A 112,584-nucleotide genomic window follows, 5' to 3' on the forward strand; every position below is an offset into this window, starting at 1 on the left:
TTCGGACCTGCACGTGGCGCCGTTGCTGCCGCGGCCGCAGGAGGCGGTAAAGGTCGATCTGGACGGCGCCGAGGTGTGGGTCTCGGCCAGCGTCAGCGACGCCGCCAAGTGCGTGCGCTGCTGGCATCGCCGCGACGACGTCGGCAGCCATGTGGAGCATCCGGAACTGTGCGGTCGCTGCGTCAGCAATGTCGAAGGGCCGGGAGAGGATCGCCGCTGGTTCTGATCCTGGGGCGCCCCCTTCCGCCCTTCGGGCACCTTCCCCCGCAGGCGGGGGAAGGAAGCTGGCTGTTTCGAGGAATCCAATGACTTCCTTCCCCCGCTTGCGGGGGAAGGTGGCCGACAGGCCGGATGGGGGCACTCCGCGCCGCTCTCCACCAACCCACACACGAGCCACCCATGACCAAACCCAACGCACTCCCATGGCTGTGGCTTTCCGCCATCGTCATCGCGCTCGACCAGCTCAGCAAATGGTGGGCATTGCACGCGCTGCAGCCGATGGGCGTGCCGCATCCGGTGATTCCCGGATTCCTCAACTGGACACTGGCCTTCAATCGCGGCGCGGCGTTCAGTTTCCTGGCGGACGGCAGCGGCTGGCAGCGCTGGTTTTTCGTGGTGCTGGCGCTGGCGATCTGTGTCGTGCTGCTGGTGTGGCTGGCGCGCACGCCGCGGCGTGACTGGCGCACCGGCCTGCCGCTGGGCCTGATCGTTGGCGGTGCGCTGGGCAACCTGATCGACCGGCTGCATGCCTCGCAGGTCACCGACTTCATCCACGTCTACTTCCGCCAGTGGGACTACCCGGTGTTCAACCTGGCCGACTGCGGCATCACCGTGGGCGCGGTGCTGCTGATCGCGTTCGGCATGTTCGGCGGCAAGCCCGCGGACGGCGTGCGATAATCGGCGTTCCCGCTGGAGCGGCCTGCCCGACGGAAGTCGCTCCTGCATGGCCGCGCTCAACGCACGAGGCATCCTTGGACATCCTGCTCGCCAACCCCCGTGGCTTCTGCGCTGGCGTCGATCGCGCCATCGCCATCGTCGATCGTGCGCTGGAATCCTACGGCCCGCCGATCTACGTGCGGCACGAGGTGGTGCACAACCGCTACGTGGTGGACAAGCTGCGTGCCGACGGCGCCGTCTTCGTCGAGGAGTTGCACGAGGTGCCCGACGGCGCCACGGTGATCTTCAGCGCGCACGGCGTGTCGCAGGGCGTTCGCGAGGAGGCTGCAGAGCGTCACCTGAAAGTGTTCGACGCCACCTGTCCGCTGGTCACCAAGGTGCACATGGAGGTGGCGCGGCTGGGCCGCATCGGCCGCAGCGTGGTGCTGATCGGCCACGCCGGCCATCCGGAAGTCGAAGGCACGATGGGGCAGTGGAACGCGGCCAACACGGGCGAGATCCTGCTGGTGGAATCGCTGGAATGCGTGGCGAAGCTTGCGCCGCGCGACCCGCACCAGCTGTCCTACGTCACCCAGACCACGCTGTCGGTGGATGACACCAAGGCGATCATCGACGCCTTGCGCCAGAAATTCCCCGACATCGAAGGGCCGCGCAAGGACGACATCTGCTACGCCACCCAGAACCGCCAGGATGCCGTGCGCCGCCTGGCCGATGCGGTCGACCTGATGCTGGTGGTCGGTTCGGTCAACAGCTCCAACTCCAACCGCCTGCGCGAGCTGGCGCAAAAACGCGGCGTGCGCTCGTACCTGATCGACGGCGCCGAGCACATCGAGCGCAGCTGGCTGGACGGGGTGAACCGCATCGGCCTCACCGCGGGCGCCTCCGCGCCGGAGAAGCTGGTGCTCGACGTGATCGCCCGCCTGCAATCCTGGGGCGCCGGCGCCGTGCGCGAGCTGGACGGCGAGCCGGAAAACATCACCTTCGCCCTGCCCAAGGAGTTGCGGCTGGTGGATGGCGCGGACGCCGCGGCGTCCTGAGCCTTGCGCATCGCCGCGTTCGGCGGCGCGACACGGGCAAAAAAAAAGCCGGCGCAAGGCCGGTTTCTTTTTCGAATTTTGGTCGGGGAGACAGGATTCGAACCTGCGACTTCTACGTCCCGAACGTAGCGCTCTACCAGGCTGAGCTACACCCCGTGGGAAGCCGCGTATCTTAATCGCCGTAAGGGTGCTTGGCAACAGGTTTTGCGCTGCACGGGGCGGGCGCGGCGGCCGGAGGACATGGCCTTCTGGTAATCTAGGCGGCTCCGTCGCGGACTGTACGGGACGGGTACTTCTCCCTTGCCAACAGAGGCTTTCATGGCGCTTACCCTGGCCCGCACCATGCCCGGCGTACTCGAGCTGCTGCCGCTCGACCAGATCGCGTTCCAGCGCATGCTCGACGTGATCCGCCGCAATTACGAGCGTTTTGGCTTCCTGCCGGTGGAAACGCCGGCGATCGAACACGCTGACGTGCTGCTGACCAAGACCGGCGGCGAGACCGAGCGCCAGGTGTATTTCGTGCAATCGACCGGCGCGCTGGACAAGGAGGGCGCGCCCGAACTGGCGCTGCGTTTCGACCTCACCGTGCCGCTGGCGCGCTACGTCGCCGAGCACGAGCGCGAGCTGAGTTTTCCGTTCCGCCGCTACCAGATGCAGCGCGTCTATCGCGGCGAACGCGCGCAGCGCGGGCGTTTCCGCGAGTTCTACCAGTGTGACATCGACGTGATCGGCAAGGACACCTTGTCGGTCCGCTACGACGCCGAGATTCCGGCAGTGATCTACAGCGTGTTCCGCGAATTGAACGTGGGCGCGTTCACCATCCAGTTGAACAACCGCAAGCTGATGCGCGGTTATTTCGAGAGCCTGGGCATCGTCGATGGCGAACGCCAGATGCTGGTGCTGCGCGAGGTGGACAAGCTCGACAAGCGCGGCGCCGACGCCGTGCGCGCCACCCTGGTGGGCGAGTCGTTTGGCCTCGACGCTGCCGTGGTGGAGAAGATCCTGGCCTTCGTGCAGGTGCGTTCGACCTCGTTGCAGGATGCTTTCGCGAAACTCGACGCGCTGGGTGCCGGTCCGGAAATCATGGAGCAGGGCCGCGCCGAGCTGAAGGAAGTGCTGGCGATGATCCGCGATTTCGGCGTACCCGAATCGCACTTCGTGCTGAACCTGTCGATCGCGCGCGGCCTGGACTACTACACCGGCACGGTCTACGAGACCACGTTGAACGATCACCCGCAGATCGGCTCGGTGTGTTCGGGCGGCCGCTACGAGAACCTGGCTGGGCAGTACACCAAGTCGCACCTGCCCGGCGTGGGCATCTCGATAGGGCTGACCCGGCTGTACTGGCAGTTGCGCGACGCCGGCCTGATCAACACCGCGCAGAGCACCGTGGACGTGCTGGTGACGCAGATGGACCCGGCGCAACTGCCCGCCTACCTGGCGCTGGCCACCGAACTGCGCAGCGCCGGCATCGCCACCGAAGTAGTGCTGGAAGGCGGCAAGCTGGCCAAGCAGTTCAAGTACGCCGACCGTGCCGGCATCCGTTTCGTGGTGGTGCTGGGCGAGGACGAGCTGGCCAAGGGCGTGGTGACCGTGAAGGACCTGCGTCGCCAGGATCAGTTCGAGGTGGCGCGCGGCGAGCTGATCAAGACGTTGCGGGTGGAGCTGGAGCAGGCCGCCGCGATGGGTTGAGGGCTGGCCTTTCGGCCGCCTTCGCTTTTCGTTTCGAGAAACAGACAACCGATGTGGCGCGCGCTTGCCGCATCCCCGACCTTGCAGGGAGTTCCCAGCCATGAGCCTGATCCAGACGCCGGTGTCCTATGGCGAACTCATCGACAAGATCACCATCCTGGAGATCAAGTCGCGCCGCATCACCGACGAGGCCAAGCTGGCCAACGTGCGCAACGAGCTGGACATGCTCAACGCCACCTGGGCCAACAGCACCGCCTCGCAAACCGACATCGGCGACGAGCGCGCGCGCCTGCTGGCGGTCAACGAGGCGCTGTGGGACATCGAGGACCGCATCCGGCTGAAGGAGCGCGCGCAGGCGTTCGATGCCGAGTTCATCGAGCTGGCGCGTTCGGTGTATTTCCGCAACGACGAGCGCGCCGCGTTCAAGCGCGAAATCAACCAGAAGCTGGGCTCGGAACTGGTCGAGGAGAAGTCGTACCAGGATTACCGCCAGAAATGACGAATCCCTGTGGGAGCGGCTTCAGCCGCGATGCCTTTCGCCGAAACGCAGAGCATCGCGACTGAAGTCGCTCCTACAGCAAGCCCATCTCATGGGCGGCGGCTTCGTAGCGTTCGATCGCGTCGTCGATGGTGATCAGATCCATCACGCCGGGCTTTTCGATCTTGCGGCCCCAGGCGATCTCGCTGGCGGGCTTGCCGAGATACTTGCGCGCCGCCTCGTCGTATTTGTCCACGCACCAGCGGCGGTCGGAGTAGGGGCCGGAGCGGTCGGGATTGCTGGCGGCGTGCAAGCCCAACACCTTGGTGCCCACCGCATTGGCCATGTGCATCGGGCCCGAGTCGGGCGTCAGCAGCAGTTGCGCGCGACCGAGCAGGGCCATCAGGCGTTTCAGGGTGTCCTTGCCGGTGAGATCAAGCGGTGCCTGTTTGCAGGCGGCCAGCACCGCATCGGCCATGACGCGCTCGCCTGCCGAAGGTCCGCCCACCAGCACCACCCGCCAGCCGCGCGCGGCAGCGTGATCCATCACGGCGGCGTAGCGCTCGGCTCGCCAGTTGCGCAGCGCATGGCTGGAGGTGGGGCTCACCAGCAGGGTGGGGGTATCGTCGGGCAGCTGTCCGGCTGCCCAGGCATGCGCATCGTCGGGTACCGGAATGTCCCAACGCACCTGCCGCTGCTGCAGCCCCAGCGGTTCGCAGAAGCTGCCGATCGCATCGAGCACGTGTTCACCCGTGCGCGCCGGAATGCGTTCGTTGATGACCAGCCCGTGCAGGTCGCGCGAGCGCGCGCGGTCGTAGCCAATGCGGCGTTCCGCCTTGATGCCCAGGCTCAGCAGGTTCGACCGCATGGCCACCTGCATCTGCAGCAGCGCGTCGAAACGCTGCCCGCGCAGCGCCTCGTGCACCGCGCGCATGCCCGACCAGCCGGCGGCCTTGTCGAAGGTGACGAATGCCACGCCCGGCAGGTCGCCCACCAGCTTGCGTTCCAGCTTGCCGATCACCCACGTCAACGCCACTTGCGGCCACGCCTGTTGCAGCGTGCGCACCAGCGGCACCACGTGGGTGACATCGCCGATGGCGGAGGTGCGCAGCAGGCAGATCGAGGCGGGCGTCGTCGGGGTGGGGATCATGGGCCTGGGTTAGAATCGTGAAGGATCAACGGGCCCGATGATGCAGGAAGAAACGCTCAACGAGGCGGGCGGCGCGATTGTCTTTGACGCCGCGCTGCCGGCACAAGTCACGCACGACTGGTTTGCACCGGCGTACTGGCGTGAGCGTGAGGCGTTGCGGGTGCAGGCAGGCGGACGCGGCGGCGTGGCGGTGATCGACACGCCGGCCGGCGAATGCGTGCTGCGCCACTACCGCCGCGGCGGCCTGGTCGCCGCCCTGATGGGTGATCGCTACCTCTGGCGCGGTGCCATGCGCACGCGCCCGTTCGCCGAATTCCACCTGCTGGCCGAGATCGAACGGCTCGGCCTGCCCGGCCCGGTGCCGGTCGCCGCGCGCTACTGCCGCCAGGGCGCGTTCTACACCGCCGACCTGATCACGCGCCGTATCGCCCACGCCCGCACCTTGGCCGAATGCCTGCGCGCGGGACAATTCGACGGCGCGCTGGCCGAAGCGGTGGGCGAGCTGGTGGCCCGTTTCCATCGCGCAGGTATCTGGCATGCGGATCTGAATGCGCACAACGTGATGGTCAGCGGCGAGGCGCTGTTCCTGATTGACTTCGACCGCGGCCGGAAACGCGCGCCCCAGGCGGCATGGCAGCAGGCGAACCTGCAGCGCCTGCGCCGCTCGCTGCTCAAGCTGGGCGCCGCGGCCGGGGACGAGAGCGCCTTCGACCGAGAGCTGTGGCAGCCACTGTTGCGCGGCTACCGTCGTACGATGCCGGCATGAACTGGCATCTGCATTTTCTGGGCGTGGGCGCCGCCCACGCGGTGGAGCTCGGTTCCTCCGCCGTGGTGCTGGAGCGCGACGGCGAGCCGATGCTGTTGATCGACTGCGGCCCCGATACGCTCGACCGCTACCTGGCCGCCTATGGCGCCTTGCCGCGGGCGATCTTCATCACCCATACGCACATGGATCACGTCGGTGGCATGGAGCGGCTGTTCACCCGGTTATGGTTCGACGAACACCTGCGCGGTCGCACCCGGGTATTTGCGCATGCCGGCCTGTTGCCCTGGCTGCAGATGCGGGTGGGTGATTACCCCGGTGCGCTGGCCGAAGGCGGGGTCAACTACTGGGAGGCGTTCCACCTGGTGCCGTGCACGCGCGGTTTCTGGCTGGACGGCCTGTGGTTCGACGTCTTCGCCACCCGCCACCACGTTCCCGGTACCTCGTTCGGCCTGGCGCTGGACGGCAGCTTTGCCTACACCGGCGACACGCGGCCGATTCCCGAAGTGCTCAGCGAACTTGTCGGCGAATCGATGCTGGTTGCGCACGATTGCGGCCTGGTCGGCAATCCCTCGCACACCGGCGTCGATGACATCGAGCGCGAGTATCCCGCGGCACTGCGTCGACAGATGTTGCTCTACCACTACGGCAGCGCCGCCGACGGCGCCGCACTGACGGCGCGCGGTTACCGCATTGCCAGATCGGGAGAGCGCATCGCGCTGGCGATGCCGCATGAGCCACGCGCCGCCGCCGGCTGAACTGCCCGGTTCTGCTTGCCTGCGTTCGGGCCTGCAGTTATCCTTCCGCTTCTTTGCCGGGCGGCGTTGCCTGCAAAGACGGTTGCACCCTGCGGAGAGGTGTCCGAGTGGTTGAAGGAGCACGCCTGGAAAGTGTGTATAGGGTAAAACCTATCGCGGGTTCGACAAATTCGTCTGGAACGAATTTGGACAGCCGCAGGCTGGCCCCGAACGCCAGTGAGGGGTGAGACTCAGGATGAGTCGAACAATCCCGCTCGGTGATTGTGGTGCAAAAGAGTTACCCGGAGAGGTGTCCGAGTGGTTGAAGGAGCACGCCTGGAAAGTGTGTATAGGGTAAAACCTATCGCGGGTTCGAATCCCGCTCTCTCCGCCAATTTCCAAGCGAGTGCGACAGCCTGAGGCTGGCGCAACGGCAACAGGCAAGCGTCATCGCTTGACGTCCATGGTGGCCCCGTCGGTCCCCCCGCGACGATAGTTCGCAAACCCCGCCAGGTCCGGAAGGAAGCAACGGTAGCGAATGATTCGGGTGCCGGGGTGCGGCTGGCGGGGCCGCCACCAATTTCGGGGGTACGAGCGCCCCCTTCCGCCCTTCGGGCACCTTCCCCCGCAGGCGGGGGAAGGAAGCTGGCTGTTTCGAGGAGTCGTCGCTTCCTTCCCCCGTGCAGCGGGGGAAGGTGCCCGAAGGGCGGATGGGGGCAGCCCTTTACTGACTTACCCCGCCCGACTTGGCACAATCGACCTTTGCCCCAACGTTGGTTGCCATGTCCTATCAGGTACTCGCACGCAAGTGGCGCCCCCGTAAATTTTCCGAGCTGGTGGGGCAGGAACACGTGGTGCGCGCACTCACCAATGCGCTCGATACCGGACGCATGCACCACGCCTACCTGTTCACCGGCACGCGTGGCGTGGGCAAGACCACGATCGCGCGCATCTTCGCCAAATCGCTGAACTGCGAGCGCGGCCAATCGGCCGATCCGTGCGGCGAGTGCTCGGTGTGCACGGCGGTGGATGAAGGGCGGTTCGTGGACCTGCTGGAGATCGATGCCGCCAGCAACACCGGCGTCGACGATGTGCGCGAACTGATCGAGAACGCGCAGTACGCACCCTCGCGCGGCCGCTTCAAGGTGTACCTGGTGGACGAGGTTCACATGCTGTCCAAGAGCGCGTTCAATGCGCTGCTGAAGACGCTGGAGGAGCCGCCGCCGCACGTGAAGTTCCTGCTCGCCACCACCGACCCGCAGAAGCTGCCGGTCACCGTGCTGTCGCGCTGCCTGAAGTTCAACCTCAAGCGCCTGCTGCCCGACCAGATATCCGGCCAGATGCGGCACATCCTGGGCGCCGAGAACCTGGCGTACGAGGAAGGTGCCATCGGTGAGCTGGCGCGCGCCGCCGACGGCTCGTTGCGCGATGGTTTGTCGCTGCTCGACCAGGCGATCGCCTATGGCGGTGGCGCGCTTCGTGGCGACGACGTACGCACCATGCTGGGCAGCGTGGCGCGCGGTCAGGTACTGGGCGTGCTCGACGCACTGGCCGCGGGCGATGGCGAGCGCCTGCTGGCCGAGGCCACGCAGATCGCCTCGTATTCGCCGGATTTCGGCAGCGTGCTGGACGACCTGGCCAGCGTGCTGCATCGCGTGCAACTGATCCAGCTGATTCCCGGCTACCGGGCGGAAGAGGGCAGCGACGACGACCAGGCATTGCCGGCGCTCGCCGAACGCATGGCGCCGGAGGACGTGCAGCTTTACTACCAGATTGCCACCTCGGGCCGGCGCGATCTGGCGCTGGCGCCGGACGCGCGCACCGGCTTCGAGATGGCGTTGTTGCGCATGCTGGCGTTCCGGCCGGGCGATGCTTCGCCCACGGGCACGCAACAGTCGAGCGGCCATGCCCCGGCCGCCGCGCCAGCGCCCCGGCCCGCGCCGGCACGGATGGCGCCGCCTCAACAGGCCGCCAGCGCGACCCCGGCGCCGTCACCGGCGCGCAGCGAAGCGGTACCGGCCCCGATGGCGCCGCCGCAGCCCGCGCCCGTGCCGCGCGATGCCAACGGCCTGCCCTCATGGGAGGCCTTGATTGCGCAGGCGGGCTTGCGCGGTCCGCTGGGCCTGCTGGCGCAGAATGCGGCCTTGCGCGAGCGTGACGGCCAGACCCTGGTGCTGGCATTGCAGCCGGTGCACATGCATCTGGCGGTCGAGCCGATGGTCAGCCAGATGGCGGAGCGCATCGGCCAGGCATTGGGGGAATCCATCCGTTTGCGCTTCGTCACCAGCACTGCGGGAGCGGCGGTGGAGACGCCGGCAGCGCGGGCCGCGCAGGCGCGCGACGTGGCGCAGTCGGCGGCCGAGCAGGCGATCGAGGGCGACCCCCTGGTGCAAGCATTGAAACGCGATTTCGGCGCCAGGGTGGTGCCGCAATCGATCAAGCCCATTGTTGACAGTCGATCCTGACTGAAGAGCGGAGTAGTGCCATGAGAGGACAGATCGGCCAGCTGATGCAGCAGGCCCAGCGCATGCAGGAAGACATGAAGCGTGCGCAGGAAGAATTGGCCAAGCTGGAAGTCACCGGCAGCGCCGGTGGCGGCCTGGTCAGCGTGGTGATGACCGGTGCGCACGAGGTGCGGCGCGTGCAGATCGACCGGCAAACCTTCGCCGACGATCCCGAAATGGCCGAGGACCTCGTCGCCGCCGCCATCAACGACGCGGTGAACAAGGTGGCCCAGGCCAGCAAGGACCGGCTCGGCGGCGTCACGGCGGGCATGAGCCTGCCGCCTGGTTTCAAGATGCCGTTTTAAAGCAGGAGTGAGTGGAGAGGAGCGAGAAGCGAGAGGCACTCGCCCTTCGCTCTCCGCTTCTTTCTCACTTCTCACTCCTCTTCACTCACTTCTCGAATATCCATGTCATCCGGCTCACCTCTCCTCGCCGACCTGATCGAAGCACTGCGCTGCCTGCCCGGTGTGGGGGGCAAGAGCGCGCAGCGGATGGCGTTTCATCTGCTGGAGCGTGATCGTGAGCGCGGTTTGAAGCTGGCGGGCGCGCTGGAAGAGGCGATGCGCAAGATCGGGCATTGCAGCCGCTGCCGCAATTTCAGCGAGGAGCCGCTGTGCGCGTTGTGCGCCAACAGCAGTCGCGACCGGCAGGTGTTGTGCGTGGTGGAGTCGCCGGTGGACGTGGCGGCGATCGAACAGGCCACCGGCTATCGCGGCCAGTATTTCGTGCTGATGGGGCGGCTGTCGCCGCTCGATGGCCTCGGCCCGCAGGAGCTGGGCCTGGGCCAGCTCACCGAGCGCCTGGGCGAGGGTGAAATCGAGGAGATGATCATCGCCACCAATCCCACCGTCGAGGGCGAGGCGACGGCGCATTACCTGGCGCAACTGGCCCATGCCGGTGGTATTCGTCCGACCCGGCTGGCGCATGGCGTGCCGCTGGGCGGTGAACTGGAATTCGTCGACCGCGGTACCCTCGCGCATGCGTTTGGCCGTCGGCAGACAATCGAGTGATTGAGGGGAAGCCCATGAGCGACACGATTTTCAGCAAGATCATCCGCCGCGAGATCCCCGCCGACATCGTTTACGAGGACGACGACGTGCTGGGCTTCAAGGACGTGAATCCGCAGGCGCCGATCCACGTGCTGTTCATCCCGAAGCGGCCGCTGGCCACGCTGGACGATGCCGGCCCGGACGACGCCGCGCTGCTGGGCAAGCTGCTGCTGGCCTGCGCCGACTACGCGCGCCAGGAAGGGGTGGCCGCGCAGGGTTATCGAACGGTGATCAATTGCAACGAGGATGGCGGCCAGACGGTCTTCCATCTGCACGTGCATTTGCTGGCCGGTCGCCGCTTGACGTGGCCGCCGGGCTGAGCCCTTGCTGCGCGCCATGACAGAAAAACGCCGGCTTCGAGCCGGCGTTTTTCTGGACGGTTACTTGCCTTGCGGCGGTCGCGCATGCTGGTGCGGCGGCCGCACGATGATCACCCGCGGCTGGTTCCAGTACGGATAGCCCCAACCGTAGCCCGGGCCGTAGTACCGGCCGAAACCCGGGCCCCAGAACGGGTCGTAGAAACCCGGTCCGTAGTAGGGCCGCGGCGCGACCCGTTTCGGCCACAGGTAGACCACGTCGGCCTCCACCCGCGGGTAGGCGTAATCGAACTCGCCGACCTTCTGCGACACGATGCCGTGCAGGGTGCCGGTCACCGTCAGCTCGCGGCCGCGGGTGAACACCTCCGGGTCGTAGAAGCCGTTGCGGCAGGCGACGAAGCGGCCCTCGTTTTCACCTTCCACGCCGGCCTTGGGCCGCGCCTGGTCGTCGAGCGGGCGGGCCAGCAGGTAGAAGCAGGTCTGCTGCGGCCCCGGCTCGGTCTTGATGATCTCGCCGCCCCAGCGCACGTGCGTGCCGCCCGCGCCGCCCTGCTGGGCAGCCGAGGTGCTGACGCTGGCGTAGGTGCCTTGCAGTGGTTGCGGAATGGTGGCGCAGCCGCCCAGCAGGGCAATGGCCGCGACGAGGGCTAGCGGACGATACGGGGACATGAGGGTTTCTCCGGCAGGGGCGATGGCGTGCGCGATCATTTCGATGCTCATTTGACCACGCCGACGGGGCGGAATTCCCGTACGGCAACCGAAAACGCGCGCACGGCGTCGGTCGTGGGATGGTCCTGGGCGTAACGCAATGAAAGGTACAGATTCATCAGTGTTTCCAGCTCGCGGCGCTGCGCGGGAAAAGCTCGCGCGGCGCGGCGAAGGTAATGCTGCGGCCCTTCGCTTGACCGCCGCGTGATGCCGCCACGCGCCAGCTTGCGTTCGAGCCGGTGCATGGCCACCCGCAGCGGATCGCGCGCTTCGCGCCGCCACAGCGCCCAGCCCAGCCCGAGGGCGACAAACAATACGCTGCCGATCGCCAGCAGCAGGCCGAGCATCCCGGTATCGGTGTCGCGTATGCCGAAAGGCGTCAGCAAGCCTCGCTGGCGCAAGGCATCGAAACCCACAACGGCCTGATCCCACCATCGGTTGACAACGTCCCAGCGGTTGCGCACCTCCTGCAGCCAGTCGTTGCGGTACCAGTCACGTTGATCGCCCGCCGCCGCGGCCGCGCCCAGGGTCACGCGCTCGGGCCGCACCGCCGCGGTGGGATCGACGCGAACCCAGCCGCGCCCGGCCAGCCACACTTCGCTCCACGCATGTGCGTCGGAGTTGCGCACCAGCAGGTAGTCGGCCAGCTTGTTCCAGTAGCCGCCCTGGTAGCCGGTGACCACCCGCGCGGGAATGCCGGCCGCGCGCATCAGCACCGTGAAAGACGACGCGTAGTGCTCGCAGAAGCCCTCGTGCGTGGAGAACAGGAAATCGTCGATGGAATCGCGGCCCAGCGGCGCGGGCGCCAGCGTGTAGCGAAAACCGCCATCGTGGAACAGCGCCAGCGCTGCCCGCACGATCGCCGCATCGTCGAAGCCGAAGCGCTGGCGCCATTGTGTTGCCAGAGCGTGAGTGCGCGGATTGAAGCCCGCCGGAAGCTGCAGGCCGCGCTGTCGCGATGATGGATCGAGCACCGCCTGCAACCGGTATCGCGAAGCCGAGGTGGCGGCGTAGCTGATCGGCTCGGTCACGGCCTTGTCCGCCAGCACTTCGCGATCGGGTTGCAGTTGCGCCTGGGCCGGCGCCTGCAGGGGTACGTCCAAGGTCGGCAATACCCGTTGGCGGGTGGGCTGCAGCGAGATCCGGTAGCTGACCGTTGCGCTGGCCTCGATCGCAGCAATCCCCCGCCGCGGATCGGGCGGCCTGCGGTGCCAGCCGCGGCCGTCGTAGTACCCCATCACGTAGGCGCGAAAATAGCGCAGGCCGGCGGCCGGTGGTGGGCCGTCGAAACTGACCCGCATCGCTGGGTGGTCATCGGTAAGCAGCTCGGTGAAATTGCCGGGCGTCATGCTGTCGCTGAGGCCGGTGGTCGCCTGCCGCGGCGACGGCGCGCCCCACAACGGCGTGCTCAGGCGCGGCACCAGCAGGAACGCCAGCAGCGCCAGCGGCAGCGCGGCGCACAGCAACCCCAGGTTGGACAGCACCGTGCGGCGCACGGTGGCAGGCAGGCGCGCCGGTTGCAGTGCGCGCAAGGTGGCCAGCGCGGGCAGCAGGCCCAGCGCGACCACGAGCGTGGCGATCAGGCCCTGGTCGAACAGCAAGGCGACCATCAGCGCAAAGCAGGCGAAGCTGACGCCCACCCGCGCATCGCGCTCGGTTTCGCTTTCCAGCAACTTCAGCACCAGCAGGCCCACCGCCAGCGCGGTGCCCGGTTCGCGGCCGAAGATGCTGCCGTACCACGCGATCACGACCAGGGTCAGCAATGCCAGCATCGGCAACTTCAACCAGGCCGGCACCCGCCCGGCCAGCCGCCGCCGCTGCCACCAGCGCCAGCCGAGGATCGATGCCAGCGCCGCGCCCAGCCACCACGGCAGGTGCGGTGCGTGCAGTGCCAGCACCACGGCGAGCGTGCCGCTCAATAGGTCGAACGCATGATTGTCGATGGGTTGGTCGATGCTGCCTTTCAGGCGCGGCGCGCGTTTCATGGCAGTTGCGCCAGCGCGTTCATGCAGTGGGCGTAATGCTCCGGGCCGCTGCCGTCGGGGATGATGTTGCCGGGCAGCCACAGGCTGAAATGGCGCTGCTGCGCGTGGGCTTCGTTGACCCAGCGGGCCAGTCGGGCAATGCGCGATTCGTCGTCGAGGCCGTCGAGTCGACGCCAGTCCAGCTGCCATTGCGGGCGGTTCTGCGCCCGCTCGAAATCCTTCACCAGCAAATCGTGGTGGCGCGCGCTGGCTTTCCAGGCGACGTGGCGTTGCGGGTCGCCCACGCGGTACTCGCGCAGTGCGGCCAGCTCGTCACCCTGCAGCAGGCGCATGTGCCGCGCATCCTCGGCCGGCGCATCCGGCGGCGGACCGGCTGCTTCCGGGCGCGGCCAAACCAGCACGGCCTGCTCCGGATGCAGCCAGCTCCACGCGCGAAACAGGCCCAGCGGCCAACTGCTCCAGACCCTCAGCCGCGCCAGCGGCTGCCAGCCGCGCCGCGTCGTGGGCATCATCACTTTCAGGTGCACGACCGCGCCGGCCTCGATCGCGAAGGCGGCGGCACTCCGGCCCAGTTCCACCCGAATTGCCTGGCGCATGCGTGACGAATCGAAGGCGAGCGTGAGTTCGACCGGTTGCCCCGCCACGGCGTGGCCGGCACGGATATGGCCCAGCCGCAGTCCGTCCAGATCGCGGAACGCCACCAGCATGCTGGCGGCGCTGGCCGCGCCCAGCAGGCAGGTCAGCAGTAGGGCGGCGTTGTTGGCGTAGTTGAGCGCGCCCACCAGCATCACCAGCAGCAACACCGAAAAGCCCAGGCCGAAACCGGTCGGCACGATGTAGATGCGCCGCCGGTGCAACTCGATCGGCAGCTTTTCGGCCCGGCGGTAGCGGGTGAGGGACGGCAGCCGCCGCTCGGCCAGTTGTTGCGCGCGCTGCAGCAGCGAAGCCATCAACCCACCGCGACCTCGGCCAGCAACTGCCGCGCCAGCGTTTCGCCGTTGGCGCCGCGCACGGGCAGCAGCCGGTGCGCCGCCAGGGGGACGAACAAGGCTTGCACATCCTCGGGCAGCACATGGGTCCGGCCACTCAGCAACGCCCATGCCCGTGCCGCCGCAAGCAACGCCAGTCCCGCGCGTGGCGACAGCCCGGCGCGAATGTCCGGATGGCGCCGGCTGGCCGTGAGCAGGGCCTGCAGATAGTCGAGCAGGGCGGCGCTGGCGGTGATCGACTGCGCCTGCTGGTGCAACGCGGCCAGGGCCGCGCCATCGAGTTGCGGCGCCAGTTGCGCCAGCAGGTCGCGTCGATCGCTGCCGGTCAGCAGGGCGCGCTCGGCGGCCGCGTCGGGGTAATCCAGCGACAGCCGCAGCATGAAGCGGTCCAGTTGCGAATCGGGCAGCGGAAAGGTGCCGTTGATATCCAGCGGGTTTTGCGTGGCCACCACGAAAAACGGCTGCGCCAGCGCATGGGTCTGGCCGTCGACGGTGACCTGGTCCTCGGCCATCGCCTCGAGCAGCGCGCTTTGCGTCTTGGGGCTGGCGCGGTTGATCTCGTCCGCCAGCAGCAAGCCGGTGAAGATGGGGCCCGGGTGAAAGCGGAACTGGCCGGTTTCGCGCTCGTACACGCTGACCCCGATGATGTCCGAAGGCAGCAGGTCGCTGGTGAACTGCACCCGCTGGAACTCCAGCGCAAACGTCGCTGCCAGCGCATGGGCGAGCGTGGTCTTGCCCACGCCGGGCACGTCCTCCAGCAGCAGGTGGCCGCCCGCGATCAGGCAGGCAAACGCCAGCTTCACCTGCCGCGCCTTGCCCAGCAGCACCTGGTTGACCTGGGCGATCGCGGCATCCAGCCGCTGTTGCAGGGAGGGATCACGAAGCGGCGTGGTGGCGGGCATGGGCGGTCGATGCGGCAAGGGTGTGGTGACCTTACCCATGCCAAGCCGGAACCGTCCAGCGACCGTGCCGCAGTTTGCCGCCTGCGTCAGGGCAACGCGATGCCGCAATCGCGCAACAGCCGCGCCACGGCGATCAGCGGCAGGCCGATCAGCGCGCTGGGGTCGCTGTTGTCGATGCCCTCGAACAAGGTGATGCCCAGGCCTTCGCACTTGAAGCTGCCCGCGCAATCGAGCGGTTGCTCGCGCTCGACGTAGCGGGCGATTTCCTCCTCACGCAACCGGCGGAAGCGCACGCGGGTGTGGTCGACATGGACATGCTGGCTGCCGTTGCGGGTATCGAACACGCAGACGGCGGTGTGGAAATCCACCGTGCGGCCCGAGCTGGCCAGCAGTTGCCCGCACGCACGTGCCGCCGTGCCGGGCTTGTCCAGCAGCGTTCCGTCGAGCTCGGCCACCTGGTCCGATCCGATCACCACGGCGTCGCGCCACGTACCGGCGGCGGCCTCGGCCTTGGCGATGGCCAGCCGCAGCGCCCGTGTCGGTGGGCTTTCGCCGGCCAGCGGCTTCTCGTCGGTGCCCGGTGCGCAGGCTTCGAAATCCACGCCCAGCCGGCGCAGCAGCTGCGCGCGGTAGCGCGAGGTGGAGGCCAGCACCAGCCGGGTGGCGTAGCCCGTCATGCGTCGGGATCGCGGCGGATGTGGTCGCGCATGGCGCTGTCCAAGTCCGTCTGGGCCTGGCTCAGCGCCTTCAGCAAGGGGCGCAGGCGTGCGCGCGCGCTCAGCAATGAATTGCGGGCCTCGTCGACTTCATGCGCCTTGGCGTGCGGCAGGCGGTCGCGGATCCACAGCCTTTGCTGCAGCAGGGCGCGCAGGCCGGCGTCGATCGCGTGTTGCGCGTCCTCCTCGCCCGCGGCCGGCAGGTCGGGGTTGATCGACATCACCGCGTAGGCCTGTTGCAAGCCGCTGCGGCAGGTCTTGAGATCGTTCTCCAGCCGATCGGCCAGGTCGAGCAGGCTGGTGAGGCTGTCGGCGCGGCCCGGACGGCGCAGCAGCAGCCAGCCTGTCGCGGCAACGAGAAGCGCCAGCAGCGTGGCGGCGCCGAGCGTCAGGTAGACATTCAAGGTGCGCATCCAGGCGACACGGGGTCGAAAGGCCCCAGTCTGCCGTATCGCGGGCGGATCAGGCAAAATGGGCGGATGGCCGGTTCGGTCCTGACCGTGGCGCCGCGCCGGTTGACTTCAGCCAGGTTCAAACCTACCATTCCGCGACTATGTCCGTGACACTGCCAGAGTCCCTGGACGCTTGGCGCATGGTTTCGGCGCGGCGTTCGTTCGAAGGGACACTCCCCATTGCGACCCTGTCGCGCCTGCGCGAGGCGTTGGCCGGCACCGACGGGCTGGTGCAATTCGAACTGGATTTCGGGCGCGACGGCCTCGGTACGGACTACGTCGCTGTGCAGGCACAGGCGCGGCTTACCCTGACTTGCCAGCGTACGCTCGAACCCTTCGTGCTGCCGGTGGCCGTGGATACGCGCCTGGGCCTGATCAGGCATGAGCGCGACGAGGCCGGATTGCCGCCGGATTACGAGGCGCTGCTGGTGCCAGAGGACGGGCGGCTGAATCCGGCGGACGTGATAGAGGACGAATTGTTGTTGGCGCTGCCGCTGGTCCCGGTCAACCCGGACAGCAGCCTGCCCGACGAAGTGACAGGCCACGACGCCGGCGAGGATGCCGATGGCGAAGGGCATGCCGGAAATCCGTTCGCGGTGCTGCGCGAACTGAAGAAATAACCATCGGGCCGGATCATGTCGATCCGGTCCACGCCGATTCAGAACATACCTAGCAGATCATTGCTTTAGCTGGAGAACTACCATGGCAGTTGCCAAGAGCCGCCGTACCCCGTCCACCCGCGGCATGCGTCGTGCGCACGATGCGTTGAAGACCGTGCAGCTGTCCACCGATCCGACCAGCGGCGAGGTGCACCTGCGCCACCACGTCACCAAGGACGGCTACTATCGCGGCAAGAAGGTCATCGAAACCAAGGGTGCGGTGTCGGTCGAAGATTGACCGCGTGTTCCGGGGCTGGGGTTCCGGTGCCACGACTTCAGCAAACGGCGCGGTGACGCGCCGTTTTGCGTTCCCGGCGGCTGAAACGTAACGTGGCAGTGTCCTGTCACCACCCAGTCGCCCACCCTTTGCATCATGGGATGGATAGCCGAATGCCGCAGATATATTCCCGCATCATCGCCACCGGCAGCGCCCTGCCGGAGCGCGTGGTCACCAACGTCGACCTGGAAAAGATCGTCGACACCAGTGACGAATGGATCCACACCCGCACCGGCATCCGCCAGCGCCACATTGCCGCCGACGGCGAGACCACCGGCGATCTCGCGTTCCGGGCCGCGCAGAACGCCCTGGACGCGGCGGGCGTCAAGGCGTCCGAGCTGGACCTGATCGTGCTGGGCACCACCACGCCGGACATCATCTTTCCCTCCACCGCCTGCCTGGTGCAGCATCGGCTGGGCGCGAACGGCTGCGCCGCGTTCGACGTCAACGCGGCCTGCTCGGGCTTCGTCTATGCCCTGGGCGTGGCCGACAAGTTCATCAAGAGCGGACAGTCGAAAAAGGTCCTGGTGATCGGCGCGGAAACGCTGACGCGCATGGTCGACTGGAGCGACCGCCAGACCTGCGTGCTGTTCGGTGACGGCGCCGGCGCCGTGGTGCTGGAGGCGTCCAGCGAGCCGGGCATCCACGCCACCTGCCTGCATGCCGACGGTGGCTTCAAGGAGTTGCTGTACAACCCGGTGGGCGTGTCGGCCGGCTTCAAGGACGAGCCCAACCACGGCGTGCGCATCAGCATGGCTGGCCGCGAGGTGTTCAAGGTGGCGGTGAAGACGCTCGACGCCCTGGTCGGCGAGACGCTGGAGGCCGCCGGCATGGTGGAGTCGCAGATCGACTGGCTGATTCCGCACCAGGCCAACCTGCGCATCATCGAAGCCACCGCCAAGCGGCTGAACATGTCGATGGACCGGGTCGTCGTGACGGTCGACAAGCACGCCAACACCTCGTCCGGCTCGGTGCCGCTGGCGCTCGATTACGCCGTGCGCTCGGGCAAGGTGCAGCGTGGCCAGAACCTGCTGCTGGAAGCGTTTGGCGGCGGCTTCACCTGGGCGTCGGCGCTGCTGCGCTACTGATGCCGGCACGTTCGCTGAGCGCGTTCGTCTGAATCGATGCCGCCGTTGAGGCGGCATCGTCATGTCGGGCGTGGTGATCCGATACCGCTGCGCACGGACAGCCCGGCATGGCACCATGCCGTTTTTCCATCGACGGTTCGCGCATCATGAGTTCGATTTCCCCTTCGCTCGCTTTCGTATTTCCCGGTCAGGGCTCGCAGTCGGTGGGCATGCTGGCCGACCTCGCCGAGGCGCATCCGCAAGTGCGCGCGACGTTCGACGAAGCCTCGCAGGGTGCGGCGATCGATCTGTGGAAACTGAGCGCGCAAGGCCCCGAAGATCAGCTCAACAGCACCGAGAACACCCAGCCGGCGCTGCTGGCCGCCAGCGTGGCCGTGTGGCGGGTGTGGCAGGCGCTGGGCGGCGCGCAGCCGGCGCAGCTCGCCGGCCACAGCCTGGGCGAATACAGCGCGCTGGTGTGCGCTGGCGCGCTGTCGCTGCACGACGCGGCGGCGCTGGTGGCCGAGCGCGGCCGACTGATGCAGGCGGCCGTCCCGGCCGGCGTGGGCGCGATGGCGGCCATCCTCGGTGGCGACGACGCGCAGATCGCCGCCGTATGCGAGGAGGTGGCGCAAGGGCAGGTGGTGGCGCCGGCCAACTTCAATTCGCCCGGGCAGCTGGTGATTGCCGGTCATGCGGAAGCAGTCGATCGTGCCCTGGCGAAACTGGCCGAGCTGGGCGTGAAAAAGACCATCAAGCTGGCCGTGTCGGTGCCCTCGCACTGTGCGTTGATGCGCGAGGCGGCGGACCGGCTGGGCGAACGCATGGCGTCGATCGCGTGGCAGCTGCCGTCGATCCCGGTGGTCCAGAACGCCGAGGCGCGCCGCTACGACACCATCGAGGACATCCGCGGTGCCCTGCAGCGCCAGCTGTACCTGCCCGTGCGCTGGACCGGATGCGTGCAGGCACTGGCCGCCGGTGGCGCCACGCGCATCGCCGAATGCGGCCCCGGCAAGGTGCTGGCCGGCCTGATCCGGCGCATCGACAAGACATTGGAGGCTCGCGCCATCGGCACGCCCGCCGAGCTGGACGCGGCCCGCGCCGAATGGGTTTGAACGCGCTCCCGACGCGTCGTTCGGCGCACACGATTTCCGTTATCGAAGCTGAGGATTCCACACGATGAGCAAGTCCCTGCAAGGCGAGATCGCCCTGGTTACCGGCGCCAGCCGCGGCATTGGCGCGGCGATCGCCGACGAGCTGGCGGCGATGGGCGCCACCGTTGTCGGCACCGCCACCAGCGACGCGGGCGCCGCGGCGATCGGCGAACGCCTGGCGGCCAACGGCGGCCACGGCCGCAAGCTGGACGTCACCGACGGTGCCGCGGTGGAAGCGCTGGTCGATGCCATCGGCAAGGAGTTCAGCGCGGTGTCGATTCTGGTCAACAACGCCGGCATCACCCGCGACCAGTTGCTGATGCGGATGAAGGACGACGACTGGCAGGCCATCCTCGACACCAACCTCACCTCGGTCTACCGCACCTCCAAGGCGGTGATGCGCGGCATGATGAAGGCGCGCAAGGGCCGCATCATTTCCATCGCCTCGGTCATCGGCCTCACCGGCAATCCGGGCCAGGCGAACTACGCGGCGGCCAAGGCCGGCATCATCGCATTCTCCAAATCGCTGGCACGCGAAATCGGTACGCGCGGCATCACGGTCAACGTGGTGGCGCCCGGTTTCATCGACACCGACATGACCCGCGCCCTGCCCGAAGCGCAGAAGGAAGCCCTGCTCGGACAGATCGCGCTGGGCCGTCTCGGCGAGGCCGACGACATCGCCAAGGCGGTGGGTTTTCTCGCCTCGCCGGCAGCGGCCTACATCACCGGCGAGACGCTGCACGTCAACGGCGGCATGTACATGGCGTGAGGACTTTCACGCCAGTTGTCGCCAGCAGGCCGTTTTTAGGCGACAATTACCCCTTCGCGCCGGCCATCGAGGCCTGTGCTGTGGGTTCACCGGCCGGCGATGGCGGCATCACTGCTTAGCCATTACAATGCGCCAGCCTTTTGCTGGCACAGTGCCGGCACAGACAAACAACTACTCCTTGAGAGGTATGGGCAACATGAGCACCATCGAAGAGCGCGTCAAGAAAATCGTCATCGAGCAGCTGGGCGTGAAAGAGGATGAAGTCACGACGAATGCTTCGTTCGTGGACGATCTGGGCGCAGATTCGCTGGACACGGTGGAGCTGGTGATGGCCCTCGAGGAAGAGTTCGAAACCGAGATTCCCGACGAGGAAGCCGAGAAGATCACCACCGTGCAGCAGGCCGTCGATTACATCAAGGCCCACTCCAAGGATTGAACGATCCGGGTTTGATCCCATCGGCAGGCGGCGTTCGACATCCGGGCCGCCGTCGTGGTGATAGCGAACGCTGCGCCTTCTGGCGCAGTTTTCGTTTCTGCGTTTTGTAACGTCCGATCCCGTATGGTGCGCGACTGGCGCAGCGGGAGGCGGGCGCGGTCCCCGCGGTGTGCGCAACGTCCGACCACGAGCGGCAGTGCCCCGCGACCATGAAGGAAAACAGCATGAGCAAGCGACGAGTGGTAGTGACCGGCATGGGCATCGTTTCGCCGGTCGGCAACGACATCGCCACCGCTTGGCAGAACGTCGTCGAGGGTCGCAGCGGCATCGGTCCGGTGACCAGCTTCGATGCCAGTGCCTACGCCACGCGCATCGCGGGCGAGGTCCGTGATTTCGATCCGGTCGACGCCTATTTCGCCGGCACCGACGCGCCGGACGACGAGCGCCGCGCGATCGCCAAGGACTTCAAGCGGATGGACCCGTTCATCCACTACGGCATCGTGGCCGGCACGCATGCGTTGCGCCAGTCCGGTCTGGTGATCGACGAGCGCAATGCCGCCCGCGTCGGCATCGCCGCGGGCGCCGGCATCGGCGGCCTGCACACCATCGAGTCGACCGCGCTGGAGCTGGCCGAAAAGGGCCCGCGCAAGGTTTCGCCGTTCTACGTGCCCAGCTCGATCATCAACATGGTGGCCGGCAACCTGTCGATCTACCACGGCATCAAGGGCCCCAACATCGCGCTGGTATCGGCCTGCACCACGGCCGCGCACAACATCGGCATGGCGATGCGGTTGATCCAGTACGGTGATGCCGACGCGATGCTGGCCGGCGGCTCCGAGTTCGCCACCACGCCCACGGCGATGGCGGGCTTCTGTTCGGCCAAGGCGATGTCCACCCGCAACGACGATCCCACCCACGCCAGCCGTCCGTGGGACGTCGGCCGCGACGGCTTCCTGCTGTCCAACGGCGCGGGCATGCTGATGCTCGAGGAGTACGAGTTCGCCAAGGCGCGCGGCGCCGACATCCTCGCCGAGCTGATCGGTTTCGGCATGAGCGGCGACGCGTACCACATCACCGCGCCGAGCGGCGACGGTGCCGAACTGGCCATGCGCAACGCACTGCACGATGCGCACCTGCCGCCGTCCGACGTGCAGTACGTCAACGCGCACGGCACATCAACCCCGGTGGGTGATCTCGGCGAGGCCAAGGCCATCCGCAGCGTCTTCGGCGAACACGCCACGCAGAAGGGCAAGTTCGCGGTCAGCTCCACCAAGTCGGTGACCGGCCACCTGCTTGGCGCCGCCGGCGGCGTGGAGGCGATCTTCTCGATCATGGCGCTGCGCGAGGGCGTGTTGCCGCCGACGATGAACCTGGTGGACGTCGATCCGGAGGTTGCCGCGCTGGGCATGGATCTGGTGCCGAACCAGGCGGAGAAGGCCAGCATCGACGTCGCCATGTCCAACTCGTTCGGCTTTGGCGGCACCAACGGCTCGCTGGTTTTCCGCCGCGCCTGAGCGTGACCTGTCTCCGCCGCCTGCTGCCCGGCGAGCGCGACCTGCTCGCGCCCGCCGCAGCCTTTCCGCAGCGTTATCCCTGCCTGCTCGAAAGCGTCCTGCACGGCACGCGGCAGGCGCGTTACGACATCCTGTTCGCGTTTCCCCGCGAGTCCCTGACCCTGCATGCGGATGGTTCGCTGCGCGACGATGGCGGGCATCTGCTGGACGGCCGTTTCCTTGACGCGCTCGATGTCGCCTGGAAGAACGAGCGGTTGCCAGACCGCCCGGCGGACGACCTGCCGTTCCACGGCGGATGGGTGTTGATGCTGGCGTACGAGCTGGCCGCCCAGATCGAACCCACGTTGTCATTGCAGCCATCGCCATCGCTGCCGCAGGCATGGGCGGTGCGCTGCCCGGCCGCGATCATCGTCGACCACCAGCTCGGCTGCACCACGCTGGTGGCAGAGCCCGGCAACGAGGCACTGCTCGACGCGATGCAGGCCGACCTCGACACACCCTTGGCGGTCGATGCCGCACCGCTGCCGATCTCGTGCGAGGAGGACGATCCGCAGCGCTTCCTGGCGGGCGTGGCGCGCATCCACCAGCACTTGCGCGACGGCGACATCTTCCAGGTGAACCTGTCGCGCGAATGGCGCGCCCGCTACGCGCAGCCGCCCGCGGCCGCGTCGTTGTATGCCGCGTTGCGCCGGGCCAACCCGGCACCGTTCGCCGGCTTGCTGCAGCAGCCGGGATGGGCGCTGGTCAGCTCGTCGCCCGAGCGCCTGGTGGAAGTGCGCGACGGTCGGGCCCAGACGCGGCCCATCGCCGGCACGCGGCCGCGCACGCCGGGCGACGACGACGCCATCCGCATCCGCGAGCTGAGCGACCACCCGAAGGAACGCGCCGAGCACGTCATGCTGATCGACCTGGAGCGCAACGACCTGGGCCGCGTCTGCGTGCCGGGCACGGTCGAGGTGGATGAGCTGATGGCGGTGGAAAGCTATGCCCATGTCCACCACATCGTGTCCAACGTGCGCGGCCGCTTGCGTGCCGGGGTGACGCCGGGCGAGGTGATTGCAGCCACTTTCCCCGGCGGTACCATCACGGGCTGCCCCAAGGTGCGTTGCATGGAAATCATCGCCGCGCTGGAACAGGCGCCGCGCGGCGCCTATACCGGCGCGCTGGGTTATCTCGATCGACATGGCGAGCTCGACTTGAACATCCTGATCCGCACGCTGACCTTGAGCGGCACGCAGGCCAGCCTGCGCGCCGGCGCCGGCATCGTGGTCGATTCGGTGGCCGCGCTGGAGCTGGAGGAAACCCGCGCCAAGGCGCGCGGCCTGCTGCGCGCGCTGGGCGTGCCGGACTGATGGCGAGCCGCATGCTGGTCAACGGCGTCGTGTCGGCGGTGGTGGCCGCCGCCGACCGCGGCTTTTCGTATGGCGACGGGCTGTTCGAAAGCATCCGCTTCGTGGGCGAGCGCGCGCCATTGTGGGAGCGGCACATGCAGCGGCTTGCCGACAGTTGCCATCGCCTGCAGCTGCCGCTGCCCGATACCGCGCAGCTCCTGCGCGAGGCACGGCAGGTGAGCGAATCCATGGCGCATGCGGTGGTACGCATCGCCTGGACCCGCGGCGTGGGCGAACGCGGCTACTCGCCGCCCACGGTCGCCACGCCCACGCGCGTCGTGGCGGCTTTCCCGCCGCCGCCGATGGATGCCGCCGCGCATGCACACGGCGTGCGCACGCGGATGTGCACGCTGCGTCTGGCCGAGCAACCGCAGCTGGCAGGCATGAAACACCTCAACCGGCTGGAACAGGTACTGGCCCGCGCGGAATGGAGCGATCCGGCGATCGCCGAGGGCCTGTTGTGCGATGGCGACGGCCGGCTGGTGTCGGCGACCATGGCCAACCTGTTCGCCGTGATCGACGGCGAACTGGCCACGCCGTCGCTGCAGCGCTGCGGCGTGGCCGGCGTGGCGCGTGCGGAAATCCTGGCCTGCGCCGCAGGCGCCAGGGAGCGCGACATGCGTTTGCCGGATCTGCACCGCGCCAGCGAGGTTTTTCTCAGCTCCAGCGTGCGCGGCGTGGTACCGGTACAGTCGCTGGACGGGTGGCGCTGGACGCCTGGCCCGGTCACCCGGCAATGGCAAGGGCACTGGCGGCAGTTGGGATTTGCGATGGAGCACGCGGCATGAAACAGCCTCGAACCCGCGGTCGCGCGCTGGCGCGCGGTCTGATATGGCTTGCGATGCTGGCGCTGGTCGCCGCTGCCGCCTGGGGCTGGCGCGATTTCAGCCGCTTCAGCCGCATGCCGTTGCACGTCACTGCCAGCGGCGACAGCATCGACATCGCCCGTGGCAGCAGTTTCAGGACAATCGTGGCGGACCTGCGCCGGCACGGCGTCACCCGCGCCCACCCGCTGTACTGGCGGGCGCTGGCCGAACAGATGCGGGTGGCGGGGAAGCTGCACGCCGGCGAGTACGCGCTGACCCCGGGCATCACCCCGCGGACATTGCTGGCCAACATGGCGGCAGGCCGGGTATTGCAGCGCAACTTCACCATCGTCGATGGCTGGACGTTTCATGAATTGCGCCAGGCGCTGGCGCGCGCGCAGAAACTGAAGCACGACAGCGCCGGCCTGGACGACGCGGCCGTGATGCAGCGCATCGGCGCGGCGGGGGAGAACCCGGAGGGCCGTTTCCTGCCCGAGACCTATGCCTACGTGAAAGGCGACCGCGACCTGGACATCCTGCGCCGCGCGCACCAGGCGATGGTCAGCACGCTGGCCAGCCTGTGGGCCGGGCGCGACCCCGACCTGCCGCTGGCCACGCCCTACGAGGCACTGATCCTCGCCTCGATCGTGGAGAAGGAAACCGGCCTGCCGGACGAGCGGGCGAAGATTGCCGGCGTGTTCGTGCGCCGATTGCGCAACCACATGCTGCTGCAGACCGACCCCACCGTGATCTACGGCATGGGCGCGCGTTACGACGGCAATATCCGCCGCAGCGACCTGACCACCGACACGCCCTACAACACCTACACCCGCCCCGGCTTGCCGCCGACGCCGATCGCGCTGCCGGGCAAGGCCGCGTTGCAGGCGACCATGCACCCGGCCGCCGGCGACGCGCTCTATTTCGTGGCGCGCGGTGATGGCGGCCACGTGTTTTCCAGCACGCTGGCCGAACACAATCGCAAGGTCGACTGCTATCAACGGAAGCGCTGCTTATGAAGGCGCCATCATCGCCGGCACGCGGCCGGTTCATCAGCCTCGAAGGCGGCGAGGGCGCCGGCAAGAGCACCTTGCTGGCCGGGCTGCGCGCGTGGATCGAGCAGCAGGGCATCACGCTGGTGCAGACGCGCGAACCCGGCGGCACCGAGCTGGGCGAAGCGGTGCGCGCCATCGTGCTCGATCCACGCCACCGCGGCCTGGCGGCCGAAACCGAATTGCTGCTGATGTTTGCCTCGCGCGCGCAGCTGGTGCGCGAGCGGATCGAGCCGGCGCTGGCGGCCGGCCAATGGGTACTGTGCGACCGCTTCGCCGACGCCAGCTACGCTTACCAGGGCGGCGGCCGCGGCCAACCCGTGCAGCGCATTGCCGCACTGGAGCAGTGGGCCTGCGCCGGCGTGACGCCGGACCTGACCCTGCTGCTCGACCTCCCCGTGGCCACCGGTCGCGCCCGCGCCGCCGGGCGCAGCGCGCCTGACCGCATCGAGATCGAGGCGGACGGCTTCTTCGAGCGGGTGCGCGCCGCCTACCGCGAGCGCGCCGCCGCGGAACCGGCGCGGTTCAAGGTCATCGATGCGACCCGATCGCCGGCGGACGTCCTTGGCGACGCCATCGACGCGGTGGCCGAATTGCCCCGGAGCCCAGGCGCATGAGCGCCCTGCCATGGCATGCCGAGCACTGGCTGCGCCTGCAGGCGCGGCGCGCGCGTGGCGCGCTGCCCCATGCGCTCTTGCTGTGTGGGCCGACCGGATTGGGCAAGCGCGCGTTCGCGCAGCGGTTTGTCCACGCATTGCTGTGCGAACAGCCGGATGAGGCCACCGGCGACGCCTGTGGCCATTGCCGCGCCTGCCTGCTGCTGGCAGCGGGCAGCCACCCGGATATCGTCAAGTTGACCTACGGCCTGCGCAAGGATGGCGTGCAGCGCAGCGAGATCGTGGTCGAGCAGATTCGCGACCTGTCCGCGCGGCTGGCCTTGAGCAGCCAGTTCGGCGGCTGGCAGGTGGCGGTCATCGATCCGTCCGATGCGATGAACCCGGCGGCGGCCAACGCCCTGCTGAAGACGCTGGAGGAGCCCGCCGCGCAGACCATGCTGGTGCTGCTGGCCGATGCGCCCTGGCAATTGCCGCAAACCATCCGCAGCCGCTGCCAGCGCATCGAGTTCCACCTGCCGGCGTCCGAGCAGGCCTTGGCCTGGCTGCAGGCCGAAGGTGTCACTGATGCGGCCACCGCGCTGCAAGCGGCTGGCGGCAACCCGGGGCTGGCGCGCGACTGGACGGCGCAGGGCGCGCTCGACCGCCGTCGCGAGGTGCGCAAGGATCTGGCCGCGCTGGCGGCCGGACGCGGGCAGACGGCCGACGTGGTCAGGCGCTGGCTGGACGACGAGCCGGCGCAGCGGCTGTGGTTTGCCGCGCAGGCCGCCGCCGATGAAATGAAATCACGCGCCGACCGGCAGGAACCGCCGCTGTCGAGCGCCATGGATGCCGAAGCGCTGGCGCAGTGGTACACCGCCGCCAACCGCACCCGCCAGGCCTTGCGCGGCCCCTTGCGCGACGATCTGCTGTTGCTGGAATTGCTGGCGGCGTGGCGGTGACGACGTCGTCCGCCGAGCGCCCGGCGGCGGACGCGCCGACACGTTTTTCGGCGCACACGCGCCTGCTGGTCGTGGCACCGCATCCCGACGACGAGACCATCGCCAACGGTCTGCTGATCCAGCAGGTGCGTGCGGCGGGCGGCGAGGTTGGCATCGTGCTGTTGACCGACGGCGACAACAATCCCTGGCCGCAACGCTGGCTGGAGCGGCGCCTGCGCATCGACGCCGCCGGGCGCCGCCGCTGGGGCGAACGGCGGCATGTCGAACTGCTGCAGGCGATGCAGCGCCTCGGCCTCCCGCCCGCCGCGCTGCAGCAGCTGCACTGGCCCGATCTGGGAGTGACCTCCCGCCTGCTTTCCGCGCCCCGGGCCGCCGCCTCCGCATTGGCCTCCGCCATCGGCGCGTTCGGCCCGGACCTCGTGGTGGCGCCCGCGCTGGGGGATCGTCACCCCGACCATGGCGCCGCGCACGTGCTGGTTCGGCTGGCGCTGGCCCAACTTCCCCGTGTTCCCGCCTTGCTGACCTACATGGTGCATGGCTCGGAGTGCGCCCCACCCGTGCTTGAGTTGCAAGGATCGCCGGCGGAGCAGGCGGCAAAGCGGTTTGCGCTGTCGGCGCATGGCAGCCAGCTGGCGCTGGGCGGGGGCAGGATGCGGCGTTTTGCCGACCGGGCGGAACGGTTTTTCGCCGTTTCCGGGCCCGGCGCCGCGCCCGGCGGCGGTCTGCCCTGGCGGCCGCCGGTAGCGCTGCATCCATGGCTGCGGCTCAGCCTGGTCGACGCCGCCGGTGCCCGCACCTGGCGTTGGCACGAGGCGCCGCTTCAGCGCGACGACCCGGGTGGATATCGCCTGTCGCCACGGCACGGGGAGGCGGCTTCTCCGCGATTTGCGCATCTGGCGCTGGCGGTTCGTTCGCCCTGGATATTCGATCATTGGGGCTGGTGTGAACTGTGACGCAGCGCCGGATCAAACGCTTTACACGCCGGGGGCACCCCGTTAGCGTGTATCGCTACAGGGTGCGCTGGAGCCCCTGATTTGCGACCGAAGCATCCTGCCCACCGCTGTTCGCAGAGGGGCGGGCGACGGGCAAACGGGACTGCCGGTGCCGTCCATTCGCCCGGACTACAAGCATGCGCGACGGGGACCAGCATCTGATGCCAGCAGCGACCGCTTTGCCGGTGGCGCTGGCGGAGCGCGATCCCGCGTTCGATGACGATGCCCGGCAGCGCCGCGCGCTGGGCCTGCTGAGCGATGTGGTCAAGGCCATCCAGGCCCACGCCGACGAGTCGGCGATGCTCGGTGACGTCTGCCGCCTGGCGGCAGGTTCCGACGAGGGTTCGGTGGCGCTGGTCGCGTTGCGCGATGCGCGCGGCGCACTGCGGTTGCGCGCCGCGGCGGGGCTGACGTGGGATGCCGATAGCGCCATCGACCTTGCCGCGCCCGGCCGGCTCGCCGGCGTCGCGAGAACGGCCATCGACAGCGCAAAGCTCGCCCTCCACCCCGACGCCCAAGCCGCCGCCGGGGATCCGTGGGAAGCACCTCTCGCCCACGTCGGCTCGCTGCTGGCCCTGCCCCTGTACCGGAACCACGCCATCGACGGTGTCCTTGTCGTCGGCGCCCGCCAGGCCGATGCGTTCGTCGGGGTGGACGTGCAGGTGTTTTCGCAGATCGCCGCGGAGCTGGGGCAGGCCCTGCATGCCCACGGCACGCACCCGGTGCGGCAGCTGCCCAGGCCCGACCTGACGTTCAGTGCGGCGTACGTCAGGGCGGTGTTGTCCAGCCAGTACACCGGCGTGCTGGTGATGTCCGAGGACAACCACGTGGTCCTGGCGAACGAGGCATTCTGCGCCCTGTTCGGGATCACCGATTCACCCGTCGCGCTCGAGCACATGTCGGCGGAAAGCCTGTACGAGCGCATGCGCTCGGCGTATGCCGACCCGGACCAGGAATGGGCGCGCATCCGCGAGATCGTGGCCCGGGGCGAAGCGGTCCGGGGCGACGAAGTGCAGATCGCCGGGGAACGCATCTTTCTGCGCGACTTCACCCCGATCCGCACGCATGGCCGGCCCAACGGGCGCATCTGGCACCAGCACGAGATCACCGAGCGCAAGATGTACGAGGCACGGGTCGAACGGCTGGCCTTCTATGACGTGGTGACCGGGTTGCCCAACCGGCGCCTGCTGTTCGAGCGGCTGGAGCAGGGGCGTGCGCTGGCGACCAGACAGCGCTCGCTGATCGCGGTGGGTGTGCTCGACCTGGACCGCTTCAAGAGCGTCAACGACAGCGTCGGGCATGCCGGCGGCGACCACGTGCTGGCGGAGGCCTCCTCGCGCGTCGGCGCGCTGCTGCGCGAGGCCGACGTGCTGGCCCGCTTCGGTGGCGATGAGTTCGGGCTGGTCATATCGGGGCTGGACAGCAAGGAGCAGCTCGACGCGATCAGCCGCTGCATCCTGCAGGCGCTGCGCGCGCCTTTCGATCTGCTGGGGGAGCAGATCTACCTTTCGGCCAGCATCGGGTGGACGCTCTACCCGCTGGACGCATCGGACGCCGAGGGCCTGCTGCGCCATGCGGACATGGCCATGTACGCGGCCAAGGAGGAGGGCAAGGATCGCGGCCTGCTGTACGAGCCGGCGATGGAGCAGGAGCAGCTGCGCCTGCAGGCGATGCGCGAACGGATGGCGCAGGCGTTGCTGCAGTCGCGGCTGCAGTTGCTGTTCCAGCCGATCGTCTACATCGACGGGCTTCCCGGCCTGCAGGGCGTGGCCGGGATGGAAGCGCTGCTGCGCTTGCGCGATGGCGAGGACGGCTTGATCGAGCCCGCGCAGTTCATGCATGTGCTGGATGACCCGCAACTGGCCCGTCCCATCGGCCGCCATGTGCTGGACGAGGCGCTGAAGCAGTGCCAGGCCTGGATGCGTCTGGGCGTCTCGATTCCGGTCTCCATCAACATCAGCACCCGGCACCTGCTGCATCCGGCGTTTTTCGCCGATATCGACACGGCGCTGGACACCTACCCGGGGGTGATGGACGTGGGCTTCGGCATCGAGGTGACCGAGACCGGCCCGACCATGGACCATGCCCGCGCCAAGGTGGTCATCGAGGAGTGCCGCCGCCGCGGCATTCGCGTCGGCCTGGACGATTTCGGTACCGGCACCGCATCGCTGAGCCACATCCAGAAGCTGGACATCGAACACATCAAGCTCGACCAGAGCTTCGTGCGCGAGATCCTGAGCGACGAGCGCAACGTGGCGATCGCCGCGGGCGTCATCACCACCGCGCGCATGCTGGCCAAGACCGTGATCGCCGAAGGCGTCGAGACGCCGGACCAGGCCGACCTGCTCGCCTCGCTGGGTTGCCACCAGCTGCAGGGTTTTTCCATCTCCCGCCCCATGCCGTCCGACGCGGTGCCCGCCTGGGTGGCGGCGTGGACCCCGCCCGCATCGTGGGCGCGGCTGGCCAGCGAGCGGCGCAGCCAGCAGGCGGCGCAGCCGCGCATGGGGCGCTGACCGTCCGCGGTGGTGCGAGCGCCCGGCAGCATCTACCATCAGGCATCGAGCGGGCGGTGCAACCGCCATCCAGGAGTCCAGCATGAAACCCGTGGCCGCCCGTCAGGGCATCATCTCGTTGAAGATCAAGGACGCCGCGTCGCTGTACAGCGCGTACATGCCCTTTCTGAAGCACGGCGGCCTGTTCGCGCCCAGCGAGCACGTCTATGCGCTGGGCGACGAGGTGGTGTTGCTGGTGACCCTGGCCGACGAGAGCGAGCGCCTGTCCGTGGTGGGCAAGGTGGTCTGGATCAGCCCGGCCGGGGCGCAGGGCAACCGCGCGGCGGGCATCGGCATCCACTTCAACGAATCCAGCGATGCGGAAGCCGCGCGCAGCCGGATCGAGAACATCCTGGCCGGCACGCTCAATTCCGAACGCCCCACCAACACCATGTGACCGTTCGCGGCCGCGCAGGCATCACGTCTTCGCTTCGACAGCTTCGCCTGGCTGCGGCAGATCGGGCGGCATGTCGTCAAGGCTTGTCCCGCGCCCCATGCGCGCTGATACAATGGCCGGATTCGCGGACTCGCTTCGCGAAACGTCGAGCGCCAGCGGAGCCATCCGCGGACGTGGCTGAGCAGCCCATGGCCCCCGCGGCCTGTCGAATGGAAGTCGCCGGACCGTCTCCCCGCGGTCACTGATGCGCCCTTTGGCGCGGAGGTACGTTGCACCGTGCTTGCCGAATATTGGCCTGTCCTGTTGTTCATCGGCGTCGCCACCGGCCTCGGGCTGGTGCTGCTGGCGGTTGGCCTGCTGGCCGGCCCGCGCCGTCCCGAAGCCGAGAAGCTGGCGCCGTACGAATGCGGTTTCGAGGCGTTCGAGGATGCCCGCATGCGCTTCGACGTGCGCTATTACCTGCTCGCCATCCTGTTCATCATCTTCGATCTGGAAATCGCCTTCCTGTTTCCGTGGGCGGTGGTGTTCAAGCAGATCGGCTTGATCGCGCTGATCGAGATGGGCCTGTTCCTGCTGCTGCTGGTGATCGGCTTTGCCTATGTGTGGAAGAAGGGAGCACTGGAATGGGAATGATGGATACCGTCAGCGGGGTGATGCACAACCCGCAGCCGCTGAACCTGGTCGACGACATCCTGCGCCCGGCCGGTGACAACCCGGTGGTGCAGCGCGGCTTTGCCACCACCAGCGTCGATGCGCTGATGAACTGGGCGCGCACCGGCTCGATGTGGCCGATGACGTTCGGCCTGGCCTGCTGCGCGGTGGAAATGATGCATGCCGGCGCCTCGCGGCTGGATCTGGACCGCTACGGCGTGATCTTCCGCCCCAGCCCGCGCCAGTCCGACGTGATGATCGTGGCCGGCACCCTGGTCAACAAGATGGCCCCGGCGCTGCGCAAGGTCTACGACCAGATGCCCGATCCGAAGTGGGTGATCTCGATGGGCAGCTGCGCCAACGGCGGCGGCTACTACCACTATTCGTATTCCGTGGTGCGCGGGTGCGACCGCATCGTGCCGGTGGACATCTACGTGCCCGGTTGCCCGCCCACGGCCGAAGCGCTGATCCACGGCATCCTGCAATTGCAGAAGAAGATCCGCCGCACCAGCACCATCGCGCGTTCGTAGGCTCCGACATGACCGACACATCCGCGACCTCATTGTCCGACCAGCTCGCCGCCCGCTTCGGCGACACGCTCACCCTCAGTTCCATCCGCAACGAGACCACCGCCGAGCTCGCCGCCGCCGACCTGATCGCCGTGGCCACCGCGCTGCGCGACGAGCCCGCGTTCCGTTTCAGTGAGTTGATCGACCTCTGCGGTATCGATTACCTCGGCTACGGCCAGACCGAGTGGGACACCGAATCGGTGTCCGGCACCGGTTTCTCGCGTGGCGTGGAAGGCCAGGCGATGGGCCGCTTCAACTGGGCCGAGCGCCCGCGCGACAACAACCATCCGCGCCGCTTCGCCGCCGTGATCCATCTGCTCTCGATCGAGCACAACCGCCGCCTGCGCCTGCGCGTGTTCTGCGACGACGACAGCATGCCGATGCTGCCGTCGCTCACCCTGGTGTGGCCGTCGGTGAACTGGTTCGAGCGCGAGGCGTTCGACCTGTACGGCATCATCTTCGATGGCCACCAGGACCTGCGCCGCATCCTCACCGACTACGGTTTCGTGGGCCATCCGTTCCGCAAGGATTTCCCGCTGATCGGCAACGTGGAAGTGCGCTACGACCCCGAGCAGAAGCGGGTGATCTACGAGCCGGTATCGATCGAGCCGCGCGTGCTGGTGCCGCGCACCATCCGCGACGACGCCGACCTGATGCAGGCGCGGGCCGAAGCCGCCGACCACTGGCGCGACAACTGAGGCGCGGGGAAAAGTCATGCAGGAAATCCGCAACTACACGATGAACTTCGGCCCGCAGCATCCGGCCGCGCACGGCGTGCTGCGCCTGGTGCTGGAGATGGACGGCGAGACCATCGTCCGCGCCGATCCGCACATCGGCCTGCTGCACCGGGGCACCGAGAAGCTGGCCGAGTCCAAGCCGTTCAACCAGTCCATCGGCTACATGGATCGTCTCGACTACGTGTCGATGATGTGCAACGAGCACGCCTACGTGCGCGCCATCGAGACCCTGCTGGGCATCGAGGCGCCGGTGCGCGCGCAGTACATCCGCACCATGTTCGACGAGATCACCCGCATCCTGAACCACCTGATGTGGATCGGTTCGAATGGGCTCGACCTGGGCGCGATGGCGGTGTTCCTGTACGCGTTCCGCGAGCGCGAGGAGCTGATGGACGTCTACGAGGCGGTGTCGGGCGCGCGCATGCACGCCACGTATTACCGCCCCGGCGGTGTCTATCGCGACCTGCCGGCGCAGATGTCGCAGTACCGCGAATCGCCGTGGCACAAGGGCAGCGACCTCAAGCGCATCAACAGCTGGCGCGAGGGTTCGATGCTGGACTACCTCGACGCCTTCACGGCGGATTTCCCGACCAAGGTCGACGAATACGAGGAGCTGCTCACCACCAACCGCATCTGGAAGCAGCGTACCGTCGGCATCGGCGTGATCTCCCCGGAACTGGCCCAGCAATGGGGCATGACCGGCGTGATGCTGCGCGGCTCGGGTGTGGAGTGGGACCTGCGCAAGAAGCAGCCCTACGCGAAATATGCCGAGATGGATTTCGACATCCCGGTAGGCGTCAACGGCGACTGCTACGATCGCTACCTGTGCCGCGTCGAGGAGATGCGCCAGTCCAACCGCATCATCCGCCAGTGCGTGCAGTGGCTGAAGGCCAATCCCGGCCCGGTGATGGTGAAGAATTTCAAGGTCGCGCCGCCGTCGCGGGTCGAGATGAAGGAGGACATGGAAGCCCTCATCCATCACTTCAAGCTGTTTACCGAAGGCTATTGCGTACCGGCCGGCGAAACCTACTGCGCGGTCGAGGCGCCCAAGGGCGAATTTGGCTGCTACCTGGTGTCAGACGGCGCCAACAAGCCGTTCCGCGTGCACCTGCGCGCCCCGGGCTTTGCCCACCTCTCATCCATGGACACCGTCGTGCGCGGCCACATGCTCGCCGACGTCGTGGCCATGATCGGCACCTGCGACCTCGTGTTCGGCGAGGTGGATCGATGATGAAGACGGGATTCGGGATTCGGGATTCGGGATTCGCTCAAGTCGCTTGTGGCGGAGAGGTGTTTCGCGCGCTGAATTCCATCCGTCGTTATTGCCGCAAATTTCACATTGCATCGAGGTTCGCCGACAGCGGGACGGGTTCTTTGCGAATCCCGAATCCCGAATCCCGAATCCCGGAGTTCAACCCATGAAAGCCACCGGACATTTCGAGCAGGTCAGGCACGTCGATCCGACGGTCGTGCTGACCGAGCAAACGCGTCACCACATCGACAAGTGGGTGGCCAAGTTTCCGCCCGACCGCAAGCGGTCGGCGCTGATCCAGGCGCTGTTCGGCGCGCAGGAGCAGAACCGCGGCTTCCTCAACGATGAGCTGATCACTGCCGTGGCCAGGTACCTGGACGTGCCGGCGATCTGGGCCTACGAGGTGGCCAGCTTCTACTCGATGCTGGAAACCAAACCGGTGGCGCGCAACAACGTGGCGATCTGCACCAACATCTCGTGCTGGCTGAACGGCGCCGAGGAGCTGGTGCGCCATTGCGAGCAGAAGCTCGGCATCAAGCTCGGCGAAAGCACCGCGGACGGACGCGTGTACCTGAAGAACGAAGAAGAATGCATCGCCGCCTGCGTCTACGCGCCGGCGGCCACGGTCAACGGCCATTACCACGAGCGGCTCACCATCGAGAAGCTGGACGCCATCCTCGACGGCCTGACGGTCGATGGTCCCGATCACGGGCACGCAGGGGAGGCGCACTGATGGCCGTCGGACCCGCACCGCAGGAACACCAGGTCGTCTACACCACCTTGCATTTCGACAAGCCGTGGGCGATGGCGAGCTACGAGCAGGTCGATGGCTACAAGGCGTGGCGCAAGATCCTCGCCGAGAAACCCGACCCGGCCTCGCTGATCGAGGAAATCAAGAAGAGCAGCCTGCGCGGCCGTGGCGGCGCGGGCTTCCCGACCGGGCTGAAGTGGTCCTTCATGCCCAAGGGTGACATGCAGAAGTACATCCTGTGCAACTCGGACGAATCCGAGCCGGGCACCGCCAAGGACCGCGACATCCTGCGCTACAACCCGCATGCGGTGATCGAGGGCCTGGCCATTGCCTGCTACTGCACCGGCACCACGGTGGCCTACAACTACCTGCGCGGCGAGTTCCACCACGAGCCGTTCGAGCATTTCGAGGCCGCGCTGGCCGAAGCCTACGCTGCCGGCCTGCTGGGCAAGAACGTGCAGGGCACGGGTCTGGACGTGGACATCCATGCCGCGCTGGGCGCTGGCGCCTACATCTGCGGCGAAGAGACCGCGATGATGGAGTCGCTGGAAGGCAAGAAGGGCATGCCGCGCTTCAAGCCGCCGTTCCCGGCCAACTTCGGCCTGTACGGCAAGCCCACCACCATCAACAACACCGAAACCTACGCCTCCGTGCCGGCCATCATCCGCAACGGCGCGGACTGGTTCCTCAACCTGGGCAAGCCGAACAATGGCGGGCCGAAGATCTTCTCGGTGTCCGGCCACGTCAACCGGCCGGGCAACTACGAGATCCGACTGGGTACGCCGTTCAAGGACCTGCTGGAAATGGCCGGCGGCGTGCGCAACGGGCACAAGCTGAAAGCGGTGATTCCCGGCGGCTCGTCGATGAAGGTGCTGCCGGCCGACGTCATGCTGGAAAGCACGATGGACTACGACTGCCTGCAGAAGGCCGGCTCGGGCCTGGGCTCCGGCGCCGTCATCGTGATGGACGAGACCACCTGCATGGTCCGGGTCTGCCATCGCATCTCGCGCTTCTACAAGGCGGAGTCGTGCGGCCAGTGCACGCCGTGCCGCGAGGGTACCGGCTGGATGTACCGCGTGCTGACCCGCATCGTGGAAGGCAAGGGTACGCAAGAGGACCTGCATCGCCTCAAGGCGATCGCCGGGCAGATCGAAGGCCACACCATCTGCGCGTTCGGCGAGGCGGCGGCGTGGCCGGTGCAGGGCTTCCTGAACCGGTTCTGGAACGAATTCGAGTACTTCGTGCAGCACGGTCACTCGATAGTGGATTCTCGCGAGGAAGTGACGGCATGAGTGCGCAGCCAACCAACAACGCGCCCGACCTGGTCAGCATCGAGATTGACGGCAAGCCGGTCCAGATCCGCAAGAACGCCATGATCATCGAGGCGGCCGATACGGTCGGCATCACGATTCCGCGCTTCTGCTACCACCGCAAGCTGCCCGTGGCCGCGAACTGCCGCATGTGCATGGTCGAGGTGGAAATGGGCGGCCGCCCGGTGCCCAAGGGCCTGCCGGCATGCGCCACGCCGGTGACCGACGGCATGAAGGTGCAGACCCGTTCCAAGCTCGCCCTGCAGTACCAGCGCGACGTGATGGAATTCCTGCTGATCAACCATCCGCTGGACTGCCCCATCTGCGACCAGGGCGGCGAGTGCGAGCTGCAGGACGTGGCACTGGGCTTCGGCCGTAGCGTGTCGCGCTTCACCGAGCGCAAGCGCACCGTGGCCGACGAGGACATCGGTCCGCTGGTGGCCACCGAGATGACCCGCTGCATCCACTGCACGCGCTGCGTGCGGTTCACCAGCGAGATCGCCGGCACGTTCGAGCTCGGCGGCATGAGCCGCGGCGAGAACCTGCAGATCGGCACCTACATCGGCAAGACGGTGGAAACGGAGCTGTCCGGCAACATCATCGACGTGTGCCCGGTCGGTGCGCTGACCAACAAGCCGTTCCAGTTCAAGGCACGTGCCTGGGAGCTGATCGCCAAGCCGTCCATCGGCTACCACGACGCGCTGGGTTCCAACCTGTGGCTGCACACGCGTCGCGGCGAGGTGCTGCGCACGGTGCCGCGCGACAACGAGGCGGTCAACGAGTGCTGGCTGTCCGATCGCGACCGCTACAGCCATCAGGGCCTGTACGCGGACGATCGCCTCGGCGAGCCGCAGGTGAAGCGCGACGGCCAATGGCAGTCGACTACCTGGGAAGACGCGCTGGCGTTCGCCGGTGAGGCGCTGAAGAAGTCGCCCGGCAGCGAGCTGGGCGTGCTGGTGCATCCGGCCACCTCGAACGAGGAGGGCGACCTGCTGATGCGCCTGGCGCGCGGCTTGGGCAGCGCCCACGTCGACCACCGCCTGCGCCAGCTCGATTTCGCCGACAACGCCGTGGCCACCACGTTCGGTACGCCGGTGGCCCAGGTGGAGCAGGTCAAGGCGGCCCTGCTGGTCGGCTCGAACCTGCGCCTTGAACTGCCGCTGCTCAATCACCGCCTGCATCAGGCGGTGAAGAAGGGCGCCCGGGTCTATGCGGTCAACCCGGTGCATTTCGATTTCAACTACAAGCTGGCCGGCGAAGCGATCGCCGCGCCGCACGAACTGGTCGGCGCCTTGCTGGCCCTGGCGCGGGCGGCGGTGGACGCGGGTGCCTCGGCTCCCGCAGCGCTGGCTGGCGCGATCCAGGGCGCGAGCAGCGACCAGGGCGACAGCGACGCGATCGCCGCGCTGAAGTCGGGCGCAGCGGTGGTGATCCTGGGTGAGGCGGCGGTGACTCATCCGCAGGCGTCGTGGTTGCGCGCGATTGCACGTTTCATCGCCGATGCCACCGGCGCGGGCTACAACGAGTTGCCGGTGGGTGCCAATGCGGTGGGCCTGGCGCGCCTCGGCGTGGTGCCGGGCAATGGCGGGCTGGATGCGCAGGCGATGCTGGCGCAGCCGCGCAAGAGCTATCTCCTGTATGGCGTCGAGCCGCCGCACGATTTCGCGGATGGCGCCGCGGTGCTGAGGGCACTGCGCGCAGCGGAGCAGGTGGTGGCGTTCAGCGCCTTCGCCAGCGACGCGTTGCGCGAGGTGGCGGACGTGATCCTGCCGATTGGCCTGCTGCCCGAGATCGACGCCACCCTGGTCAATGTCGATGGCCTGGCCCAGGGAGTGATCGCCGGCGCCAAGGCACCGGGGCAGGCGCGACCGGGCTGGAAGGCATTGCGTGCGCTGGGCGGCTCGCTGCAGCTGGCCGGTTTCGAGTTCGACGATATCGCCGGCCTGCGCAATGGCATCACCGAGCGTGCGGTGGTTGCACGCGAGGGCATGGCCTCGCGCGCCAACGCCCCGGCGGGGCTGACTCGCGTCGCCACCTGGCCCATCTATCGCAGCGATGCTGTGTTGCGCCGTGCGACGGCCCTGAACGCGCATCCGCTCAACCGGGCGCCTGCCGTTCGCGTGAACGCGAATGAAGCGGCGCGGCTGGGCGTGGCCGACGGCGAGCAGGTGCGCGTCGGCGATGCGTCGCTGCCGTTGCGGATCGATGTGGCGGTTCCCGATGGGGCCACCTGGATCGAGGCGGCGCAGGATCTCACTGCCACGTTGCCGCCGTATGGCGCGACCATCACCTTGAGCAAGGCTTGAGCATCATGGCTGATCAACTCATCAACCAGGTCCTGTGGCCGGTGATCTACATCCTGTGCATCGTGCTGCCGCTGGTGATTGCGGTAGCCATGTTCGTGTACTGGGAGCGCAAGGTCATCGGCTGGATGCACGTGCGCATGGGGCCGAACAAGATCGGCCCGTTCGGCATCCTGCAGGCCTTCGCCGACGTGGTGAAGCTGCTGATCAAGGAAGTGATCCTGCCGACCAAGGCCAATCGCTTCCTGTACTTCATGGCGCCGTTGATCGCGCTGATACCGGCGCTGGCCGCGTGGGCGGTGATTCCGTTCAGCGGCCAGATGGTGCTGTCCAACGCGAACGCCGGCATCCTGTACCTGCTGGCGATGACCTCGATGGGCGTGTACGGCATCATCATCGCCGGCTGGGCGTCCAACTCCCGCTACGCCCTGCTGGGCGCGATGCGTTCGGCCGCGCAGGTGATCTCCTACGAGCTGGCGATGGGCCTGTGCCTGGTCTGCGTGCTGGTGCTGGCCGGCAGCCTCAACCTCAGCGAGATCGTCAACGCGCAGGCGGGCGGCAAGGGCTTGCTCGACTGGTTCTGGCTGCCGCTGCTGCCGGTATTCGTGATCTATTTCATCTCCGGCGTGGCCGAAACCAACCGCGCGCCGTTCGACATGGCCGAGGGCGAGTCGGAGATCGTGGCCGGCTTCCACGTGGAGTACTCCGGTTCGGCGTTCGCGATCTTCTTCCTGGCCGAATACGCCAACATGATCCTGATCAGCTTCCTGGCCTCGATCCTGTTCCTGGGTGGCTGGCTGTCGCCGTTCCCGGCGTCATGGGGTTTCATCGGGCACGGCAGCTTCATCTGGCTGTTCATCAAGGCCTTCCTGATGAGCTTCCTGTTCCTGTGGTTCCGCGCCACGTTCCCGCGTTATCGCTATGACCAGATCATGCGGCTGGGCTGGAAGGTGCTGATCCCGATCGCGATCGTCTGGGTGATGGTGGCCGGATGCCTGAAGTATTTCGACGTGGTCACCGTCGGGATGGGAGCGTAAGCCGTGAATGCGATGATCCGTTTCTTCAAGAGCCTGCTGCTGATCGAGCTGTTCCAGGGCATGGGCCTGACCATGCGCTACATGTTCAAGCCCAAGTACACCGTACGCTACCCGATGGAGCACATCCCGAAGTCGAACCGCTTCCGCGGCCTGCACGCGCTGCGTCGCTACGCGAACGGCGAGGAGCGTTGCATCGCCTGCAAGCTGTGCGAGGCGGTGTGTCCGGCGCTGGCAATCACCATCGATTCGGCGCCCCGCGAAAGCGACGGTCAGCGCCGCACCACGCGCTACGACATCGACCTGTTCAAGTGCATCTACTGCGGTTTCTGCGAGGAAAGCTGCCCGGTGGACTCGATCGTCGAGACCTCGATCCACGAGTACCACTTCGAGAACCGCGGCGAGAACGTGGTGAACAAGCAGCAGCTGCTTGCCATCGGCGACCGCTTTGAACAGCAGATCGCCGCCGATCGCGCGCAAGACGCGGCGTACCGCTGAGGCCTGACGATGAATCCCCAAACGCTGCAACTCATCTGTTTCTACGCTTTCGGCTTCGTCACCGTGGCCGCGGCGCTGTCGGTGATCACGCTGAAGAACACCGTACACGCCGTACTGGCGCTGGTGCTCACCTTCTTCAGCGCGGCCTGCCTTTGGCTGCTGCTGGAGGCCGAATTCCTGGCGCTGGCGCTGATCGTGGTCTACGTCGGTGCGGTGATGGTGCTGTTCCTGTTCGTGGTGATGATGCTGGACATCGACCAGGAAAAGATGCGCGAAGGCTTCGTCAAGTTCCTCCCGGTCGGCCTGATCGTGGCGGTGGTGATGCTGGTGGAGATGCTCGGTCTGGTCGGTGTGCGCGCCATGAATGCGCATGTGCTGGGGCAGAACCCGGCCGTGGCCGCGGGCATGTCCAACACGGAGTGGCTGGGCCATGCCCTGTACACCACGTTCCTGCTGCCGTTCGAGATCGCCGCGCTGATCCTCACCGTGGGCGTGGTCGCCGCGGTGGCGCTGACGCTGCGCGAGCGTCGCGACGCCCGTTACGAGACGCCAAGCCAGCAGGTCAAGGTCGATCCGCGCAACCGCGTGCGCATCGTGAAGATGGCCGCCGTCCGTCCGGATGAATCGACCGCCAGCCAGGAGCCGCAGTCATGATTTCGCTCGCGCATTACATCGTGCTGGGCGCGGTGCTGTTCTGCATCGCCGTCGCCGGCCTGTTCATCAACCGCAAGAACGTGATCGTGCTGTTGATGTCGATCGAGCTGATGCTGCTCGCCGTGAACATGAACTTCGTGGCGTTCTCGCGGTTCCTGGGCGACGTCTCGGGTCAGGTGTTCGTGTTTTTCATCCTCACCGTGGCTGCGGCGGAAGCTGCCATCGGCCTGGCGATCCTGGTGTTGCTGTTCCGCAACCGCAGCACGATCAATATCGCCGACATCGACAGCATGAAGGGGTGAGGCCTGGAGCGACATGCCGGTGGCATGTCGCTCCAGGCCGAACGGCCGGACGGGATGTCCTGCCCGGCACCCAGCACCACGGACGGTTCCTCGCAAGAAAACTCCGGGTCACGCAGCAATGGAAGAAACATGGCGATATCCACACACATCCTGCTGATCATCGCGCTGGCGCCGCTGGTCGGCTGCCTGCTGGCCGGCTTCCTGGCGCGTTTCATCGGCCGTGCCGGCGCGCACAGCGTCACCATCCTCGGTGTGGCGGTGTCCTGCGCGCTGTCCTTCCTGGTGCTCTACCAGCTGACCGCGGGCGGGGCGGCCGAATACAACCGGAACCTCTACACCTGGTTCCAGATCGGCCAGTTCAACGCCAGCGTCGGCTTCATGGTGGATCGCCTCACTGCGATGATGCTGGTGGTGGTGAGCTTCGTGTCGCTGCTGGTGCACGTCTACACCATCGGCTACATGCGGGACGACCCGGGCTATACGCGCTTCTTCAGCTACATCTCGCTGTTCACCTTCTCGATGTTCATGCTGGTGATGAGCAACAACTTCATGCAGCTGTTCTTCGGCTGGGAAGCGGTGGGCCTTGTGTCGTACCTGCTGATCGGCTTCTGGTACAAGCGCCCCACCGCGATCTTCGCCAACCTGAAGGCGTTCCTGGTCAACCGCGTGGGCGATTTCGGTTTCCTGCTGGGCATTGCCGCGGTGCTGTATTTCCTGGGCACGCTGGATTACGCCACCGCGTTCGCCAACGCGCCTTCGCTGGTCGGCCGCACGCTGCAGATCACGGCCGGCACGCAGTGGGACGCCGCCACGGTCATCTGCATCTGCCTGTTCATCGGCGCCATGGGCAAGTCGGCGCAGGTGCCGTTGCACGTGTGGCTGCCCGACTCGATGGAAGGCCCCACGCCGATTTCCGCGCTGATCCACGCGGCCACGATGGTGACCGCTGGCATCTTCATGGTGTCGCGCATGTCGCCGCTGTTCGAGCTGTCGTCCACCGCACTGAGCTTCGTGCTGGTCATCGGCGCCACCACGGCGTTGTTCACCGGCTTGATCGGTATCGTGCAGAACGACATCAAGCGGGTGATCGCCTATTCCACGCTGTCGCAGCTGGGCTACATGACGGTGGCGCTGGGCGTGTCGATGTACTCGGGCGCGGTGTTCCACCTGATGACGCATGCGTTCTTCAAGGCGTTGCTGTTCCTGGGCGCCGGCTCGGTGATCATCGCGATGCATCACGAGCAGGACATGCGCTACATGGGCGGCCTGCGCAAGTACATGCCGATCACCTGGATCACGATGTGGGCCGGCTCGATCGCACTGGTGGCGGTGCCGTTCACCTCGGGCTTCTATTCCAAGGACGCGATCATCGAGGCGGTGGGCGAATCCCATCGCTGGGGTGCGCATTACGCCTATTTCTGCGTGATGGCGGGCGTGCTGGTGACCGGGCTTTATACCTTCCGCCAGATGTACCTGACGTTCCACGGCAAGGAGCGCTTCACGGTCGCCGACCATCACGGCCACGGCCACGATCATGACGACCACGGCCACCACGAGCCGGGCGTGCTGGCGCATGCGCCGAAGGAATCGCCGTGGGTGGTGACCTTGCCGCTGGTGCTGCTGGCGATTCCGTCGCTGCTGGTGGGCTACTTCACGATCGGGCCGATGCTGTTCGGCCACTGGTTCGGCAACGCGATCCACGTGGAGGCCGCCAACGACGTGCTGGCCGAAATGGGCGCCGAGTTCCATGGTCCGCTGGCGATGGCGCTGCACGGCTTCTCGCTGTTCGGCCCGTTTGGCCTGGTGCTGCTGGCCTTCGCCATCCAGACCTACATCTATCTGTTCAACCCGGCCATGGCCGGTAGGATCAAGGCGGCGTTGAAGCCGGTGTGGACGGTGCTCGATCGCAAGTACTGGGTCGACAACGTGTACTTCGCACTGTTTGCCCGCGGCGGCGTGGCGCTGGGCCGCGGGTTCTGGAAGGCCAGCGAGCGGGGCGTCATCGATGGCGCGATGGTCAACGGCTCGGTGAGCCTGGTGCATCGCATCGCCGCTGCCGGACGCCGGCTGCAGTCGGGCTACCTCTATCACTATGCCTTCGCGATGATTCTCGGCCTGATCCTGCTGCTTGGCGGGTACTGGTTGATGGGTCCCGGGCTGGCCGGGCAATAAGGGAAACGGGATCGATGTTCAATCACTTGCTCAGCCTGCTGATCTGGCTACCCGTCGTCGGGTCCATCCCGGTGTTGCTTGCCGGCGCCGCCCGACCCAACCTGGCGCGCTGGCTGTCGATGCTGGTCGCCGTCGCCACCTTCGTGCTCAGCCTGTTCCTGCTGGTGCAGTACAACGCCGACGCGGGCGGCATGCAGCTCACCGAAAGCTATCTGTGGATCGCCTCGTGGGGCGTCCATTACGGGCTTGCCGTCGACGGCATCTCGGTGGCGCTGATCGTGATGACCACCTTCGTGGGCATCCTGGTGATTGCCGGCGCGTGGGAGGTCATCCAGGACAAGCCGCATCTGTACATGGCCGCGATGCTGATCCTCGAAGGCCTGCTGATCGGCGTGTTCTGCGCCACCGACGCGCTGCTGTTCTACGCGCTGTTCGAAGCCATCCTGATCCCGATGTTCATCCTCATCGGCATGTGGGGCGGTCCGCGGCGCGTGTACGCCACGCTGAAGTTCTTCATCTACACGTTCTTCGGCTCGGTCTTCATGCTGATCGCGCTGCTGTACCTGTACCAGAAGGCGCACACGTTCGACCTGGCCACGCTGGCGGCGCTGCCGCTGACGTTCAAGGAGCAGGCCTGGATCTTCTTCGCGTTCCTGATCGCGTTCGCGATCAAGGTGCCGATGGTGCCGGTGCATACCTGGCTGCCGGATGCCCACGTCGAGGCGCCCACCGGCGGCTCGGTGGTGCTGGCGGCGGTGATGCTGAAGGTGGGTACCTACGGCATGCTGCGCTTCATCCTGCCGATCGTGCCGGATGCGGGCGCGCATTTCGCCTGGCTGATTGTCGTGTTGAGCCTCATCGCCATCGTCTACATCGGCTACGTGGCGCTGGTGCAGGAGGACATGAAGAAACTGGTGGCGTACTCGTCCGTGGCGCACATGGGCTTCGTCACCCTGGGCATCTTCATCGCCTTCGCGCTGGTGCGCGAGCAGGGCAGCACCGACATGGCGCTGCTGGGCATGCAGGGTGCGATGGTGCAGATGATTTCGCACGGCTTCGTCTCCGGCGCGATGTTTACCTGCATCGGCGTGATGTACGACCGCCTGCACACGCGCCAGATCAAGGACTACGGCGGCGTCATCAACGCGATGCCGTGGTTCGGCTTCTTCTACGTGCTGTTCGCGATGGCCAATTGCGGCCTGCCGGGCACCAGCGGTTTCGTGGGCGAGTTCATGGTGATCCTGGCCAGCTTCGCCGCCAGCCCGTGGATTGCGTTGTTCGCCGCGTTCACCCTGATCATCGGCGCGGGCTACACGCTGTGGCTGGTCAAGCGCGTGCTGTGGGGTGAGATCACCAACCCGCACGTGGCGGAAATGAAGGAGATCAATGGTCGCGAGACCTTCGTGCTGGTGGCGTTCGCCGCCGCCGTGCTGGCGCTGGGCATCTGGCCGCAACCGCTGGTCCACCTGATGGACAGCTCGGTGGCGCAACTGGTGCAGCAGCTCGCCATTCACAAGATTTGATCGGGACACGGACACACCATGCCAACTTTGAATGACATCCTGATCCTGCTGCCGGAGTTCTACCTGGTGGCGGCAGCGTGCCTGCTGCTGTTGCTGGACGCCTTCATGAAGCCGGCGCAGCGCCCGCTGTTGCACTGGATCTCGATTGCCGTGTTGCTGGTGGCGATCTACCTGGTGATCGCGGGTCAGCCGGATCGGGCGGTGACCGCATTCGGCGGCATGTTCGTGCGCGACGACGCGGCGGAGATCATCAAGGTCTTCGCGCTGGGCACCACGGCGATGATCTTCGTCTACGCGCGTCCGTACCTGATCGACCGCAAGTTGCTGGGCGGCGAGTTCTACACGCTGATGATCTTTGCCGTGATCGGCATCATGCTGCTGGTCTCGGCGGGCAGCCTGGCCACCGTCTACCTGGGGCTGGAGCTGCTGTCGCTGTCGTCGTATGCGCTGGTGGCCCTGAACCGCGATGCGAAGCTGCCGTCCGAGGCCGCGATCAAGTACTTCGTGCTGGGTGCGCTGGCGTCGGGCATGCTGCTGTACGGCATGTCGATGGTCTACGGCGCATCGGGCATGGGCGGCACGCCCACGCTGGAGCTTGCCCAGCTGAACCACGTGATGGGCTACACCACGGCACCGACGCTGCTGCTGTTCGGCCTGATCTTCATGATCATCGGCATCGGCTTCAAGCTGGGTGCCGCGCCGTTCCACATGTGGATTCCCGACGTCTACCAGGGCGCGCCCACGCCGGTGACCACCTTCGTCGCCGCCGGCTCCAAGCTGGCCGCCTTCGGCATGGCCTATCGCCTGCTGGCGGCCGGCATGGGCGATCTCGCGCAGCAGTGGCAGCTGATCCTGGCGGTGCTGGCGGTGTTGTCGCTGGCGATCGGCAACCTGGTCGCCATCGTGCAGACCAATCTGAAGCGCATGCTGGCCTATTCCACCATTTCGCACATGGGCTATCTGTTGCTGGGCCTGTCCGCGGCCGGTCCGGAAGGCTACGCCGCGGCATTGTTCTACGCGATCTGCTACGCGCTGATGGGCGTGGCCGCGTTCGGCGTGATCCTGGCGCTGGGCCGGGCCGGGTTCGAATGCGAGGAAATTGCCGACTTCAAGGGGCTCGCCCGCAAGGCGCCGTGGATGGCGTTCCTGATGTTGCTGGCGATGTTCTCGCTGGCCGGCGTGCCGCCGCTGTTCGGTTTCTGGGCCAAGGTGCTGGTGCTGGAGGCGGCCATCCATGCGGACATGCTGTGGTTGGCGATCGTCGGCATCGTGTTCGCCATCGTCGGCCTCTACTACTACCTCTACGTCATCAAGGTGATGTATTTCGACGCGCCGGAAGAGGGTGGTGCGCTGCAGGTACAGCAGGACAAGCCGTTGCGCCTGGTGCTGTCCCTGAACGCGCTTTCGCTGCTGGTGCTGGGCTTGTACTGGGGTCCGCTGCTGGCGTGGTGCCGGCGCGCGTTCGGCCTCTAGGGCGCTGCAGCGAATGGCGGAAATGATGGCATCGGAGCTTGCAAGAAACCGGCCATTACGTTAATATCTTTGGACTCTGATGCGGGGTGGAGCAGTCTGGCAGCTCGTCGGGCTCATAACCCGAAGGTCGTAGGTTCGAATCCTACCCCCGCTACCAGATCTTTCTTGATGCAAGAAAGCCTCCTTGTGAGGCTTTTTTGTTGGGCGCAAGGATGCGTAGTGCCGGGCGGCAGGTTTCGCCAGGCATCGGAAGGAGCTGCACGAGGAGGACATCGGCGACACAGGGAAATGGGCCGTTGGAGCCCATTTTTTGTTTCTGCCGTTCTGAGAGCGAGCCGGAAAACGACCCATGGATACGCAGGCACTGGCACAACGCTTCAACGAGGTTCTGGCCGATCTGGGCCTGGAATGCCTTGGCGTGGAGTTCAACCCGTCGCAAGGGCAGAGTACCCTGCGCGTCTACGTAGACCTGCTGGACAAGGCCGGCGCCGATGGCGAGCGCCGCGAGGTGGGCATCGAGGACTGCGAGAGCGCCAGCCGCGAGTTGTCGGCGCTGCTGGACGTGGAGGACCCGATCCCCGGCCATTACGTGCTGGAGGTTTCCTCGCCCGGCATCGATCGCCCGCTGTTCACCGCCGCCCAGTTCGCGAAGGTCGATGGGCAGGAAGTGAAGGTGCTGCTGAAGGCGCCACTGGAAGGGCGCCGCCGCCTGCGCGGCAAGCTGTTGTCGGTGGAAGGCGGCCACATCGTGCTGGAAGCCGAAGGCAAGACGTTCGAATTCGATCATGCGCTGGTGGAAAGTGCGCGTGTGGTGCCGGACTGGGTGGCGCTGGGTTACGCGCCGAAGCCCAAGCCCGGTGGCAAGTCGTCCGGCAAAAAATGATTCGATGCGGCCCATGTGCGGCCGCGTTACAGGCTTTGTGTTCCGGGATGAACGCAACCATTTCAACCATCGGTATCGGCAAGCGGTGCCTACGGAGTTGCTGCAATGAGCAAAGAACTTTTGCTGGTCGTCGACGCGGTCGCCAATGAAAAGGGCGTGCCGCTGGAAGTGATTTTCGAGGCGATGGAGGCTGCGCTGGCTTCGGCCGCGAAGAAGCGCTACCCCGAGGAAGAGCCCGACATACGCGTGTCGATCGACCATGACACCGGCGAATACGAGACCTTCCGCCGCTGGGAAATCATTGCCGACGATGGCGAGATGGAATCGCCGTCGTACCAGTTGCGCCTGATGGATGCGCTGGACGTGCGCCCCGACGCCCAGGTGGGTGAATACATCGAGGAGCAGGTCGAGAACGCCGAGTTCGGCCGCATCGCCGCGCAGGCCGCCAAGCAGGTGATCGTGCAGCGCGTGCGCGAGGCCGAGCGCCAGCAGGTGGTCGATGCCTTCGCCGACCGCGTGGGCGAGCTGGTCACCGGCATCGTCAAGCGCGTCGAGCGCGGCAACATCTACCTTGACCTGGGCAGCAACGCCGAGGCCTTCATCCCGCGCGACAAGACGATTCCGCGTGAATCGGCGCGCGTGGGCGACCGCGTGCGCGGTTACCTGTATGAAGTGCGCTCGGAGCCGCGCGGCCCGCAGCTGTTCGTGTCGCGCGCCGCACCGGAATTCATGATCGAGCTGTTCAAGCTCGAGGTGCCGGAAGTCGGCCAAGGCCTGGTCGAGATCAAGGGTTGCGCCCGCGATCCGGGTGACCGCGCCAAGATCGCCGTACTGGCCCACGACAGCCGCACCGACCCCATTGGCGCGTGCATCGGCATGCGCGGTTCGCGCGTGCAGGCGGTATCCAACGACCTCAACGGCGAGCGCGTCGACATCATCCTGTGGCACGAGAACCAGGCGCAGTTCGTGATCAACGCGATGGCGCCGGCGGAAGTGCAGTCCATCATCATGGACGAGGAAAAGCACTCGATGGACATCGCGGTGGCCGAGGACAAGCTGTCCCAGGCGATCGGTCGCGGTGGCCAGAACGTGCGCCTGGCCAGCAAGCTCACCGGCTGGCAGCTCAACGTGATGACCCAGGACCAGGTCACCGCCAAGAGCGAGAGCGAGCAGGATGCCGCTCGCCAGCTGTTCATGGACAAGCTGGAGGTGGATCAGGAAATCGCCAACATCCTGGTGCAGGAAGGCTTCTCCAGCGTCGAGGAAATCGCCTACGTGCCCAGCGCCGAGCTGCTGGCCGTGGAAGGCTTCGACGAGGACATCGTCGAGGAACTGCGCGCCCGCGCGCGTGATGCCCTGCTGACCGAGGCGCTGGCCGCGGAAGAGGGCGTCGACGACAGCGAAGGCTCCGGCGACCTGCTGGCACTTGAGGGCATGGACGAATCGCTGGCGCTGGCGTTGGCCGCGCGCGAAGTCTTCACGGTGGACGACCTGGCCGACCTGGCCGTGGACGACCTGATCGATATCGAGGGCATGGACGAGGCGCGCGCGGCGGCGCTGATCATGGCCGCGCGCGCACCGATGATCGAGCGATTGGAGAAAGGCGGCTAACCGCGGGCGGCGGCGCCCTGGACGGGCGCGCCAGGAAAGGCCTTCGGGCCTTTCACCACGGATGGAGGTGGCGGCGCAGACAATGCCGCACAGACGATAAGCGCGGGAACGGCGGAGCAACAAAACGATGTCGGACGTCACGATCAAACAACTCGCCCAGGTATTGGGCATGCCGGTGGACAAGCTGCTGACGCAGCTTGGCGAAGCGGGCATGAAATTCTCCGACCAGGAGCAGGTCATCAGCAGTACCGAGAAGGTGAAGCTGCTGGGCTTCCTGCGTCGCACCCATGGCAAGGGCGACACCGCGGCCGAGGCCGACGACAGCGCGCCCCGGCAGATCACGCTCAAGCGGCGCACGGTCGGCGAACTGAAGGTCGCCACGCCCGGTGCGCGCGGCGCCGCCGGTACCGCCAAGACGGTGAACGTCGAAGTGCGCGCCAAGCGCACCTACGTCAAGCGCAGCGTGATCGCCGAGGAAGCCAGCGCCGAGCCCGAGCGCGAGGAAGCCGCGCGCAAGCTGCAGGAATCGCAGCGGCAGCGCGAGCAGGAAGAGAACGAGCGTCGCGAACTGGAAGCCCGGCGTCAGCAGGAAGCCGAGCAGCGCGCGCAGGAAGAAGAGCAGAAGCAGCGCGCCGAGGCACAGCGTGCGCAGGCGGAGAAGGAAGCCGCCGAACAGGCCGCACCCGCGGCAGCGGAGCCCGGCGAGGCAACCGAAACGCACGACGCCGCAGCCACGTCGGAAGCCGATTCGTCGGTGGTCCAGCGTATCGACCAGCGCGAACTGGGCATGATCCTGCCGCGCATCCATGAGCCGCGCAAACGCGAAAAGCTGGTCAAGCCGGCACCCGCCCCCGCGCCCGCTGCGGCCGCGCCGGCGCGCGGTGCGGCCGCGCGACCGGCGGCCGGCGGAAACGACACGGGCGCCGCAAACGGCGATTCCGGGCGCGGCAAGGCCAAGCACTCCCGCGGCGAGCGCGGCGACGCGTCGGGCAAGCGTTTTGCCGGCGGCGAGCTGCACCTGAGCGAAGCCGACCGTGCCCGTCGCTCCAGCAACAGCAAGCGTGGCAAGCCCGGCCGCAGCAGCGGACGCGATGCATTGCGCGGCAGCCACGCGGCGCCCAGCGGCCCGCATGGTTTCTCGCGGCCCACCGCGCCGGTGGTGCGCGAGGTGGTCGTCAGTGACGCCAATATCGTGGCCGAGCTGGCGCAGAAGATGGCGGTCAAGGGTTCGGAGGTGGTCAAGGCGCTGTTCAAGATGGGGGTCATGGCCACCATCAACCAGACCATCGATCACGATACGGCGGTGCTGGTGGTGGAGGAGCTGGGTCACGTACCCGTCGCCGACACGCAGAACAACGCCGAGGAAACGCTGGCCGCCCATACGCAGAACGTGGAGCTGGAAGGCGAGAAGACTTCGCGCCCGCCCGTGGTCACCATCATGGGCCACGTCGACCACGGCAAGACCTCGCTGCTCGATTACATCCGCCGCACCAAGGTGGCGTCCGGCGAAGCCGGCGGCATTACCCAGCATATCGGCGCGTACCACGTGAAAACGTCGAAGGGCGTGATCACCTTCCTCGATACGCCCGGCCATGCGGCGTTCACCTCGATGCGCGCCCGTGGCGCGCAGTCGACCGACATCGTGATCCTGGTCGTTGCTGCCGACGATGGCGTGAAACCGCAGACGATCGAGGCGGTCAAGCATGCGCGCGCCGCCAAGGTGCCGCTGATCGTGGCCGTCAACAAGATGGACAAGGACAGCGCCAACCCGGACAACGTGAAGCAGGGTCTGGTGGCGCAGGAAGTGGTGCCGGAAGACTGGGGCGGCGACGTGCAGTTCGTGCCGGTGTCGGCCAAGACCGGCATGGGCGTCGAGGATCTGCTCGATGCGATCTCGATCCAGGCTGAAGTGATGGAGCTGAAGGCCGTGGCGGACGGCCGCGCTTCCGGCGTGGTGATCGAGTCCAGCCTCGACCGCGGCCGCGGTCCGGTGGCCACCGTGCTGGTGCAGCAGGGCACGCTGAAGAAGGGCGATTTCATCGTCTGCGGCGTCGAATACGGTCGCATGCGCGCGCTGATTGACGAGGCGGGCAAGCAGGTCGCCGAAGCCGGCCCGTCGATTCCGGTGCAGGTGCTCGGCTTGTCCGGCGTGCCGGAAACCGGCGACGACTTCGTCTGCGTCGAGGACGAGCGGCTGGCCCGCGAGGTCGCCGAAGAGCGCCAGCAGAAGCGCCGCGAAACGCGCATGGTCAGCAAGGCCAACCGGCTCGAGGACATCATCGCCAAGATGGGCCAGGGCGAGGAGCAGCAGACGCTCAACATCCTGGTCAAGGGCGACGTGCAGGGTTCAGTCGAGGCCTTGCGCGAATCGCTCACGCAGATCGGCAACGAGCGCGTGCGCGTCAACGTGGTGTCCTCCGGCGTCGGTGGCATCACCGAATCGGACGCCACCCTGGCCGCCGCATCGAAGGCGCTGGTCATCGGCTTCAACGTGCGCGCCGATGCGTCGGCACGCAAGGTGATCGAGACCAACGGCCTGGACGTGCGCTATTTCTCGATCATTTACGACGTGATCGACCAGGTGACGCAGGCGGCCACGGGCCTGCTCGGCATGGAAGTGCGCGAGGACATCATCGGCATTGCCGAAGTGCGCGACGTGTTCCGCAGCTCCAAGTTCGGCGCCGTGGCCGGTTGCATGGTCATCGAAGGCTCGGTCAAGCGCAGCAAGCCGATCCGCGTGCTGCGCGACAACGTGGTGATCTTCGAGGGCGAACTGGAATCGCTGCGCCGCTTCAAGGATCTGGTGGACGAAGTGCGCAGCGGCATGGAATGCGGCATCGCGGTCAAGCAGTACAACGACGTCAAGGCCGGCGACCAGATCGAGTGCTTCGAACGCACCGAGGTGGCTCGTACGCTGTAACAGCGAGAAGTGAGAGAAAAGATTCTCTCCCTTGGATCTTCTCTCACTTCTCACTTCTCACTTCTCTCGCCTCACTCCTGGTTTTTAGAATGCCCTCCCGCGATTTCAAACGTACCGACCGCATCAGCGCCGAGCTGCGCCGTGAGCTTGGCTTGCTGGTGCATGCGGCCGTGCGCGATCACGGCCTGCCGTCGGTGAGCGTGTCGGACGTGGAGATCACGCGCGACCTGGATTGGGCCACGGTGTGGGTGACCGCGCTGATGCCCGAACAGGGTCTGCCCGCGGTGAAGGCGTTGAACCAGATCAGTCACGAGATCCGCCATGCGCTGGCGCACAGCGGCATGCGCATGCGGCGCGTGCCCGAATTGAAGTTCAAGTACGACGATTCGGTCGACAAGGGCGAGCGCATCGATTCGCTGCTGCGCGAACAGGCGCGCGCCCTGCCGCCCGCCGGCGACGAGCAGGATTGACGGAAGGTCGAGTGGCATCCCGTGCTTCGATAAACCGTTCCGCGCGCGTCCAGTGGCGTGACCTGCATGGCATCGTGCTGCTGGACAAGCCGATGGGGGTGAGCTCCAACCAGGCACTGCAGTCGGCGCGGCGGTTGTTTCGCGCGGCCAAGGGCGGTCATGCCGGCGCGCTCGATCCGTTGGCAACCGGCTTGTTGCCGCTGTGCTTTGGCGAGGCCACCAAGCTGGCCGGCAGCCTGCTCGGTTCGCGCAAGGGCTACATCGCCCACTGTCGTCTTGGCATCACCACCGACACCGCCGATCGCGAAGGCGACGTCCTGCAGCAGCGACCCGTGCCGCCGCTCGACGACGCCACCATCGAGACGGCGCTGTCCAGGCTGCGCGGCCGCATCCTGCAGGTGCCGCCGATGTACTCGGCACTCAAGCGCGATGGCGAGCGTTTGTATGCGAAGGCGCGTCGCGGCGAGACGGTCGAGGTGGCGCCGCGCGAGGTGGACATTCATCAACTGGTATTGCTGTCGCGCACCGACGATACCCTGGAGCTGCTGGTCGAATGCGGTTCGGGTACCTATGTCCGGGCGCTGGCCACGGCGCTGGGCGAGGACTTGGGGTGCGGCGCCCATCTGGCCGCGCTGCGCCGCACCTGGGTCGAGCCTTTCCGCGAACCGCGCATGGTGACGCTGGAGCAAGTGCAGCAGGCCGCCGAGCAGGGTGACGACGCGTTGCTGTCGTTGATGTTGCCGGTGTCCGCGGGCCTGTCCGGGCTTCCCGCCGTGCAGCTCGACGAAGCGCAAAGCATGGCGATTGCCCGCGGCCAGCCGATCCAGCTGGCGCCTTCCTTGCCGACCGGACGCTGCGCCGCGTTTGCCAGCGATGGTGCCTTGCTGGCGCTGCTCGAACTCGATACACGGCGGCAAACCCGCATCCTGCGCGGCTTCAACCTGCCGCCGGAGCCCGATTTGGGGCAAAAAACCCTCTCCGCTCTTGTTGTGACACCGCTACGGTCAGTAGAATAGACAAGTTATTTCAACGCTTTCACTCATCTAGGCGAAGCTTGCGCTTGTGTCATCGCTGATGATGCAAGCGCAAGCTTCGCATCGCCTTTTCAAGGAAACGTACTCCATGTCTCTTACCGCAGAACAAACCGGCAAGATCATTGCTGATTTCGGCCGCGTGCCCAACGACACCGGTTCGTCGGAAGTCCAGGTGGCCCTGCTGTCCGCCCGCATCGACCATCTCACCGGCCACTTCAAGGAGCACAAGCAGGATCACCACTCCCGCCGTGGCCTGCTGAAGCTGGTGAACCAGCGCAAGCGCCTGCTGGCCTACCTGAAGGACCGCGACCTTGCGCGTTACCAGACCCTGATCGAGCGGCTCGGCTTGCGCCGCTGATTCGCGCGCGTTCCTGCGTGAACGCATGGATCAAGAAGCGCCTTTACCTGGGCGCACTTCTTCAATCAGATCAGGAATCAAACACGTGGCAAAAGTAACCAAGTCATTCCAGTACGGTAATCACGAAGTCACACTGGAGACGGGCGAAATTGCCCGCCAGGCGTCCGGTGCGGTCATGGTCAGCATGGGCGGCACCGTGGTGCTGGTCACCGCCGTGGCGGCCACCAAGCAGAAGGAAGGGCAGGATTTCTTCCCGCTCACCGTCGACTACGTCGAGAAGTTCTATTCCGCCGGCCGCATCCCCGGCGGTTTCTTCAAGCGCGAAGGTCGCCCCACCGAAAAGGAAACGCTGACCTCGCGCCTGATCGACCGTCCGGTGCGCCCGCTGTTCCCGGATGACTTCAAGAACGAAGTGCAGGTCATCGCGCAGGTCGTCTCGCTGAACCCGGAAGTGGATGGCGACATTGTGGCCCTGCTGGGCGCGTCCGCCGCGCTGAGCCTGGCCGGCATCCCGTTCAAGGGGCCGATCGGCGCCGCCCGCGTGGGCTACGCCAACGGCCAGTACCTGCTGAACCCCACCGCCACCGAACTGAAGACCTCCGACCTCGACCTGGTCGTCGCCGGTACCGCTGGTGCCGTGCTGATGGTGGAGTCCGAAGCCAAGCTGCTGTCCGAGGACGTGATGCTGGGCGCCGTGATGTTCGGCCACCAGCAGATGCAGACCGCCATCCGCGCCATCGCCGAGCTGGCCACCGAGGCGGGCAAGCCGTCGTGGGACTGGCAGGCGCCGGCTCGCGACGAATCGCTGGTGGCAGCCGTCAAGGGCGCCGTCGGCGACCAGCTGGCCGCAGCGTTCCAGGTGCGCGACAAGCTCGAGCGCCGCGACGCGATTTCCGCGATCAAGGCCGACGTGCTGGCCGGCCTCAAGGCGCAGGCCGAGGAGAAAGGCTGGGCGTCGGCGGCCATCGCCAAGGAATTCGAGGAGCTCGAATACCACACCATGCGCGACAGCGTGCTGAAGACCAAGGTGCGCATCGACGGTCGCCAGCTCGACGACGTGCGCGCGATCACCGCCCGCATCGGCGTGCTGCCGCGCACCCACGGTTCGGCGCTGTTCACCCGCGGCGAGACGCAGGCGCTGGTCGTGGTCACGCTGGGCACCACGCGTGACGCGCAGATCATCGACGCGCCGGGCGGCGAGTCGAAGGACCCGTTCCTGTTCCACTACAACTTCCCGCCGTTCTCGGTGGGCGAGGCCGGCCGCTTCGGCGCGCCCAAGCGTCGCGAGATCGGCCACGGCCGCCTCGCCAAGCGCGGTGTGCAGGCGGTCAAGCCCAGCATCGAGGAGTTTCCCTACGTGGTGCGCGTGGTCTCGGAAATCACCGAGTCCAACGGCTCCTCGTCGATGGCCTCGGTGTGCGGCTCCTCGCTGGCCATGATGGACGCGGGCGTGCCGCTGAAGGCGCCGGTGGCCGGCATCGCCATGGGCCTGGTCAAGGAAGGCAACGATTTCGTGGTGTTGTCCGACATCCTGGGCGACGAGGATCACCTCGGCGACATGGACTTCAAGGTGGCCGGTAGCGCCGATGGCATCTCCGCGCTGCAGATGGACATCAAGATCGACGGCATCACCGAAGAGATCATGAAGGTGGCGCTGGCCCAGGCCAAGCAGGGTCGCCTGCACATCCTGGGCGAGATGGCCAAGTGCCTGAGCACGGCCCGCACCGAGATGAGCGAGTTTGCACCGCGGCTGCTGACCATCAAGATCCATCCGGACAAGATCCGCGAAGTGATCGGCAAGGGCGGCGCCACCATCCGCTCGATCACCGAGGAAACCGGCACCACCATCGACATCAGCGACGACGGCACCATCATCGTCGGCTCGGTCAACCGCGAGGCCGCCGAGGCTGCCCGCAAGCGCATCGAACAGATCGTCTCCGATGTGGAGCCGGGCCGCGTCTATGAGGGCAAGGTCGCCAAGCTGATGGATTTCGGCGCCTTCGTGACGATCATGCCGGGCAAGGATGGCCTGGTGCATGTCTCGCAGATCTCCGACGAGCGCGTGGAGAAGGTTTCCGACAAGCTCAAGGAAGGCGACGTGGTTAAGGTCAAGGTGCTCGAGGTCGACAAGCAGGGCCGTATCCGCCTGTCGATGAAGGCCGTGACCGACGAGGAACGCGCCAGCGTCTGAGTCACCCGCGTTGAACCCCAGGAGGCCCGGTATTCCGATACCGGGCCTCTTGCGTTTCGGCCCGCCATATCGTCCGCTGCGCTAAGATCGTGGGCATCAATGGACGAGGAATCGTGATGGCCCCTCCGGCGGATTTTCCGATGCCCGATTTTCTGAAAGCCGGCGTCGATGCGGATTTCCTGCGCGATTTCCAGGCGCTGGCGCAGCAGTCGTGGGATGCCTGGTTGCGACAGCAGCCGACATCGACCGCTACGGGCGGCCCTTCGTTCGGTGCCGCGCCGAACGCTGCCGCCGGCAACGAGGTGCTCGATCGCACCCTGGCGGGGTTGAAAGGCTACTTCGAATGGATGCAGGGCGTGACCGCGGGCGCCGCCGGCGTCCCCGGCGCCGATTGGCAGCAGCAGCTGCAGCAACTGTTTGGCGGCGCACAACACCCGTTTGCGCAGGCCTTCCAGCATATCGATGGCGCCGGCACGAAAGGGGGCGGCAACTGGCATTCGTGGCTGCAGGGCATGCCGGTGGCGGACGCCTCGGCTTCCGGCCCGATCCCGGCCTTCGGGCAGGATCGGGAGCAGCAGATGCAACGCCAGGCACTGGCAGCGGCGATGCTGGAATCGATGCAGGCGAGCGCGCGTTACCAGGCGCTGATCCTGCGCGCCAATACGCAAGGCGTGCAGAAGCTGCAGGACAAGCTGGCGGAGCATGCCGAGCCCGGTCGGCAGATCGAATCGCTCAAGGCCTTGTACGACCTTTGGGTGGACGCGGCCGAGGAAGCGTATGCCGAGATCGCGCTGTCGGACGAGTTTCGCGAAGCCTACGGCGCCATGGCCAACAGCCAGATGCGGGTGCGCCGCCTGCAGCAGCAACAGACCGAGCAGCTGTGCCAGCAATGGGGGCTGCCCACCCGCCGCGAGATGGACACGCTGGGCGAGCGCCTGCAGCAAGTGCGGCGCGAGGTACGGACATCGCGCGCCAACCAGGCGGCGAGCGCCGCGGAGGAGATCGCGGACCTGCGTCGGGAGGTGGCCGAGCTGCGGCGCCAGCTGGGCGGCGCGAAGGTGAAGCCGGTTTCCGCAAGGCGATCGGTTGCAAAGAAAGCCCTGGCCGCAAAGCCATCGCGTTTGGCCGTAAAGACGGCTGAAACCGCAAAGCCGGCAACCCGCAGGGAAACCGCCGCCGGAAAGTCCGCGACCACCGCGGCGCGAAAGACTGGTGGCAAGGGCGCTGCCGCGGTTCGCAAGTCGTCCGCGACGCGCAGCCCTGCGCCGCGCAAGCGCAAATAAGGAGTCTCCATGTACACGCCACTGCGTATCGATCCGACTCGCGCACTTGCCGACATCAACACCTTCCAGCGCAAGCTGGCGGCAGGCATGGCCCATCTGCGCAACATGCGCGAGCCCGATTACGCCAATACCCCGCGCGAGCTGGTCTACAGCGAGGACAAGCTCAAGGTCTGGCATTTCACCGGCACCAGCCCGACCGCCAAGACACCGCTGTTGATCGTCTACGCCTTGGTCAACACCGTATGGATGACCGACCTGCAGGCCGACCGCTCGATGGTGCGCAACCTGCTGGAGCAGGGCGAGGACGTCTACCTGATCGACTGGGGCTATCCCGACGGCGCCGACCGCTGGCTGACGCTGGACGACTACATCAACGGCTATCTCGACCGATGCGTCGATGTCGTGCGCCAACGGCACGACCTCGATGTGATCAACCTGCTCGGCATCTGCCAGGGCGGCGCGTTCTCGCTGTGCTATGCCGCGCTGCACGGGGACAAGGTGAAGAACCTGATCACCATGGTCACCCCGGTGGATTTCCAGACCCCCGACAACATGCTCTCGCACTGGTGCCGCAATCTCGATGTGGATCTGTTCGTCGACACCATGGGCAACATCCCCGCGGCGCTGATGAACTACGTCTACCTCACGCTGAAGCCGGTGCGCTTGAACCAGCAGAAATACATCGGCATGGTCGACATCCTGGACGACCCGGTGGAGCTGGAAAACTTCCTGCGCATGGAGCGCTGGATCTTCGATTCGCCGGACCAGGCCGGCGAGGCGTTCCGGCAGTTCATCAAGGATTTCTACCAGGGCAACAAGCTCATCAAAGGCACGCTGGAGATCGGTGGGCAACGCGTGGATCTGGCCAACGTGACCCAGCCGGTGCTGAACATCTTCGCCGAGCAGGATCATCTGGTGCCACCGGATGCCTCACGCGCGCTGGGCGAACACGTGGGCAGCAGCGACTACACCCAACTGGCGTTCAAGGGCGGCCACATCGGCATCTACGTCTCCGGCCGCGCGCAACGTGAAGTGCCGCCGGCGATCCACCAATGGTTGCGCGCCCGGCAGTAACCGTCACATTGGCGCGCTGCTTTACTTGCGGCTCACCCCGCGGCGCAGCGCTCCCCTAGAATGGCGGGATGACCAACACATCATCGGCAACCCACGACACCATCCGCGCCGTGCAATGGCGCGGCGATCACCTGCGCCTGCTCGACCAGCGCCTGCTGCCCGCGGAGGAACACTGGATCGAATGCCGGGATACCGCGCAGGTCACCGCGGCGATCCGTGATCTTGCGGTGCGCGGTGCGCCGGCTATCGGCATCGCGGCGGCCTGGGGGGTGGCGATGGCGGCGCAGCAGCAGGCGCCGCTGGACGACGCCCTGGCGACACTGCGTGCCGCCCGTCCCACCGCAGTCAACTTGATGTGGGCGCTGGATCGCATGAAAAAGCGCATCGCCGCCGGTGCCGACGCGCAGGCGTTGCTGCGCGAGGCGCAGGCGATCCAGGACGAGGATCTGGCCGCCAACCGTCGCATGGGCGAGTTGGGCGCGGGCTTGATCGCGCAGGGTTCCGGCGTGTTGACCCATTGCAACACCGGTTCGCTGGCCACGGCCGGCTACGGCACGGCGCTGGGCGTGATCCGCGCCGGCGTGGCGGCCGAACGCATTGCGCGCGTCTACGCCGGCGAAACCCGCCCCTGGCTGCAGGGTGCGCGGCTCACCATGTGGGAGCTGATGCGCGACGGCATCCCCGCGCATCTCATCGCCGACTCCGCCGCATCGCACCTGATGAAATCCGGCGCGGTGCAGTGGGTGATCGTTGGCGCGGATCGGATCGCCGCCAACGGCGACGTCGCCAACAAGATCGGCACCTACCAGCTGGCGATCGCCGCGAAGTACCACGGCGTGAAGTTCATGGTGGTGGCGCCATCGTCGACAATTGACATGGCCACCGCCACGGGCGAGGAAATCGAGATCGAACTGCGCGATGCCACCGAGCTGCTCGGCAGCGCCGGCCGGCGCACGGTGGTCGAGGGCGCGCTGGCGTGGAACCCCGTATTCGACGTGACGCCGGCCGAACTGATCGATGCGATCGTCACCGAGCGCGGCGTGATCGAACGGCCGGGCACGCTCGCGATGCAGGCGATGTTCGGCAGCTGACGACGAACCGCGGAGCGCCTGGATGGCCATGATCGCGGCGCCGCCTCGCCGGCGCCGACGTCGCCTTCCAGTGCGATGGCAGCCTCATTTCCGGAAACTCATGGAGCACTTTCACGTGACGTCGATGCGTCGCTGTAAGTCATTGATAAAAAAGAACTAAATACTGTCTTTTTGGGGTCTTGCGTGGTACACTCCACGGGTTGATTTCGGGCCATCGGCGCATGCCGTTCCAGGCGCGTCGCCAGCGCCCTTTTTTCATTCCCAGGGAAGTCGATTGATGGCAGAACTCGCCAAAGAAGTCATACGCGTCAATATCGAAGACGAGATGCGCCAGAGTTACCTCGATTACGCCATGAGCGTCATCGTGGGGCGCGCCCTGCCGGATGTCCGTGATGGATTGAAGCCCGTACATCGCCGCGTGCTGTTCGCGATGAACGAACTGGGCAATGTGTGGAACAAGCCGTACAAGAAGTCGGCCCGCGTGGTCGGCGACGTCATCGGTAAATACCACCCGCATGGCGATCAGTCGGTCTACGACGCGATCGTGCGCATGGCCCAGCCGTTCTCGCTGCGCTACATGCTGGTCGACGGCCAGGGCAACTTCGGCTCGGTCGATGGCGACAACGCCGCGGCCATGCGATACACCGAGGTGCGCATGTCGCGCCTCACGCACGAATTGCTGGCGGACATCGACAAGGACACGGTCGATTTTGGCTTCAACTACGACGAGAGCGAACGCGAGCCGCTGGTGTTGCCCTCGCGCGTGCCGAACCTGCTGATCAACGGTTCGGCCGGTATCGCGGTCGGCATGGCCACCAACATCCCGCCGCACAACCTCAACGAGGTGATCGCCGCCACCATCGCGCTGATCGACGAACCTTCGCTGGGCATCGATGAGCTGATGCACTACATCCCCGGTCCGGACTTCCCGACCTGCGGCATCATCAACGGTTCGTCGGGGATCATCGAGGCCTATCGCACCGGTCGCGGCCGCATCCTGGTGCGCGCCAAGGCGGAGGTGGAAACCGAGGCCAACGGTCGCGAGACGATCGTCATCCACGAGCTGCCGTACCAGGTGAACAAGGCGCGGCTGATCGAGAAGATCGCCGAGCTGGTGAAGGAGAAGAAGCTCGAGGGCATCAGCGAGCTGCGCGACGAGTCCGACAAGGACGGCATGCGCGTGGTCATCGAGGTCCGCAAGGATGCGATGGCCGACGTGGTGCTCAACAACCTGTTCCAGCAGACGCAGTTGCAGGTCACTTTCGGCATCAACATGGTGGCCCTGCTGGATGGCCAGCCCAGGCTGCTGAACCTCAAGGACATCCTCGAGGCATTCATCCGCCATCGCCGCGAGGTGGTCACCCGGCGCACGATCTTCGACCTGCGCAAGGCGCGTGCGCGTGCGCATATCCTCGAGGGCCTTACCGTCGCACTGGCCAACATCGACGAGATGATCGAGCTGATCAAGACCTCGTCGTCGCCGGCCGAGGCGCGCGAGCGCATGGTGGCACGGCGCTGGGAACCGGGCCTGGTGCGCGCCCTGCTGTCGGCAAGCGGCGCCGAGGCCTCGCGGCCGGAGGAAATGGATCCGCGCGACGGCCTCAAGGACGATGGCTACCAGCTGTCCGAGGCGCAGGCGCTGGAGATCCTGGCGATGCGGCTGCACCGCCTCACCGGTCTGGAGCAGGAAAAGCTCTCCGACGAGTACCGGCAGATCTTGGAAACCATCCGCGGCCTGATCGAGATCCTGCAGAACCCCGCGCGCCTGCTGGAGGTGATCCGCGAGGAGCTGGAGGCCGTCAAGGCCGAGTTTGGCGACGCTCGCCGCACCGAGATCCAGCATTCGCAGGAAGATCTCAACGTGCTGGACCTGATTGCGCCGGAGGACATGGTGGTCACCTTGTCCCATACCGGCTACATCAAGCGCCAGCCGGCCAGCACCTACCGCTCGCAGCGGCGCGGCGGCAAGGGTCGCTCGGCCTCGGCCCTGAAGGATGAGGACGTCGTCGAGCAGCTGTGGGTGGTGAACACGCACGACACCTTGCTGACCTTCACCAGCACCGGCCGCGTGTACTGGCTGAACGTGTACCAGATTCCCGAGGCCAGCCCGGGCGCGCGCGGCAAGCCGATCGTGAACCTGCTGCCGCTGGGCGAGGACGAACGGGTGCAGGCGGTGCTGCCGATTCGCGACTACAGCGACGACCGCTACGTGTTCTTCGCCACCCGCCAGGGCACGGTCAAGAAAACGCCGCTCGGCGAATTCGCATTCCAGCTGCAGAAGGGCAAGCTGGCGATTCGCCTCAACGAGGACGATGCGCTGGTCAATGTGGAGCTCACCGACGGCAACAGCGACGTGCTGCTGTTCGCCTCCAACGGCAAGGTCAACCGCTTCGACGAGAACACCGTGCGCTCGATGGGCCGCACTGCCGCCGGCGTGCGCGGCATGAAGCTGGCCAAGGACGCCCATGTGGTCTCGCTGATCGTGGCGGCCGAGGGGGACATCCTCACCGCGACCGAGCGCGGTTACGGCAAGCGCACCCCGTTGGCGGAGTTCACCAAGAAGGGGCGCGGCACCCAGGGCGTGATCGGCATCCAGTGTTCCGAACGCAATGGCGCGCTGGTCGCCGCCACGCAGGTGACGGAGGCACATGAGCTGATGCTGATCTCCGATCAGGGCACGCTGGTACGCACCCGCGTGGCCGAAGTGTCGCAGCTGGGCCGCAACACCCAGGGCGTCACCCTGATCCGCCTGCCGGCCGAAGAGAAGCTGGTCAGCGTGATGCGGCTGGATGCGGAGGAGGATGCCGCCGACGAGGACACCGTCGATAACGGCGCCGCACCCATCGACGGCGGCGGCAGCGACGTGATCGACGGCAGCACGGAAGGCGACGATTCGACCGAAGGCTGAGCCCGGCATCACCAAAGCAAAGGCCCCGGCAATGCCGGGGCCTTTTGCATGCGGCGGGGTGCCTAGCCGGCCAGGCGCGATGCGTCGATCGCCGCCAGCATCGCTTCGGCGGTGGAGACGCGCAGCTCGCCCGGTGCCTCGACGTGAAGCAGTCGCACCACGCCGTCGTCCGCATACAGTGCAAAACGCCGCGAGCGCAGGCCCATGCCGAAGGCCGAGCCGTCGAACTCCAGCCCCAGCGCACGGGTGAAGACGGCGTTGCCGTCGGCGAGCATCATCAGGCCCGGCGGCGCCTGCAGCGATGCCGCCCATGCCTGCATGACGTGCGCGTCGTTCACCGACAGGCACATCAGGTCGATCCCGCGCGCCCTGAAATCGGCAGCGTGGCGGATGTAACCGGGCACGTGCAGGGTCGAACAGGTCGGGGTGAACGCGCCCGGCACGCCCACCAGCATGGCCTTGCGGCCGGCGAACAGCTCGCCCGTGTGGCGTGGCTGGACGTCGCCATCGATGACGCGGATCGCCACGTCGGGCAGCTTTTCGCCAGGCTGGATGGGCATATGCAGTATCCGCGGATCGGGGGAGTGTGATGCTACGGCATACGTCAGGTGAACGCGGTGGCGGGGCGGATGCCGCCGTGCGCGATTTGCCTTGAATCGCCCGCAGGCGTACCTATTTTCACTGCAGGCGGCGACGGGCCGCATCCATCTTGAGGAGACGTGCAATGAACCTGGGTCGTCATTCCATCTGGAACGCGAGCAATGCCCTGCCTGAGGAAATCCGTCAGGCCTTCGACCGCTTCCTGCAGCCGGCCGACAGCGATGCATCCAACGTGGTAACCAGCCAGTGGGCGCCGCGGGTGGACATTCGCGAGGACGAGCAGCGTTTTGTGATCCTGGCGGACATCCCCGGCGTGGATCCGGCGCAGATCGAAGTAAGCATGGAAAAAGGCATTCTCACCATCAAGGGCGAGCGCGACGCCGACCTCGGCGCGGCCGAGGGCAGCGATGCCGCCAAGGCCAAGTTCACCCGGGTCGAGCGGGCGCGCGGCGCATTCCATCGACGCTTTGCGCTGCCGGACAGTGCCGACGCCGAAGGCATCACCGCCAACGGCAAGTTCGGCGTGCTGGAGATCGTCATCCCGAAGAAGGCCTTGGCGACGCCGCGACGCATTACCATCAACACCGGCCACTGAGCCGGCCGGCCACTGGCCAACGGCCAGGGCGCGGTTGCATGAACACCCGCGGCGGCAGGCTTCCGCCGCGGGTTTTGCGTCAGTTGGGGAGCGGTAGTGGAATTCAAAGACTATTACGACATTCTGGGCGTAAAGCCCGATGCGACCGAGGCCGAGATCAAGGCGGCGTATCGGAAGCTGGCGCGCAAATACCACCCGGACAAGAACAAGGAAGCGGGCGCCGAGGAGAAGTTCAAGGCCGCCAATGAAGCGCAGGAGGTGCTGATGGACGCGGAGAAGCGCCGCTCCTACGACCAGTTGCGCGCTGGCGGCTATCGCGGCGGCGAGCAGTTCCGGCCACCGCCGGGCTGGCAGGGCCAGGGCCACGATTTCAACGATACCGGCGGCGATTTCAGCGATTTCTTCGAAAGCCTGTTCGGCCGGGGCGCCGCCGGTGCACGCGGCCAGCCGCGTCCGCGGCGCGGGCGCGATGTGCAGGCATCGGTACAGATCGACCTGCAGACCGCGTTCGACGGCGGCCGCACGCGGCTGGCCATGCAGGACCCGGCCGGTGGCGAGCGCGTGCTGGAGGTAAAGATTCCCGCCGGCATCCAGCCTGGCCAGGTCATCCGGCTGGCAGGGCAGGGCCAGACAGGCGTGGCGGGCGGTCCCAAGGGCGACCTGCTGCTGGAAATCGGCATACGCGACGATCCGCGCTTCCGTCTCGATGGCCGAAACGTGGTGCATGTGCTGCCGATCAGCCCGTGGGAAGCGGCACTGGGCGCCACCGTGCCGGTGCCGACGCTGGCCGGCACGGTGGATCTGCGCATACCGGCGGGCACCCAGTCGGGGCGCAAGCTGCGGCTGAAGGGACGCGGGTTGCCAGGCGCACCGGCGGGCGACCAGCTGGTGGAGCTGTCGATACGGGTGCCGCTGGCGGAGACCGGGGCGCAGACGGCGGCCTATGAGGACTTGCGCAAGCACTTCAAGGACTACGATCCGCGCAAGTGAGTTGCTTCACGGCGCATAAAAAAACGACACCGGCGGGTGTCGTTTTTTTTATGCGCGGGTCGGTTCCCGATTCAGTCCTGCAGCAAATCCTGCAGCGTCCTGGCCAGCTCGTCTTCCTTGATCGGCTTGGTCACGTAGGCCTTGGCGCCCTGGCGCATGCCCCAGACGCGATCGGTTTCCTGGTCCTTGGTGGTCACCAGCACGATCGGGATGTGCGAGGTGTCGGGATTCTTGCTGATGGTACGGGTGGCCTGGAAACCGTTGAGGTTGGGCATGACCACGTCCATCAGGATCAGGTCCGGCAACTGCTGCTTGGCCACTTCGACGCCGGCGGCTCCATCCTCGGCGGTAAGGGTTTCATGCCCGAGCTTTTCGACGATGCGCTTGATGCCCAGTAATTGCGACGGGGAATCGTCGACGATCAGGATGCGTGCCATAAGGTGATTGTCCCTGCGAGTTGCGTTAATTCTATGCTGCCGATGCGGCAGTTCCAAGCGCGCTGCGCTCAGCCACCGAGCGTGTTGTCCACCACGGTGCGTCCGAAAGCATTGCCCGCGAGCATGCGCGAGAAGGTCGCCGGCAGTTGTGCCAGGGCGATTTCATCGGTGGCGATGCGCTCGAGCTGGCGCGGTTTCCAGTCACTGGCAAGGTGCTGCCAGATGACGTCGCGGATGTCCCGCGCGGTGCCCGCGGAGGCAACGCCGAGCAGGCTGACGCCGCGGATGATGAACGGCATCACGGTGCTGTCGAACGCGATGCCGCCGGCGTTGCCGCACAGCGCCACGTTGCCGTAGGGGTGGATCAGGGGCAGCAGGCCGCTCAGCATGCTGCCGCCCACCGTATCCAGCGCGCCGCCGAAGCGCGCCGAGTCCATCGGCTTGCCGCTGAAATCCAGGTGGTGCCGATCGATGCAAGCGTGTGCGCCCAGCGCGCGCAGGGTGTCGAAATGGTCGGGCTTGCCGCTGATCGCGTGCACTTCGTAGCCGGCGCGGCTGAAGATGTCGATCGCCAGCTGGCCCACGCCACCGCTGGCGCCGCTGATCGCGATGGGCCCCAGCTCCGGTGTCTGCCGGTTGTCCTGCATCCGCAGCAGGGCCAGTGCCGCGGTGAAGCCGGCGGTGCCGATGATCATGCTTTCGCGCAGGCCGAGGCCTGCGGGGAGCGGGATCGTCCAGCGTGCATCGAGGCGTGCGTACTGTGCGAATCCGCCGTCGCGCGTCTCGGACAGGCCGCTGCCGGTGCACAGCACGGCGTCGCCTTCCTTGAACGCCGGATCGCTCGACGCGACCACGTGGCCGGCCACGTCGATGCCGCCGTTGAGCGGGTACTGGCGCAGGATGCGGCCCTTGCCGGTGCCGGCCAGCGCGTCCTTGTAGTTGACCGACGAGTACGCGGCCCTGATCAAGACTTCGCCCGGCGACAGCGCATCGGTGTCCATCGTTTCCAGGCCGGCCCGGTGGCCGGCGTCGTCGCGATGGATGCGGAAGGCTTGGAAGCGGGTCATGCGGGTTTCCCGTCAGGCGTCGACGCTCTGGTTGTCGATCCACTTGGGCAGGTAGGTGCCTTCATAGGTCTGCATCCAGTCGAACAGCGCCGCCATGTCGTCACCGAACCAGAGGCTTTCGAGCTGTTCGGGCCGCACGAAGCGTTCGCCGACCATGTGCTCCATCATCGCACGCAGGTCGCGGTAATAGCCGCGCACGTCCAGAAACGCGCAGGGGTAGCGGTGCAACCCCAACTGCGCCCAGGTCAGCATCTCGAACATTTCGTCCATCGTGCCGAAGCCGCCGGGCAGGGCCACGAAGGCGTCGGACAGTTCGTACATGCGGGTCTTGCGCTGGTGCATGGTGCCGACCACGACCAGCTCGGTCAGGTCGGGATGCGCGACTTCCAGGTCCACCAGCTGGCGCGGGATCACGCCAATCGCCTTGCCGCCGCCGGCGAGCACGGCATCCGCCACCGTGCCCATCAGGCCGACCTTGCCGCCGCCGTAGACCAGCGCGATGTCGCGCTCGGCCATTTCGGCACCGAATGCGCGCGCCATGTCGGCGTACTCGGGGTGCCTGCCGGAGCTGGAGCCGCAGTAGACGCAGAGGGCGGTGGGTTGGGGCATGGGGGCTGAGGAGTGAGTGGAGAGGAGTGAGAAGTGAGCGAGAGCGGTGCGCGGCGGTTGGAGCGATCGAGGACTGGATGAGCGATGGGGTGTGAAGCGAGGCAGCGTCGGGGCATTTGCCCTGCTTTCTCTCACGTCTCACTTCTCACTCCTCTCCACTCACTCCTCAAAAACGACAGCCCGCCCATGTCGCCACGAGCGGGCCGTGTTGACTTGCACGAGCGCTCAATTGCCCTTGTGGATGGCGCGCTTGTCGACCGACAAGGCCGCTTCGTGCACGGCCTCGGACAGAGTCGGATGGGCGTGGACGATGCGGGCAAGGTCTTCGGACGAGCCCTTGAATTCCATCGCCACCACGCACTCGGCGATCAGTTCGGACACGCCGGGGCCCACCATGTGCACGCCCAGGATGCGGTCGGTCTCGGCGTGGGCGATCATCTTCACCTGGCCGACGGCCTCGTTCATCGCGACGGCGCGGCCGATCGCGGCGAACGGGAAGCTGCCGACCTTGTAGGGCACGCCTTCGTCCTTGAGCTGCTTCTCGGTCTTGCCGGCCCAGGCGATTTCCGGCTCGGTGTAGATCACCCACGGGATGGTGTCGTAACTGACGTGGCCGGCCTTGCCGGCGATCCACTCGGCGACCGCCATGCCTTCCTCGAAACCCTTGTGCGCCAGCATCGGGCCGCGCACCGCATCACCCACGGCCCAGACGCCGTCCACGCCGGTGTGGCAATGCTCGTCGACGACGATGCGGCCGCGCTCGTCCAGCTTTACGCCGGTGTCGTCGGCCAGCAGGCCGGCGGTATAGGCGCGGCGGCCCACGGCGACCAGCAGCTTGTCGACCACGAGCTTCTGCTCGCCGTCCTTGTCGGTGTAGACCAGGTGCACGCCGTCCTTCTTCACCTCGGCCTTGCCGAGCTTGGCGTTGAGCTTGATGTCCAGGCCCTGCTTGGCGAACTCCCTGGCCGCCACCTTGGCGATGTCCGCGTCGGCGGCGGCGAGAAACTCCGGCAGCGCCTCGATCACGGTGACCTCGGCGCCCAGCCGGCGCCATACGCTGCCCAGCTCCAGGCCGATCACGCCGGCGCCGATCACGCCCAGGCGCTTGGGCACCGCGTCGAGCTCCAGCGCGCCGGCATTGTCGATGATGTGCTTGCCGTCGAACTTCGCGAACGGCAGTTCGATCGGTACCGAGCCGGACGCCAGGATCACGTTGGTGGCCGCGATGGTCTGCTTGCTGCCGTCGTTGCCGGTGATCTCGACCTGGTTGCCCTTCAGCAGCTTGCCGGTGCCAAAGTAGCTGGTGATCTTGTTGGCCTTGAACAGCTGGGCCACGCCACCGGTGAACTGCTTGACGATCTTTTCCTTGCGCCCGATGAAGGTCTTGAGGTCGACCTTGGCGTTCTCCACGCTGATGCCGTGCACCGGGAGATTGTGCGCGATGTTGTAGAACTGCTTGGAGGAATCGAGCAGCGCCTTCGACGGGATGCAGCCCACGTTGAGGCAGGTGCCGCCCAGCGCCTGCTTGCCGTCCTTGCCGACCCAGGCGTCGATGCAGGCCGTCTTCAGGCCGAGCTGCGCGGCGCGGATCGCGGCGTGATAACCGGCCGGGCCGCCGCCGATGACGATGACGTCGAATTGTTCTTGTTCGCTCATTTCATTCGCTCACGGGATTCGGGATTGGGGATTCGGGATTCGCAAAGGCAAAGCGCATGGCGCCGGGGCGAGTCTCGAATGTCATGCGGACCCGGGTGGGAGGGGATTCGAAAGCTGCGAGCGCGCGCTTTTACGAATCCCGGATCCCGAATCCCGAATCCCCGGCCTCGTCAGAGGCCCAGCAACATCCTTTGCGGATTCTCCAGCTGGTTCTTGATGTCGACCAGGAACAGCACCGCGTCCTTGCCGTCGATGATGCGGTGGTCGTAGCTGATGGCGATGTACATCATGGGGGCGGCGATGATCTGGCCGTTCTCGACGATGGCGCGTTCCTTGATCGTGTGCATGCCCAGGATGGCGCTTTGCGGCGGGTTGACGATCGGCGTGGACAGCAGCGAGCCGAAGGTGCCGCCGTTGGTGATGGTGAAGGTGCCGCCCTGCAGGTCGTCCAGGCTGAGCTTGTTGTCGCGCGCCTTCTTCGCGTAGTCGGCAATGCCTTTCTCGATGTCGGCGAAGCTCATGTCCTGCACGTCGCGCAGCACCGGCGTCACCAGGCCCTTGTCGGTGGACACCGCGATCGAGATGTCCTGGTAGCCGTGGTAGATCACGTCAGTGCCGTCGACCGACGCGTTGACGTACGGGTAGCGCTTCAGCGCCTCGGCGGCGGCCTTCACGAAGAAGCTCATGAAGCCGAGCTTGATGCCGTGCTCCTTCTGGAACGCCTCGCCCAGCGATTTGCGCATCTTCACCACTTCGCTCAGGTTCACCTCGTTGAACGAGGTGAGCATGGCGATGGAGTTCTTCGACTGCATCAGCCGCTCGGCGATGCGCTGGCGCATGCGGGTCATCGGCACGCGCTCTTCCGGACGCGAGCCGGGGGTGGGCTTCGCTGCCGGCGCGGCGGCAGCCGCGGCAGGGCGCGAGCTGGCGTTGACCACGTCTTCCTTGATGATGCGGCCATCGCGGCCGGTGCCGGCGATGGCGGAGGTGTCGACCTTGTTCTCGGTGGCGACGCGCTGCGCGGCGGGCGAAAGCTCGGCGGCAGCCTTCGACGCCGCCGGCGCGGGTGCCGCGGCGGCGGGCGCGGGAGCGGCGGCCGCCGGAGCAGCAGCCGGTGCCGGTGCGGCGGCTACGGCGCCTTCCTCGATGATCGCGATGACCTGCTCGCTGTTCACCGTGTCGCCGACCTGGTGGCGGATTTCCTTCAGCACGCCGTCGACCGGCGCGGGGACCTCCAGCACCACCTTGTCGGTTTCGAGGTCGACCAGGTTCTCGTCGCGCTTGACCGCGTCGCCGGCTTTCTTGTGCCAGCTGGCGATGGTGGCATCGGAGACGGACTCGGGCAGAACGGGGACTTTGAGTTCGATGGACATAAGAGGCTCTTGAGTTTGTGCGTCCATCCATGGGCGCAAGGAGCAAAAAGCGGCCATCCGTGGCCGCACCATTCGAAGGACCTATTCCGCGGAATGATCGGCACCGACGGGCTCGGTCAACGCCTGTTCGACCAGCGCCGCCTGTTCGGCGGCATGCGTGTTGAGGTGGCCGGCCGCCGGTGCCGGCAGGCGCGCGCGACCGGCGTAGGTCAGGCTGTGGCTGGTGCCGCTGCAGGCTTGCAGGTGGTGGCGGATCTGGAACCAGGCGCCCTGGTTCATCGGCTCCTCCTGGCACCAGACCACTTCTTTGGCAGCCGGGAATTTCTCCAGCTCGGCGCTGACCTCGGCGCGCGGGAACGGATACAGCTGCTCCACGCGCACGATGGCGACGTCGGCGAGCTTTTTCTCCTCGGCCGCCTCCAGCAGGTCGTAATAGACCTTGCCCGAGCAGAACACCACGCGCTTGACCTTCTTGGCGGCCAGCTTGCGGTGTTCGCCGATCACCAGCTGGAAGCTGCCGTTGGCCAGCTCGTCCAGCGTGGACACGGCCAGCTTGTGCCGCAGCAGGGACTTGGGTGTCATCACCACCAGCGGCTTGCGCACCGGGCGCAGCATCTGGCGGCGGATCATGTGGAAATCCTGCGCCGGGGTGGTGGGCACGCAGACCTGCATGTTTTCCATCGCGCACATCTGCAGGAAGCGCTCCAGGCGGGCGGAGGAGTGCTCCGGGCCCTGGCCTTCGTAGCCGTGCGGCAGCAGCAGCACCAGGCCGCAGAGGCGGTTCCACTTCGCTTCGCCGGAGCTGATGAACTGGTCGATGACCACCTGCGCGCCGTTGGCGAAATCGCCGAACTGCGCCTCCCAGATGCTGAGCGTGTCCGGATCGGTGGTGGAGTGGCCGTATTCGAACGCCATTACCGCTTCCTCGCTGAGCAGCGAGTCGACGATTTCCACGTCGGCGCCGGCGCGCACGTTCGCCAGCGGCATGTAGGTGCGACCGTCGTTCTGGTCGTGCAGCACGGCGTGGCGATGGAAGAAGGTGCCGCGGCCGGAGTCCTGGCCCACCAGGCGCATCTCGTTGCCCGCATCGATCAGGGTGGCGTAGGCGAGGTTTTCGGCAAAGCCCCAGTCGGCGGGAAGTTCGCCGGCGGCCATCTTGCGCCGGTCGTCGTAGATCTTCGCCACGCGCCCCTGCAGGGTGAAATCCTTGGGCACGTCCAGGATCTTTGCCGCCAGCTCCTGCAGCTTCTCCTTCGGCACCGTGGTGTCGGCGGTGGCGCTCAGCTTGCCGCCGATGAAGCGCGACCAGTCCACGATGTTGCTGTGCGCGGCGTCCGGGTCGAGATTGGCGACGGTGTCGCCGGCCTCCAGCTGGCCGCGGTAGGCGTCGAACATCTTCTGCCCGTCGCCTTCGGCGATCACGCCTTCCTTCACCAGCTGCTGCGCGTACAGCTCGCGGGTGGGCTTGCGCTTGCGGATGATCTGGTACATCACCGGCTGGGTGGCCGCCGGCTCGTCCGCCTCGTTGTGGCCGTGGCGGCGGTAGCAGACCAGGTCGATCACCACGTCCTTGCGGAAGGTCTTGCGGAATTCGTAGGCCAGGCGGGTGACTTCGATCACCGCCTCGGGGTCGTCGCCGTTCACATGGAACACCGGCGCGTTGACCATCTTGGCCAGGTCGGTGCAGTACATGGTGGAGCGCGCGTCCTGCGGGTTGGAGGTGGTGAAGCCGACCTGGTTGTTGATCACCACGTGCAGGCTGCCGCCGATCTTGAAGCCGCGTGCCTGCGACATGTTGAACAGCTCCATGTTCACGCCCTGGCCCGCGAACGCGGCGTCGCCATGGATCAGCACGGCCATCGACAGCTGGTGCATCGTGTCGCGGCGGCGGATCTGGCGCGCATGCACCGAGCCGGCGACCACCGGGTTGACGATCTCCAGGTGCGACGGGTTGAACGCGAGCGCCACGTGCAGGCCGCCCTTGGGCGTCTTGACGTCGGCGGAGAAGCCCATGTGGTACTTCACGTCGCCCGAGTAGGACGGGTCGTCTGCGTGTTCGAACTTGCCCTCGAACTCGTTGAACAGCATCTTGGGCGGCTTGCCCAGGATGTTCACCAGCACGTTCAGGCGACCGCGATGGGCCATGCCCACCACCATCTCCTTGATGCCGCTGTCGCCGGAGGCGCGCACCACGTCGTTCAGCAGCGGGATCAGGCTGTCGCCGCCTTCCAGCGAGAAGCGCTTCTGGCCCACGTATTTCGTGTGCAGGTAGCGCTCCAGCCCGTCGGCGGCGGTCAGCTCGGCCAGGATGCGGCGCTTGTCGTCGGCATCCAGGCCTGCGCTGCCGTTGGCCTTCTCGAGCCGGGTGTAGACCCAGTTGCGCTGCTCGTGGTTGCTGATGTGCATGAACTCGGCGCCGACCGTGCCGGCGTAGACCTTTTTCAGGCGCGCCAGCAGTTCGCCCAGTTTCATTCGCTGGCCGCCACCGGCATAGGTGCCGCAATCGAACTCGGTGTCGAGGTCGGATTCGGCCAGGCCGTGGAAGGCCAAGCCCAGGTCGGGTGCGGGCATGCGTTCGGTCAGGCCCAGCGGATCGAGGTCGGCCGCCAGATGACCGCGTGAGCGGTAGGCGGTGAGCAGGCGCAATACGCCCGCCTGCTTGCTGGCGTGGCCGCCGGATACGGCCGCGGGACCCGTGCCTGCGCCGAAACGGCGCTGCTTCTGCGCGGCCTCGATGCGGGCAATGGCGGCGCGCGGGGAGACATCACCCGCCTCGCGTCCCTTGAACGTGTCGAAATAACCGGCCCATTGCCCGGGCACCGATGACGGGTCGGCGAGCCAGGCGTCGTACAGCGCTTCGACGTAGTCGGCGTTGCCGCCGGCGAGTTGCGATGATTCCAGGAATTCGCGGATCAGGTTCTTGCTCACGTCACCACCGGTTGGGGAAGAGATGCTTGCAGCCACCGTGCTGATCGATGGGGATGATGGCTGGCGGCAATTCCTATAATTATAGCCCTCCGCCACGCCGGCAGGACAACCGTGGAAGCCGCGCGGCGCCGCCGTCCGGCGCGTGTCCGTGCCGGGTCATCGGACGCCGTGGCCATGCCTGCGCAGTTTGCGCCCGGACGCGTGTAGGAAACGGCACGCTGCGTCACATGGCGCCCGTGCAGCGGGCGTTCACATGTCGAGCCTCTGCAGCACGCTGGCCGGGGTGGATCGGTCCCATGCATGGTCGAAATGCTGCCGCAGCGGCGCCTGCGTCGCACGGTCATGGCGTGCGGCACGGCCGGGGAGGCGGGTGGCGTCAGGCAGCAAAAGGTAGCCGCCGACGTCGTTGAGCAGGTAGGACGAGCCGTAGCCGAGGTCGGCCTCCTCCAGCGGCGTGCGGATGTGCAACGCGCTGGGCAGGCGCTGGGCCAGCGCAATCAGGCGGTGGTCGTCACGCAAAGCGGCGGCCGGGTCGTGCAGCACGATGCGGATATGGGCGTTGCGGCCGGATGTGGCCAGGCGGCGCCATTGTTCCAGTTCGTCGTCGCTGGCGTAGCTGTCCACCGGCAACAGCGGCGCGTAGAGCTCGACCCGGTGGCGCGCGTCCCGCAGCAGTTGCAGGCGCGCCGAAGCGAGGTCGGCGCGGGTGGTCGCCGGCAGCGTTTCCCTTTCCCTGGGCGGCGTTTCGACGCGTTCCGCGGGGGACAGCGAAAGCCGCATGGCGCGGTGGGCGATGCCGGCGTCGTCGAAGACCTCGCCGTAGGCGCAAAAGCCCTGCCGTTCGTAGAAGCCGATGGCCGGCAGCTGCGCGCCCAGGCTCACTTCGGGCCAGCCCAGCGCGCGCGCTTTTTCGACCAGCTCGCGCAGCATCGCGGCACCCACGCCATGGCCGCGCCAGGACTGGCGTACGGCCATGCGGCCGATCTTGTGCTGCGGCGTCAGCCGGCCGCATCCGATCGGCTGGCCGCGGTCGTCCCGGGCCAGCACGTGGTGGCAGTGGGCGTCCAGGTCGTCGCGTTCCAGCTCCTCGGGCACGCCTTGTTCCTGCACGAAGACTTCGTGGCGCAGCGCGAGCAGGGCCTCGCGTTGCGCCTTGCGGCTCCAGTCGGCGGCTTCGACGTGGAAATGCTGGAGCTTCATTGACGGCGCGACTTGCGCGGCAGCAGGTGGCCTTCGTTCACCAGCGTGCGCAGCAGGCCGAATTCCAGGTCGTCCAGCGGGCCGGAAGGGCGCCAGGCGCGCTGCTCGCACAAGGCCTGCGCCAGTGCGGGCGCGGCGGCGTGGGCCTGGCCGCTGACATACAGCGTGCAGCCGTTCCGGCCCCGGCTCCAGGCCAGCCGCGACCACGGATGGCGCAGCAGGCTGGCGCCTGCGGCGAGCTGCTTTCTCAGCGCGGCATCGGTCAGCGGCCGCTCCAGCGGCGCCACGACCTGGGCGTTGCGATAGCGCGTGATGAAGCGTCCGAACCAGTCGCGCAGCAGGGCTTCGTCCAGCGCGGCGGCGAACGGCAGCGCGTCCACGATGCGCGCGAGGGCGGCGCGATCGATCTCGCCGGTGGCGCGCGCCGGTTTCAGGTCCGGGTCCGCGTAGCGCAATTCGTCCGGCAGCAGGTCGGCGATGTAGTCGGCCAGGTCGCCGGTCATCTCCGCCTGCGAGGGGGCGCGCATCCCCACCGAGAAGGTCATGCACGGGCCGCCGAATGCGACGCCGTCGTGCGGCACGCCGGGCGGCAGGTACAGCATGTCGCCGGGCTGCAGCAGCCATTCGTGGGTCGGTTCGAAGCTGACCAGTTGCTTCAGTTCCACGTCGGGACGAAACGCCTTCGGTGCCAGCGGGTCGTCGCTGATCGCCCAGTGGCGCTGGCCCAGGCCCTGCAGCAGGAACACGTCGTACTGGTCCACGTGCGCGCCCACGCCGCCCTCGGGCTCGGCGTAGGACACCATGACGTCGTCCACGCGCCAGCTGGGCAGGAAGCTGAAAGGTTCCAGCAGGCGCGCCACGTCCGCGTCCCACTTGTCCACGTCCTGCACCAGCAGCGTCCAGTGGCTGTCAGGCGTGCGGGCGAAGTCGGCTTCGCTCAGCGGGCCCGGGTTGACGTGCCAGCGGTCGCGTTTGGGATCGTGCACGATCAGCCGCGCCAGCGCGGCCGGCTCGCAGGCCAGGCCAGCCAGGTCGTCCGGCTGCAGCGGCGGTTCGAAATCCGGGAAGGCGTTGCGGATCAGCAGGGGCCGCTTCTGCCAGTAATCGCGCAGGAACCGGGCCGGGCTCATGCCCAGCGGCTGGGTGGCGCTGCCGCGGACTTCGATGGGGAATTCTGGGGTGGGGGTCATCCGGCCATTGTAATGGCTGCGATGCTCACACAAGCAGCCGGAACGCGTTGTGCAAGCCCAGTGCCAGCACGGCGAAGCCCGCAAGGTAGGTAGCCAGGCGACCGGGAATGCGGCGGATGAACACGGCGCCGAACGGGGCGGCCAGCACGCCGCCGATGATCAGCCCGAAAACGGCGGCCAGATGGGTGGTGCCGATGCTGAGCAGGAAGCTGATGCTGGCAGCCACGCTCACCACGCACTTGGCCAGGTGCACGCTGCCGATGACGGCGCGCGGCGGCAAGCCGCGTGCCAGCAGCACGGTGACGGTCAGCGCGCTCCAGCCGCCGCCACCGATGGCGTCGACGAAGCCGGCCACCGAGCCCAGCAACGAGGTGCCGCGCGGAACGTCGGTACGGTCCCCAGGGGGGCGCGTGCCCCGGAACAGCAGGAATACCCCCATGCCCAGCAGGTAGGGCGTCAGCGCGATGCGCATCCAGTGCGCCGGCACGTTGATCGCCACGTAGGCGCCCAGCAATGCGCCGATCACGCCGGGGATCACCAGCGCCAGAAACAGCCGCCGACGCACGTTGCCGGCCAGCAGGTGGCTGATACCCGAGGCGCCGCAGGTGAACGTCTCGGCGTAATGCACGCTGGCGCTGGCCGAGACCGGCGGCACGCCCAGGCCCATCAGCAACCCGGCGGACGTCACGCCATAGGCCATGCCCAGTGCTCCATCGACCAGTTGGGCGAAAGCACCGACGGCGATGAAGACGAGCAGCTCGGCGAAATTGGGCATGGATATCTGGTGATTGAGGCCGGCGAGAGTATCAGACCCGCGTCGCCCGCGCTGAAATGAAGAGCGGGCATAAGCACATGCCGACATATGCTTTTACCTGATAACGGCGCGTACCTACGATTGGACGCCAAGAAGTAAAGACGTCCAAAAGGAAGCGCCGTGAACGTTGCGTTGAAACCCATTCTTCCCACCCCTGCGCTCGGGGAGGAACGGCTGGCGCTGCTTGCGCGGTTGACCGACGGCCTCTCGCCGGCCGACCTCTATTGGGTGTCCGCCTATGCCGCCGCGTTGGCGTCGCTGGCCACGCGCATCCCCGGTCATGCCGGCCTGGCCGTGGTGGCCGATGCGCCGGCGCCGGCCGAGCGTCCGGCCGAGCGGCTGACCGTCGTCTACGGCAGCCAGACGGGCAACTCCAAGCGCGTGGCCGAAAAGCTGGCCGGCAAGGCCGAAGCCGCCGGCCTGACCGTCCGCTTGCTGCGCGCCGGCGCCTACCCGCTGCGCGAATTGGCGCAGGAGCGTTACCTGGCGGTGGTCATCAGCAGCCAGGGCGAGGGCGACCCGCCGGACGACGCGATCGGCTTCATGGAGTTCATTGCCGGCAAGCGCGCGCCCAAGCTGCCACAGCTGAAGTTCGCGGTGATGGGTCTGGGCGATTCCAGCTATGCGAAGTATTGCGCGGTGAGCCGCGACCTCGATGCGCGGCTGGCCGAGCTGGGCGCTACCCGCTTCGCGGCGCTGGGCGAGGCCGACGTGGATTTCGAGGCGCCCGCGGCGACCTGGTCGCAGGGTGCGCTGGAGGCGGTGAAGCAGGCGCTGAGCGTGCCCGCCACGAGCGCGCGGCCGGTCAGCCCGCTGCATGCCGTGAGCGCGCCGCCGCTGCATTCGCGCGAAAAGCCGTTCGCCGCCGAAGTGCTGGAGAACCAGCGCATCGTGTCGCGCGACAGCGATCGCGACGTGCGCCATCTCGAGCTGTCGCTGGAAGGCTCCGGCCTGCGCTACGCCGCCGGCGACGCCATCGGCGTGTGGCCGACCAATCCGCCGGTGCTGGTGGACCAGTGGTTGTCGGCGCTGAAGCTGGATGGCAGCCGCGAGGTCACCCACGAAGGCAAGCGCCTGCCACTCTCGCGCTGGCTGGGCCAGGAACGCGACATCACCCGCTTGACCCGCCCGCTGCTGGCTGCGCACGCCGCGCTGAGCGGCAACCACGATCTGCAGCGCCTGCTGGAGCCCGACCACAAGGCGGATTTCGCCGCCTTGCTGGAGAGCCACCAGCCGATCGACCTGCTGCGCGACGTCCCCGCCGCGTGGGATGCCGAGCAGTTGGTCGCCGCGTTGCGCCCGATGACGCCGCGGCTGTACTCGATCGCGTCCAGCCCCAAGCTGGTCGGCCAGGACGAGGTTCACCTCACGGTGGCGGTGGTCGAATACGAGCGGCACGGCAGCAAGCACTTCGGTGCCGCCTCCACCTTCCTCGCCGCCACCGGCGACGAGGCCCGGGTGCCCGTATTCATCGAGGAGAACGACCGCTTCCGGCTGCCCGCCGACGGCAGCCGCGACGTGATCATGATCGGCCCGGGCACCGGTATCGCGCCGTTCCGCGCGTTCGTGCAGGAGCGCCAGGCGACGGGTGCCAGCGGCCGCAACTGGCTGTTCTTCGGCAACCGCCATTTCTCGCAGGATTTCCTCTACCAGGTGGAATGGCAGGAAGCCCTGCGCAATGGCTCGCTGCACCGGCTGGATCTGGCGTTCTCGCGCGACCAGGCCGAGAAGCTGTACGTGCAGCAGCGGCTGCGCGAGAAGGGCCGCGAGCTGTACGCGTGGCTGAGCGAAGGCGCCCACCTGTATGTCTGCGGCGACTCCGCGCACATGGCCAAGGACGTGCACGAGGCGCTGCTCGACGTGGCCTCCGTCCACGGCGGCCTCAGCGCGGACGATGCCAAGGCGTGGCTGGCCGACCTGCTGCAACAGGGTCGCTACGCCCGCGACGTGTATTGAGGTTTCATTTCCGCGTTCAGCCATGAACGCCAGGGACAAAAGAAAAACATCCCCATGCCTTCCCATCTCGAACACATCAAATCCGAAAGCCGACTCCTTCGCGGCACCATCGCCGAAGGGCTGGCCGACCCCGTCACCGGCGCCATCGCCGAGTCGGACACCAAGCTGCTGAAGTTCCACGGCAGCTACATGCAGGACGACCGCGACATCCGCGACGAACGCCGCCGCCAGAAGCTGGAGCCGGCCTATGCGTTCATGCTGCGTGCGCGGTTGCCCGGCGGCGTGATGACGCCGGCGCAGTGGCTGGCGTTCGATGCGCTGGCCAGCAACTACGCCAGCAGCGGCCTGCGCATCACCACGCGGCAGACCTTCCAGTGGCACGGCATCCTGAAGAAGAACCTCAAGGCCAGCATCGCGGCGATCAACGCCGCCGCGGCCAGCACCATCGCCGCCTGCGGCGACGTCAACCGCAACGTGATCTGCAACACCAACCCGATCGAGTCGGAAGCGCACGAGGCGGCCTACGCCTGGGCCGCGCGGCTGTCGGAGCATCTGAAGCCGAAAACCCGCGCGTACCACGAGTTCTGGCTGGATGGCGAAAAGCTGGTGGGCGAGGAAGCGGCCAACGAGCAGGAGCCGCTGTACGGCCCCACCTACCTGCCGCGCAAGTTCAAGATCGGCATCGCCATCCCGCCGCTCAACGACATCGACGTCTACGCGCAGGACCTGGCCCTGATCGCCATCATCGAGAACGGCGAGCTGGTGGGTTTCAACGCCGGCATCGGCGGCGGCATGGGCGCCACCCATGGCGATCCGGCCACCTATCCGCGTCTGGCGGACATCATCGGTTTCGTGCGGCCGGAAAACCTGATCGCGCTGGCCGAGACGGTCATCGGCGTGCAGCGCGACTGGGGCGACCGCGACGAGCGCAAGCACGCGCGCCTGAAATACACGGTGGATACCTACGGCCTCGACGTGATGAAGGCCGAGATCGAGAAGCGCCTGGGCTTTGCGCTGGAGCCCGCCCGCGCGTTCCACTTCGACCACAACGGCGACCGCTACGGCTGGGTCCAGGGCCACGCCGGCCGCTGGCACCTCACCTTGCAGGTGGAGTCCGGTCGTCTGCTCGATACCGAGGCGCACACCTGGCTCAGCGGCATGCGCGAGCTGGCCCACATCCACACCGGCGACATCCGCCTGACCTGCAACCAGAACCTCATCATCGCCAACGTGGCCGCCGAGGACCGCGACGCGATCGACGCGCTGGTCGCCCGCCATGGCATGGACGGCTACAGGAAGAACAGCGGCATCCGCCAGCACTCGATCGCCTGCGTGGCCTTGCCCACCTGCGGCCTGGCGATGGCCGAAAGCGAGCGCTACCTGCCGCAGCTTCTGTCCAGGCTGGAAGTCTCGCTGGATCGGCACGGGCTGCTGGATGCCCCGATCCTGCTGCGCATGTCCGGCTGCCCCAACGGTTGCTCGCGTCCGTACCTGGCGGAAATCGCCCTGGTCGGCCGCGCGCCTGGACGCTACGACCTGCGCCTGGGCGCCGACTTCCAGGGCCAGCGCCTCAACCAGGCGTATCGCGAGAACGTCGACGAGGCGGTGATCCTGGAGGTGCTGGATGGCTTGTTCGGCCGCTACGCCAGTGAGCGCACCGCGGGCGAATACTTCGGTGACTTCCTGCTGCGTGTGGGTGTTTTGAGCGAACCGCGGAAGATTCCGCTGAAGGTGAACGCATGAACGCGATCGAGCTCCCTTTCGATGACCACAGCCCCGGCGCCCTGGCCGAGCTCAACACGTGGATGGCCGAACTGACGGCCGAGCAGCGGGTGGAGTGGGCGCTGAAGAACACCGCCGGCAACCATGCGCTGTCGTCGAGCTTCGGCGCGCAGGCGGCCGTCTCGCTGCACCTGGTCACGCAGCAGAAGCCGGACATCCCGGTGATTCTGATCGACACCGGCTACCTGTTTCCCGAGACCTACCAGTTCGTCGATACGCTGACCGAGCAGCTCTCGCTCAACCTCAAGGTCTACCGTCCCGCGATCGGTCGCGCCTGGGCCGAAGCCCGCTATGGCCGCCTGTGGGAGCAGGGGCTGGAAGGCCTGGAGCAATACAACCGCATCCGCAAGGTCGAACCGATGCAGCGCGCACTGGCGGAGCTGGAGATCAAGGGCTGGTTTGCCGGCCTGCGTCGCAACCAGTCCAGGAGCCGCCACGACATTCCCTTCGTCGAATGGCAGCGCGGGCACTGGAAGTTCCACCCCATCGCCGACTGGACCGACCGCGACGTGGGCATGTACCTGCAGCGCCACGGCCTGCCCTATCACCCGTTGTGGGAGCAGGGCTACATCTCGATCGGCGACACCCACACCACCCGCCGCTGGGAGCCGGGCATGGACGCGGAAGACACCCGCTTCTTCGGCCTCAAGCGGGAATGCGGCCTGCACGAATTCGTCTAGTCCCCGCTTGCCTTCTCCCCAGGTCGTGCGGCTATAAGGCCCGCGCTTTCCCTTCTCCCGCCAGGCGGTGAAAGGCGACAAGGCCGGCTTTCCCTTCTCCCGCTTGCGGGAGAAGGTGCCGCAGGCGGAAGAGGGCGCTCTCGCCTGACTTGCACGCAACGGAAAAGCCCCCCTCAACCCTCCACGCAGCCCCCCAAGCGGGGAGGCGAACCCCTCACTCCACGCTGGCTTTCCTGGCCCGCGCCACGTTCTGCCGCCAATGCGGAATCACCGTAGGCGGATGCGGCGTGCCGTTGGCCACCGCGCTGCGCACGTCGGCGCGATTCAGGTGTGGTGCGAACTGCACGATCCAGTCCAGGGTGTAGTCGCGCAGCACGCTGTCGCGGCGCAGCAGGATCCAGGTGGTGCAGGTGGGGAACAGTGCGTCGGCGGTGATCGTGCGCAAGTCGTTGGCGTCGTCCGGCAGCATGGCCATTTCCGCCAGCACGCCAATCCCCATGCCGGCGCGCACATAGGTCTTGATCAGGTCAGCGTCGGCGGCGGTCATGGCGATCTGCGGCGACAGCCCCGCGGCCGCAAACGCACGGCGCAGGGAGGATTCGGGCTTGACCGACGAGTCGTAGCTCACCAGCGGCAGGGCGGCCAGTTCGGCCAGCGATGGCGCCCGCTTGAGCGACGCCAGCGGATGCGTATGCGGCATCAGCACCACGCGGTTCCAGCGGTAGGCGGGCAGGGCGATGCCGCTGGCCGGTGCCGCGCCCGAGGTGCTGACCACGGCCAGGTCGACGCGGCCGCCTTCCAGCAACGCCAGTACTTCCGCGTCGCCGCTGGGCTGCAAGTGCACGCTGACCTGCGGGTAGCGCCGGCTCAATGCCGCGATCGACGGCGGCAGCGCGAAGCGGGCCTGGGTGTGCGTGGTGGCGATGCGAAGATCGCCGTGTTCCTCGTTGCGCAGGTTGGCCGCGATCGATCGGATGTTGACCGCCTCGGCCAGGATCACGCGCGCGCGCTCGAGCACGCGGGCACCGGCGTCGGTCACGCCGTCCAGGCTCTTGCCCTTGCGCGTGAACAGCTGCAGGCCCAGCTCGTCCTCCAGCTGCTTGAGCTGCTTGCTGACGCCCGGTTGCGTGGCGTGCACGCGTTCGGCGGCGGCGGTGATGTTGAGTCCGCAGTCGGCAATGGCGATGAGGTAGCGCAGTTGGGTCAGGGTCATGGCGTCTGTTCGCAGGTGTGCCGGTGGAGTGTAGGGGTAGACGGGCGCGATGCGGCAGCCTGCCGTGGCATGCCGCCCGCCGGGCGTTGCGGCGCCTGCCGGTTCGGTCCGAACGATCGGCCACACCATTCATTCCTGGCGAATCGGACGTCTATACGCCCAAACATGATGATTCTACATCATCGAAATGGCTCATAACCTTGAGGTATATCAACGGCATCACAAGTCATTTCCCCGCGAATGGTCGCGCCGATAGCGTTACGTTGCCGCGCTGCCGTGGCGTCGACGTCGTGTATGCCATGAAGCTGTATCCGCTGTTTGCCGATCTTTCCCGCCGCGCCGTGCTGGTCGTGGGGGGGGGCGCCGTGGCCGAGCGCAAGGTGGCGGCGCTGCTGGCGGCAAAGGCGCAGGTGACGGTGGGTGCGCCGCTGCTCACGCCGCAACTGGAAAGCCTGGTCAGGAAAGGCCGCATCGCGCACCGCGCCGGCGTGTTCGAGGCCAGCTGGATCGACCACGCCTGGCTGGTGGTGGCCGCCACCTCCGACCAGGCGCTGAACGCCCAGGTGGCCGAGCTGGCCACCTTGCAGCGCATTTTCGTCAATGTGGTGGACGACGCGCAGTTGTCCAGCTTCCACGTGCCGGCCGTGATCGACCGTTCGCCCGTGATCGTGGCCATTTCCAGCAGCGGCGAGGCGCCGATGCTGGGCCGGTTGCTGCGCGAGCGGCTGGAAACCTTGCTCGATCATTCGATCGGGCCCCTGGCTGCGTTGGCCGCGCGCCTGCGCAAGCGTATCCGCCGGCGCTATCCGGATCTCGCGCTGCGCCGGCGGTTCTACCAGAAGCTGCTGACCGGCCCGGTCGCGGAGCTGCTTCGCCGCAATCAGCCCGAGGCAGCGGCCGCCGCGGCCGAGCAGGCACTCGCTGCACCGCGGCCGGATGCCGTCGGCTCGGTGGTGCTGGTGGGCGCGGGGCCGGGCGATCCGGGCCTGCTCACGCTGCGTGCGTTGCGCGCGCTCAACGAGGCGGACGTGATCCTGCACGACCGGCTGGTCAGCCTCGACATACTGGAACTGGCCCGGCGCGACGCCGACCGCATCGAGGTGGGCAAGCAGGCCGGCAACCACCACGCCACCCAGGATCAGATTCATGCGCTGATGCTGGAGCACGCGCGCGCCGGCAAGCGCGTGGTGCGCCTGAAAGGTGGCGACCCGTTTGTCTTTGGCCGCGGCGGCGAGGAGCTGGAGTTCCTGCACGAGCACGGCATTGCCTTTGAAGTGGTACCCGGCATCACCGCCGCGCTGGCCTGCGCGGCGTACGCCGGCGTGCCGCTGACCCATCGCGACCATGCGCAGTCGGTGCGCCTGGTCACCGCGCATTGCCGCTCCTCGATGGACACGCTGGACTGGGCCGCGCTGGCGCAGGAGCGGCAGACGCTGGCGGTCTACATGGGCGTGGCCGGGCTGGAAACGGTGCAGGCGCAGCTGCTTGCGCACGGCCGCGCCGCCGAAACGCCGTTTGCGCTGGTCGAAAACGGCTCGCGCGCGGAGCAGCGTGTGGTCACCGGCACGCTGGCCGACCTGTCGGAGCTGGCGCGTCGCCATGACGTGCGCTCGCCCGCGCTGCTGATCCTGGGCGAGGTGGCCTCGCTCAGCCGTCGGCTGGCCTGGTTCGGTGCCGAGCCGCTGGGGGCGCCGGTCGCCAGCGAGCCAGCGGCGCCGCCTCGGGTCGTGCCGCGCATCCCCCGACGCGCCGCGGTCGAGACCTTGCGTGCCATCCATCGTGCGTAACCTTCGCGTCACCGCGGTTATTCCATGCTGCGCGCTGCCGAGATTCCGGCAGCGCGCTTTCTTTACCCACGGAGCGTTTCCATGATCTACAACAGCATCCTCGACACCATCGGCCGCACGCCCATCGTGAAACTGCAGCGGCTGGCGCCGGCCCACGTGGATATCTACGTGAAGGTCGAAGCGTTCAACCCGGCCGGCTCGGTGAAAGACCGCCTGGCGCTGGCCATCATCCTCGACGCCGAGCAGCGCGGCGTGCTGAAGCCTGGCCAGACCGTGGTCGAATCCACCTCGGGCAACACCGGCGTGGCGCTGGCTGCCGTGTGCGCTGCCCGCGGCTATCCCTTCGTGGCCGTGTTGCCGGACTCCTTCTCCATCGAGCGGCGCAAGCTGATTCGCGCCTATGGCGGCAAGGTGCTGCTCACGCCGGCCGCGCTGCGTGGCAGCGGCGCGTCGGCGAAGGCGCAGGAGCTGGCCGACAAGCACGGCTGGTTTCTGGCCAACCAGTTCGACAACCCGGCCAACCCGGCCTACCACCGCCAGACCACGGCCGCCGAGATCATCAGCGACTTCGCCGGCCGTCGCCTCGACTACTTCGTCAGCGGCTGGGGCACCGGCGGCACGCTTACCGGTGTGGGCGAGGTGCTCAAGGTGGCGCGCCCGGAGGTCAAGGTGGTCGGTGCCGAGCCCGCCGCGGCCTCGCTGCTGGGCGGCAAGGAATGGGCCTCGCACAAGATCCAGGGCTGGACGCCGGACTTCCTGCCCGCCGTTCTCAACGGCCAGGTGGTCGACCAGTTGGTGACCGTGGACGACGTGGTGGCCCGCGACACCGCGCGCACGCTGGCGCAGAAGGAAGGCATCTTCACCGGCCTTTCCTCCGGCGCCACGCTGGCGGCCGCGCTAGAAGTGGCGCAAACCGCGCCCGAAGGCTCCGTGCTGCTGGCGATGCTGCCCGATACCGGCGAACGCTACCTGTCGACCTTCCTGTTCGAGGGCGTCAACGAAGAATCGGACGAGGTTTGATTGTTGCCCTTCGAGGCGTTGCCGGGCAGCCCCGGCAACCATGATGGCGGCGAGGCGCCGCTCCGCGATTCGTGCAGCGGTGCCTTGTATCACCATTTTCCGGCAGCTTGTCGCGATGGTTCATGGTCTATATTCTTACCAGATGGCCATCGATCTCGGTAAGTAAAAGCCATGAATGCCACAGCCACCCTGTCGAGCAAGTTCCAGATTTCCATTCCCAAGGCCGTCCGTGACGAGCAGCAGTGGGAGGCTGGCCAGGAGTTTGTTTTCATTCCCAAGGGCAAGGGTGTGCTGGTGATGCCTGTGCCGGAATTGAAGCAGTTGGCGGGTATCGCCAAGGGCGCCAACAAGGACGGCTACCGCGATCGCAGGGATCGTTATTGATGCGCGTGGTCGATACGTCGGCCTGGATCGAATGGCTTGTCGGTGGCGCACTTGCCAAGAAGCTGGGCAAGGCGTTCCCGGACAAAGAGCAGTGCGTCGTGCCGACCATGGTGCAGCTGGAGTTGTCCAAGTGGCTGCTACGCGAGAGGGGCGAGGAGCACGCCGATCAGGTCATTGCCTATACGCAAAAGTGCGTGGTGGTGCCGCTGGACACGCGCATCGCCTTGCTGGCGGCGGAGCTTCACCGCCAGTACAAGCTGGCGACCGCCGATGCGATCGTCTACGCGACGGCGCAGGAACAACGCGCCGATCTGCTGACCTGCGACGCGCATTTCGAAAAGCTGCCGGGCGTGGTGCATTTCCCGAAATCGGCGTGATCCATCCAACGGACCACGCGGCGGGTTGCGGGAGCGACCGGGATCGCTCCTGCAGATCTGGCGGCCGCAAGTGAGAGGCCTCAGATGTCCTTGGCCAAGCCTTCAGCCAGACCGATGTAGCCACCCGGCGTCAGCTCCAGCAGACGCTGCTTCGCATCCGCCGGCAGATCGAGGCCGCCAATGAACTCGCGCATCGATTCCTTCGTGATGCCGTGGCCGCGGGTCAGCGCCTTGAGCTGCTCGTACGGCTGCGGCAAGCCGTAGCGGCGCATCACGGTCTGCACCGCTTCGGCCAGCACTTCCCAGCTGGCGTCGAGGTCGGCGCTGATGCGGTCGGCGTTGACGTTGAGCTTGCCCAGGCCTTTCTTCAGCGATTCCAGCGCCACCAGGGTATGGCCGAAGGCGGTGCCGAGGGCGCGCAGCACGGTGGAGTCGGTGAGGTCGCGCTGCCAGCGGCTGATCGGCAGCTTCTCGGCGAAATGGCCGAGCAGCGCGTTGGCGAGGCCGAAGTTGCCTTCGGCGTTCTCGAAGTCGATCGGGTTGACCTTGTGCGGCATGGTCGATGAGCCGACTTCGCCGGCTTTCAGCGTCTGCTTGAAATAGCCCAGCGAGATGTAGCCCCAGATGTCGCGGGCCAGGTCGATTAGGATGATGTTGGCGCGGCGCACGGCGTCGCAGTATTCGGCCACGTTGTCGTGCGGCTCGATCTGGGTGGTGTAGGCGTTGTAGTCCAGGCCAAGGCTTTCCACGAACTGCTGCGAGAAGCACTGCCAATCCACGTCGGGATAGGTGATGGCGTGGGCGTTGTAATTGCCCACGGCGCCGTTGATCTTGCCCGACACATCCACCGCGGCCAGTTGCCGGCGCTGGCGCTCGATGCGTGCCACCACGTTGGCGATTTCCTTGCCCAGCGTGCTGGGCGAGGCGGTCTGGCCATGGGTACGCGACAGCAGCGGCAGAGCCGCGTTTTCGTGCGCCAGCTCACGCAACTTCGCGGTGACGGCGTCCAGTTGCGGCAGCAATACCTGGGCGCGCGCATCGCGCAGCATCAGTGCATAGGAAAGGTTGTTGATGTCCTCGCTGGTGCAGGCGAAGTGCACGAACTCCTTGGCCTGGGCCAGGCTGGTGTCGGCGCCGATTTTTTCCTTGATGAAGTATTCGACCGCTTTCACGTCGTGGTTGGTGGTGGCCTCGATCGCCTTGATGCGCTCGCCGTCGGCCACGCTGAAATCGTCCGCGATGGCTTTCAGGGTGGCGACCTGGGCGGCGTCGAACGGTGGCAGTTCGGCAATTTTCGGTTCGGCGGCCAGCGCCAGCAGCCATTCGATTTCCACCTGCACGCGCCGATGCATCAGGCCGAACTCGCTGAAGATCGGGCGCAACGCTTCGACCTTGCCGGCGTAGCGGCCGTCCAGCGGGGACAGGGCGGTGAGGGTGTGTGTGGACATCGGCGATTTCCGGCGAGGAGAAAACCGCCATTTTACATTGGCGGCGCGTCGCTGTTCGGCGGCTTATAGTGTTTCATCCCGTTCGCCCTGAGCGTAGGCGCATAGCGGCGAAGTCGAAGGGGGCTGGCATGGCTTCGACTTCGCGCCTACGGCGCTACGCTCAGCCCGAACGGTTGGTGGAGGCGTGGTGAGCCTTCGTATCCAGACCTTTCCCCAAGGATTCCCCAATGACCGACTACCGCATCGAACACGACAGCATGGGTGAACTGCAGGTGCCCGCCGATGCCTTGTATGGCGCGCAGACGCAGCGCGCGATCGACAACTTCCCGATTTCCGGTCTGCACCTGCCACGCCCGTTCATCCGCGCGCTGGGCCTGATCAAGGCCGCCGCGGCCGACGTGAACCTCTCGCTCGGCCATCTGAAGAAGGGGCAGGCGGCCGCGATCCGCAAGGCGTCACTGGCGGTGGCGGAGGGCCAGTACGACGCGCAGTTCCCGATCGACATTTTCCAGACCGGCTCGGGTACCAGTACCAACATGAATGCGAACGAGGTGATCGCGCACCTGGCGGTTGCCGCGGGGGCGAAGGTGCATCCGAACGACCACGTCAATTACGGGCAGAGCTCGAACGACGTGATCCCCACCGCGATCCACGTCAGCGCCACGCTGACCGCCAGCGAGCAGTTGCTGCCGGCGCTGAAGCACCTGAAGAAAACCATCGACAAGCGCGCGCGCGAATTGCGCAACACGCCGAAAACCGGCCGCACCCATTTGATGGACGCCATGCCGATCACCTTCGGCCAGGAGCTTTCCGGCTGGTCGGCACAGATCGCCAGCGCGATCGAACGCATCGACGATGCGCTGAAACGCATGCGCCGGCTGCCGCAGGGCGGCACGGCGGTGGGCACGGGCATCAATGCCGATGCGAAGTTCGGTCCGGCCATTGCGCAGCAGTTGAAGAAGCTGACCGGGGTGAAGTTCGAGTCGGCAGAGAACTATTTCGAGGGCATGGCCGCGCAGGATGCGGCGGTTGAATTGTCCGGCGCGCTGAAGACCCTGGCGGTGGGCTTGATGAAGATCGCCAACGACCTGCGCTGGATGAACTCCGGCCCCTTGGCGGGCCTGGGCGAGATCGAGTTGCCGGCGCTGCAGCCGGGCTCGTCGATCATGCCGGGCAAGGTCAACCCGGTGATTCCCGAGGCGGTGGCGATGGTGGCCGCGCAGGTGATCGGCAACGACGCATCCATCACCATCGCCGGCCAGTCCGGCAATTTCCAGCTCAATGTGATGCTGCCGCTGATCGCGCACAACCTGCTGCAGTCGATCGGCATCCTGGCCAATGTCAGCGTGCTGTTGGCGGACAAGTCCATCGCCGGCTTCAAGGTCAACAAGGCGCGGGTGAACCAGGCGCTGGCGATGAACCCGATTCTGGTCACCGCATTGAATCCGGTGATCGGTTACGAGAAGGGTGCGGCTACCGCCAAGCAGGCGTACAAGGAGCACCGGCCGATCATGGAGGTGGCGCTGGAAACCACCGGTTTGTCGAAGGATGAGCTGAAGAGGTTGCTCGACCCGATGGCGCTGACGCGCGGCGGTATCCACGGCGACTGACGCCGTTCGCACGCCGCCGCGGTACCTCACGGTAACGTTGGCTGATCGAGCGCGATGTCAGGGATGGGGATGCAGGAGCGTCGCCAGCTCGCCAGGCGCCAGGTCGATTTTCAGATCGGCGTGGCCGCGGTGCACGGTCAGCACGGTGGAGGCCTGCAGATGGGCGTTCGTGTAGACCAGCAGGTCGGCAACGTGGGCGACCGTGTGGCCGTCGACCGCCGTGATCACGTCGCCTTGCCGCAGATTGTCGCGTCCCGCCGGCGCTATATCGACAATCTCGATGCCCTGGCCTTGGGGAGATGCCAGATCCAGCGCTTGTCCGTCGGTATCGTGCCAGGTGAGTTTGTCGCGGGTGCCGTGCTGCTGTACGGACCAACCGGCGTAGGCGGGCAGTGCCAGAGCAGCGGCCAGAACGAGAACACCCTGCAGAAGCGTGTGGCGCATGATGTTTTCTCCTTTGCTTGAGAGTAGGGCTTGAGGAAGGGGTGAGGAGTCAATCGGAGAACACGGCAAAGCCGTGCTTGCCATCCTCGTCGGTCATGTCCTTGCTGCAGTCGTCGATGTCCTTCTGCTGCATCGTGGCGTACGGCTGGAATTCGGGCATGGCGGCGGCCAGTTTCTGCTGGCTGGCAAGTAGCGCCGGCATGCGCTGCTGGCAAAGCTGGCGGGCCGCGGCTTCGATCCTGTCGGTCTGCGGCTTGATGGCCGCCTCGATTTCCTTGTCGTTCTTGCCGCTGAACGCGCCCAGCATCGCGGTCTTGGCCGCCTGCATGCCGAGGTCAGCGCCTTGCGTGCCGATGTCCATGCCGGCCGAAGCGATGTCCACGATCTGCTGGCGATAGTCCAGCAGCAGGGCGCGCTGCGCCGGCGTGGCGTCGACCTTCTTGCCGGCGATCAGCAGATCGCCTTGCGGGGTGATCTCGGCTTTCGGCCGCTTGTCGTTGTCGTCGTTGCCGAAGTGGACGTGATCCAGCTCGATGTTCTTGGTGACCAGGTCGCGCTTGGCTTCCTGCATGGCCTTGTCGATACCCTTGGCGATCAGCGAGCGCGGGGCGGCTTCGCCGTCCTTGTCGGCGGGTGTCGTTTGCCCGGTCGATGCGGGGTGGGAATCGGGTGCCTGGCTGCACGCGGCCAGCGGCAGCAGAAAAGCCAGGGCGAGGGCGCTGTAGGCGAACGGTTTCATGGTGGCTCCTGGGTCGATGCGATCGCGGAAGGTTTCTGGGTTGGACGGGCCGGGCGGCCCGTCCGTTGCCGTACTCAACTGTCGTCGCGCCAGCGGCGGAACCAGATGGCGCCCGCCAGGAGTGCCGCGCCGGCCACCACACCGATCCACAGGTCGGGCGAGGCGATCAGGTGCCAGGTCTGCCCCAGGTCCAGGGCGCCGGCGCCGCCGTTGTCGGAGATGTGGATCATGCTGTCGCCGAAGATGGTTCCGGTGCCGGGGAACACGCTCAACAGGGCGCGCTGCACCACGTTCGTCCAGAACCACGCGGTGGGCAGGTTGAACAGGCCCATGATGCCGAACCAGGTCACCAACAGGCCGGTGGCGACGGGCAGGGCGACTGCCCACAGGAAGGGTTTGCTGCGCGACCAGGCCGAGCAGATCAGCAGCCAGCCGACCGCCGGTGCCGCCCACAACGCATACAGCGGGATGTAGCCGATCAGGTTGAACATCACCCGGAACGGATGGGCCAGCAACAGCAACTGCCACACGTTGACGCCATGGAACGACAGCGTGGCCGCGAGTATCAGCAACTGCAGCATGCCCACCACGATGCCCACGACCACGGCGATGACCGGTGCCAGCACGGTGGCGCTGATGACCTTGGACAACACGGTGCTGGTGTCCGACACCGGCAGCGATTTCCAGAACAGGATGCTGCGGTCGCGGCGGTCGTCGTACAGCGCGCCGAGGCAGTAGAAGAACACCACGAAGCCCAGCACCACCACCAGCAGGCCCATGGCCGAATACATCGCGACATCCAGCGCGAAGCCCACCTGGCTCAGGTCGCCGGCGTCCATGTCGGAGATGACATGCTGCAGGCCGTTGCTGGCGCCGAAGTTGAAACCGCTGCGGGCGCCAAGCACCTCGGCGGTGATGATGCCCATGATGTTGAGCAGCAGAAAAATGCCGCCGGTGATGATCGGTGCCCAGAAGAACCCGCCACGGTGCTCCCAGTATTCGCGCTTCACCAGCCAGTACAGGTTCTTGAACGTCTGGTTGTTCATGCGTAGGTTCCCTTCATGGTGGCCACGAACAGGTCGCTGACGGAAGGCCGGCGGATCTCGCCCAGCGTTTCCAGCGTCGCGCGGTTCGCGCCGTCGAACAGAAAGATGCTCTTGCCGAAGACCTGGCGCTCGTCGATGGGCTTCAGCGCCCGCGCGGCGTCGGCCCGGTCGGCGTTGACCATCACCTCGATGAAGCGCTCGCCCACCGCCTCCATGTCGGCGTCCAGCACGACGCGGCCGTCGCGGATGAACATCAGGTCGGTGAGGATGTGCTCGACCTCCTCCACCTGATGGGTGGTGACGATGATGGTCTTGTTCTCGTCGAAGTAGTCTTCCAGCAGGTTCTGGTAGAACTGCTTGCGGTAGAGGATGTCCAGGCCCAGCGTCGGTTCGTCCAGGATCAGCAATCGCGCATCGATGGCCATCACCAGCGCCAGGTGCAACTGCACGATCATGCCCTTGGACAGCTGCCGCACGCGCTGGTCCGGCTGCAGCTTGGTGCGCGCCAGGAAAGCCTCGCACTTCTTGCGGTCGAAACGCGGGTGCACGTTGGCGACGAAATCGATCGCCTGGCTGACCTTGATCCAGCGCGGCAACACGGCCACGTCGGCGATGAAGCACACCTCGCCCATCAGCTGGTCGCGCTGCCGCCGCGGGTCGAAGCCCAGCACGTTGAGGTCACCGGTGAAATCGGTGAGGCCCAGGATGGCCTTCAGCGCCGTGGTCTTGCCCGCGCCATTGGGACCGATCAGGCCCACGATGCGCCCGGGCTCGATCTGGAAGCTGACGTTGTCCAGCGCCACCGAGGTCTTGTACCGCTTGCCCAGGCCGCTGGCCGTGATGACCGCACTCATGATTGTTGCTCCTTGGGGGTGCCGGCTTCGCGCAGCAGGGTTTTCAGATCCAGTCCCAGCCGCTGCAGCCGGGCAAAAAGTACGGGCCACTCCTCGCGCAGAAACCGCTCGCGCTCGGATTTCAGCAGCGCCTCGCGCGCGCCTTCGATGACGAACATGCCCAAACCCCTCCGTTTTTCCACCAGTTGTTGATCGACCAGTTCCTGATAGGCCTTGGAGACGGTCAGCGGGTTGATCTGGTAGTCCGCTGCCACCTGGCGTACCGACGGCAACGGGTCGCCCTCGTTCAAGGCGCCGTCCAGGATCATCGCCACCACGCGTTGCTGCAGCTGGCGATAGATCGGGACGTTGTCGTTCCAGGTGATGGTCATGCTTATTCCTTGCTGATGCCGCCGAACTGATTGGCGAACGAATAGTAGGGCATGGCCAATTGCGAGCTGACCAGGCTCAGGTGCGGGCCGCCGCCGCGAACGGCCGAGGCGCCCACGATGTCGCCGCCGTCGGAGAGCGCGGCCTCGCGCCGCTCGGCGGCGGTGGGGTGGACTACGATCATGGGCAGGTCGGTGATGATCCGCTGCGTCGCTGCGGCCGGCGCCGGGCGGATGTCGACGTTGTAGTTGACCGCGCTCAGCGTGGCGAAGGTGAACAGGGCGGCGGCGACACTGGCGATGAGGTTTTGCGATTTCATGGCAGGCTCCTCAGTGATCTCGTTGTGTGGTGTTGTAGTGAACTATAACACTGCATTTCGAGTCGTCAATGGGCGGCAGCTGAAATCGGGGCATGACTGATGGCAGGGGTGGCCAGGCCGACGCCGGGACGGCGTCCGGGCAAGACAGCGCAAAAAGGCCAGCTTGTCAGGCTGGCCTCTTGCATTGCGGTTAGGGATGGCCTGAACAAGTCGTCATCCCAGCGAAAGCTGGGATCCAGTGCCTCGGCAACCTATTGAAGACACTGGATTCCAGCTTTCGCTGGAATGACGAGCAAAGGCTTGTTCAGACCTTCCTTAGCGGCCGTCGCGGGAAACGACGGCGCGATGGCTGGTAGTTATCGGTGCGCGTCAGGCGGCTTCGGCCACCAGCGTGTGGATGGCGTCCTGCGCCGACTTCAGCGCGGTCGATTTGTGTTCGTCGCCCACGGCCAGGCCCTCGGCCCGCACGAACTCCACTTCGCCGATGCCGATGAAGGCAAACGCCGCGCGCAGGTAGGGCTCCTGGAAATCCATGGCGGCGCCCGCCGAATCCTTGCCGTAGAAGCCGCCGCGGCTGGACGCCACGATCACCCGCTTGCCGCCCGCCAGCCCTTCCGGCCCGTTGGCGGTGTAGCGGAAGGTCTTGCCGGCCACCAGCACGCGGTCGAGCCAGGCCTTGAGCTGGCTGGAGATGGTGAAGTTGTACATCGGCGCCCCGACCACGACCACGTCGGCGCCGAGGAAGTCCTCCAGCACCTTGTTGCCCAGCACGGCGGCGGGATCGGCGGCGTCGGCCACCGGCGTCCAGTGCGCCAGCGGCTGGGCGGCCAGGTCGTGGTAGTCGACCACGGCGTCCGGCGCAGCGCGCTTCAGCTCCGCTACGATGTCGGCGGTCAACTGGCGCGACACGGAATACGTACCCAGCGCGCTGGAATCGATGTGCAAGATTTTCATGGTGAGTCTCCTGTTCGGGCCGGTTATCGGCAACGGAATCAGGATATATTTGGAACAATGCGGCGATAAGACGGCACGTTTTGAACTTATCGTTCCCAAATGGAAACGGTGAAGGCCATGATGAGCGGCGCCCTGCAGGATCTCAACGACTTGTACTTCTTTGCCGCGGTGGTCGAGCACGGCGGCTTCTCTGCCGCCGGGCGGGCGCTGGGCGTACCCAAATCGCGCCTCAGCAAGCGGGTGGCGCAATTGGAGGAACGCCTGGGCGTGCGCCTGCTGCAGCGAACCACGCGGCGCTTCATGGTCACCGAGGTGGGCGAGCGTTTCTACGCGCACTGCCGCGCCGTGCTGGAAGAAGCCCGGGCCGCGCAGGATGCCGTGGACGAGTTGCGCGCGGAACCGCGTGGCCTGGTGCGGCTCAGTTGCCCGGTGTCGCTGACGCAGACGGTACTGGCGTACCTGCTGCCGGATTTCCTGGCGCTGTACCCGAAAATGCAGGTGCGGGTGACGTCCAGTGATCGCCGCGTCGACGTGATCGGCGAGGGCTACGACCTGGCCATCCGCGTGCGCAACAAGCTGGACACCGACGCCAACCTGGTCGTGCGCAGTTTCGGTCTGGCGCGTACCAAGCTGGTGGCTAGCCCGGCGCTGCTGGATGCGCAGGGCCGCCCGTCGCAACCCGACGAACTGGCCAACTTGCCGGCGCTGTCGATGCGCGAACATGAGGGCGCGCAGGTATGGGAGCTGATCGATGCCGATGGCAAGCAGTCTGTCGTTGAAGTGCAGGCGCGGCTGATCACTGGCGACTTTGCCCTGCTGCTGGAGGCCGCACGTCGCGGCATGGGCGTGGCGTTGCTGCCGGAATCTGTCTGCGCGCCGGCCATCACCAGCGGCGAGCTGGAAGTGGTGCTGCCGGACTGGAGCGTTCCCGATGGCACCATGCACTTCGTCTATCCCAGCCGGCGCGGCATGCTGCCGGGCGTGCGTGCGCTGGTGGATTTTCTTGCCGAGCGACTGCCGGCCACCACCATGCTGAGGCACGAGCAATGCAAGCGACGGCCGCTGGAGGACTTGCCGGCCTCCCGCTGATCACGCCATCACGCGTGGCGCCACCGATATAATGTCCGCTTGTTTGGGCATCCAGACGGCCAAATCATCATGATCGAAACCAAGCTTCCGAAAGTCGGCACCACCATCTTTACCGTGATGAGCCAGTTGGCGCTGGAACACAAGGCGGTCAACCTGGGCCAGGGGTTTCCCGATTTCGAACCGCCGCAGGCGCTGCGCGACGCGCTTGCGCGCGCCATGGACGAAGGCCGCAACCAGTACGCGCCGATGCACGGCACCGCCGGCCTGCGCGAGCAGATCGCACTGAAGACCGAACGGCTTTATGGCCGCAAGGTCGACGTCGACCGCGAGATCACGGTGACCTCCGGCGCCACCGAAGCCTTGTTCGCGGCGATGGCGGCCGTGGTGCGCGCGGGCGACGAAGTGATCGTGTTCGACCCGGCCTACGACAGCTACGAGCCGGCGATCGAGCTGCAGGGCGCCCGCGCGGTGCACATCCCGCTGACCGTGTCCGCGTTCTCGATCGACTGGCAGCGCGTGCGTGACGCGATCACGCCGAAAACCCGCATGATCCTGGTCAACAGCCCGCACAACCCGTCCGGCGCCGTGTTGTCGGCCGGCGACCTCGACGAGCTGGCGGCGATCGTGCGCGACACCGCCATCGTGGTGCTGTCCGACGAGGTCTACGAGCACATCGTCTACGACGGCGCCCAGCATCAGAGCGTGCTGCGCCACCCCGAGCTGGCCGAGCGCAGCTTCGTGATCTCCTCGTTCGGCAAGACTTACCACTGCACCGGCTGGAAGGTCGGCTACGCGATCGCGCCGCCGGCGTTGTCGGCCGAGTTCCGCAAGGTGCACCAGTACCTCACGTTCTGCACCTTCCATCCGGCGCAGGTGGCGTTTGCCGAGTTCATGGCCAGCTGTCCCGAGCATTACCTGGAATTGCCGGCGTTCTACCAGGCCAAGCGCGACCGCTTCCGTGCCTTGCTGGCGCCGTCGCGATTGAAGCTGCTGGACGTGCCGGGCGGTTACTTCCAGTTGGTCGATTATTCGGCGATTCGCGATGAGGACGATGTGGCCTTCAGCCGCTGGCTGGTGGAGCAGGGCGGCGTGGCGGGGATCCCGTTGACCCCGTTCTGCGAAACCGCGCCGGGTACGCGCTTGCTGCGGCTGTGTTTCGCCAAGAGCGACGCCACCATGGAGGCAGGCGCCGAGCGCCTGTGCCGGCTGTGAGCATGCAACCGTTGAAGGTCTCGCTGGTGCAGGGCGCCACCCGCTGGCATGACGCACCGGCCAATCGCGATTACTACGCCGCGCTGGTGCGCCAGGCGGCCGGCAGCGACCTGATCGTGCTGCCGGAAACCTTCCTGTCCGGCTTCAGCAACGACACCCGCGCCAGCGCCGAGACCATGCAGGGCGAGGGCATGGCCTGGCTGCGCGCATTGGCGGCCGAGGTGGGGTCGGTGATCTGCGGCAGCCTGGCCATCCTGGAAGATGGCGTGGTCTACAACCGATTGCTGTGGATGCAGCCCGACGGCAGTTTCCAGCAGTACGACAAGCGCCATCTGTTCCGCATGGCCGGCGAGCACACCCGCTACGGCGGCGGCAACGCGCGCCTGATCACCACGCTGAAAGGCTGGCGCATCCTGCCGCAGGTTTGCTACGACCTGCGCTTTCCGGTGTGGCTGCGCAATCGGCGGCTGGCCGATGCGGCCGGCGGCATGGATTACGACCTGGCCTTGTTCGTGGCCAACTGGCCGGCGCCGCGGCGCCACCCCTGGCGCACGCTGCTGCGCGCGCGGGCGATCGAAAACCTCAGCTACGTGGTCGGTGTTAACCGCGTCGGCGTGGATGGCAACGAGCTGCCGTATGCCGGCGACAGCGTGGCCGTCGATCCGGTGGGCGAAGCCCTGATCGAGCTGGGTGCCCAGGAGCAGGTGGCCACGGTGACGCTGGACCCGGCGGTGCTGCTGGCGCATCGCGAACGCTTTCCCGCGTGGATGGATGCGGACGCGTTTTCGCTCGATCTCGGCTGACCCCGGGTTCCCGGACGGGGATGAACCTTATGTAGGAGCGGCTTCAGCCGCGGCCCGGACCTTGCCGTTACCCCGGGTCGCGACTGAAGTCGCTCCTACAGTAGCGCGTTCAAAGTATCGCCAGCACCGCCTCGGGCGGGCGGCCGATGGCGGCCTTGCCGTTCGCCACCACGATCGGGCGCTCGATCAGCTTAGGGTGCGCCACCATCGCGGCGATCAGATCCGATTCGCCGAGTGATTCGTCCGCCAATCCCAGGGTTCGGTATTCCTCCTCGCCGGTGCGCAGCAGCGCACGGGCGGTCATCCCCAACTGCTTCAGCAGTACGGCCAGTTCGGCGGCGCTGGGTGGGGTGTCGAGATAGTTGATGATCTCCACGTCGTCGCCGCGCCCCTCCAGCAAGGCCAGCGTGGCGCGGGATTTGGAACACCGGTTGTTGTGGTAGATACGCAGCATCGGTCAGGTTTCCGTCGTCGCTCAGCGATTGCCCGAGCGGTTGCCACCACGGCCACCGGGTCGGCCGCCTGCGGCGCCGCCATGTCCATGCGGACGGCCGGCTCCCTGCGAGCGGTTGCCGCCCTGGCCCTGCGGCCGGCCGCCGCCTTGCGGACGATTGCCACCCTGGCCTTGCGGACGACCGCCGGCCTGGTTGCCGTGCGCGCGGTTGCCCCCTTGCGGTCGCCCGCCGGGGGCGCGGTTGCCATTGCCGTTGCCGCCGCGCGATTCGCCGCCGAAGCCGCCGTACGGATTGCCGGCACCGCGACCCTCGCCACCGCGTGCGCCAAACGGCTTGCCGCCGGCGGAGCGGCGATTGCCGGCGCCGCCGGCGTTGCCGCGCGACGCACCGCCATCGCGACTTTCGCCGGCGAACCAGGTGCGTACCGATGGCAGCTCCTGCCCCGGCGCCACGCGTCGGGCGCGCCCGCCACCGCTGCGGCCACCGCCGGTGCGCTCGGGGCGCGCCACGTTGCCGTTGACCTCCTTGCCACCGCGCCGCGGAGGCTTGCGGCCGCGGGTGGGCTCCTCGCGGATGCGGTCAAACGCGCGCAGTTCGCGGGCCTCGTCCTGGCCGCCGGTCCAGGCGGTGCCGGCGCCACGCTCGGGGCGGTATTCGGTGACGTTGCGATTGGCGCGGCGCTGGTGCAGTACCGGGCTCAGGGTCAGCACCGGTTGCGGCGCGCCCAGGCCGGTGGTCTGGCGCAGTTGTTTCACCGCTTCGGCGTCGAGCGGCTCGCAATCGCCGCGGCGCAGGTTGCGCGGCAGTTCGATCTGGCCGTAGCGGATGCGCTTGAGGCGGCTGACCAGGAAACCCTGCGAGTCCCACAGGCGGCGCACTTCGCGGTTGCGGCCTTCGCGGATCACCACGCGGAACCAGCTATGGCTGCCGCCGCGGCTGATCACGGCAATCTCGTCGAAGCGGGCGGGACCGTCGTCCAGCTCCACGCCGGCTTTCAATCGCTCGATGATTTCGTCGGGCACCTCGCCGTGTACGCGGCAGAGGTACTCGCGCTCCAGGCCACTCTTGGGGTGCATCAGGCCGTTGGCCAGTTCGCCGTCGGTGGTCAGCAGCAACAGGCCGGTGGTGTTGATGTCCAGCCGGCCCACGGCGACCCAGCGCGCGCCCTTCAGGCGCGGCAACTGCTCGAACACGGTGGGGCGGCCGTCGGGGTCGTCGCGCGTTGTCAGCACGCCTTCGGGCTTGTGGTAGATCAGCACTTCGGTGTCGTCGCGGCTGTCGGTGGCCACCACGAACTGCTTGCCGTCGATGGTCACGCGATCGCCGGCATGCACGCTGGTGCCGATTTCGGCCGGCGCGCCGTTGAGTTCGACCTCGCCGGACTGGATGCGCACCTCGAGCATGCGGCGCGAGCCCAGGCCCGCGTTGGCCAGCACCTTGTGCAGGCGCTCTTCCAGTTGGGCGGCGGCTTCGTCGCGCGGTTCGCGCTTCAGGGACAGGACGGATTTTTGCGGCGCAGTCATGCGCGGTACTCCTCGGGATCTTGGCTGGCGGTGTCGGGTTCGACGTCCGCGGCACGGTTCGCTGCCTCATCGGCAGTGGCAATCGGGTTGTCGACGGTGGGGCTCGCATCGGAGCCGTCCTCGTCGGACTCGGGTGAAGCGGCCGGCGCGTGGGTGCTGGCCGGGTTTTCGGTTGTGTCGTGGTCGATATCCGTATCGTCGGCATCGGCGGAACCGGTGCCGACCTCTTGCGCGGTGTCCGGCCCGGTTTCGTCCGGGTCCACCGGCAGGTCGCGTTCCACGCGGGCGGGCAGGGGCTCGGGTTCGAAGCGCAGCTGCGGGTCTTCCATGTCGCGGATTTCCGACAGTGGCGGCAACTGGTCCAGCGATTTCAGGTTGAAGTAATCCAGGAACGCGCGGGTGGTGCCGAACAGCGCGGGCTTGCCGGGCACGTCGCGGTAGCCCACCACACGAATCCATTCGCGCTCCTCCATCGTCTTGATGATGTTGGAGGACACCACCACGCCGCGGATCTGTTCGATCTCCGGCCGGGTGATCGGCTGGCGGTAGGCGATCAGCGCCAGCGTCTCCAGCATGGCGCGCGAGTAGCGGCTGGGCCGTTCGGTCCACATCCGCGAGATCCACGGATGCACGTCCTGGCGCACCTGGTAGCGGAAGCCGGAGGCGACCTCCTTCAGTTCGACGCCGCGACCTTCGCAATCGCCGGCCAGCGCCTCCAGCGCGCGGGCGATCTGCTCGTGGCCGACCTCGTCGGCTTCACCGAACAGGTCGCCCAACTGGTGCGTGGTCATCGGCTGGCTGGAGGCCAGCAGCGCGGCCTCGATGATGGGTTTGATTTGTTCGATCTGCATAACCTTGGGTCGGATGCCGATTCAAAAAGAGGCGTTCATTCGCCGAATGCGTCGTTGCGTGAGGCCGGGTCGGCCAGGGCCGGCTCCTCCGCGGGATCGCCGGCCGGCTCGCCGTGGCTGGCCTTCGCCTTGACGTAGATCGGCGCCAGCGGCGCCTCCTGCACGATTTCCACGAGCATTTCCTTGGCCAGCTCCAGCATCGACAGGAACGTCACCACGATGCCGAGGCGCCCCTCGGCGGGGTCGAACAGGCTTTCGAAACGATGAAACGCATTGTCGTCCAGCCGGCTCAGCAACTCGCCCATGCGCTGCCGGACGCTGAGCGCCTCGCGCTTGATCGCGTGGTGGCCGAACAGTTCGGCGCGGTGCATCACGTCCTTCAGCGCCAGCAGCAGTTCGGTGAGCTCCAGCGGCGGCGGCAGCCGGATCACGTTGCGCTCGCCCGCATCGGCATGCACCACCACGGTGTCGCGCTCGACCCGGGGCAGGGCCTCGATATCCTCCGCGGCCCGCTTGAACCTCTCGTACTCCTGCAGCCGCCGCACCAGCTCGGCGCGGGGATCCTCCTCCACGCCTTCCTCCAGTGGCGGCCGCGGCAGCAGCAGCCGCGACTTGATCTCGGCCAGGATCGCGGCCATCAGCAGGTATTCCGCCGCCAGTTCCAGCCGCATCACATCGCGCATCAGCTCGATGTAGCTCATGTACTGCCGGGTGATCTCGGCGACCGGGATGTCCAGGATGTCCAGGTTCTGCCGGCGGATCAGGTAGAGCAGCAGATCCAGCGGGCCCTCGAACGACTCCAGGATCACTTCCAGCGCGTCCGGCGGGATGTACAGATCCTGCGGCATCTGCAGCATCGGCTCGCCGCGCACGATCGCCAGCGGCATTTCCTGCTGTTGCGGCACCGACGCGAATGCATCCTGCGGTGCGGTTACCAGGCTCTGGGGCTCGACCGGCTCAGTGCTCATCAATGCATGTCGTAGGGCCGCCTTCAGCGGCTGGCAGTGCGTTCAACGTGATTGGAACCCGTCCATTGCCGGGAGCGCCCAATCGGGTTTGCCCGCGGAATGTCCGTACTTGGAGTGCGCCTCAATGCGTCATTCCCGGCTACATCTGGTTCAGCTGTCAATGGCGAACGGCAGGGTTGCCTGGCGCCTCTGCCGCCATGACGAAGCCGCTCGATGGCGGTTCGGTCATGCGGGTTGACCGTCTCCGCGGTGCGTCGCAATCCGCCGTCGACAGCGGCAATGACGTCAGCCAGAGATGGTGGAGCCCCGGTTTCGCTGGTTGCTTGTCGGTGGTCGCTTCGGTCTGCCCGATCACCGGATGGCTGTCCCGCCAGCGCGCTGCGCTGCAAGCCTGTTGCCGGGGAACCACGCGTTGTCGAAGCGTAGCCGCTGCCACGGGACAAGTCCAGCCTTGTGTCGGTCGCACGTGCGGGGGTCGTTCATGCCGGGGGGCGTGGGGGACGCGCCGATGCACCCGCAACCAGCGTCACCCGCCGGGCGCGATGTGACCCATTTGGTCGCTGTGACGCTCAAGGGTAAGCCCGACCCACCGGCGAAAACGGCGCCCGCCGCCAGCGCGAATGGGTGCACACTTGGCGACAGGACGCGTACGCGGGAACCGAGGGACTGCCGCTGCCACCGGTGCCATGGCCTGCTGGCGTGGCATGCCGATTGCTTGGTCACGCGCGAGCCTACTGCAAGCGGTTGCCTGATGCCGTTGCGGAGCGCGTATCGGCAGTGCTGCGGATGTCATTGGCGCTGCCCGGTCGAGGATGCGGGGTGGCAAACGAATGAACATGCTTTGTGGTAACAGGCGCCATCGTGGGTGGAAGGAATCTTTGATGATCGATGACAACGAACGCGACGATGCCGGCGCGGCGGACGAGAAATTGCGACCGGCCCGTATGCAGATCGAGACCACGGTGTTGATGTGTCGCGGCGACAAATCGCATCCCACCGAACTGGTCGACATTTCCGCAACGGGCGCGCTGCTGCGCCGGCCGTTGGGCTGGGTCGGCGAGCCGGGCCAGAGCTGGGTGCTGGACATGATTTTCGGGCACAACCTGCACATCCATCTGCAGGCGGAAGTGGCGCGCGTGTCCGAGCACCACATCGGTTTTTCCTATACCCACATCCCCGAGGACAAGCAGGTGCCGCTGTGGAACCTGCTGGGCGGCTACGCCGACATCCTGGAGAACTGGAAGGGCTAGCCTTGCACGGCTGGCTGGCCGACCCGTCGCCTCGCGTTCGCGCCGGCGCGGGCCGGGTCAACCGGCGCTTGCGGGAGCCGGCTTGTGCTCGTCGCGCAGCTCGCGGCGAAGAATCTTGCCCACATTGCTCTTGGGCAACGCATCGCGGAATTCGATCAGCTTGGGCCGCTTGTAGCCGGTGAGGTTTTCCCGGCAGAAGGCCTTCAACGCCTCGATGGTCAGGTTCGGGTCCTTGCGCACCACGAACAGCTTCACCACCTCGCCGGAATGCTCGTCGGGCACGCCGACCGCCGCCACCTCGGCGACGCCGGGGTGCTGCATCACGGTGTCCTCGACCTCGTTCGGGTAAACGTTGAAGCCGGACACCAGGATCATGTCCTTCTTGCGATCGACGATATAGACGTAGCCGTCCTTGTCCATCCGCGCGATGTCGCCGGTGTGCAGCCAGCCGGCGGCATCCAGCACGTTGGCCGTTTCGTTGGGGCGGTTCCAGTAGCCCTTCATCACCTGCGGGCCGCGCACCATCAGTTCGCCGATTTCTCCCAGCGGCAGCGGCTGGCCTTCCTCCGACCATATCGCCACGTCGGTGGAGGGAATCGGCAGGCCGATCGAGCCGTTGTAGGCGGCCAGATCCAGCGGGTTGATGCAGACCGCCGGCGAGGTTTCGGTGAGGCCGTAGGCTTCGGCCAGGGTGCAGCCGGTGGTTTTTTTCCAGCGCTCCGCCACCGGGCGCTGCACCGCCATGCCGCCGCCCAGCGTCAGGTGCAGGCGCGAGAAATCCAGCTCGGCAAAACCGGGCGTGTTGAGCAAACCGTTGAACAGGGTGTTGACGCCGGTGATCGCGGTGGGCCGGGCTTTCTTCAGCTCCTTGACGAAGCCTGGCATGTCGCGCGGGTTGGTGATCAGCCAGTTCAGCCCGCCCAGGCTCATGAACACCAGCCCGTTCGCCGTCAGCGAAAAGATGTGGTACAGCGGCAGCGCGGTGATGATGACTTCCTCGCCCGGCGTCACCAGCTCGGTGCCGATCCACGCGCTGGCCTGCAGCATGTTCGCCACCATGTTGCCGTGGGTCAGCATGGCGCCCTTGGCCACGCCGGTGGTGCCACCGGTGTATTGCAGGAAGGCGAGGTCGTCGGGCCCGAGCTCCACCGCGGGGACGGCGTGGCCGGCGCCGCACGCCAGCGCATCGCGGAAACGCACGGCCTGCGGCAACTCGAACCGCGGCACCATCTTCTTGACGTGCTTGAGCACGAAATTGATCAGCGCGCCCTTGGGAAAACCGAGCATGTCGCCGATGCCAGTGGTGACGATGTGCTCCACCGACGTGCCGGGCATGGATTGCTGCAGCGTGGCGGCGAAATTGTCCAGCACCACGATCGCCTTGGCGCCGGAGTCTTCCAGCTGGTGCTTGAGTTCGCGCGCGGTGTACATCGGGTTGGTGTTGACCACCACCAGGCCCGCGCGCAAGGCGCCGAACAGCACGACCGGATACTGCAGCACGTTGGGCATCATGATCGCGATGCGATCGCCTTTGCCCAGCTTCAGCACGCCGGTGAGATAGCCGGCGAACTGGCGGCTCAGTTCATCGACCTGGCCGTAGCTGAGCTGCTTGCCGAAGCTGGAGAACGCCGGCCGCTGGCGGAACTGCGCGAACGCTTCCTCCACCACCGCCACCACCGAGGCGTAGCGGCCGGTATCGATCTGCGCGGGGACGCCCGCCGGGTAATTCGCCAGCCACGGACGCTCAATGCTCATGCTCGGGTTCCCTGTTTGTCGGTGACCATGGATCGCCTGGATTCATCGGTGGCAACATCCACCATGCACAACGCATTCCGATTCATTGGAGCATGCGCCCGCGTATAGCGGCAAGCCGCACCGCAACGAGTTCCGCCATGATCCCGAAGAAGAAAACGATCCTCATCGCCGGCGTGCTCGTCCTGTTGGCGTTGCTGCTGCCGGGTTGCCGCCGCGCGCCCGACGAGGCCCAGGTGCGCGAGGCGATCGCCGCCATGGCGCAGGCCGCCGAGGCCGGTTCGGCCAGTGACGTGGGCAAACCGCTCAGCGAGGATTTCGACGGCAACGGTGGGCGACTGGACCGGCGCGGATTGACCGGCATGATTCGGCTGCTGGCGCTGCGCGGCGACCATGTCGGGGTCACGATGGGACCGGTCTCGATCGAGCGCCGCGGCGAGCGGATGGTGGCCACGTTCACCGTCACCTTGACCAGTGGCGGCAAACTGCTGCCCGACCAGCTTGGCGTGTATCGCGTCGAATCGGCGTGGCGCCACGAGGACGGCGACTGGCGTTGCTATACCGCGACGTGGGAACGCGTGATGTAGGAGTCCGGCATGAAGGCGCCGGATGACCAGCCTTCGGCTGTTGTAAAGCGCTTCCAGCATTCGCTGGAATGACGTAGTGGGAGAAACCTGTGGCCACAAAAAAGGTGCCCCGGAATCGGGGCGCCTTTTTCAGGAGCTTGCGTCGGCTCAGGCGGCTTTCTTGCCCGCCAACTGCCGCAGCACGTATTGCAGGATGCCGCCGTGACGGAAGAAGTCGCGCTCCTTCGGCGTCAGCAGCATCACGTGCACGGTGAACTGCTTGCGGCTGCCGTCGGCTGCCGTGGCGGTGACGGTGGCTTCCTTCGAGCGGCCATCGTCCAGGCCGCTGATGTCGAAGGTTTCGTTGCCGGTCAACCCCAGCGTCTGCGCGTTCTCGCCGTTCTTGAACTGCAGCGGCAGCACGCCCATGCCAACCAGGTTGGAGCGGTGGATGCGCTCGAAACTCTCGGTGATCACGGCCTTGACGCCCAGCAGCAAGGTGCCCTTGGCGGCCCAGTCGCGCGAGGAGCCGGTGCCGTATTCCTTGCCGGCGATGACCACCAGCGGCGTGCCGGTTTCCTTGTACTTCATCGCCGCGTCGTAGATCGCCATCTGCTCGCCGCTGGGGATGTGACGGGTGAAGCCGCCTTCGACGCCGTCCAGCATCTGGTTCTTGATGCGGATGTTGGCGAAGGTGCCGCGCACCATCACGTCGTCGTTGCCGCGGCGCGAGCCGTAGGAGTTGAAGTCGATCGGCTGCACGCCGCGCGAGATCAGGAAGCGGCCCGCGGGCGAATCCTTCTTGATCGAGCCGGCCGGCGAGATGTGGTCGGTGGTGATCGAGTCGCCGAACAGGCCCAGGCAGCGCGCGCCGTGGATGTCCTCGACCTTGCCCAGTTCCATCGTCATGCCGTCGAAGTACGGCGGGTTCTTGATGTAGGTGGACTTCTCGTCCCACGCGTACAGCGCGCCGTCCGGCGAGGCGATGGCGTTCCAGCGCTCGTCGCCCTTGAACACGTCGGCGTAGTTCTTCTTGAACATGTCCGAGGTGACGGCACTGGCCATCAGGTCGCTGATTTCCTGGTTGCTCGGCCAGATGTCCTTCAGGAACACATCCTTGCCGTCCGCGCCCTGGCCCAGAGGCTGGGTGGTGAGGTCGATGTCGAGCGAGCCGGCCAACGCATAGGCCACCACCAGCGGCGGCGAGGCCAGGTAGTTCATCTTCACTTCGGCGTGCACGCGGCCTTCGAAGTTGCGGTTGCCGGAGATCACGGCGCCCACGGTGAGGTCGCCGGCGCTGATCGCCTTGCTGATTTCCTGCGGCAGCGGACCGGAGTTGCCGATGCAGGTGGTGCAGCCGTAGCCGACCAGGTAGAAACCGGTCTTCTCCAGCTCGCTCAGCAGGCCGGTCTTTTCCAGGTAGTCGGTGACGACCTTGGAGCCGGGCGCCAGCGAGGTCTTCACCCACGGCTTGGCCTTCAGGCCGCGCGCCGCGGCTTTCTTGGCGACGAGGCCGGCGGCCAGCATCACGGCGGGGTTGGACGTGTTGGTGCACGAGGTGATGGCGGCGATCACCACCGAGCCGTCGCCGACCTTGAAGCTCTCGCCGTTCATTTCGACCCGCACCAGGCCGTCGGTGATCGTGTTGCTCGGGTTGCCGATGGCGGTGGCGCCGCCTTCGTTGGCGAAGTCCTCCGCGGCGCCGTTCTTCGACGCGCGATGGAGGGTGGTGGCGCCCAGGTTGGCGTTGTAGTTCTGCTTGACGTCGGTCAGCAGCACGCGGTCCTGCGGGCGCTTGGGGCCGGCCATCGACGGCTTGACGTCGGCCAGGTCCAGCTCCAGCGTGACGGTGAATTCGGCGTGCGGGCTGTTCTCGTCGTGCCACAGGCCCTGGGCCTTGGCATAGGCCTCGACCAGCGCGACCTGCTCGTCGCTGCGGCCGGAGAGGCGCAGGTACTTCAGCGATTCCGCGTCGACCGGGAAGATGCCGCAGGTGGCGCCGTATTCCGGCGCCATGTTGCCGATGGTGGCGCGATCGGCCAGCGCCAGATGCTGCAGGCCCGGGCCGAAGAACTCCACGAACTTGCCGACCACGCCCTGCTTGCGCAGCATCTGCGTCACGGTCAGCACCAGGTCGGTGGCGGTGGCGCCCTCCGGCAGGCGGCCGGACAGCTTGAAGCCGACCACCTGCGGAATCAGCATGGAGGAGGGCTGGCCCAGCATCGCCGCCTCGGCCTCGATGCCGCCCACGCCCCAGCCCAGCACGCCCAGGCCGTTGACCATGGTGGTGTGCGAGTCGGTGCCGAACACGGTGTCCGGGTAGGCCCACTGCTGGCCGTCGACCTCATTGGCCATCACCACGCGGGCCAGGTGCTCCAGGTTCACCTGGTGCACGATGCCGGTGCGCGGCGGCACCACCTTGAAATCGGTCAACGCTTTCTGGCCCCAGCGCAGGAAGCTGTAGCGGGCCTGGTTGCGTTCGAACTCGATGGCGACGTTCTTTTCCAGGGCGTCCTCGCTGCCGAACACGTCGACCTGCACCGAATGGTCGATGACCAGTTCCGCCGGCGACAGCGGGTTGATCAGGGTCGGGTCGCCGCCCAGCGCCTTCATCGCGTCGCGCATGGCGGCCAGGTCGACCACGCAGGGCACGCCGGTGAAATCCTGCAGCAGCACGCGCGCGGGCATGAAGGAAATCTCGGTGTCCGGCTCCTTCTTCGCGTCCCAGGTGGCGACCGCCTCGATCTCCTTCGCCGTCACGTCCACGCCATCCTCGTGGCGCAGCAGGTTTTCCAGCAGGATCTTCATCGAGTACGGCAGCCGCTTCAGGTCGAAGCGCTGGCCCAGCTTGGCCAGGCTGGCAAAGGCGTACTGCTTGCCGTTGACTTCGAGCGTATCGCGGGCGGAGAAAGTGTCTTTCATGGGAGTGCTCCTGGCTGATCCTGCGGCTGGGATGGTGACCACGGCGACGGCTGGCCGTCCCGGCAAATTCGACAATTATCGCCCAAACGCCGGTGAGTCGCGAACCGGTGCGAGCGATTGGCGATGGTGGCAGAACGGGAATTATCGACACGTGCAGAGGCGGGCAGCGAGTAGACTGCGGCGACCTCGGCCGGTGTTTCCAACAAGGATGGGGCCGTCCCGCCCATGGCGCAAACGCTTTTGATGACATGCAGCATTCGATGATTTCGACCATCCTGGCGGCGGTGTCGCTGCGTGATCTGGCGCTGGTGCAGGCGGTGCATCGCCACGCCAGTTTCAACAGCGCCGCACGCGCCATGCACATCAGCCCCTCCGGCCTCTCGCACCAGGTGCAGAAGGTGGAGCAGGCGCTGGGCGCACCATTGTTCGAGCGCGGTGGCCGCAGCATCGTGCCCACCGCCGGCGGCCGTCGCCTGCTGCAGCAGATCGACGCCGTGCTGGCCGCCGCCGAGCACCTGCAACAACTCGCCCGGGCCGGCGCGGTGGCGTTCGGTGGTGAATTGCGGCTGGGTTTGCCGGCCTCGCTGGGGCCGTACCTGTTGCCGCATCTCATCTCGCCGTTTCCGCAGCACTTCCCGGGCGCGCGGCTGCTGATCTCCGAGGGCAAGCCGCGTGGCCTGTTGCGCCGACTGCACGAGGGCGAGCTGGACGCGGTGCTGGCGCCGCGGGTTTCCGCCGGCAGTGGTGTCGCGATGAAGCCGCTGTTTTTCGAACCGTGGGAATTGATGCTGCGTGCCGATCACGCGCTGGCCGGCCGGCGCAGCGTGAGCCTGGAGCAGCTCGATCCGGCCCAGGCCACGCTGATGGCCGAGAGCCACGCCGACGGGCTGGGCGGGGAAGGCGGCGATCACGGCCACGTGCAGGACGTGAGCCTGGAAAGCCTGGCTGCGCTGGTCAGCCTGCGCGGCGGTTATGCGCTGGTGCCGGCGCTGGCACACGAGCGGCTGGCGTCGATGCCGAACATCGTCCTGGCCCGGCTGAAAGGCCAGGCCACCGGCCGCGAGATCGCCTTGTACTGGCGTGACGCGTCGCCGTGGCAGGATGACCTGCAGGTGTTCGCCACCTTGCTGCGTCGGCTGGCGCGGGCGCGACCGGGGCTGAAGCTGCTGGGGTGATTGCGGTACGGGTTTCGGCGCTGCCTTTGTAGGAGCGGCTTCAGCCGCGATGCCTCTGCTCTGGGGTCCCGAAGCAAGAGCATCGCGGCTGAAGCCGCTCCAACAAGGTGCCGCCCTCAGCCGTTGTCCAGCATCGCGCCGGTCAGCAACCCGCGCGCCAGCATGCTGCACTGGCGCCGGTACAGCAGCAGTTGCCATTGCCGGCCGCCCACCTGCCGCCACAATACGGCCGAACGCACGGCGGCCAGCAGGTTGGCGCGGATCTTCTCCACCACCGCCGGTTGCTGCAATTGCTGCGGGTTGCCGTTGACCATCACGCGCGGGGTCAGCAACGACAGGGTTGAGACGTACAGCTCCGCCAGCCGGCCCGTCACCTGCGGCGACGCCTGGCCGAAATGCTCCACTTGCCGCTGTGCGGCGACGATGCCCTGCTGCAATTGATCGAGCAGGTCCGATCGGGCGGACAGGCTGCGTTCCAGCCGCATCACGGTAACCACCATGCGCGTCAGCGCCATGTCGCGGTCGCTCTCGTCCAGTTGCGACACCAGCTTGCGCAGGCCAGGCCGCATGTTGGCGACCGAGCCGTACACGCCCACCACCGAGGGCGCGTCGATGCGGAAGACACTGGCCACGCCCGCTTCCATGGCGGCCTCGTCGCAGCGCCCGTCGTTGGCGAGCTTCTGCGCCAGCGAGCAGGCCTGGAAGATGCCGGCCAGCGCCAGCACGCGCTCTTCATTCATCGAAAAAGTTTCAAACACCAGGAAAGGGCTCGCTGATCAGGGGGAGAGGGGTGGCAGCCCGCCGTAGGCGGCGTCGGTGGCGGCGATCACGGCACCACCAAGGCAGGCCTCGCCATCATAGAGAACCACCGACTGGCCGGGCGTCACGGCGCGTTGGGGATGGTCGAAGCGCACTTCCAGCCGGTCGGCATGCGCGATGACCTCGCAGGCCTGGTCGAGCTGGCGGTAGCGGGTGCGGGCGGTGCAGCGAAACTGCGGCGCGGGTGCCGCGCCGGCAACCCAGCTGGGCGCTTCCGTTTCCAGCCGCTGCGACTGCAGCCAGCGGTTTTCGCCGCCTTGCGCCACGTACAGCACATTGCCGGCGACATCCTTGCCCACCACGAACCAGGCCTCGCCGCTGGCGCCATGGCGCCCGCCGATGCCCAGGCCGTTGCGCTGGCCCAGCGTGTAGTACATCACCCCCTGGTGCTCGCCGATCAGCTCGCCCTCGGGCGTGCGCATCTCGCCGGGGCGGGCGGGGATGTACTGCGCCAGGAAGTGGCGGAAATCGCGCTCGCCGATGAAACAGATGCCAGTGGAATCCTTCTTGGCGTGGGTGGGCAGCGCCGCCTCGCGGGCCAGTTCGCGCACGCGTGGCTTCTCGATGCCGCCCAGCGGAAACAGCGTGGCCGACAGCTGCTGCTGGCCCAGCGCGTGCAGGAAATAGCTCTGGTCCTTGGCCGCGTCCACCGCGCGCAGCAGCCGATAGTGGCCGTCGCGCCGATCCACGCGGGCATAGTGGCCGGTGGCGATCTTTTCCGCGCCCAGCGTCTGCGCCTCGTGCAGGAACGTCTTGAACTTGATCTCGCGGTTGCACAGCACGTCGGGGTTGGGCGTGCGGCCGGCGCGGTATTCATCCAGGAAATGCGCGAACACGCCATCCCAGTACTCGGCCGCGAAATTGCGCGCGTGGAACGGGATGCCCAGCCGACCGCAGACCGCCACGGCGTCCTTGCGGTCGGCATCGGTGGTGCATGGTCCGCTGCGCTCGTCCTCTTCCCAGTTCTGCATGAACAGGCCTTCGACCTTGTGTCCGGCCTGTTGCAGCAGCAGCGCCGCCACCGAGGAATCGACGCCGCCGGAGACGCCCAGCATCACTTTCATGCGGGCGTGTCCGGCGGGTTTCCGGGCAGGTAGTCCAGCACCTGCAGCGGTAGGCGCTGGCCCGCAAGCCAGGCGTCGATGCTGAGCAGTACCAGCGGACTGCGCACGCGATCGCCCAGCGCGACGATCTCCGCGCGGGTAAGCCACAGCGCGCGGTGGATGCCGGTGTCGAGCGGCCGGTCGGGGTCGTGGCTCAGCGCCCGCGCCGCGAAACTGAAGCGCACCACGCCGTCGCCGTGTTCGGTGCTGCGCCATTGCTGGATGCCGATGAGATGCTGCAGCTCGACCGTCCAGCCGGTTTCCTCCAGCGTTTCGCGCAATGCGGCGGCGGTGAGGCTTTCACCGTCTTCCAGATGACCGGCCGGCTGGTTGTAGGCAAGGCGGCCGCAGGCCTCCTCCTCGACCATCAGGTAACGGTCGCCATCGGCGACGACGCAGGCCACCGTGACGTGGGGGCACCAGACTTTTCGCGGGGCAGGGGAATCGGACATGGGCAGGCACTGGAAAAGCGCCCATTGTGCCATTACCTCAGGCAGTTCTCGCCGCGGGGCGCCACGTGCCGCGGCGTATACTCGGCATCGAAATCATCACTCAAGAACTCATGGCCCACGAATCCGAACACGAACATGATCACGGCCGGGGACTGGCGGTGGAGCCGGCCAAGCCGGAGGTGGCGCGGCCACCCCTGTTTCGGGTATTGCTGCTCAACGACGACTTCACCCCGATGGATTTCGTGGTCGAGGTTCTGCGCAGCTTTTTCAATCTCGACCAGGAGCAGGCGGTACAGGTGATGCTGCACGTGCATACTCGCGGAAAAGGCGTCTGCGGCGTCTTTACCCGCGAGGTGGCCGAAACCAAGGTGACGCAGGTAAACGAATATTCACGCGCCCATCAACACCCGTTGTTGTGCACTATGGAAAAGGCTTGAGCACCCCCATTTGGTGGGCATGGCGACAACACGTCGCTTCCAACCTCAGCGGAGTCGATCCGAATGTTCAGCAAGGATCTCGAAGTCACCATCGGCCATTGCTACAAGCAGGCCCGGGAGCAACGCCACGAGTTCATGACCGTGGAGCACCTGTTGCTGGCGCTCACCACCAACCAGTCGGCGCTGGGCGCACTGCGCGCCTGCGGCGTCGACCTGCCACGCCTCAGCAGCGAGCTGGAGCGGATCATTGCCGAAACCGTGCCGGTACTGCCGCACGGTGACGAGCGCGATACGCAGCCCACGCTGGGTTTCCAGCGGGTGCTGCAGCGCGCGGTCTATCACGTGCAGTCTTCCGGTCGCAAGGAAGTCACCGGCGCCAACGTGCTGGTGGCGATCTTCGGCGAGAAGGATTCGCATGCGGTGTATTTCATGCACCAGCAGGAGATCACCCGCCTGGACGTGGTCAACTACATCTCGCACGGCATCGCCAAGATCGGCGAAGAGCCGGCGGCTGGCGCCACCGGCGGGCAGGAGCGCGAGGGTGAGGAGGGCGAGGCCAAGGGCAACCCGCTGCACGAGTTCGCCAGCAACCTCAACGAGCTGGCGCTGGAAGGCAAGATCGATCCGCTGATCGGCCGCACCGACGAGATCGAGCGCACCATCCAGGTGCTGTGCCGCCGGCGCAAGAACAACCCGCTGTACGTGGGCGAGGCCGGCGTGGGCAAGACCGCACTGGCCGAGGGCCTGGCCAAGCGCATCGTGGACGGCGAGGTGCCGCAGGTGCTGGAAGAAGCCACCATCTGGTCGCTCGACCTGGGTGCGCTGGTGGCCGGCACCAAGTACCGCGGCGATTTCGAGAAGCGCCTGAAGGGCGTGATCACCCAGCTGAAGAAGCAGCCGGGCGCGATCCTGTTCATCGACGAGATCCACACCATTATCGGCGCCGGCTCTGCCTCGGGCGGCACCATGGATGCCTCCAACCTGATCAAGCCGATGCTGGCGTCGGGCGAGCTGCGCTGCATCGGTTCGACCACGTTCCAGGAATACCGTGGCGTGTTCGAGAAGGACCGCGCGCTGGCCCGCCGTTTCCAGAAGATCGACGTGGTCGAGCCCACCGTGGCCGACAGCATCGAGATCCTTAAGGGCCTGCGCTCGCGTTTCGAGGAGCACCACCACGTCGCCTATACCAACGAGGCGCTGAAGGCGGCAGTGGATCTCTCGGTCAAGCACATTCCCGACCGTCTGTTGCCGGACAAGGCCATCGACGTGATCGACGAAGCGGGCGCGCGCCAGCGCCTGCTGCCGGACAACGAGCGCACCGGCACCATCGACGTGGGCGAAGTGGAGTACATCGTCGCCAAGATGGCGCGTATCCCGGCCAAGCAGGTTTCCGCGTCCGACCGCGATGTGCTGCGCAACCTCGAGCGCAACCTGAAGATGGTGGTGTTCGGGCAGGACCCGGCGATCGAGGCGTTGTCTGCCTCGATCAAGATGGCCCGTTCGGGCCTGGCCGATCCGACCAAGCCGATCGGTTCCTTCCTGCTGGCCGGTCCCACCGGCGTGGGCAAGACCGAGGTCACCAAGCAGCTGGCGATGCAACTGGGCATCGAGATGATCCGCTTCGACATGTCCGAGTACATGGAGGCGCACTCGGTGTCGCGGCTGGTCGGCGCGCCTCCGGGCTACGTCGGCTTCGACCAGGGCGGGCTGCTGACCGAGGCGGTGGTCAAGCATCCGCATGCGGTGCTGCTGCTGGACGAGATCGAGAAGGCCCACCCGGACGTGTTCAACATCCTGCTGCAGGTGATGGACCGCGGCGTGCTCACCGACACCAACGGTCGCGAGGCCAACTTCAAGAACGTGGTGGTGGTGATGACCACCAACGCCGGCGCGGCGCTGGCGTCGCGACGCAGCATCGGTTTCGTGGAGCAGAAGCACGAGTCCGATGCGATGGAGGTGATCCGCCGCATCTTCACCCCGGAGTTCCGCAACCGGCTCGACGCGATCATCCAGTTCAGTGCGCTGGACTTCGAGCACATCCTGCGCGTGGTGGACAAGTTCCTGATCGAGCTGGAGAGCCAGCTGGCCGAGAAGCAGGTGGTGCTGGACGTGGACGCGGATGCCCGCCATTGGCTGGCGGAGCACGGCTTCGACGCGCAGATGGGCGCGCGCCCGATGGCGCGGGTGATCCAGGAGAAGGTGAAGCGTGCGCTGGCCGACGAGCTGCTGTTCGGCAAGCTGGCCGACGGCGGCAAGGTCAAGCTCAGCGTGCGCGACGGCGAGCTGCAGGTCGATTGCGAAGCCAGCGAGAAGTTGCCGGTGGTGGTGTAGCCGCCGGCGGCCTTCCTCCGGAACGCGGGACAAAACAAAAGGCGGCGCATGGCGCCGCCTTTTTATCGTCCAGCATCCGGAGCTTGCGCCAGGGCGGGCCGCGGCGAAGCGGGCCAGCCGGCGGAGGCTTACTTCATGCGATAGGTGATCCGCCCCTTGCTCAGGTCGTACGGGGTCATCTCGATCTTGACCTTGTCGCCCGTGAGGATGCGGATGTAGTGCTTGCGCATGCGGCCGGAAATATGGGCGATGACAACATGCCCATTCTCCAGTTGTACGCGAAACATGGTGTTGGGCAAGGTCTCCTGGACCGTACCCTCCATTTCGATGACGTCGTCTTTTGCCATGTGGTCCGGTGTTGGTTCACAGCCATTGTGGCTGCGTAAGCC

The 112,584-nt window shown here is 66.8% G+C and carries 105 protein-coding genes, 3 tRNA genes and 1 other RNA gene (1 of these 109 only partly in view); 72 read left to right on the forward strand and 37 right to left on the reverse strand.

Features of this window, described 5'->3' with window-relative positions; translation table 11 throughout:
• The 3 genes from ileS to ispH all read left to right on the forward strand — a co-directional run.
• A protein-coding gene (ileS, locus tag ABD017_RS01860) for an isoleucine--tRNA ligase (protein ID WP_343879581.1) crosses the window boundary here: on the forward strand, window positions 1–226 show its final stretch. The gene continues 2,678 nt to the left of window position 1, outside the view; only the last 226 of its 2,904 coding nucleotides appear in the window; its start codon lies off the left edge, out of view; it ends in the stop codon at window positions 224–226.
• 173 nt (window positions 227–399) lie between these two features.
• A complete protein-coding gene (gene lspA, locus ABD017_RS01865) occupies window positions 400–897 on the forward strand; it encodes a signal peptidase II (protein ID WP_343879583.1) in 498 nt (165 codons plus the stop codon).
• 74 nt (window positions 898–971) lie between these two features.
• Window positions 972–1,934: a 4-hydroxy-3-methylbut-2-enyl diphosphate reductase gene (gene ispH / locus ABD017_RS01870; protein ID WP_343879585.1), complete on the forward strand. Its 963-nt coding sequence runs from the start codon at window positions 972–974 to the stop codon at window positions 1,932–1,934.
• 79 nt (window positions 1,935–2,013) lie between these two features.
• Here the strand turns inward: ispH and ABD017_RS01875 are convergent.
• Window positions 2,014–2,090, reverse strand: a tRNA-Pro gene (locus ABD017_RS01875).
• Between the two features lie 162 nt (window positions 2,091–2,252).
• Here ABD017_RS01875 and hisS point away from each other — a divergent pair.
• Both hisS and ABD017_RS01885 read left to right on the forward strand, forming a co-directional pair.
• Window positions 2,253–3,626 carry a histidine--tRNA ligase gene (hisS, locus tag ABD017_RS01880; protein ID WP_343879587.1) on the forward strand — a complete coding sequence of 458 codons (1,374 nt, stop codon included), beginning with the start codon at window positions 2,253–2,255 and terminating at the stop codon, window positions 3,624–3,626.
• Window positions 3,627–3,726: 100 nt separating this feature from the next.
• On the forward strand, window positions 3,727–4,125 hold the full coding sequence (locus tag ABD017_RS01885) for a DUF6165 family protein (protein ID WP_343879589.1): 399 nt from the start codon (window positions 3,727–3,729) through the stop codon (window positions 4,123–4,125).
• Between the two features lie 73 nt (window positions 4,126–4,198).
• Here ABD017_RS01885 and ABD017_RS01890 read toward each other — a convergent pair whose 3' ends face one another.
• Window positions 4,199–5,254 (reverse strand): glycosyltransferase family 9 protein, encoded by a 1,056-nt coding sequence (locus ABD017_RS01890; protein WP_343879591.1) that lies wholly within the window; start codon window positions 5,252–5,254, stop codon window positions 4,199–4,201.
• Between the two features lie 37 nt (window positions 5,255–5,291).
• Here ABD017_RS01890 and ABD017_RS01895 point away from each other — a divergent pair, with 37 nt between their 5' ends.
• From ABD017_RS01895 to ABD017_RS01930, 8 genes are all read left to right on the forward strand, one after another.
• Window positions 5,292–6,020, forward strand: coding sequence for a 3-deoxy-D-manno-octulosonic acid kinase (locus ABD017_RS01895; RefSeq protein WP_425543642.1), 729 nt, complete (start codon window positions 5,292–5,294; stop codon window positions 6,018–6,020).
• Entirely contained in the window at window positions 6,017–6,775 is a 759-nt protein-coding gene (locus tag ABD017_RS01900) for an MBL fold metallo-hydrolase (protein WP_343879593.1), read from the forward strand. The genes ABD017_RS01895 and ABD017_RS01900 overlap by 4 nt, the downstream gene beginning before the upstream one ends.
• Window positions 6,776–7,058: 283 nt before the next feature.
• Window positions 7,059–7,148 (forward strand) — tRNA-Ser (locus ABD017_RS01905).
• A 79-nt stretch (window positions 7,149–7,227) separates the two neighbouring features.
• An RNA gene (gene ffs / locus ABD017_RS01910) (signal recognition particle sRNA small type) lies at window positions 7,228–7,324 on the forward strand.
• Between the two features lie 212 nt (window positions 7,325–7,536).
• Window positions 7,537–9,219 carry a DNA polymerase III subunit gamma/tau gene (gene dnaX, locus ABD017_RS01915; RefSeq protein ID WP_343879595.1) on the forward strand — a complete coding sequence of 561 codons (1,683 nt, stop codon included), beginning with the start codon at window positions 7,537–7,539 and terminating at the stop codon, window positions 9,217–9,219.
• Between the two features lie 20 nt (window positions 9,220–9,239).
• Complete coding sequence (locus tag ABD017_RS01920) at window positions 9,240–9,563, forward strand: YbaB/EbfC family nucleoid-associated protein (RefSeq protein ID WP_343879597.1); 324 nt, start codon at window positions 9,240–9,242, stop codon at window positions 9,561–9,563.
• A gap of 102 nt (window positions 9,564–9,665) precedes the next feature.
• Window positions 9,666–10,268 carry a recombination mediator RecR gene (gene recR, locus ABD017_RS01925; RefSeq protein WP_343879599.1) on the forward strand — a complete coding sequence of 201 codons (603 nt, stop codon included), beginning with the start codon at window positions 9,666–9,668 and terminating at the stop codon, window positions 10,266–10,268.
• A 14-nt stretch (window positions 10,269–10,282) separates the two neighbouring features.
• Window positions 10,283–10,627, forward strand: coding sequence for a histidine triad nucleotide-binding protein (locus tag ABD017_RS01930; protein ID WP_343879601.1), 345 nt, complete (start codon window positions 10,283–10,285; stop codon window positions 10,625–10,627).
• A gap of 60 nt (window positions 10,628–10,687) precedes the next feature.
• Here the strand turns inward: ABD017_RS01930 and ABD017_RS01935 are convergent, their stop codons facing one another.
• From ABD017_RS01935 to ABD017_RS01960, 6 genes are all read right to left on the reverse strand, one after another.
• Window positions 10,688–11,293, reverse strand: a complete 606-nt coding sequence (locus tag ABD017_RS01935) for a Slp family lipoprotein (RefSeq protein ID WP_343879603.1) — start codon at window positions 11,291–11,293, stop codon at window positions 10,688–10,690.
• 47 nt (window positions 11,294–11,340) lie between these two features.
• Window positions 11,341–13,317, reverse strand: a complete 1,977-nt coding sequence (locus ABD017_RS01940) for a transglutaminase TgpA family protein (RefSeq protein WP_343879605.1) — start codon at window positions 13,315–13,317, stop codon at window positions 11,341–11,343.
• On the reverse strand, window positions 13,314–14,267 hold the full coding sequence (locus tag ABD017_RS01945) for a DUF58 domain-containing protein (protein ID WP_343879607.1): 954 nt from the start codon (window positions 14,265–14,267) through the stop codon (window positions 13,314–13,316). Before ABD017_RS01945 ends, ABD017_RS01940 begins: the two co-directional genes overlap by 4 nt.
• Window positions 14,267–15,208, reverse strand: a complete 942-nt coding sequence (locus ABD017_RS01950) for an AAA family ATPase (RefSeq protein WP_343880630.1) — start codon at window positions 15,206–15,208, stop codon at window positions 14,267–14,269. The genes ABD017_RS01945 and ABD017_RS01950 overlap by 1 nt, the downstream gene beginning before the upstream one ends.
• A gap of 86 nt (window positions 15,209–15,294) precedes the next feature.
• Entirely contained in the window at window positions 15,295–15,885 is a 591-nt protein-coding gene (locus ABD017_RS01955) for a Maf family protein (RefSeq protein WP_343879609.1), read from the reverse strand.
• Complete coding sequence (locus ABD017_RS01960; protein WP_343879611.1) at window positions 15,882–16,328, reverse strand: hypothetical protein; 447 nt, start codon at window positions 16,326–16,328, stop codon at window positions 15,882–15,884. The genes ABD017_RS01955 and ABD017_RS01960 overlap by 4 nt, the downstream gene beginning before the upstream one ends.
• Window positions 16,329–16,516: 188 nt before the next feature.
• Between ABD017_RS01960 and ABD017_RS01965 the strand changes: the two genes are divergently transcribed.
• The 41 genes from ABD017_RS01965 to gyrA all read left to right on the forward strand — a co-directional run bounded on the left by ABD017_RS01965 (window position 16,517) and on the right by gyrA (window position 62,046).
• Window positions 16,517–16,996, forward strand: a complete 480-nt coding sequence (locus tag ABD017_RS01965; protein ID WP_343879613.1) for a YceD family protein — start codon at window positions 16,517–16,519, stop codon at window positions 16,994–16,996.
• A gap of 82 nt (window positions 16,997–17,078) precedes the next feature.
• Window positions 17,079–17,273: a 50S ribosomal protein L32 gene (gene rpmF, locus ABD017_RS01970; protein WP_149365336.1), complete on the forward strand. Its 195-nt coding sequence runs from the start codon at window positions 17,079–17,081 to the stop codon at window positions 17,271–17,273.
• 152 nt (window positions 17,274–17,425) lie between these two features.
• Window positions 17,426–18,400, forward strand: coding sequence for a beta-ketoacyl-ACP synthase III (locus ABD017_RS01975; RefSeq protein WP_343879614.1), 975 nt, complete (start codon window positions 17,426–17,428; stop codon window positions 18,398–18,400).
• Window positions 18,401–18,546: 146 nt separating this feature from the next.
• Window positions 18,547–19,494, forward strand: a complete 948-nt coding sequence (gene fabD / locus ABD017_RS01980) for an ACP S-malonyltransferase (RefSeq protein WP_343879615.1) — start codon at window positions 18,547–18,549, stop codon at window positions 19,492–19,494.
• Between the two features lie 64 nt (window positions 19,495–19,558).
• Window positions 19,559–20,302 (forward strand): 3-oxoacyl-ACP reductase FabG, encoded by a 744-nt coding sequence (fabG, locus tag ABD017_RS01985; RefSeq protein WP_343879617.1) that lies wholly within the window; start codon window positions 19,559–19,561, stop codon window positions 20,300–20,302.
• A gap of 196 nt (window positions 20,303–20,498) precedes the next feature.
• Window positions 20,499–20,738 carry an acyl carrier protein gene (gene acpP / locus ABD017_RS01990; protein ID WP_007081788.1) on the forward strand — a complete coding sequence of 80 codons (240 nt, stop codon included), beginning with the start codon at window positions 20,499–20,501 and terminating at the stop codon, window positions 20,736–20,738.
• A 224-nt stretch (window positions 20,739–20,962) separates the two neighbouring features.
• Window positions 20,963–22,252 (forward strand): beta-ketoacyl-ACP synthase II, encoded by a 1,290-nt coding sequence (gene fabF / locus ABD017_RS01995; protein WP_343879620.1) that lies wholly within the window; start codon window positions 20,963–20,965, stop codon window positions 22,250–22,252.
• Between the two features lie 2 nt (window positions 22,253–22,254).
• Window positions 22,255–23,604, forward strand: coding sequence for an aminodeoxychorismate synthase component I (locus ABD017_RS02000; protein WP_343879621.1), 1,350 nt, complete (start codon window positions 22,255–22,257; stop codon window positions 23,602–23,604).
• Window positions 23,604–24,431, forward strand: a complete 828-nt coding sequence (pabC, locus tag ABD017_RS02005; protein WP_343879622.1) for an aminodeoxychorismate lyase — start codon at window positions 23,604–23,606, stop codon at window positions 24,429–24,431. Before ABD017_RS02000 ends, pabC begins: the two co-directional genes overlap by 1 nt.
• Entirely contained in the window at window positions 24,428–25,465 is a 1,038-nt protein-coding gene (gene mltG / locus ABD017_RS02010; RefSeq protein WP_343879623.1) for an endolytic transglycosylase MltG, read from the forward strand. Before pabC ends, mltG begins: the two co-directional genes overlap by 4 nt.
• Window positions 25,462–26,115, forward strand: coding sequence for a dTMP kinase (tmk, locus tag ABD017_RS02015; RefSeq protein WP_343879624.1), 654 nt, complete (start codon window positions 25,462–25,464; stop codon window positions 26,113–26,115). Before mltG ends, tmk begins: the two co-directional genes overlap by 4 nt.
• Window positions 26,112–27,053, forward strand: a complete 942-nt coding sequence (holB, locus tag ABD017_RS02020) for a DNA polymerase III subunit delta' (RefSeq protein ID WP_343879625.1) — start codon at window positions 26,112–26,114, stop codon at window positions 27,051–27,053. Before tmk ends, holB begins: the two co-directional genes overlap by 4 nt.
• Window positions 27,044–28,006, forward strand: a complete 963-nt coding sequence (locus tag ABD017_RS02025; RefSeq protein WP_343879627.1) for a PIG-L deacetylase family protein — start codon at window positions 27,044–27,046, stop codon at window positions 28,004–28,006. Before holB ends, ABD017_RS02025 begins: the two co-directional genes overlap by 10 nt.
• A 200-nt stretch (window positions 28,007–28,206) precedes the next feature.
• Window positions 28,207–30,558, forward strand: coding sequence for a putative bifunctional diguanylate cyclase/phosphodiesterase (locus ABD017_RS02030; RefSeq protein ID WP_343879628.1), 2,352 nt, complete (start codon window positions 28,207–28,209; stop codon window positions 30,556–30,558).
• 82 nt (window positions 30,559–30,640) lie between these two features.
• On the forward strand, window positions 30,641–30,994 hold the full coding sequence (locus ABD017_RS02035) for a PilZ domain-containing protein (RefSeq protein ID WP_343879629.1): 354 nt from the start codon (window positions 30,641–30,643) through the stop codon (window positions 30,992–30,994).
• A 276-nt stretch (window positions 30,995–31,270) separates the two neighbouring features.
• Complete coding sequence (locus ABD017_RS02040) at window positions 31,271–31,627, forward strand: NADH-quinone oxidoreductase subunit A (RefSeq protein WP_007081798.1); 357 nt, start codon at window positions 31,271–31,273, stop codon at window positions 31,625–31,627.
• On the forward strand, window positions 31,618–32,175 hold the full coding sequence (locus tag ABD017_RS02045) for a NuoB/complex I 20 kDa subunit family protein (protein ID WP_343879631.1): 558 nt from the start codon (window positions 31,618–31,620) through the stop codon (window positions 32,173–32,175). The genes ABD017_RS02040 and ABD017_RS02045 overlap by 10 nt, the downstream gene beginning before the upstream one ends.
• 8 nt (window positions 32,176–32,183) lie before the next feature.
• Window positions 32,184–32,912 (forward strand): NADH-quinone oxidoreductase subunit C, encoded by a 729-nt coding sequence (locus ABD017_RS02050; protein WP_343879632.1) that lies wholly within the window; start codon window positions 32,184–32,186, stop codon window positions 32,910–32,912.
• Window positions 32,913–32,928: 16 nt separating this feature from the next.
• A complete protein-coding gene (locus tag ABD017_RS02055) occupies window positions 32,929–34,182 on the forward strand; it encodes an NADH-quinone oxidoreductase subunit D (protein ID WP_343879633.1) in 1,254 nt (417 codons plus the stop codon).
• A gap of 187 nt (window positions 34,183–34,369) precedes the next feature.
• On the forward strand, window positions 34,370–34,936 hold the full coding sequence (gene nuoE, locus ABD017_RS02060; protein ID WP_343879635.1) for an NADH-quinone oxidoreductase subunit NuoE: 567 nt from the start codon (window positions 34,370–34,372) through the stop codon (window positions 34,934–34,936).
• Complete coding sequence (gene nuoF, locus ABD017_RS02065; RefSeq protein WP_343879637.1) at window positions 34,936–36,246, forward strand: NADH-quinone oxidoreductase subunit NuoF; 1,311 nt, start codon at window positions 34,936–34,938, stop codon at window positions 36,244–36,246. Before nuoE ends, nuoF begins: the two co-directional genes overlap by 1 nt.
• A complete protein-coding gene (gene nuoG / locus ABD017_RS02070; protein ID WP_343879639.1) occupies window positions 36,243–38,570 on the forward strand; it encodes an NADH-quinone oxidoreductase subunit NuoG in 2,328 nt (775 codons plus the stop codon). Before nuoF ends, nuoG begins: the two co-directional genes overlap by 4 nt.
• A 5-nt stretch (window positions 38,571–38,575) precedes the next feature.
• On the forward strand, window positions 38,576–39,604 hold the full coding sequence (gene nuoH / locus ABD017_RS02075; RefSeq protein ID WP_343879641.1) for an NADH-quinone oxidoreductase subunit NuoH: 1,029 nt from the start codon (window positions 38,576–38,578) through the stop codon (window positions 39,602–39,604).
• A gap of 12 nt (window positions 39,605–39,616) precedes the next feature.
• A complete protein-coding gene (nuoI, locus tag ABD017_RS02080) occupies window positions 39,617–40,099 on the forward strand; it encodes an NADH-quinone oxidoreductase subunit NuoI (protein ID WP_425543663.1) in 483 nt (160 codons plus the stop codon).
• 9 nt (window positions 40,100–40,108) lie between these two features.
• Window positions 40,109–40,753 carry an NADH-quinone oxidoreductase subunit J gene (locus tag ABD017_RS02085; RefSeq protein ID WP_343879645.1) on the forward strand — a complete coding sequence of 215 codons (645 nt, stop codon included), beginning with the start codon at window positions 40,109–40,111 and terminating at the stop codon, window positions 40,751–40,753.
• Window positions 40,750–41,055 (forward strand): NADH-quinone oxidoreductase subunit NuoK, encoded by a 306-nt coding sequence (gene nuoK / locus ABD017_RS02090; protein WP_007081808.1) that lies wholly within the window; start codon window positions 40,750–40,752, stop codon window positions 41,053–41,055. The genes ABD017_RS02085 and nuoK overlap by 4 nt, the downstream gene beginning before the upstream one ends.
• Window positions 41,056–41,184: 129 nt before the next feature.
• Window positions 41,185–43,227 carry an NADH-quinone oxidoreductase subunit L gene (nuoL, locus tag ABD017_RS02095; RefSeq protein ID WP_343879647.1) on the forward strand — a complete coding sequence of 681 codons (2,043 nt, stop codon included), beginning with the start codon at window positions 41,185–41,187 and terminating at the stop codon, window positions 43,225–43,227.
• A 14-nt stretch (window positions 43,228–43,241) separates the two neighbouring features.
• Window positions 43,242–44,750 carry an NADH-quinone oxidoreductase subunit M gene (locus tag ABD017_RS02100; protein WP_343879649.1) on the forward strand — a complete coding sequence of 503 codons (1,509 nt, stop codon included), beginning with the start codon at window positions 43,242–43,244 and terminating at the stop codon, window positions 44,748–44,750.
• Between the two features lie 18 nt (window positions 44,751–44,768).
• Window positions 44,769–46,223 (forward strand): NADH-quinone oxidoreductase subunit NuoN, encoded by a 1,455-nt coding sequence (gene nuoN / locus ABD017_RS02105; RefSeq protein WP_343879651.1) that lies wholly within the window; start codon window positions 44,769–44,771, stop codon window positions 46,221–46,223.
• A gap of 80 nt (window positions 46,224–46,303) precedes the next feature.
• Window positions 46,304–46,380 (forward strand) — tRNA-Met (locus ABD017_RS02110).
• 192 nt (window positions 46,381–46,572) lie between these two features.
• A complete protein-coding gene (locus ABD017_RS02115; RefSeq protein WP_343879653.1) occupies window positions 46,573–47,106 on the forward strand; it encodes a ribosome maturation factor RimP in 534 nt (177 codons plus the stop codon).
• Between the two features lie 105 nt (window positions 47,107–47,211).
• Window positions 47,212–48,717, forward strand: a complete 1,506-nt coding sequence (gene nusA / locus ABD017_RS02120) for a transcription termination factor NusA (RefSeq protein ID WP_343879655.1) — start codon at window positions 47,212–47,214, stop codon at window positions 48,715–48,717.
• Between the two features lie 127 nt (window positions 48,718–48,844).
• The gene (infB, locus tag ABD017_RS02125) at window positions 48,845–51,637 is read left to right on the forward strand and encodes a translation initiation factor IF-2 (RefSeq protein WP_343879657.1); all 2,793 of its coding nucleotides are present in this window, start codon (window positions 48,845–48,847) and stop codon (window positions 51,635–51,637) included.
• 89 nt (window positions 51,638–51,726) lie between these two features.
• Window positions 51,727–52,107: a 30S ribosome-binding factor RbfA gene (gene rbfA / locus ABD017_RS02130; RefSeq protein WP_343879659.1), complete on the forward strand. Its 381-nt coding sequence runs from the start codon at window positions 51,727–51,729 to the stop codon at window positions 52,105–52,107.
• A gap of 11 nt (window positions 52,108–52,118) precedes the next feature.
• Window positions 52,119–53,123 (forward strand): tRNA pseudouridine(55) synthase TruB, encoded by a 1,005-nt coding sequence (gene truB / locus ABD017_RS02135; RefSeq protein ID WP_425543643.1) that lies wholly within the window; start codon window positions 52,119–52,121, stop codon window positions 53,121–53,123.
• A gap of 106 nt (window positions 53,124–53,229) precedes the next feature.
• Complete coding sequence (rpsO, locus tag ABD017_RS02140; RefSeq protein WP_343879661.1) at window positions 53,230–53,499, forward strand: 30S ribosomal protein S15; 270 nt, start codon at window positions 53,230–53,232, stop codon at window positions 53,497–53,499.
• Window positions 53,500–53,584: 85 nt separating this feature from the next.
• The gene (gene pnp / locus ABD017_RS02145; RefSeq protein ID WP_343879662.1) at window positions 53,585–55,690 is read left to right on the forward strand and encodes a polyribonucleotide nucleotidyltransferase; all 2,106 of its coding nucleotides are present in this window, start codon (window positions 53,585–53,587) and stop codon (window positions 55,688–55,690) included.
• A gap of 140 nt (window positions 55,691–55,830) precedes the next feature.
• The gene (locus ABD017_RS02150; RefSeq protein ID WP_343879663.1) at window positions 55,831–56,973 is read left to right on the forward strand and encodes a poly(R)-hydroxyalkanoic acid synthase subunit PhaE; all 1,143 of its coding nucleotides are present in this window, start codon (window positions 55,831–55,833) and stop codon (window positions 56,971–56,973) included.
• Between the two features lie 9 nt (window positions 56,974–56,982).
• Window positions 56,983–58,047 carry a class III poly(R)-hydroxyalkanoic acid synthase subunit PhaC gene (locus ABD017_RS02155; protein ID WP_343879665.1) on the forward strand — a complete coding sequence of 355 codons (1,065 nt, stop codon included), beginning with the start codon at window positions 56,983–56,985 and terminating at the stop codon, window positions 58,045–58,047.
• 68 nt (window positions 58,048–58,115) lie between these two features.
• A complete protein-coding gene (gene mtnA, locus ABD017_RS02160) occupies window positions 58,116–59,138 on the forward strand; it encodes an S-methyl-5-thioribose-1-phosphate isomerase (protein ID WP_343879667.1) in 1,023 nt (340 codons plus the stop codon).
• A 277-nt stretch (window positions 59,139–59,415) separates the two neighbouring features.
• Window positions 59,416–62,046, forward strand: a complete 2,631-nt coding sequence (gene gyrA / locus ABD017_RS02165) for a DNA gyrase subunit A (protein WP_343879669.1) — start codon at window positions 59,416–59,418, stop codon at window positions 62,044–62,046.
• 62 nt (window positions 62,047–62,108) lie between these two features.
• Here gyrA and ABD017_RS02170 read toward each other — a convergent pair whose 3' ends face one another.
• Window positions 62,109–62,606: a peroxiredoxin gene (locus tag ABD017_RS02170; RefSeq protein ID WP_343879671.1), complete on the reverse strand. Its 498-nt coding sequence runs from the start codon at window positions 62,604–62,606 to the stop codon at window positions 62,109–62,111.
• A 164-nt stretch (window positions 62,607–62,770) separates the two neighbouring features.
• On the opposite strand from ABD017_RS02170, the gene ABD017_RS02175 reads away from it, so the two are divergent.
• Complete coding sequence (locus tag ABD017_RS02175) at window positions 62,771–63,241, forward strand: Hsp20/alpha crystallin family protein (protein WP_343879673.1); 471 nt, start codon at window positions 62,771–62,773, stop codon at window positions 63,239–63,241.
• A gap of 96 nt (window positions 63,242–63,337) precedes the next feature.
• Window positions 63,338–64,231: a DnaJ C-terminal domain-containing protein gene (locus tag ABD017_RS02180; RefSeq protein WP_343879675.1), complete on the forward strand. Its 894-nt coding sequence runs from the start codon at window positions 63,338–63,340 to the stop codon at window positions 64,229–64,231.
• Window positions 64,232–64,302: 71 nt separating this feature from the next.
• On the opposite strand, the gene pilH is transcribed toward ABD017_RS02180, so the two are convergent.
• The 9 genes from pilH to ABD017_RS02225 all read right to left on the reverse strand — a co-directional run bounded on the left by pilH (window position 64,303) and on the right by ABD017_RS02225 (window position 75,466).
• Window positions 64,303–64,668: a twitching motility response regulator PilH gene (gene pilH / locus ABD017_RS02185; RefSeq protein ID WP_343879677.1), complete on the reverse strand. Its 366-nt coding sequence runs from the start codon at window positions 64,666–64,668 to the stop codon at window positions 64,303–64,305.
• A 68-nt stretch (window positions 64,669–64,736) separates the two neighbouring features.
• Window positions 64,737–65,735 carry a YhdH/YhfP family quinone oxidoreductase gene (locus ABD017_RS02190; RefSeq protein WP_343879679.1) on the reverse strand — a complete coding sequence of 333 codons (999 nt, stop codon included), beginning with the start codon at window positions 65,733–65,735 and terminating at the stop codon, window positions 64,737–64,739.
• A 12-nt stretch (window positions 65,736–65,747) separates the two neighbouring features.
• Window positions 65,748–66,344: an LOG family protein gene (locus tag ABD017_RS02195; RefSeq protein ID WP_343879681.1), complete on the reverse strand. Its 597-nt coding sequence runs from the start codon at window positions 66,342–66,344 to the stop codon at window positions 65,748–65,750.
• A gap of 225 nt (window positions 66,345–66,569) precedes the next feature.
• The gene (lpdA, locus tag ABD017_RS02200) at window positions 66,570–68,000 is read right to left on the reverse strand and encodes a dihydrolipoyl dehydrogenase (RefSeq protein ID WP_343879683.1); all 1,431 of its coding nucleotides are present in this window, start codon (window positions 67,998–68,000) and stop codon (window positions 66,570–66,572) included.
• A gap of 170 nt (window positions 68,001–68,170) precedes the next feature.
• Window positions 68,171–69,373 carry a 2-oxoglutarate dehydrogenase complex dihydrolipoyllysine-residue succinyltransferase gene (odhB, locus tag ABD017_RS02205; RefSeq protein ID WP_343879685.1) on the reverse strand — a complete coding sequence of 401 codons (1,203 nt, stop codon included), beginning with the start codon at window positions 69,371–69,373 and terminating at the stop codon, window positions 68,171–68,173.
• Between the two features lie 81 nt (window positions 69,374–69,454).
• Window positions 69,455–72,301, reverse strand: a complete 2,847-nt coding sequence (locus tag ABD017_RS02210) for a 2-oxoglutarate dehydrogenase E1 component (RefSeq protein WP_343879687.1) — start codon at window positions 72,299–72,301, stop codon at window positions 69,455–69,457.
• A 249-nt stretch (window positions 72,302–72,550) separates the two neighbouring features.
• On the reverse strand, window positions 72,551–73,501 hold the full coding sequence (locus ABD017_RS02215) for a GNAT family N-acetyltransferase (protein WP_343879689.1): 951 nt from the start codon (window positions 73,499–73,501) through the stop codon (window positions 72,551–72,553).
• On the reverse strand, window positions 73,498–74,691 hold the full coding sequence (locus ABD017_RS02220; protein WP_343879691.1) for a JmjC domain-containing protein: 1,194 nt from the start codon (window positions 74,689–74,691) through the stop codon (window positions 73,498–73,500). Before ABD017_RS02220 ends, ABD017_RS02215 begins: the two co-directional genes overlap by 4 nt.
• 25 nt (window positions 74,692–74,716) lie before the next feature.
• Window positions 74,717–75,466, reverse strand: coding sequence for a sulfite exporter TauE/SafE family protein (locus ABD017_RS02225; protein ID WP_343879693.1), 750 nt, complete (start codon window positions 75,464–75,466; stop codon window positions 74,717–74,719).
• Between the two features lie 159 nt (window positions 75,467–75,625).
• Here ABD017_RS02225 and ABD017_RS02230 point away from each other — a divergent pair, with 159 nt between their 5' ends.
• From ABD017_RS02230 to ABD017_RS02240, 3 genes are read left to right on the forward strand one after another with little or no spacing between them, the layout of a single operon-like run.
• Window positions 75,626–77,461, forward strand: coding sequence for an assimilatory sulfite reductase (NADPH) flavoprotein subunit (locus tag ABD017_RS02230; protein WP_343879695.1), 1,836 nt, complete (start codon window positions 75,626–75,628; stop codon window positions 77,459–77,461).
• A 6-nt stretch (window positions 77,462–77,467) separates the two neighbouring features.
• A complete protein-coding gene (cysI, locus tag ABD017_RS02235) occupies window positions 77,468–79,204 on the forward strand; it encodes an assimilatory sulfite reductase (NADPH) hemoprotein subunit (RefSeq protein ID WP_343880634.1) in 1,737 nt (578 codons plus the stop codon).
• Entirely contained in the window at window positions 79,201–79,923 is a 723-nt protein-coding gene (locus ABD017_RS02240) for a phosphoadenylyl-sulfate reductase (RefSeq protein ID WP_343879697.1), read from the forward strand. Before cysI ends, ABD017_RS02240 begins: the two co-directional genes overlap by 4 nt.
• A gap of 214 nt (window positions 79,924–80,137) precedes the next feature.
• Here the strand turns inward: ABD017_RS02240 and ABD017_RS02245 are convergent, their stop codons facing one another.
• Window positions 80,138–81,136 (reverse strand): LysR substrate-binding domain-containing protein, encoded by a 999-nt coding sequence (locus ABD017_RS02245; RefSeq protein ID WP_343879699.1) that lies wholly within the window; start codon window positions 81,134–81,136, stop codon window positions 80,138–80,140.
• A 290-nt stretch (window positions 81,137–81,426) separates the two neighbouring features.
• On the opposite strand from ABD017_RS02245, the gene cysG reads away from it, so the two are divergent.
• The 4 genes from cysG (at window position 81,427) to ABD017_RS02265 (ending at window position 84,704) form a co-directional block, all read left to right on the forward strand.
• A complete protein-coding gene (cysG, locus tag ABD017_RS02250) occupies window positions 81,427–82,923 on the forward strand; it encodes a siroheme synthase CysG (RefSeq protein ID WP_343880636.1) in 1,497 nt (498 codons plus the stop codon).
• An 81-nt stretch (window positions 82,924–83,004) separates the two neighbouring features.
• Window positions 83,005–83,943: a cysteine synthase A gene (gene cysK, locus ABD017_RS02255; RefSeq protein ID WP_343879701.1), complete on the forward strand. Its 939-nt coding sequence runs from the start codon at window positions 83,005–83,007 to the stop codon at window positions 83,941–83,943.
• Window positions 83,944–84,114: 171 nt separating this feature from the next.
• Window positions 84,115–84,327, forward strand: a complete 213-nt coding sequence (locus ABD017_RS02260) for an AbrB/MazE/SpoVT family DNA-binding domain-containing protein (RefSeq protein WP_343879703.1) — start codon at window positions 84,115–84,117, stop codon at window positions 84,325–84,327.
• Window positions 84,327–84,704: a type II toxin-antitoxin system VapC family toxin gene (locus ABD017_RS02265; RefSeq protein WP_343879705.1), complete on the forward strand. Its 378-nt coding sequence runs from the start codon at window positions 84,327–84,329 to the stop codon at window positions 84,702–84,704. Before ABD017_RS02260 ends, ABD017_RS02265 begins: the two co-directional genes overlap by 1 nt.
• Window positions 84,705–84,784: 80 nt before the next feature.
• On the opposite strand, the gene purB is transcribed toward ABD017_RS02265, so the two are convergent.
• Window positions 84,785–86,152 carry an adenylosuccinate lyase gene (gene purB, locus ABD017_RS02270; RefSeq protein ID WP_343879707.1) on the reverse strand — a complete coding sequence of 456 codons (1,368 nt, stop codon included), beginning with the start codon at window positions 86,150–86,152 and terminating at the stop codon, window positions 84,785–84,787.
• Window positions 86,153–86,379: 227 nt separating this feature from the next.
• Here purB and ABD017_RS02275 point away from each other — a divergent pair, with 227 nt between their 5' ends.
• A complete protein-coding gene (locus ABD017_RS02275; RefSeq protein ID WP_343879709.1) occupies window positions 86,380–87,762 on the forward strand; it encodes a class II fumarate hydratase in 1,383 nt (460 codons plus the stop codon).
• Between the two features lie 57 nt (window positions 87,763–87,819).
• On the opposite strand, the gene ABD017_RS02280 is transcribed toward ABD017_RS02275, so the two are convergent.
• The 7 genes from ABD017_RS02280 to ABD017_RS02310 form a co-directional block, all read right to left on the reverse strand.
• Window positions 87,820–88,206, reverse strand: a complete 387-nt coding sequence (locus tag ABD017_RS02280; protein WP_343879711.1) for a PDZ domain-containing protein — start codon at window positions 88,204–88,206, stop codon at window positions 87,820–87,822.
• A 49-nt stretch (window positions 88,207–88,255) separates the two neighbouring features.
• Complete coding sequence (locus tag ABD017_RS02285) at window positions 88,256–88,945, reverse strand: YggN family protein (protein WP_343879713.1); 690 nt, start codon at window positions 88,943–88,945, stop codon at window positions 88,256–88,258.
• A 74-nt stretch (window positions 88,946–89,019) separates the two neighbouring features.
• The gene (locus tag ABD017_RS02290; protein WP_343879715.1) at window positions 89,020–89,991 is read right to left on the reverse strand and encodes an ABC-2 transporter permease; all 972 of its coding nucleotides are present in this window, start codon (window positions 89,989–89,991) and stop codon (window positions 89,020–89,022) included.
• Window positions 89,988–90,845, reverse strand: a complete 858-nt coding sequence (locus ABD017_RS02295; protein ID WP_343879717.1) for an ABC transporter ATP-binding protein — start codon at window positions 90,843–90,845, stop codon at window positions 89,988–89,990. Before ABD017_RS02295 ends, ABD017_RS02290 begins: the two co-directional genes overlap by 4 nt.
• On the reverse strand, window positions 90,842–91,216 hold the full coding sequence (locus ABD017_RS02300; protein WP_343879719.1) for a GntR family transcriptional regulator: 375 nt from the start codon (window positions 91,214–91,216) through the stop codon (window positions 90,842–90,844). Before ABD017_RS02300 ends, ABD017_RS02295 begins: the two co-directional genes overlap by 4 nt.
• A gap of 2 nt (window positions 91,217–91,218) precedes the next feature.
• Complete coding sequence (locus tag ABD017_RS02305) at window positions 91,219–91,533, reverse strand: hypothetical protein (protein WP_343879721.1); 315 nt, start codon at window positions 91,531–91,533, stop codon at window positions 91,219–91,221.
• A 369-nt stretch (window positions 91,534–91,902) separates the two neighbouring features.
• The gene (locus tag ABD017_RS02310; protein ID WP_343879723.1) at window positions 91,903–92,487 is read right to left on the reverse strand and encodes an FMN-dependent NADH-azoreductase; all 585 of its coding nucleotides are present in this window, start codon (window positions 92,485–92,487) and stop codon (window positions 91,903–91,905) included.
• A 117-nt stretch (window positions 92,488–92,604) separates the two neighbouring features.
• Between ABD017_RS02310 and ABD017_RS02315 the strand changes: the two genes are divergently transcribed.
• The 3 genes from ABD017_RS02315 (at window position 92,605) to ABD017_RS02325 (ending at window position 95,591) form a co-directional block, all read left to right on the forward strand.
• On the forward strand, window positions 92,605–93,576 hold the full coding sequence (locus ABD017_RS02315) for a LysR substrate-binding domain-containing protein (protein WP_425543644.1): 972 nt from the start codon (window positions 92,605–92,607) through the stop codon (window positions 93,574–93,576).
• A 69-nt stretch (window positions 93,577–93,645) separates the two neighbouring features.
• Window positions 93,646–94,788, forward strand: a complete 1,143-nt coding sequence (locus tag ABD017_RS02320; protein WP_343879725.1) for a pyridoxal phosphate-dependent aminotransferase — start codon at window positions 93,646–93,648, stop codon at window positions 94,786–94,788.
• Between the two features lie 2 nt (window positions 94,789–94,790).
• Window positions 94,791–95,591: an amidohydrolase gene (locus ABD017_RS02325; RefSeq protein ID WP_343879727.1), complete on the forward strand. Its 801-nt coding sequence runs from the start codon at window positions 94,791–94,793 to the stop codon at window positions 95,589–95,591.
• Between the two features lie 109 nt (window positions 95,592–95,700).
• Here the strand turns inward: ABD017_RS02325 and arsC are convergent, their stop codons facing one another.
• From arsC to ABD017_RS02345, 4 genes are read right to left on the reverse strand one after another with little or no spacing between them, the layout of a single operon-like run.
• Complete coding sequence (gene arsC / locus ABD017_RS02330) at window positions 95,701–96,045, reverse strand: arsenate reductase (glutaredoxin) (protein ID WP_343879729.1); 345 nt, start codon at window positions 96,043–96,045, stop codon at window positions 95,701–95,703.
• Between the two features lie 21 nt (window positions 96,046–96,066).
• The gene (locus ABD017_RS02335; protein ID WP_343879731.1) at window positions 96,067–97,569 is read right to left on the reverse strand and encodes a pseudouridine synthase; all 1,503 of its coding nucleotides are present in this window, start codon (window positions 97,567–97,569) and stop codon (window positions 96,067–96,069) included.
• On the reverse strand, window positions 97,566–98,420 hold the full coding sequence (scpB, locus tag ABD017_RS02340) for an SMC-Scp complex subunit ScpB (protein ID WP_343879733.1): 855 nt from the start codon (window positions 98,418–98,420) through the stop codon (window positions 97,566–97,568). Before scpB ends, ABD017_RS02335 begins: the two co-directional genes overlap by 4 nt.
• Before the next feature lie 35 nt (window positions 98,421–98,455).
• Window positions 98,456–99,388, reverse strand: coding sequence for a segregation and condensation protein A (locus ABD017_RS02345; protein ID WP_343879735.1), 933 nt, complete (start codon window positions 99,386–99,388; stop codon window positions 98,456–98,458).
• 881 nt (window positions 99,389–100,269) lie between these two features.
• Between ABD017_RS02345 and ABD017_RS02350 the strand changes: the two genes are divergently transcribed.
• Window positions 100,270–100,638 (forward strand): PilZ domain-containing protein, encoded by a 369-nt coding sequence (locus ABD017_RS02350; protein ID WP_343879737.1) that lies wholly within the window; start codon window positions 100,270–100,272, stop codon window positions 100,636–100,638.
• 57 nt (window positions 100,639–100,695) lie between these two features.
• Here ABD017_RS02350 and ABD017_RS02355 read toward each other — a convergent pair whose 3' ends face one another.
• Window positions 100,696–102,393, reverse strand: coding sequence for an AMP-binding protein (locus tag ABD017_RS02355; RefSeq protein WP_343879739.1), 1,698 nt, complete (start codon window positions 102,391–102,393; stop codon window positions 100,696–100,698).
• Between the two features lie 137 nt (window positions 102,394–102,530).
• Here ABD017_RS02355 and ABD017_RS02360 point away from each other — a divergent pair, with 137 nt between their 5' ends.
• A complete protein-coding gene (locus ABD017_RS02360) occupies window positions 102,531–102,977 on the forward strand; it encodes a hypothetical protein (RefSeq protein ID WP_343879741.1) in 447 nt (148 codons plus the stop codon).
• Window positions 102,978–103,124: 147 nt separating this feature from the next.
• Here ABD017_RS02360 and acnA read toward each other — a convergent pair whose 3' ends face one another.
• Complete coding sequence (acnA, locus tag ABD017_RS02365) at window positions 103,125–105,878, reverse strand: aconitate hydratase AcnA (RefSeq protein WP_343879743.1); 2,754 nt, start codon at window positions 105,876–105,878, stop codon at window positions 103,125–103,127.
• A gap of 248 nt (window positions 105,879–106,126) precedes the next feature.
• Between acnA and ABD017_RS02370 the strand changes: the two genes are divergently transcribed.
• Complete coding sequence (locus ABD017_RS02370; RefSeq protein ID WP_343879745.1) at window positions 106,127–107,053, forward strand: LysR family transcriptional regulator; 927 nt, start codon at window positions 106,127–106,129, stop codon at window positions 107,051–107,053.
• Window positions 107,054–107,169: 116 nt separating this feature from the next.
• Here ABD017_RS02370 and hflD read toward each other — a convergent pair whose 3' ends face one another.
• The 3 genes from hflD to ABD017_RS02385 are packed head-to-tail and all read right to left on the reverse strand — an operon-like array spanning window position 107,170 to window position 109,427.
• Window positions 107,170–107,793, reverse strand: a complete 624-nt coding sequence (hflD, locus tag ABD017_RS02375) for a high frequency lysogenization protein HflD (protein WP_343879747.1) — start codon at window positions 107,791–107,793, stop codon at window positions 107,170–107,172.
• A gap of 36 nt (window positions 107,794–107,829) precedes the next feature.
• Window positions 107,830–108,936, reverse strand: a complete 1,107-nt coding sequence (gene mnmA / locus ABD017_RS02380) for a tRNA 2-thiouridine(34) synthase MnmA (protein ID WP_343879749.1) — start codon at window positions 108,934–108,936, stop codon at window positions 107,830–107,832.
• A complete protein-coding gene (locus ABD017_RS02385) occupies window positions 108,933–109,427 on the reverse strand; it encodes an NUDIX hydrolase (protein ID WP_343879751.1) in 495 nt (164 codons plus the stop codon). The genes mnmA and ABD017_RS02385 overlap by 4 nt, the downstream gene beginning before the upstream one ends.
• 110 nt (window positions 109,428–109,537) lie before the next feature.
• On the opposite strand from ABD017_RS02385, the gene clpS reads away from it, so the two are divergent.
• Both clpS and clpA read left to right on the forward strand, forming a co-directional pair.
• On the forward strand, window positions 109,538–109,864 hold the full coding sequence (clpS, locus tag ABD017_RS02390; protein ID WP_343880640.1) for an ATP-dependent Clp protease adapter ClpS: 327 nt from the start codon (window positions 109,538–109,540) through the stop codon (window positions 109,862–109,864).
• A gap of 63 nt (window positions 109,865–109,927) precedes the next feature.
• Window positions 109,928–112,195, forward strand: a complete 2,268-nt coding sequence (gene clpA / locus ABD017_RS02395) for an ATP-dependent Clp protease ATP-binding subunit ClpA (RefSeq protein WP_343879753.1) — start codon at window positions 109,928–109,930, stop codon at window positions 112,193–112,195.
• Between the two features lie 128 nt (window positions 112,196–112,323).
• Here clpA and infA read toward each other — a convergent pair whose 3' ends face one another.
• Window positions 112,324–112,542 carry a translation initiation factor IF-1 gene (infA, locus tag ABD017_RS02400; RefSeq protein WP_007081871.1) on the reverse strand — a complete coding sequence of 73 codons (219 nt, stop codon included), beginning with the start codon at window positions 112,540–112,542 and terminating at the stop codon, window positions 112,324–112,326.
• Between the last annotated feature and the right edge of the window lie 42 nt (window positions 112,543–112,584).

This window comes from Rhodanobacter caeni (assembly GCF_039523575.1).
Taxonomy (GTDB): Bacteria; Pseudomonadota; Gammaproteobacteria; order Xanthomonadales; family Rhodanobacteraceae; genus Rhodanobacter; species Rhodanobacter caeni.

Bases quoted from the DNA above. Each gene is read 5' to 3' on its own strand.
- lspA (WP_343879583.1), top strand. From the start codon at position 400: ATGACCAAACCCAACGCACTCCCATGGCTGTGGCTTTCCGCCATCGTC.
- hisS (WP_343879587.1), top strand. From the start codon at position 2,253: ATGGCGCTTACCCTGGCCCGCACCATGCCCGGCGTACTCGAGCTGCTG.
- ABD017_RS01885 (WP_343879589.1), top strand. From the start codon at position 3,727: ATGAGCCTGATCCAGACGCCGGTGTCCTATGGCGAACTCATCGACAAG.
- ABD017_RS01890 (WP_343879591.1), bottom strand. From the start codon at position 5,254: ATGATCCCCACCCCGACGACGCCCGCCTCGATCTGCCTGCTGCGCACC.
- ABD017_RS01895 (WP_425543642.1), top strand. From the start codon at position 5,292: ATGATGCAGGAAGAAACGCTCAACGAGGCGGGCGGCGCGATTGTCTTT.
- ABD017_RS01900 (WP_343879593.1), top strand. From the start codon at position 6,017: ATGAACTGGCATCTGCATTTTCTGGGCGTGGGCGCCGCCCACGCGGTG.
- dnaX (WP_343879595.1), top strand. From the start codon at position 7,537: ATGTCCTATCAGGTACTCGCACGCAAGTGGCGCCCCCGTAAATTTTCC.
- ABD017_RS01920 (WP_343879597.1), top strand. From the start codon at position 9,240: ATGAGAGGACAGATCGGCCAGCTGATGCAGCAGGCCCAGCGCATGCAG.
- recR (WP_343879599.1), top strand. From the start codon at position 9,666: ATGTCATCCGGCTCACCTCTCCTCGCCGACCTGATCGAAGCACTGCGC.
- ABD017_RS01930 (WP_343879601.1), top strand. From the start codon at position 10,283: ATGAGCGACACGATTTTCAGCAAGATCATCCGCCGCGAGATCCCCGCC.
- ABD017_RS01935 (WP_343879603.1), bottom strand. From the start codon at position 11,293: ATGTCCCCGTATCGTCCGCTAGCCCTCGTCGCGGCCATTGCCCTGCTG.
- ABD017_RS01940 (WP_343879605.1), bottom strand. From the start codon at position 13,317: ATGAAACGCGCGCCGCGCCTGAAAGGCAGCATCGACCAACCCATCGAC.
- ABD017_RS01945 (WP_343879607.1), bottom strand. From the start codon at position 14,267: ATGGCTTCGCTGCTGCAGCGCGCGCAACAACTGGCCGAGCGGCGGCTG.
- ABD017_RS01950 (WP_343880630.1), bottom strand. From the start codon at position 15,208: ATGCCCGCCACCACGCCGCTTCGTGATCCCTCCCTGCAACAGCGGCTG.
- ABD017_RS01955 (WP_343879609.1), bottom strand. From the start codon at position 15,885: ATGACGGGCTACGCCACCCGGCTGGTGCTGGCCTCCACCTCGCGCTAC.
- ABD017_RS01965 (WP_343879613.1), top strand. From the start codon at position 16,517: ATGGTTTCGGCGCGGCGTTCGTTCGAAGGGACACTCCCCATTGCGACC.
- rpmF (WP_149365336.1), top strand. From the start codon at position 17,079: ATGGCAGTTGCCAAGAGCCGCCGTACCCCGTCCACCCGCGGCATGCGT.
- ABD017_RS01975 (WP_343879614.1), top strand. From the start codon at position 17,426: ATGCCGCAGATATATTCCCGCATCATCGCCACCGGCAGCGCCCTGCCG.
- fabD (WP_343879615.1), top strand. From the start codon at position 18,547: ATGAGTTCGATTTCCCCTTCGCTCGCTTTCGTATTTCCCGGTCAGGGC.
- fabG (WP_343879617.1), top strand. From the start codon at position 19,559: ATGAGCAAGTCCCTGCAAGGCGAGATCGCCCTGGTTACCGGCGCCAGC.
- acpP (WP_007081788.1), top strand. From the start codon at position 20,499: ATGAGCACCATCGAAGAGCGCGTCAAGAAAATCGTCATCGAGCAGCTG.
- fabF (WP_343879620.1), top strand. From the start codon at position 20,963: ATGAGCAAGCGACGAGTGGTAGTGACCGGCATGGGCATCGTTTCGCCG.
- pabC (WP_343879622.1), top strand. From the start codon at position 23,604: ATGGCGAGCCGCATGCTGGTCAACGGCGTCGTGTCGGCGGTGGTGGCC.
- mltG (WP_343879623.1), top strand. From the start codon at position 24,428: ATGAAACAGCCTCGAACCCGCGGTCGCGCGCTGGCGCGCGGTCTGATA.
- tmk (WP_343879624.1), top strand. From the start codon at position 25,462: ATGAAGGCGCCATCATCGCCGGCACGCGGCCGGTTCATCAGCCTCGAA.
- holB (WP_343879625.1), top strand. From the start codon at position 26,112: ATGAGCGCCCTGCCATGGCATGCCGAGCACTGGCTGCGCCTGCAGGCG.
- ABD017_RS02030 (WP_343879628.1), top strand. From the start codon at position 28,207: ATGCCAGCAGCGACCGCTTTGCCGGTGGCGCTGGCGGAGCGCGATCCC.
- ABD017_RS02035 (WP_343879629.1), top strand. From the start codon at position 30,641: ATGAAACCCGTGGCCGCCCGTCAGGGCATCATCTCGTTGAAGATCAAG.
- ABD017_RS02045 (WP_343879631.1), top strand. From the start codon at position 31,618: ATGGGAATGATGGATACCGTCAGCGGGGTGATGCACAACCCGCAGCCG.
- ABD017_RS02050 (WP_343879632.1), top strand. From the start codon at position 32,184: ATGACCGACACATCCGCGACCTCATTGTCCGACCAGCTCGCCGCCCGC.
- ABD017_RS02055 (WP_343879633.1), top strand. From the start codon at position 32,929: ATGCAGGAAATCCGCAACTACACGATGAACTTCGGCCCGCAGCATCCG.
- nuoE (WP_343879635.1), top strand. From the start codon at position 34,370: ATGAAAGCCACCGGACATTTCGAGCAGGTCAGGCACGTCGATCCGACG.
- nuoF (WP_343879637.1), top strand. From the start codon at position 34,936: ATGGCCGTCGGACCCGCACCGCAGGAACACCAGGTCGTCTACACCACC.
- nuoG (WP_343879639.1), top strand. From the start codon at position 36,243: ATGAGTGCGCAGCCAACCAACAACGCGCCCGACCTGGTCAGCATCGAG.
- nuoH (WP_343879641.1), top strand. From the start codon at position 38,576: ATGGCTGATCAACTCATCAACCAGGTCCTGTGGCCGGTGATCTACATC.
- nuoI (WP_425543663.1), top strand. From the start codon at position 39,617: ATGATCCGTTTCTTCAAGAGCCTGCTGCTGATCGAGCTGTTCCAGGGC.
- ABD017_RS02085 (WP_343879645.1), top strand. From the start codon at position 40,109: ATGAATCCCCAAACGCTGCAACTCATCTGTTTCTACGCTTTCGGCTTC.
- nuoK (WP_007081808.1), top strand. From the start codon at position 40,750: ATGATTTCGCTCGCGCATTACATCGTGCTGGGCGCGGTGCTGTTCTGC.
- nuoL (WP_343879647.1), top strand. From the start codon at position 41,185: ATGGCGATATCCACACACATCCTGCTGATCATCGCGCTGGCGCCGCTG.
- ABD017_RS02100 (WP_343879649.1), top strand. From the start codon at position 43,242: ATGTTCAATCACTTGCTCAGCCTGCTGATCTGGCTACCCGTCGTCGGG.
- nuoN (WP_343879651.1), top strand. From the start codon at position 44,769: ATGCCAACTTTGAATGACATCCTGATCCTGCTGCCGGAGTTCTACCTG.
- ABD017_RS02115 (WP_343879653.1), top strand. From the start codon at position 46,573: ATGGATACGCAGGCACTGGCACAACGCTTCAACGAGGTTCTGGCCGAT.
- nusA (WP_343879655.1), top strand. From the start codon at position 47,212: ATGAGCAAAGAACTTTTGCTGGTCGTCGACGCGGTCGCCAATGAAAAG.
- infB (WP_343879657.1), top strand. From the start codon at position 48,845: ATGTCGGACGTCACGATCAAACAACTCGCCCAGGTATTGGGCATGCCG.
- rbfA (WP_343879659.1), top strand. From the start codon at position 51,727: ATGCCCTCCCGCGATTTCAAACGTACCGACCGCATCAGCGCCGAGCTG.
- rpsO (WP_343879661.1), top strand. From the start codon at position 53,230: ATGTCTCTTACCGCAGAACAAACCGGCAAGATCATTGCTGATTTCGGC.
- ABD017_RS02150 (WP_343879663.1), top strand. From the start codon at position 55,831: ATGCCCGATTTTCTGAAAGCCGGCGTCGATGCGGATTTCCTGCGCGAT.
- ABD017_RS02155 (WP_343879665.1), top strand. From the start codon at position 56,983: ATGTACACGCCACTGCGTATCGATCCGACTCGCGCACTTGCCGACATC.
- mtnA (WP_343879667.1), top strand. From the start codon at position 58,116: ATGACCAACACATCATCGGCAACCCACGACACCATCCGCGCCGTGCAA.
- gyrA (WP_343879669.1), top strand. From the start codon at position 59,416: ATGGCAGAACTCGCCAAAGAAGTCATACGCGTCAATATCGAAGACGAG.
- ABD017_RS02170 (WP_343879671.1), bottom strand. From the start codon at position 62,606: ATGCCCATCCAGCCTGGCGAAAAGCTGCCCGACGTGGCGATCCGCGTC.
- ABD017_RS02175 (WP_343879673.1), top strand. From the start codon at position 62,771: ATGAACCTGGGTCGTCATTCCATCTGGAACGCGAGCAATGCCCTGCCT.
- pilH (WP_343879677.1), bottom strand. From the start codon at position 64,668: ATGGCACGCATCCTGATCGTCGACGATTCCCCGTCGCAATTACTGGGC.
- ABD017_RS02190 (WP_343879679.1), bottom strand. From the start codon at position 65,735: ATGACCCGCTTCCAAGCCTTCCGCATCCATCGCGACGACGCCGGCCAC.
- ABD017_RS02195 (WP_343879681.1), bottom strand. From the start codon at position 66,344: ATGCCCCAACCCACCGCCCTCTGCGTCTACTGCGGCTCCAGCTCCGGC.
- lpdA (WP_343879683.1), bottom strand. From the start codon at position 68,000: ATGAGCGAACAAGAACAATTCGACGTCATCGTCATCGGCGGCGGCCCG.
- odhB (WP_343879685.1), bottom strand. From the start codon at position 69,373: ATGTCCATCGAACTCAAAGTCCCCGTTCTGCCCGAGTCCGTCTCCGAT.
- ABD017_RS02215 (WP_343879689.1), bottom strand. From the start codon at position 73,501: ATGAAGCTCCAGCATTTCCACGTCGAAGCCGCCGACTGGAGCCGCAAG.
- ABD017_RS02220 (WP_343879691.1), bottom strand. From the start codon at position 74,691: ATGACCCCCACCCCAGAATTCCCCATCGAAGTCCGCGGCAGCGCCACC.
- ABD017_RS02225 (WP_343879693.1), bottom strand. From the start codon at position 75,466: ATGCCCAATTTCGCCGAGCTGCTCGTCTTCATCGCCGTCGGTGCTTTC.
- ABD017_RS02240 (WP_343879697.1), top strand. From the start codon at position 79,201: ATGAACGCGATCGAGCTCCCTTTCGATGACCACAGCCCCGGCGCCCTG.
- ABD017_RS02245 (WP_343879699.1), bottom strand. From the start codon at position 81,136: ATGACCCTGACCCAACTGCGCTACCTCATCGCCATTGCCGACTGCGGA.
- cysK (WP_343879701.1), top strand. From the start codon at position 83,005: ATGATCTACAACAGCATCCTCGACACCATCGGCCGCACGCCCATCGTG.
- ABD017_RS02260 (WP_343879703.1), top strand. From the start codon at position 84,115: ATGAATGCCACAGCCACCCTGTCGAGCAAGTTCCAGATTTCCATTCCC.
- ABD017_RS02265 (WP_343879705.1), top strand. From the start codon at position 84,327: ATGCGCGTGGTCGATACGTCGGCCTGGATCGAATGGCTTGTCGGTGGC.
- purB (WP_343879707.1), bottom strand. From the start codon at position 86,152: ATGTCCACACACACCCTCACCGCCCTGTCCCCGCTGGACGGCCGCTAC.
- ABD017_RS02275 (WP_343879709.1), top strand. From the start codon at position 86,380: ATGACCGACTACCGCATCGAACACGACAGCATGGGTGAACTGCAGGTG.
- ABD017_RS02280 (WP_343879711.1), bottom strand. From the start codon at position 88,206: ATGCGCCACACGCTTCTGCAGGGTGTTCTCGTTCTGGCCGCTGCTCTG.
- ABD017_RS02285 (WP_343879713.1), bottom strand. From the start codon at position 88,945: ATGAAACCGTTCGCCTACAGCGCCCTCGCCCTGGCTTTTCTGCTGCCG.
- ABD017_RS02290 (WP_343879715.1), bottom strand. From the start codon at position 89,991: ATGAACAACCAGACGTTCAAGAACCTGTACTGGCTGGTGAAGCGCGAA.
- ABD017_RS02295 (WP_343879717.1), bottom strand. From the start codon at position 90,845: ATGAGTGCGGTCATCACGGCCAGCGGCCTGGGCAAGCGGTACAAGACC.
- ABD017_RS02300 (WP_343879719.1), bottom strand. From the start codon at position 91,216: ATGACCATCACCTGGAACGACAACGTCCCGATCTATCGCCAGCTGCAG.
- ABD017_RS02305 (WP_343879721.1), bottom strand. From the start codon at position 91,533: ATGAAATCGCAAAACCTCATCGCCAGTGTCGCCGCCGCCCTGTTCACC.
- ABD017_RS02310 (WP_343879723.1), bottom strand. From the start codon at position 92,487: ATGAAAATCTTGCACATCGATTCCAGCGCGCTGGGTACGTATTCCGTG.
- ABD017_RS02315 (WP_425543644.1), top strand. From the start codon at position 92,605: ATGATGAGCGGCGCCCTGCAGGATCTCAACGACTTGTACTTCTTTGCC.
- ABD017_RS02320 (WP_343879725.1), top strand. From the start codon at position 93,646: ATGATCGAAACCAAGCTTCCGAAAGTCGGCACCACCATCTTTACCGTG.
- ABD017_RS02325 (WP_343879727.1), top strand. From the start codon at position 94,791: ATGCAACCGTTGAAGGTCTCGCTGGTGCAGGGCGCCACCCGCTGGCAT.
- arsC (WP_343879729.1), bottom strand. From the start codon at position 96,045: ATGCTGCGTATCTACCACAACAACCGGTGTTCCAAATCCCGCGCCACG.
- ABD017_RS02335 (WP_343879731.1), bottom strand. From the start codon at position 97,569: ATGACTGCGCCGCAAAAATCCGTCCTGTCCCTGAAGCGCGAACCGCGC.
- scpB (WP_343879733.1), bottom strand. From the start codon at position 98,420: ATGCAGATCGAACAAATCAAACCCATCATCGAGGCCGCGCTGCTGGCC.
- ABD017_RS02345 (WP_343879735.1), bottom strand. From the start codon at position 99,388: ATGAGCACTGAGCCGGTCGAGCCCCAGAGCCTGGTAACCGCACCGCAG.
- ABD017_RS02350 (WP_343879737.1), top strand. From the start codon at position 100,270: ATGATCGATGACAACGAACGCGACGATGCCGGCGCGGCGGACGAGAAA.
- ABD017_RS02355 (WP_343879739.1), bottom strand. From the start codon at position 102,393: ATGAGCATTGAGCGTCCGTGGCTGGCGAATTACCCGGCGGGCGTCCCC.
- ABD017_RS02360 (WP_343879741.1), top strand. From the start codon at position 102,531: ATGATCCCGAAGAAGAAAACGATCCTCATCGCCGGCGTGCTCGTCCTG.
- acnA (WP_343879743.1), bottom strand. From the start codon at position 105,878: ATGAAAGACACTTTCTCCGCCCGCGATACGCTCGAAGTCAACGGCAAG.
- ABD017_RS02370 (WP_343879745.1), top strand. From the start codon at position 106,127: ATGCAGCATTCGATGATTTCGACCATCCTGGCGGCGGTGTCGCTGCGT.
- hflD (WP_343879747.1), bottom strand. From the start codon at position 107,793: ATGAATGAAGAGCGCGTGCTGGCGCTGGCCGGCATCTTCCAGGCCTGC.
- mnmA (WP_343879749.1), bottom strand. From the start codon at position 108,936: ATGAAAGTGATGCTGGGCGTCTCCGGCGGCGTCGATTCCTCGGTGGCG.
- ABD017_RS02385 (WP_343879751.1), bottom strand. From the start codon at position 109,427: ATGTCCGATTCCCCTGCCCCGCGAAAAGTCTGGTGCCCCCACGTCACG.
- clpS (WP_343880640.1), top strand. From the start codon at position 109,538: ATGGCCCACGAATCCGAACACGAACATGATCACGGCCGGGGACTGGCG.
- clpA (WP_343879753.1), top strand. From the start codon at position 109,928: ATGTTCAGCAAGGATCTCGAAGTCACCATCGGCCATTGCTACAAGCAG.
- infA (WP_007081871.1), bottom strand. From the start codon at position 112,542: ATGGCAAAAGACGACGTCATCGAAATGGAGGGTACGGTCCAGGAGACC.